The 113664-nt window shown below is 58.7% G+C and carries 107 protein-coding genes, 1 tRNA gene and 1 riboswitch (2 of these 109 cut by a window edge); of the genes, 67 read left to right on the forward strand and 41 right to left on the reverse strand.

Going from position 1 to position 113664, the window contains the following annotated elements; translation table 11 throughout:
• The 5 genes from ACR0DJ_RS15615 to cysQ form a co-directional block, all read right to left on the reverse strand.
• Positions 1-160 carry the 5' end (the start) of a glycosyltransferase family 2 protein gene (locus ACR0DJ_RS15615; protein ID WP_170345982.1) on the reverse strand. 827 nt of this gene lie to the left of the window's left edge, so only the first 160 of its 987 coding nucleotides appear in the window; it begins with the start codon at positions 158-160; the stop codon falls past the left edge of the window.
• A 184-nt stretch (positions 161-344) separates the two neighbouring features.
• A complete protein-coding gene (locus ACR0DJ_RS15620; RefSeq protein ID WP_480685561.1) occupies positions 345-1388 on the reverse strand; it encodes a glycosyltransferase family 2 protein in 1044 nt (347 codons plus the stop codon).
• Between the two features lie 7 nt (positions 1389-1395).
• Entirely contained in the window at positions 1396-2379 is a 984-nt protein-coding gene (galE, locus tag ACR0DJ_RS15625) for a UDP-glucose 4-epimerase GalE (RefSeq protein WP_425079444.1), read from the reverse strand.
• A gap of 70 nt (positions 2380-2449) precedes the next feature.
• Entirely contained in the window at positions 2450-3250 is an 801-nt protein-coding gene (locus tag ACR0DJ_RS15630) for a 3-deoxy-manno-octulosonate cytidylyltransferase family protein (RefSeq protein WP_257599727.1), read from the reverse strand.
• Positions 3250-4047 (reverse strand): 3'(2'),5'-bisphosphate nucleotidase CysQ, encoded by a 798-nt coding sequence (gene cysQ, locus ACR0DJ_RS15635; RefSeq protein WP_170345797.1) that lies wholly within the window; start codon positions 4045-4047, stop codon positions 3250-3252. Before cysQ ends, ACR0DJ_RS15630 begins: the two co-directional genes overlap by 1 nt.
• Positions 4048-4169: 122 nt before the next feature.
• Between cysQ and ACR0DJ_RS15640 the strand changes: the two genes are divergently transcribed.
• Positions 4170-4994: an ABC transporter permease gene (locus ACR0DJ_RS15640; RefSeq protein ID WP_257599729.1), complete on the forward strand. Its 825-nt coding sequence runs from the start codon at positions 4170-4172 to the stop codon at positions 4992-4994.
• On the opposite strand, the gene ACR0DJ_RS15645 is transcribed toward ACR0DJ_RS15640, so the two are convergent.
• Complete coding sequence (locus tag ACR0DJ_RS15645) at positions 4991-5593, reverse strand: alpha-ketoglutarate-dependent dioxygenase AlkB family protein (RefSeq protein WP_170345795.1); 603 nt, start codon at positions 5591-5593, stop codon at positions 4991-4993. The two genes, ACR0DJ_RS15640 and ACR0DJ_RS15645, sit on opposite strands and share 4 nt — an antisense overlap.
• A 212-nt stretch (positions 5594-5805) precedes the next feature.
• Here ACR0DJ_RS15645 and dnaK point away from each other — a divergent pair, with 212 nt between their 5' ends.
• The 14 genes from dnaK (at position 5806) to radC (ending at position 18180) form a co-directional block, all read left to right on the forward strand.
• Positions 5806-7713: a molecular chaperone DnaK gene (gene dnaK / locus ACR0DJ_RS15650; protein WP_480685563.1), complete on the forward strand. Its 1908-nt coding sequence runs from the start codon at positions 5806-5808 to the stop codon at positions 7711-7713.
• A gap of 153 nt (positions 7714-7866) precedes the next feature.
• Positions 7867-8436 (forward strand): FkbM family methyltransferase, encoded by a 570-nt coding sequence (locus ACR0DJ_RS15655; protein WP_480686288.1) that lies wholly within the window; start codon positions 7867-7869, stop codon positions 8434-8436.
• A gap of 45 nt (positions 8437-8481) precedes the next feature.
• Complete coding sequence (gene dnaJ, locus ACR0DJ_RS15660) at positions 8482-9630, forward strand: molecular chaperone DnaJ (protein WP_152459574.1); 1149 nt, start codon at positions 8482-8484, stop codon at positions 9628-9630.
• Positions 9631-9878: 248 nt separating this feature from the next.
• Positions 9879-9984: riboswitch (TPP riboswitch) on the forward strand.
• A 44-nt stretch (positions 9985-10028) separates the two neighbouring features.
• Entirely contained in the window at positions 10029-10832 is an 804-nt protein-coding gene (gene thiD / locus ACR0DJ_RS15665) for a bifunctional hydroxymethylpyrimidine kinase/phosphomethylpyrimidine kinase (RefSeq protein WP_425079442.1), read from the forward strand.
• Complete coding sequence (thiO, locus tag ACR0DJ_RS15670) at positions 10829-11806, forward strand: glycine oxidase ThiO (RefSeq protein ID WP_480685567.1); 978 nt, start codon at positions 10829-10831, stop codon at positions 11804-11806. The genes thiD and thiO overlap by 4 nt, the downstream gene beginning before the upstream one ends.
• The gene (gene thiS, locus ACR0DJ_RS15675) at positions 11790-11984 is read left to right on the forward strand and encodes a sulfur carrier protein ThiS (RefSeq protein WP_170345790.1); all 195 of its coding nucleotides are present in this window, start codon (positions 11790-11792) and stop codon (positions 11982-11984) included. Before thiO ends, thiS begins: the two co-directional genes overlap by 17 nt.
• Before the next feature lie 2 nt (positions 11985-11986).
• Positions 11987-12751, forward strand: a complete 765-nt coding sequence (locus ACR0DJ_RS15680; RefSeq protein WP_171116767.1) for a thiazole synthase — start codon at positions 11987-11989, stop codon at positions 12749-12751.
• Complete coding sequence (locus ACR0DJ_RS15685) at positions 12748-13344, forward strand: thiamine phosphate synthase (protein WP_480685568.1); 597 nt, start codon at positions 12748-12750, stop codon at positions 13342-13344. Before ACR0DJ_RS15680 ends, ACR0DJ_RS15685 begins: the two co-directional genes overlap by 4 nt.
• Complete coding sequence (locus tag ACR0DJ_RS15690) at positions 13341-14306, forward strand: HesA/MoeB/ThiF family protein (RefSeq protein ID WP_480685570.1); 966 nt, start codon at positions 13341-13343, stop codon at positions 14304-14306. Before ACR0DJ_RS15685 ends, ACR0DJ_RS15690 begins: the two co-directional genes overlap by 4 nt.
• 20 nt (positions 14307-14326) lie before the next feature.
• Positions 14327-15262, forward strand: a complete 936-nt coding sequence (locus ACR0DJ_RS15695) for an ABC transporter substrate-binding protein (RefSeq protein ID WP_170345786.1) — start codon at positions 14327-14329, stop codon at positions 15260-15262.
• Positions 15259-15933 (forward strand): thiaminase II, encoded by a 675-nt coding sequence (tenA, locus tag ACR0DJ_RS15700; protein WP_480685572.1) that lies wholly within the window; start codon positions 15259-15261, stop codon positions 15931-15933. Before ACR0DJ_RS15695 ends, tenA begins: the two co-directional genes overlap by 4 nt.
• The gene (locus ACR0DJ_RS15705) at positions 15930-16658 is read left to right on the forward strand and encodes an ABC transporter ATP-binding protein (RefSeq protein ID WP_480685573.1); all 729 of its coding nucleotides are present in this window, start codon (positions 15930-15932) and stop codon (positions 16656-16658) included. Before tenA ends, ACR0DJ_RS15705 begins: the two co-directional genes overlap by 4 nt.
• The gene (locus ACR0DJ_RS15710) at positions 16655-17389 is read left to right on the forward strand and encodes an ABC transporter permease (protein WP_480685575.1); all 735 of its coding nucleotides are present in this window, start codon (positions 16655-16657) and stop codon (positions 17387-17389) included. Before ACR0DJ_RS15705 ends, ACR0DJ_RS15710 begins: the two co-directional genes overlap by 4 nt.
• Before the next feature lie 35 nt (positions 17390-17424).
• Positions 17425-18180 carry a RadC family protein gene (gene radC, locus ACR0DJ_RS15715; protein ID WP_152459563.1) on the forward strand — a complete coding sequence of 252 codons (756 nt, stop codon included), beginning with the start codon at positions 17425-17427 and terminating at the stop codon, positions 18178-18180.
• Between the two features lie 3 nt (positions 18181-18183).
• Here radC and ACR0DJ_RS15720 read toward each other — a convergent pair whose 3' ends face one another.
• From ACR0DJ_RS15720 to secA, 3 genes are all read right to left on the reverse strand, one after another.
• A complete protein-coding gene (locus tag ACR0DJ_RS15720; protein ID WP_480685577.1) occupies positions 18184-19740 on the reverse strand; it encodes a phosphate ABC transporter substrate-binding/OmpA family protein in 1557 nt (518 codons plus the stop codon).
• 24 nt (positions 19741-19764) lie between these two features.
• Positions 19765-20682, reverse strand: coding sequence for a hypothetical protein (locus ACR0DJ_RS15725; protein WP_425079432.1), 918 nt, complete (start codon positions 20680-20682; stop codon positions 19765-19767).
• A 99-nt stretch (positions 20683-20781) separates the two neighbouring features.
• A complete protein-coding gene (secA, locus tag ACR0DJ_RS15730) occupies positions 20782-23499 on the reverse strand; it encodes a preprotein translocase subunit SecA (protein ID WP_480685578.1) in 2718 nt (905 codons plus the stop codon).
• A 176-nt stretch (positions 23500-23675) separates the two neighbouring features.
• Here secA and ACR0DJ_RS15735 point away from each other — a divergent pair, with 176 nt between their 5' ends.
• The 15 genes from ACR0DJ_RS15735 (at position 23676) to ACR0DJ_RS15805 (ending at position 38020) form a co-directional block, all read left to right on the forward strand.
• Complete coding sequence (locus ACR0DJ_RS15735; RefSeq protein ID WP_170345779.1) at positions 23676-24524, forward strand: peptidylprolyl isomerase; 849 nt, start codon at positions 23676-23678, stop codon at positions 24522-24524.
• A gap of 6 nt (positions 24525-24530) precedes the next feature.
• A complete protein-coding gene (gene argJ, locus ACR0DJ_RS15740) occupies positions 24531-25757 on the forward strand; it encodes a bifunctional glutamate N-acetyltransferase/amino-acid acetyltransferase ArgJ (RefSeq protein ID WP_480685580.1) in 1227 nt (408 codons plus the stop codon).
• Positions 25754-26152 (forward strand): 8-oxo-dGTP diphosphatase MutT, encoded by a 399-nt coding sequence (gene mutT, locus ACR0DJ_RS15745; RefSeq protein ID WP_480685582.1) that lies wholly within the window; start codon positions 25754-25756, stop codon positions 26150-26152. The genes argJ and mutT overlap by 4 nt, the downstream gene beginning before the upstream one ends.
• A gap of 173 nt (positions 26153-26325) precedes the next feature.
• Positions 26326-28269: an AMP-binding protein gene (locus tag ACR0DJ_RS15750; protein ID WP_170345981.1), complete on the forward strand. Its 1944-nt coding sequence runs from the start codon at positions 26326-26328 to the stop codon at positions 28267-28269.
• Positions 28270-28347: 78 nt separating this feature from the next.
• Positions 28348-29166: an ABC transporter ATP-binding protein gene (locus tag ACR0DJ_RS15755; RefSeq protein WP_170345777.1), complete on the forward strand. Its 819-nt coding sequence runs from the start codon at positions 28348-28350 to the stop codon at positions 29164-29166.
• A 166-nt stretch (positions 29167-29332) separates the two neighbouring features.
• Complete coding sequence (locus ACR0DJ_RS15760; RefSeq protein WP_480686289.1) at positions 29333-29740, forward strand: hypothetical protein; 408 nt, start codon at positions 29333-29335, stop codon at positions 29738-29740.
• Between the two features lie 11 nt (positions 29741-29751).
• The gene (locus tag ACR0DJ_RS15765) at positions 29752-30738 is read left to right on the forward strand and encodes a branched-chain amino acid ABC transporter permease (RefSeq protein WP_257599761.1); all 987 of its coding nucleotides are present in this window, start codon (positions 29752-29754) and stop codon (positions 30736-30738) included.
• Positions 30739-30748: 10 nt separating this feature from the next.
• Positions 30749-30937 carry a hypothetical protein gene (locus tag ACR0DJ_RS15770; protein WP_480685585.1) on the forward strand — a complete coding sequence of 63 codons (189 nt, stop codon included), beginning with the start codon at positions 30749-30751 and terminating at the stop codon, positions 30935-30937.
• Positions 30934-31191, forward strand: a complete 258-nt coding sequence (locus ACR0DJ_RS15775; protein WP_480486140.1) for a hypothetical protein — start codon at positions 30934-30936, stop codon at positions 31189-31191. The genes ACR0DJ_RS15770 and ACR0DJ_RS15775 overlap by 4 nt, the downstream gene beginning before the upstream one ends.
• Positions 31192-31194: 3 nt before the next feature.
• Positions 31195-32271 carry a branched-chain amino acid ABC transporter permease gene (locus ACR0DJ_RS15780; protein ID WP_170345774.1) on the forward strand — a complete coding sequence of 359 codons (1077 nt, stop codon included), beginning with the start codon at positions 31195-31197 and terminating at the stop codon, positions 32269-32271.
• Positions 32272-32345: 74 nt separating this feature from the next.
• The gene (locus ACR0DJ_RS15785) at positions 32346-33629 is read left to right on the forward strand and encodes an ABC transporter substrate-binding protein (RefSeq protein WP_257599763.1); all 1284 of its coding nucleotides are present in this window, start codon (positions 32346-32348) and stop codon (positions 33627-33629) included.
• A gap of 109 nt (positions 33630-33738) precedes the next feature.
• Positions 33739-34572 (forward strand): ABC transporter ATP-binding protein, encoded by an 834-nt coding sequence (locus tag ACR0DJ_RS15790; RefSeq protein WP_257599764.1) that lies wholly within the window; start codon positions 33739-33741, stop codon positions 34570-34572.
• A 19-nt stretch (positions 34573-34591) separates the two neighbouring features.
• Positions 34592-35809: a phenylacetate--CoA ligase family protein gene (locus tag ACR0DJ_RS15795; protein ID WP_170345772.1), complete on the forward strand. Its 1218-nt coding sequence runs from the start codon at positions 34592-34594 to the stop codon at positions 35807-35809.
• Positions 35810-35931: 122 nt separating this feature from the next.
• A complete protein-coding gene (locus ACR0DJ_RS15800) occupies positions 35932-37596 on the forward strand; it encodes an ABC transporter permease (RefSeq protein ID WP_480685587.1) in 1665 nt (554 codons plus the stop codon).
• A gap of 73 nt (positions 37597-37669) precedes the next feature.
• The gene (locus ACR0DJ_RS15805; RefSeq protein WP_480685588.1) at positions 37670-38020 is read left to right on the forward strand and encodes a DUF2794 domain-containing protein; all 351 of its coding nucleotides are present in this window, start codon (positions 37670-37672) and stop codon (positions 38018-38020) included.
• Here the strand turns inward: ACR0DJ_RS15805 and ACR0DJ_RS15810 are convergent.
• The 3 genes from ACR0DJ_RS15810 to ACR0DJ_RS15820 form a co-directional block, all read right to left on the reverse strand.
• Positions 38017-38754, reverse strand: coding sequence for a C40 family peptidase (locus ACR0DJ_RS15810; RefSeq protein WP_480685589.1), 738 nt, complete (start codon positions 38752-38754; stop codon positions 38017-38019). The genes ACR0DJ_RS15805 and ACR0DJ_RS15810 overlap by 4 nt on opposite strands.
• Entirely contained in the window at positions 38751-40133 is a 1383-nt protein-coding gene (locus tag ACR0DJ_RS15815) for a leucyl aminopeptidase family protein (protein ID WP_480685590.1), read from the reverse strand. The genes ACR0DJ_RS15810 and ACR0DJ_RS15815 overlap by 4 nt, the downstream gene beginning before the upstream one ends.
• Before the next feature lie 63 nt (positions 40134-40196).
• Positions 40197-40586 (reverse strand): hypothetical protein, encoded by a 390-nt coding sequence (locus tag ACR0DJ_RS15820; RefSeq protein ID WP_170345768.1) that lies wholly within the window; start codon positions 40584-40586, stop codon positions 40197-40199.
• 144 nt (positions 40587-40730) lie between these two features.
• Between ACR0DJ_RS15820 and ACR0DJ_RS15825 the strand changes: the two genes are divergently transcribed.
• Both ACR0DJ_RS15825 and ACR0DJ_RS15830 read left to right on the forward strand, forming a co-directional pair.
• Positions 40731-41381 carry a carbonic anhydrase gene (locus tag ACR0DJ_RS15825; RefSeq protein ID WP_170345767.1) on the forward strand — a complete coding sequence of 217 codons (651 nt, stop codon included), beginning with the start codon at positions 40731-40733 and terminating at the stop codon, positions 41379-41381.
• A 101-nt stretch (positions 41382-41482) separates the two neighbouring features.
• The gene (locus ACR0DJ_RS15830) at positions 41483-42019 is read left to right on the forward strand and encodes an SRPBCC family protein (RefSeq protein ID WP_480685592.1); all 537 of its coding nucleotides are present in this window, start codon (positions 41483-41485) and stop codon (positions 42017-42019) included.
• 47 nt (positions 42020-42066) lie between these two features.
• Here ACR0DJ_RS15830 and ACR0DJ_RS15835 read toward each other — a convergent pair whose 3' ends face one another.
• Positions 42067-42984, reverse strand: coding sequence for an endonuclease/exonuclease/phosphatase family protein (locus ACR0DJ_RS15835; RefSeq protein WP_425079420.1), 918 nt, complete (start codon positions 42982-42984; stop codon positions 42067-42069).
• Positions 42985-43267: 283 nt separating this feature from the next.
• On the opposite strand from ACR0DJ_RS15835, the gene ACR0DJ_RS15840 reads away from it, so the two are divergent.
• A complete protein-coding gene (locus ACR0DJ_RS15840; RefSeq protein WP_480686290.1) occupies positions 43268-44458 on the forward strand; it encodes a S41 family peptidase in 1191 nt (396 codons plus the stop codon).
• A 104-nt stretch (positions 44459-44562) separates the two neighbouring features.
• Here ACR0DJ_RS15840 and ACR0DJ_RS15845 read toward each other — a convergent pair whose 3' ends face one another.
• From ACR0DJ_RS15845 to ACR0DJ_RS15855, 3 genes are all read right to left on the reverse strand, one after another.
• Complete coding sequence (locus tag ACR0DJ_RS15845; RefSeq protein ID WP_257599772.1) at positions 44563-45585, reverse strand: aspartate-semialdehyde dehydrogenase; 1023 nt, start codon at positions 45583-45585, stop codon at positions 44563-44565.
• 95 nt (positions 45586-45680) lie between these two features.
• The gene (locus ACR0DJ_RS15850) at positions 45681-46766 is read right to left on the reverse strand and encodes a glycosyltransferase family 4 protein (protein WP_480686291.1); all 1086 of its coding nucleotides are present in this window, start codon (positions 46764-46766) and stop codon (positions 45681-45683) included.
• On the reverse strand, positions 46756-47928 hold the full coding sequence (locus ACR0DJ_RS15855) for an MFS transporter (protein WP_425079417.1): 1173 nt from the start codon (positions 47926-47928) through the stop codon (positions 46756-46758). Before ACR0DJ_RS15855 ends, ACR0DJ_RS15850 begins: the two co-directional genes overlap by 11 nt.
• Positions 47929-48069: 141 nt before the next feature.
• Here ACR0DJ_RS15855 and ACR0DJ_RS15860 point away from each other — a divergent pair, with 141 nt between their 5' ends.
• Positions 48070-49212 carry a DUF3095 domain-containing protein gene (locus ACR0DJ_RS15860; protein WP_425079416.1) on the forward strand — a complete coding sequence of 381 codons (1143 nt, stop codon included), beginning with the start codon at positions 48070-48072 and terminating at the stop codon, positions 49210-49212.
• 4 nt (positions 49213-49216) lie between these two features.
• On the opposite strand, the gene ACR0DJ_RS15865 is transcribed toward ACR0DJ_RS15860, so the two are convergent.
• The gene (locus tag ACR0DJ_RS15865) at positions 49217-49987 is read right to left on the reverse strand and encodes an HpcH/HpaI aldolase family protein (RefSeq protein ID WP_425079415.1); all 771 of its coding nucleotides are present in this window, start codon (positions 49985-49987) and stop codon (positions 49217-49219) included.
• A 233-nt stretch (positions 49988-50220) separates the two neighbouring features.
• On the opposite strand from ACR0DJ_RS15865, the gene hpaR reads away from it, so the two are divergent.
• Complete coding sequence (gene hpaR / locus ACR0DJ_RS15870) at positions 50221-50655, forward strand: homoprotocatechuate degradation operon regulator HpaR (protein ID WP_480685597.1); 435 nt, start codon at positions 50221-50223, stop codon at positions 50653-50655.
• Positions 50656-51263: 608 nt separating this feature from the next.
• The gene (locus ACR0DJ_RS15875) at positions 51264-51962 is read left to right on the forward strand and encodes a fumarylacetoacetate hydrolase family protein (protein WP_480685598.1); all 699 of its coding nucleotides are present in this window, start codon (positions 51264-51266) and stop codon (positions 51960-51962) included.
• A 3-nt stretch (positions 51963-51965) separates the two neighbouring features.
• On the opposite strand, the gene ACR0DJ_RS15880 is transcribed toward ACR0DJ_RS15875, so the two are convergent.
• Positions 51966-53186 (reverse strand): winged helix-turn-helix domain-containing protein, encoded by a 1221-nt coding sequence (locus ACR0DJ_RS15880; RefSeq protein ID WP_480685600.1) that lies wholly within the window; start codon positions 53184-53186, stop codon positions 51966-51968.
• The gene (locus ACR0DJ_RS15885; RefSeq protein WP_170345755.1) at positions 53183-54208 is read right to left on the reverse strand and encodes a LacI family DNA-binding transcriptional regulator; all 1026 of its coding nucleotides are present in this window, start codon (positions 54206-54208) and stop codon (positions 53183-53185) included. Before ACR0DJ_RS15885 ends, ACR0DJ_RS15880 begins: the two co-directional genes overlap by 4 nt.
• Before the next feature lie 115 nt (positions 54209-54323).
• Between ACR0DJ_RS15885 and ACR0DJ_RS15890 the strand changes: the two genes are divergently transcribed.
• Positions 54324-54400 (forward strand) — tRNA-Arg (locus tag ACR0DJ_RS15890).
• Positions 54401-54864: 464 nt separating this feature from the next.
• On the opposite strand, the gene ACR0DJ_RS15895 is transcribed toward ACR0DJ_RS15890, so the two are convergent.
• The 5 genes from ACR0DJ_RS15895 to ACR0DJ_RS15915 are packed head-to-tail and all read right to left on the reverse strand — an operon-like array spanning position 54865 to position 60628.
• Positions 54865-55881 carry an Ldh family oxidoreductase gene (locus ACR0DJ_RS15895; protein WP_480685601.1) on the reverse strand — a complete coding sequence of 339 codons (1017 nt, stop codon included), beginning with the start codon at positions 55879-55881 and terminating at the stop codon, positions 54865-54867.
• Between the two features lie 11 nt (positions 55882-55892).
• Positions 55893-56522 carry a DUF3726 domain-containing protein gene (locus ACR0DJ_RS15900; RefSeq protein WP_480685603.1) on the reverse strand — a complete coding sequence of 210 codons (630 nt, stop codon included), beginning with the start codon at positions 56520-56522 and terminating at the stop codon, positions 55893-55895.
• Positions 56519-58207 (reverse strand): hypothetical protein, encoded by a 1689-nt coding sequence (locus ACR0DJ_RS15905; RefSeq protein ID WP_480685604.1) that lies wholly within the window; start codon positions 58205-58207, stop codon positions 56519-56521. Before ACR0DJ_RS15905 ends, ACR0DJ_RS15900 begins: the two co-directional genes overlap by 4 nt.
• A gap of 4 nt (positions 58208-58211) precedes the next feature.
• Entirely contained in the window at positions 58212-59186 is a 975-nt protein-coding gene (locus ACR0DJ_RS15910; protein WP_257599782.1) for a dipeptidase, read from the reverse strand.
• Entirely contained in the window at positions 59186-60628 is a 1443-nt protein-coding gene (locus ACR0DJ_RS15915) for an aldehyde dehydrogenase family protein (protein WP_170345750.1), read from the reverse strand. Before ACR0DJ_RS15915 ends, ACR0DJ_RS15910 begins: the two co-directional genes overlap by 1 nt.
• 103 nt (positions 60629-60731) lie before the next feature.
• Here ACR0DJ_RS15915 and ACR0DJ_RS15920 point away from each other — a divergent pair, with 103 nt between their 5' ends.
• The 3 genes from ACR0DJ_RS15920 to ACR0DJ_RS15930 all read left to right on the forward strand — a co-directional run bounded on the left by ACR0DJ_RS15920 (position 60732) and on the right by ACR0DJ_RS15930 (position 66193).
• The gene (locus ACR0DJ_RS15920) at positions 60732-61625 is read left to right on the forward strand and encodes a LysR family transcriptional regulator (RefSeq protein ID WP_480685605.1); all 894 of its coding nucleotides are present in this window, start codon (positions 60732-60734) and stop codon (positions 61623-61625) included.
• A gap of 108 nt (positions 61626-61733) precedes the next feature.
• Positions 61734-65009, forward strand: coding sequence for an adenylate/guanylate cyclase domain-containing protein (locus ACR0DJ_RS15925; protein WP_480685606.1), 3276 nt, complete (start codon positions 61734-61736; stop codon positions 65007-65009).
• Positions 65010-65029: 20 nt separating this feature from the next.
• Positions 65030-66193, forward strand: a complete 1164-nt coding sequence (locus ACR0DJ_RS15930; RefSeq protein ID WP_170345747.1) for a hypothetical protein — start codon at positions 65030-65032, stop codon at positions 66191-66193.
• Here ACR0DJ_RS15930 and ACR0DJ_RS15935 read toward each other — a convergent pair.
• Positions 66190-69789, reverse strand: coding sequence for a flavoprotein (locus ACR0DJ_RS15935; RefSeq protein ID WP_480685608.1), 3600 nt, complete (start codon positions 69787-69789; stop codon positions 66190-66192). The genes ACR0DJ_RS15930 and ACR0DJ_RS15935 overlap by 4 nt on opposite strands.
• Before the next feature lie 331 nt (positions 69790-70120).
• Complete coding sequence (locus ACR0DJ_RS15940; RefSeq protein ID WP_480685609.1) at positions 70121-71698, reverse strand: DUF5928 domain-containing protein; 1578 nt, start codon at positions 71696-71698, stop codon at positions 70121-70123.
• A gap of 143 nt (positions 71699-71841) precedes the next feature.
• Between ACR0DJ_RS15940 and ACR0DJ_RS15945 the strand changes: the two genes are divergently transcribed.
• The gene (locus tag ACR0DJ_RS15945; RefSeq protein ID WP_171233692.1) at positions 71842-72660 is read left to right on the forward strand and encodes a sulfotransferase family protein; all 819 of its coding nucleotides are present in this window, start codon (positions 71842-71844) and stop codon (positions 72658-72660) included.
• A gap of 199 nt (positions 72661-72859) precedes the next feature.
• Here the strand turns inward: ACR0DJ_RS15945 and ilvD are convergent, their stop codons facing one another.
• On the reverse strand, positions 72860-74692 hold the full coding sequence (gene ilvD, locus ACR0DJ_RS15950; RefSeq protein ID WP_425079403.1) for a dihydroxy-acid dehydratase: 1833 nt from the start codon (positions 74690-74692) through the stop codon (positions 72860-72862).
• Positions 74693-74799: 107 nt separating this feature from the next.
• Here ilvD and ACR0DJ_RS15955 point away from each other — a divergent pair, with 107 nt between their 5' ends.
• The 4 genes from ACR0DJ_RS15955 to ACR0DJ_RS15970 all read left to right on the forward strand — a co-directional run bounded on the left by ACR0DJ_RS15955 (position 74800) and on the right by ACR0DJ_RS15970 (position 77739).
• Positions 74800-75363 carry a helix-turn-helix domain-containing protein gene (locus ACR0DJ_RS15955; RefSeq protein ID WP_170345743.1) on the forward strand — a complete coding sequence of 188 codons (564 nt, stop codon included), beginning with the start codon at positions 74800-74802 and terminating at the stop codon, positions 75361-75363.
• Complete coding sequence (locus tag ACR0DJ_RS15960; RefSeq protein ID WP_170345742.1) at positions 75360-75629, forward strand: CBU_0592 family membrane protein; 270 nt, start codon at positions 75360-75362, stop codon at positions 75627-75629. The genes ACR0DJ_RS15955 and ACR0DJ_RS15960 overlap by 4 nt, the downstream gene beginning before the upstream one ends.
• 71 nt (positions 75630-75700) lie before the next feature.
• Positions 75701-76555 (forward strand): 3-mercaptopyruvate sulfurtransferase, encoded by an 855-nt coding sequence (gene sseA, locus ACR0DJ_RS15965; RefSeq protein WP_480685610.1) that lies wholly within the window; start codon positions 75701-75703, stop codon positions 76553-76555.
• Positions 76555-77739, forward strand: a complete 1185-nt coding sequence (locus tag ACR0DJ_RS15970) for an amino acid aminotransferase (protein ID WP_480685611.1) — start codon at positions 76555-76557, stop codon at positions 77737-77739. The genes sseA and ACR0DJ_RS15970 overlap by 1 nt, the downstream gene beginning before the upstream one ends.
• 68 nt (positions 77740-77807) lie before the next feature.
• On the opposite strand, the gene ACR0DJ_RS15975 is transcribed toward ACR0DJ_RS15970, so the two are convergent.
• Positions 77808-79130 (reverse strand): ammonium transporter, encoded by a 1323-nt coding sequence (locus tag ACR0DJ_RS15975; RefSeq protein WP_170345739.1) that lies wholly within the window; start codon positions 79128-79130, stop codon positions 77808-77810.
• Between the two features lie 34 nt (positions 79131-79164).
• Positions 79165-79503 carry a P-II family nitrogen regulator gene (locus ACR0DJ_RS15980; RefSeq protein ID WP_170345738.1) on the reverse strand — a complete coding sequence of 113 codons (339 nt, stop codon included), beginning with the start codon at positions 79501-79503 and terminating at the stop codon, positions 79165-79167.
• A gap of 258 nt (positions 79504-79761) precedes the next feature.
• On the opposite strand from ACR0DJ_RS15980, the gene ACR0DJ_RS15985 reads away from it, so the two are divergent.
• The gene (locus tag ACR0DJ_RS15985; RefSeq protein ID WP_480685612.1) at positions 79762-81936 is read left to right on the forward strand and encodes a transglycosylase domain-containing protein; all 2175 of its coding nucleotides are present in this window, start codon (positions 79762-79764) and stop codon (positions 81934-81936) included.
• Between the two features lie 72 nt (positions 81937-82008).
• Here ACR0DJ_RS15985 and leuB read toward each other — a convergent pair whose 3' ends face one another.
• Positions 82009-83112, reverse strand: a complete 1104-nt coding sequence (gene leuB, locus ACR0DJ_RS15990; protein ID WP_480685613.1) for a 3-isopropylmalate dehydrogenase — start codon at positions 83110-83112, stop codon at positions 82009-82011.
• Between the two features lie 91 nt (positions 83113-83203).
• On the opposite strand from leuB, the gene ACR0DJ_RS15995 reads away from it, so the two are divergent.
• Entirely contained in the window at positions 83204-83731 is a 528-nt protein-coding gene (locus ACR0DJ_RS15995) for a redoxin domain-containing protein (RefSeq protein ID WP_170345735.1), read from the forward strand.
• Between the two features lie 3 nt (positions 83732-83734).
• On the opposite strand, the gene ACR0DJ_RS16000 is transcribed toward ACR0DJ_RS15995, so the two are convergent.
• Positions 83735-84628, reverse strand: coding sequence for a LysR family transcriptional regulator (locus tag ACR0DJ_RS16000; RefSeq protein WP_170345734.1), 894 nt, complete (start codon positions 84626-84628; stop codon positions 83735-83737).
• Positions 84629-84712: 84 nt separating this feature from the next.
• On the opposite strand from ACR0DJ_RS16000, the gene ACR0DJ_RS16005 reads away from it, so the two are divergent.
• Positions 84713-85621 (forward strand): Rossmann-fold NAD(P)-binding domain-containing protein, encoded by a 909-nt coding sequence (locus tag ACR0DJ_RS16005; protein WP_480685615.1) that lies wholly within the window; start codon positions 84713-84715, stop codon positions 85619-85621.
• Here ACR0DJ_RS16005 and ACR0DJ_RS16010 read toward each other — a convergent pair.
• The 6 genes from ACR0DJ_RS16010 to ACR0DJ_RS16035 all read right to left on the reverse strand — a co-directional run bounded on the left by ACR0DJ_RS16010 (position 85613) and on the right by ACR0DJ_RS16035 (position 90594).
• Positions 85613-86641 carry an endonuclease/exonuclease/phosphatase family protein gene (locus ACR0DJ_RS16010; RefSeq protein ID WP_425079395.1) on the reverse strand — a complete coding sequence of 343 codons (1029 nt, stop codon included), beginning with the start codon at positions 86639-86641 and terminating at the stop codon, positions 85613-85615. The two genes, ACR0DJ_RS16005 and ACR0DJ_RS16010, sit on opposite strands and share 9 nt — an antisense overlap.
• Entirely contained in the window at positions 86638-87468 is an 831-nt protein-coding gene (locus ACR0DJ_RS16015; protein ID WP_170345731.1) for a hypothetical protein, read from the reverse strand. The genes ACR0DJ_RS16010 and ACR0DJ_RS16015 overlap by 4 nt, the downstream gene beginning before the upstream one ends.
• Before the next feature lie 331 nt (positions 87469-87799).
• Entirely contained in the window at positions 87800-88405 is a 606-nt protein-coding gene (leuD, locus tag ACR0DJ_RS16020) for a 3-isopropylmalate dehydratase small subunit (protein ID WP_171206408.1), read from the reverse strand.
• A gap of 42 nt (positions 88406-88447) precedes the next feature.
• Positions 88448-89002: an HdeD family acid-resistance protein gene (locus ACR0DJ_RS16025; RefSeq protein WP_480685616.1), complete on the reverse strand. Its 555-nt coding sequence runs from the start codon at positions 89000-89002 to the stop codon at positions 88448-88450.
• Between the two features lie 37 nt (positions 89003-89039).
• A complete protein-coding gene (gene leuC / locus ACR0DJ_RS16030; protein WP_152459723.1) occupies positions 89040-90443 on the reverse strand; it encodes a 3-isopropylmalate dehydratase large subunit in 1404 nt (467 codons plus the stop codon).
• 43 nt (positions 90444-90486) lie between these two features.
• A complete protein-coding gene (locus ACR0DJ_RS16035; RefSeq protein WP_010438763.1) occupies positions 90487-90594 on the reverse strand; it encodes a hypothetical protein in 108 nt (35 codons plus the stop codon).
• Positions 90595-90697: 103 nt separating this feature from the next.
• Between ACR0DJ_RS16035 and ACR0DJ_RS16040 the strand changes: the two genes are divergently transcribed.
• The 4 genes from ACR0DJ_RS16040 (at position 90698) to ACR0DJ_RS16055 (ending at position 93576) form a co-directional block, all read left to right on the forward strand.
• Positions 90698-92050: a mechanosensitive ion channel family protein gene (locus ACR0DJ_RS16040; RefSeq protein WP_480685617.1), complete on the forward strand. Its 1353-nt coding sequence runs from the start codon at positions 90698-90700 to the stop codon at positions 92048-92050.
• A gap of 164 nt (positions 92051-92214) precedes the next feature.
• Positions 92215-92574 (forward strand): ribosome silencing factor, encoded by a 360-nt coding sequence (rsfS, locus tag ACR0DJ_RS16045; protein WP_217358180.1) that lies wholly within the window; start codon positions 92215-92217, stop codon positions 92572-92574.
• A 44-nt stretch (positions 92575-92618) separates the two neighbouring features.
• The gene (gene rlmH, locus ACR0DJ_RS16050) at positions 92619-93089 is read left to right on the forward strand and encodes a 23S rRNA (pseudouridine(1915)-N(3))-methyltransferase RlmH (protein ID WP_480685618.1); all 471 of its coding nucleotides are present in this window, start codon (positions 92619-92621) and stop codon (positions 93087-93089) included.
• 1 nt (position 93090) lies between these two features.
• Positions 93091-93576 carry a flavodoxin family protein gene (locus ACR0DJ_RS16055; protein WP_480685619.1) on the forward strand — a complete coding sequence of 162 codons (486 nt, stop codon included), beginning with the start codon at positions 93091-93093 and terminating at the stop codon, positions 93574-93576.
• A 3-nt stretch (positions 93577-93579) separates the two neighbouring features.
• Here the strand turns inward: ACR0DJ_RS16055 and ACR0DJ_RS16060 are convergent, their stop codons facing one another.
• A complete protein-coding gene (locus ACR0DJ_RS16060) occupies positions 93580-93957 on the reverse strand; it encodes a hypothetical protein (RefSeq protein ID WP_480685620.1) in 378 nt (125 codons plus the stop codon).
• 5 nt (positions 93958-93962) lie between these two features.
• On the reverse strand, positions 93963-94673 hold the full coding sequence (locus tag ACR0DJ_RS16065) for a DUF599 domain-containing protein (protein ID WP_170345722.1): 711 nt from the start codon (positions 94671-94673) through the stop codon (positions 93963-93965).
• Positions 94674-94752: 79 nt separating this feature from the next.
• On the opposite strand from ACR0DJ_RS16065, the gene ACR0DJ_RS16070 reads away from it, so the two are divergent.
• From ACR0DJ_RS16070 to ACR0DJ_RS16100, 7 genes are all read left to right on the forward strand, one after another.
• Positions 94753-96252 carry an FAD-linked oxidase C-terminal domain-containing protein gene (locus ACR0DJ_RS16070; RefSeq protein ID WP_480685621.1) on the forward strand — a complete coding sequence of 500 codons (1500 nt, stop codon included), beginning with the start codon at positions 94753-94755 and terminating at the stop codon, positions 96250-96252.
• Entirely contained in the window at positions 96242-97342 is a 1101-nt protein-coding gene (gene glcE, locus ACR0DJ_RS16075; RefSeq protein WP_480685622.1) for a glycolate oxidase subunit GlcE, read from the forward strand. The genes ACR0DJ_RS16070 and glcE overlap by 11 nt, the downstream gene beginning before the upstream one ends.
• Positions 97343-97346: 4 nt before the next feature.
• A complete protein-coding gene (gene glcF / locus ACR0DJ_RS16080) occupies positions 97347-98660 on the forward strand; it encodes a glycolate oxidase subunit GlcF (RefSeq protein ID WP_480685623.1) in 1314 nt (437 codons plus the stop codon).
• 119 nt (positions 98661-98779) lie between these two features.
• On the forward strand, positions 98780-99571 hold the full coding sequence (locus ACR0DJ_RS16085) for a trypsin-like serine peptidase (RefSeq protein WP_480685624.1): 792 nt from the start codon (positions 98780-98782) through the stop codon (positions 99569-99571).
• 74 nt (positions 99572-99645) lie between these two features.
• A complete protein-coding gene (locus ACR0DJ_RS16090; RefSeq protein WP_480686292.1) occupies positions 99646-100383 on the forward strand; it encodes a trypsin-like serine peptidase in 738 nt (245 codons plus the stop codon).
• A gap of 123 nt (positions 100384-100506) precedes the next feature.
• Complete coding sequence (locus ACR0DJ_RS16095) at positions 100507-100974, forward strand: Hsp20 family protein (protein ID WP_170345716.1); 468 nt, start codon at positions 100507-100509, stop codon at positions 100972-100974.
• A 144-nt stretch (positions 100975-101118) separates the two neighbouring features.
• Complete coding sequence (locus ACR0DJ_RS16100) at positions 101119-103344, forward strand: HEAT repeat domain-containing protein (RefSeq protein WP_480685626.1); 2226 nt, start codon at positions 101119-101121, stop codon at positions 103342-103344.
• Positions 103345-103455: 111 nt separating this feature from the next.
• Here the strand turns inward: ACR0DJ_RS16100 and ACR0DJ_RS16105 are convergent, their stop codons facing one another.
• Complete coding sequence (locus tag ACR0DJ_RS16105) at positions 103456-104931, reverse strand: NAD-dependent succinate-semialdehyde dehydrogenase (protein WP_257599804.1); 1476 nt, start codon at positions 104929-104931, stop codon at positions 103456-103458.
• 284 nt (positions 104932-105215) lie between these two features.
• Here ACR0DJ_RS16105 and ACR0DJ_RS16110 point away from each other — a divergent pair, with 284 nt between their 5' ends.
• From ACR0DJ_RS16110 to ACR0DJ_RS16145, 8 genes are all read left to right on the forward strand, one after another.
• Positions 105216-106295: a coiled-coil domain-containing protein gene (locus tag ACR0DJ_RS16110; protein WP_170345713.1), complete on the forward strand. Its 1080-nt coding sequence runs from the start codon at positions 105216-105218 to the stop codon at positions 106293-106295.
• Positions 106296-106304: 9 nt separating this feature from the next.
• On the forward strand, positions 106305-106580 hold the full coding sequence (locus ACR0DJ_RS16115) for a hypothetical protein (RefSeq protein WP_170345712.1): 276 nt from the start codon (positions 106305-106307) through the stop codon (positions 106578-106580).
• The gene (locus ACR0DJ_RS16120) at positions 106573-107691 is read left to right on the forward strand and encodes a hypothetical protein (RefSeq protein WP_480685627.1); all 1119 of its coding nucleotides are present in this window, start codon (positions 106573-106575) and stop codon (positions 107689-107691) included. The genes ACR0DJ_RS16115 and ACR0DJ_RS16120 overlap by 8 nt, the downstream gene beginning before the upstream one ends.
• Positions 107692-107748: 57 nt before the next feature.
• Positions 107749-109680, forward strand: a complete 1932-nt coding sequence (locus ACR0DJ_RS16125; RefSeq protein WP_480685628.1) for an AAA family ATPase — start codon at positions 107749-107751, stop codon at positions 109678-109680.
• Positions 109677-109973 (forward strand): hypothetical protein, encoded by a 297-nt coding sequence (locus tag ACR0DJ_RS16130; RefSeq protein ID WP_480686293.1) that lies wholly within the window; start codon positions 109677-109679, stop codon positions 109971-109973. The genes ACR0DJ_RS16125 and ACR0DJ_RS16130 overlap by 4 nt, the downstream gene beginning before the upstream one ends.
• Positions 109974-110343: 370 nt before the next feature.
• The gene (locus ACR0DJ_RS16135; protein ID WP_425079385.1) at positions 110344-111681 is read left to right on the forward strand and encodes a DUF6638 family protein; all 1338 of its coding nucleotides are present in this window, start codon (positions 110344-110346) and stop codon (positions 111679-111681) included.
• A gap of 1 nt (position 111682) precedes the next feature.
• Positions 111683-111949, forward strand: a complete 267-nt coding sequence (locus ACR0DJ_RS16140; RefSeq protein ID WP_170345707.1) for a hypothetical protein — start codon at positions 111683-111685, stop codon at positions 111947-111949.
• A gap of 10 nt (positions 111950-111959) precedes the next feature.
• Positions 111960-112604, forward strand: a complete 645-nt coding sequence (locus tag ACR0DJ_RS16145) for a DUF1523 family protein (protein WP_480685630.1) — start codon at positions 111960-111962, stop codon at positions 112602-112604.
• 54 nt (positions 112605-112658) lie between these two features.
• Here the strand turns inward: ACR0DJ_RS16145 and ACR0DJ_RS16150 are convergent, their stop codons facing one another.
• Positions 112659-113664, reverse strand: the 3' portion of a protein-coding gene (locus ACR0DJ_RS16150; protein WP_170345705.1) for a flagellar basal body P-ring protein FlgI. The gene runs 89 nt beyond the window's last position; only the last 1006 of its 1095 coding nucleotides appear in the window; its start codon lies off the right edge, out of view; the stop codon is at positions 112659-112661.

A 113664-nucleotide genomic window follows, 5' to 3' on the forward strand; every position in this document is an offset into this window, starting at 1 on the left:
AATATTCAAGAAAGAAGGGCAGGCGAATTTTCTCGTTCCGTATAACGCTGATCAGCAGGATATCATCACGCCGTATGGCCTGTGTGTTGTTGCTGACCGGCTTGAGTTCGCGGCGTCGTTTGAGGCAGCGCAGAATACGGCGCTTGCGCCGCAATCTCATTTTGTAGGACTCAAACAGGCTCACGTGACTGCCCAACCTTTTTATAACGCGAGCTTTCCCCGAACCCGTCGTGACCGTTGGCACGACATGGCATTACCGGTTTATGCCATCTTTGCATCTTCTGACGCAACGTCTTTAAAACCGATAAACCGTAAACGTGCGGTTGATGCCCTTGTTTTCGTTTTCAATCCCAGCCTCCGCCGTTCATCAGACCCAACTGTTCCAACTGGCTCCACCCGGTGTAGCGTACCGACTGTGGGGTCCACATGTCCGGCTGGTTGATTATTCCATCGTAGTATGGCCCGAATTGGTCCGGATCATGAAAATGCTGGCGTCGCTGCTTTTCGGTATTGGATTTCTCGATAACGTCCGGCAGGAATTTCGTGTGCAGCAACACGCCCGACGGGGTATCGCCGCCCGGCCCATCATAGGTTTCGTTCAGACGGCGCGGCAGGGCGGAATGGCATGAGTTCACATAGGCATAGCGCCGCGACCAGCGCATCAGCGGGATCTTGTTCAGCGTGGGTGATCTTTGCCGTGTCTGCGTAAAGAACATCCGTTCCCGCGCGCCACCCTGCACCCAAAGGTTGCCCATCGGGCTTTGCCGCTGCGCGCGATACGGTCCTGCATCGAACCAGCACAGCAGATTTGTGGGGTCGGTGTCCGGGTCATAAGCCGCATCCCCCAAAGGACCCTTGGGATAGAGGTCCAGCATCAGCGCCCCGAACCCGATCTTCCCGCGCCGGTCCAGCCAGGCCGTCAGGTCATGCAGGGGCCGGGTGTCGCAGTGGGCATAGACCAGCAGTTCATCCGCATCCACCATCAGGCACCAGTGGCGGTGGCCATAGCGCATCTGCAACCAGGTCAACCAGTCCAGGCCAAACCGCGATCCACGATAGCTGGAATGGGTTCTCCACACGGAGACGTCCGGTTGATCCTCCAGATACTCGGACGATCCGTCATCGCTGCCGTTGTCGACGATCAGAAAATGATCGACACCCAAAGCGCGATAGTAACGAAAGAACCACGGCAGGCGGATGATTTCATTGCGCAAGGTGACAAAGGCCAATATGTCACCCCGCTGGATTTGGGATGTCTGATCCTTCTGGCAGATCAACTGATGTCGGCTGCGCAGCGACCTCCAGAGCAGCCGCCGGCGTTTCCAGCGCAACCTGTACTTCCGATCCCATCCGATCCGGGGAAGTGTCAATGCAGTACTGGATGTCACCGGGTCCTCATTTCTCGTAGTGGCCGTTCTGGTGCCAACGCCAGGCATCTGCGATCATCGTCTCTAACGTTGATCTTTTGGGCTTCCATCCCAGTTCGTTTTCAGCCCGTACAGAGCCGGAGACCAGCTTGGTGCAATCTCCTGCCCGACGAGGGCCCACTGTATACGGCACGGGACGGTTGGTGACGGACTTGGATTGCTCGATCACCTCAAGAACGGAAAACCCGGACCCGGTGCCCAGGTTGAAGACACGGCTGCCTTTGCCCTGTTCCAGCCAGCCAAGCCCCAGAATATGCGCATCTACCAGGTCACAAACATGTACATAGTCGCGGATACAGGTGCCGTCGGGCGTGTCGTAATCCGTGCCAAAGACGGTAAGACCTTCGCGCTTGCCGTCAATCGCGTCCAACATCAGCGGGATCAGATGCGTTTCAGGTCGGTGAAACTCGCCCACGTCCCCTTCGGGATCGGCGCCTGCAACGTTGAAATAGCGGAAGATGACATGGCGCAGCCCATGAGCCGCCTCGAAATCCTTGAGGATATCTTCGATCGCGCGTTTTGATGCTCCGTAGGCGTTCAGGGGATACTGCGCGGTGGATTCATCAAGAACCACGTTGTCGTGCTCGCCATATGTGGCACATGTGGACGAAAACACGAAATCCAGACAGCCGGCCGCAACGGCGGCTTCAATCAGAGTCAGTGACCCCGTGACATTGTTCGACCAATACACGCCGGGCTGACGCATGGCATCGCCAACCTGGCTGAGCGCCGCGAAATGCATCACCGCATCTGGTTTGTGTTTCGCGAACACCGCATCCAGGCGGTCCCGATCCAAAAGGTCGCCCTGTTCAAAAGGGCCAAACTGCACCGCATCCTGCCAACCCGTGATCAGATTGTCGTAGGTCACAGGAAGATAGCCTGCCTGCGCAAGCGCCTTGCAGGCATGTGAGCCGATATACCCGGCACCACCGGTGACAAGAATTGTCTTCATGGGATATCCATCGGGGCTGGTTGAGGCACAGTTTCCACAGGGGCGCCGTCCGAGTCATGGGGAAAAGACGTCACTCCAGCCCCATGGCTGCCATCATCTCTTCGATCTTGGGCACGTCCTGCGGGTTGTTCAGTTCCCAGAACTGACGGCCCCTTGCCTCGACCTCGACGCACAGAACCTTGCGCCCGTTTTCCATGAACCTGAGCTGTTCCAGGCCTTCCTGCTGTTCCAGAGGCCCGGCTGGCCAGCCCGGATACGCCGCAAGGGCGTCGGGCCGATAGGCGTAGACGCCGACATGGTGAAACACGGGTGTCGCTTCATCGCCGGCGTATGTCCGGGACGTAAAGGGCACGACCTCTTTCGAGAAGTACATTGCACTGTGATCGCGTCCGAACACTGCCGTCGTGCCGCCTACACGGCCATGCTTGCGGTCGTTCAGCAGACTGTTCAACGCACTGCCGTCGCAGCGCAGGACAGGGGTCGCGACGCCGGCATCCGGGGCCGCGCGCAGGCCGGACACCAGATCTTCGACAAACCAATGCGGGGTCAGCGGGGCGTCCCCTTGCAGGTTGACGATGATTTCATACCCGCCGCCCAGAACCTCATGCGCTTCGGCGCATCGTTCGGTGCCGTTTTGACAGCTTTCCGAGGTCATCACGACGTCGGCCCCAAAGCCCTCGGACACTTCGCGAATGCGTTCATCATCCGTCGCAACAACTACGCGATCGACGCCCGAGACTGACTTGGCTGCACGCCACGACCGTTCAATCAATGTCATGGACTCGCCCGTCGCGCCTGTCAGAGGAACCAGAGGTTTGCCGGGATAGCGGGTCGAGGCGTAGCGGGCAGGGATGGCAATCAGAACAGACATCAGGCTTCCTTCAGTTCAACACCCGGAGCGTAAGCAATAAAGAACGGATTTGCATAGCCATCTTTGCCATAAACCAACGGAGTATGGTCGTCAAAACGCACAACCCGGCCACCGGCTCCGGCCAGTACTGCATGGCCCGCTGCTGTATCCCATTCCATCGTGCGTCCGACGCGCGGGTAAATATCCGCTTCGCCCGTGGCAACCAGACAGAACTTGAGTGACGAACCCGCGCTTTTGCTGTCCTTCACATGGTATTTGTTGATGTAGTCCTCGGTGGCCTGATCCCTGTGGGACTTCGACGCCACAACCAGCAGCCCGGAATTGTCCGGTTCAGAGACTGATATGGGCGTCAAAGGACCTGTCACGTTTTTGTCGAAAGCACCTGTTTCCTCGACCGCACGGCCATCAGCCAGCGTGAAGAACATACGACCCCGCGCCGGGGCATAGACGACACCCCGGGTCGGCACTCCGTTTTCGACAAGTGCGATGTTGACAGTAAAATCACCGCGACGGTTGATGAACTCCTTGGTGCCGTCCAGAGGGTCAACAATGAGGAAAGTGTCGCCTTTTTCAGAGTGCGAAGCGGCCTGTTCTTCGGTGACCAGAAGAATATCCGGGAAGGCCGCACGCAACCCTGCCGAAATCAATGCGTCGGCGGCTTCGTCTGCCTCGGTCACAGGGCTGGAGTCGGATTTGACTTTGACATCGAAATCATCCGCCTCGTAGATTTCCATGATCTTGTCGCCTGCCTCCAGAGCCAGTCGCCGGATGACGGGAATAAGCGCGTCGTAGGTCACAAAAAAGCTCCGTTCCTGTGGTTTGTTGATCCAAACTCGCGATCGACTTATGATGCGGCGGTTACGGAACGGCAAGATATTCATGCCAGTTTTGAGGCGACGAAGCAGAAAAGACCCTTTGAATGTTCTATTTCAAGCGTAACCAAACGCTGCTGGGCAGCGCTTTCACGACGGCTGAGCTGGTGTTCCATGCCACCGTACGAAAGGTGCGCTCGCAACACCCGAATGCAATAGTCGCCATCCTGATCAATGTCCTGCAACTTGTGGTGATGGGAACCACTTTCTACCTGCTCATGTCACTGATGGGCCGGGGCGGAATTCCAAAGATCAGGGGCGAATTTCTGCTGTATGTTCTGTCCGGCGTGTTCCCCTTCATGCTTCATATCCAGTCAATCGGTGCGATTTCAGGGGTTGGGTCCGCGAACAATCCGATGATGCTCCATTCGCCGATGAATGTGATGGTCACGATCCTGTCTGCGGCGCTCGGTATTCTTTACAAGCAATTGCTGGCGATGTTCGTGATCCTGTTCATCTACAGCGTCGCGGTCGCCCCGATCGAGGTGCAGGATCCCGGCGGTGCTTTCGCGATGCTGATATTGGCCTGGTTTACCGGATGCGCCGTGGGTTTGGTGTTCATGGCGATGAAGCCCTGGTTTCCGACAACCGTTGGAATGCTCACCAATATCTATCGTCGCCTGAACATGGTGTTTTCAGGAAAGATGTTCGTTGCAAACACGCTGGGCGGCGGATTGCTGATGATGTTCGCCTGGAACCCGCTGTTTCATATTATCGACCAGTGCCGGGGCTTCATCTTTCGAAACTATTTTCCGCGAAACACGAGTTGGGATTACGCATTGTGGGTGGGGATCGCCCTGCTGATGATCGGTTTGATGGGTGAATTTTTCACGCGCCAGCATGTTTCACAAAGCTGGAACGCGCGCCGCTAACGTGCGACCCGCAGCGTCAGGTTGATCCGCCCGCCTTTTGGCAACAGCCGGGATGACCCGTATCTGATCCGGTCGATCCCGTGATAGGCCAGCCGTGCCGGGCCGCCCATGATCACCACGTCGCCCGAGCCCAGCCAGATCGACTCGGTCTTGCCGCCACGGGTCGTATTGCCAATTCGGAACAGGGCGTCATCGCCCAGGGAAACCGACAGAACGGGCCAGGAAAAATCTGCCTCGTCCTTGTCCTGATGCAGGCCCATTTTGGCGCCTTCCCCATAGTAGTTGACCAAACAGCAATCCGGTGCGCGCTCAGAGCTGACCAGATCGCGCCAGATATCAAGAATGACCGGGGGGATTTCAGGCCAGACCCCGCCTTTCGGATGCTTGTCCTGATAGCGATAGCCCGCCTTGTCGGTCACCCATCCAAGATCCCCGGCCGAGGTCATTCGCACCGACATCTCTTTGCCCGACGGCGTGACGGGCCGAAACAAGGGTGCCGCTTTCAGAATCGGTCGCAGGGCTGCGATCACCTGTGTCTGGGCGGCGGGATCAAGATAGCCTTTTCTGATTTCGAACCCTCGCAAGATCACCCGCGTCATTCCGGAAACCCCAAACCTTTCCAATTCCTTGCCAAAAAAGACCTCAAATTCCCGAAAACCTGCACTCTACGGTGCTTGCAGGCCTCTTGCCTCGCCCTTATATACGCCGGGACGCGCGATGGTAGTGCTGTCGCGCACATCAGATCGGGGGTGGGATGCCATAACGGGTCCGACCCTCGGGACATCGCCTTGAAGAGAAAGGGATTGAAAAAATGGGAAAAGTAATCGGGATCGACCTCGGAACCACAAACTCCTGCGTAGCCATCATGGAAGGCTCGCAGCCGAAGGTCATCGAAAACGCCGAAGGGGCGCGGACCACGCCTTCGATCGTCGCCTTCACCGAAGATGAGCGACTGGTCGGTCAGCCGGCGAAACGCCAAGCGGTCACCAACCCCGACAACACGATCTTTGGCGTCAAACGTCTGATCGGGCGTCGTGTGGATGATGCCGAAGTTGAAAAAGACAAGAAAATGGTGCCGTATGCCATCGTCGATGGCGGCAATGGCGACGCATGGGTTGAAGCCCGCGGCGAAAAGTATTCTCCAAGCCAGATTTCCGCTTTCATTCTGGGCAAGATGAAGGAAACCGCCGAGAGCTATCTGGGCGAAGACGTCACCCAGGCCGTCATCACCGTTCCTGCATATTTCAACGACGCCCAGCGTCAGGCCACCAAAGACGCCGGTAAAATCGCCGGTCTGGAAGTGCTGCGGATCATCAACGAACCGACGGCGGCTGCGCTGGCCTATGGTCTGGACAAGGAAGAAACCCAAACCATCGCGGTTTATGACCTTGGTGGTGGTACCTTTGACGTGACCATCCTGGAAATCGACGACGGCCTGTTCGAGGTCAAATCGACCAATGGTGACACCTTCCTGGGTGGTGAAGACTTTGACATGCGCATCGTCAAATACCTGGCGGATGAGTTCAAAAAGGAACACGGTGTCGACCTGTCGCAAGACAAGATGGCCTTGCAGCGTCTGAAAGAAGCCGCGGAAAAAGCCAAGATCGAACTGTCCTCGACCTCGCAGACCGAGATCAACCAACCGTTCATCTCGATGGGCGCCAACGGTCAGCCGCTGCACATGGTCATGAAGCTGACCCGTGCCAAGCTGGAATCGCTGGTTTCGGACCTGATCAAGAAGTCGCTGAAGCCCTGCCAGGCCGCTCTGAAAGACGCGGGTCTGTCGGCTGCTGACGTGGACGAAGTTGTTCTGGTCGGTGGTATGACCCGGATGCCGAAAGTGATCGAAGAGGTCACCAAATTCTTCGGCAAAGAGCCGCACAAGGGCGTGAACCCGGACGAAGTGGTTGCCATGGGCGCCGCCATTCAGGCCGGTGTTCTTCAGGGCGACGTCAAAGACGTGGTTCTGCTGGACGTGACTCCGCTGTCGCTGGGCATCGAAACGCTGGGTGGCGTGTTCACCCGCCTGATCGACCGCAACACCACGATCCCGACCAAGAAGTCTCAGGTCTTCTCGACCGCCGAGGACAACCAGAACGCCGTGACCATCCGCGTGTTCCAGGGTGAACGTGAAATGGCTGCGGACAACAAGATCCTGGGTCAGTTCAACCTTGAAGACATCCCGCCGGCACCGCGCGGTATGCCTCAGATCGAGGTGACTTTTGACATCGACGCCAACGGCATCGTCTCGGTTTCGGCCAAAGACAAAGGCACTGGCAAAGAACAGAAGATCACCATCCAGGCCTCGGGCGGATTGTCCGACGAGGATATCGAAAAGATGGTCAAGGACGCCGAAGAGAACGCGGAAGCCGACAAGGAACGCCGCGAGCTGATCGAGGCGAAGAACCAGGCGGAAAGCCTCATCCATTCGACCGAAAAGTCGATGGAAGAGCATTCCGACAAAGTCGACCCGACCACGATCGAAGCCATCGAGCTGGCGATCGCCGCGTTGAAGGACGAGCTGGAAACCGAAAATGCCGACAAGATCAAGTCGGGCATCCAGAACGTCACCGAAGCCGCGATGAAGCTGGGCGAGGCCATCTATAAGGCGCAAGCCGAAGAAGGCGAAGAGGAACCTGCTGCCGCAGATGCTGCACCAGGCGACGATGACATCGTCGACGCCGAGTTCGAAGATCTCGACGACGACAAACGCGCCTGACGCGTTACTCGGTTCCGGCAGGCCTGGTTCGGGCCTGCCGGAACGGTCTTCACCATGCAGCACGCGTCTCCGAAGCCTCCATATGGCACTTACGTTCTTTCACATCGGATGGAAATCTTGCGCCGGTGGTCCGAGGGCATGCCACGTCAATGGATGTCGTCCGGAATTCGCAGGATAGTCATGGCCTCTCGGCGAGAGCCTTGCGATTATGCCTTTGTCGATGCCGGTGCGAATGTCGGGCTGTACACCCTGTGGGTCAGATCAGTTGCGCAGAAGTTGGCACGCAACCTGAAAGCGCTTGTGGTTGAACCGACTCCGGTCGACAAGGCTCGCCTCGGTACCACTCTGGCTGCCAATCAAGCCAGTGAGGACATCCATTGCGACAAGGCCTTGTCTGACGAACCCGGTGAGATGTGGTTCGAATCCGCGAACCTTGGCGACCAGGATCATGCCAAAGTTGCCGAGTCGGGCGATCTGTGCGTTCAGGCGATTCCGTTGCTGGACGCGACACGTGATGCCGGGCTGACCAGGGTTGATGCCATGAAAATGGATATCGAAGGTCAGGAAACCCGTGTATTGCGCGCTTTTTTCGAAGACGCACCGCGGGAGATTTGGCCCGAAGTGCTGCTGACGGAAATCAAGCATTCGGACGACGGGCTGGACGAGGTCTTGAATAAGGCAGGTTACATGGCCAGTTTTGCAAACAACACCAACGGCGTGTAAAGGCTCAATGAAAGCGCCGCGTCCGGCGGCACGAAGGAATAACAAATGTCAAAGCGCGACTATTACGAAGTGCTCGGCGTGTCCAAGGGCGCTTCGGCGGATGAGATCAAGAAGGGTTTTCGCAGGAAAGCCAAAGAGCTGCACCCTGACCGCAACAAGGACAACCCGGATGCCGAGGCGCAGTTCAAGGAAGCCAACGAGGCTTACGACGTTCTGCGCGATGCCGAAAAGAAGGCAGCTTATGATCGCTTTGGCCATGCCGCATTTGAAAACGGCATGGGCGGCGGTGGCCGCCCCGGTGGCGGTTTTGGCGGTCAAGGCGACTTCTCCAGCGCATTTTCGGATGTATTTGACGACCTGTTCGGTGATTTCATGGGGGGTCAAAGGGGTGGCGGTGGGCGTCGCGCCGCGCGCGGCTCGGACCTGCGCTACAACCTGCGTGTGACGCTGGAAGAGGCCTACTCGGGCCTGCAAAAAACCATCAATGTGCCAACGGCCGTGGCGTGTTCGTCCTGCGAAGGTACCGGGGCTGAAGGTGGCGTTGAGCCCACGTCCTGCCCCACCTGTTCAGGCATGGGAAAAGTGCGGGCACAACAGGGCTTCTTTACGGTGGAACGGACTTGCCCCACCTGTTCGGGACTGGGTCAGATCATCAAGAACCCCTGTAAATCCTGTCAGGGGGCCGGCAGGGTCGAAAAAGACCGGGCTTTGTCGGTGAACATTCCTGCTGGTGTCGAAACCGGAACGCGAATTCGTCTGGCGGGCGAAGGTGAGGCCGGAATGCGTGGCGGCCCTCCGGGCGATCTGTACATTTTCGTCGAAGTGGCCGAGCACAAACTGTTCGAACGCGACAGCGTGAACCTCTATTGCCGCGTGCCGGTCAGCATGGCCAAGGCGGCGCTGGGCGGATCGATCGAGGTTCCGACCATCGATGGCGGTCGCGGCCGCGTTCAGATTCCGGCCGGAAGCCAGTCGGGTCGGCAAATGCGCCTGCGCGGAAAAGGCATGCCTGCGTTGCGCGGCGGTGGCGTGGGTGACATGTTCATTGAACTGGCCGTGGAAACCCCGGTCAACCTGACCAGCCGCCAGAAAGAACTGCTCCGGGAATTCGACGATCTGGGTGAAGATAACCATCCGGAATCGAAAAGCTTTTTTTCGTCCGTCAAATCTTTCTGGGACGGTATGAAAGGCTGAACGACCGGGAACGGGGGCGCTGCCCCCGCCGCCCTTCGGGCGACTCCCCTGGGATATTTTCAGCCAGATGAAGCAAGGGATCCTGTATTCATCTGGCCAAAAATATCCCGGAGCGCGAGGCAGAGCCTCGCATGTCACTGTCTTACACATGCAGTCACATGCAGTTTTGGCCTTAGCAGAAAGCTGAAAGTGGCAATACATCTGGAAAATTGAGACTTGATTCCGGCCCTCGACCCTGAGAGTGTCCGCCTCAACCGTTGGGGTGCCCTTTGACAGGGCTGAGAGACGCAGCCGCGTTAACCCATCGAACCTGATCCGGGCAATGCCGGCGTAGGGAACGGTCTCTTGAACACAGACGTTTTCTCTACTCCGTTGCCCATAGAAGATGGAGCAACGACATGGCGGCAATTGCCCTGACCATAGCAGGATCCGACAGCGGCGGCGGCGCGGGTATTCAGGCTGACCTGAAGGCAATGTCGGCGTTGGGTGTTTTTGGCGCAAGCGTCGTCACCGCCGTTACCGCGCAGAACACGCAAGCTGTTACCGCGGTGCATGGGATTCCCCTGGATGTGATTTCCGCCCAAATTGACGCGGTTCTGAGCGATCTGGACGTTAAGGCCGTCAAAATCGGCATGCTTGGCACACCTGAGATCATTCATACGGTTGCCAGGGGGCTGGCGGCGTTCGAGGGTCCCGTAGTTCTTGATCCGGTCATGATCGCCAAATCCGGCGACGCTCTGTTGGCGCAAGAGGCGGTCCGGACGCTGCGCGATGTGTTGTTGCCAACGGCGACGGTTCTTACGCCGAATCTGCCTGAGGCGGCGTGCCTGCTGAACATGCCAGCGGCAGAAACGCGCGAGCAGATGGCTGAACAGGGCCGGGCATTGTGTGCCTTGGGTGCGGGTGCAGTCGTGATGAAAGGCGGACACGGGTCAGGTGATATCTGCCACGATTTGCTGATCGATTCGTCGGGTGTCATGGCCGAGTTTCAGGCCCCGCGTCAGGATACGAAAAACACCCATGGGACAGGATGCACCCTGTCGTCATCCATCACTGCCGGTTTGGCCAATGGGCTGACCCTGAGGGACGCGGTTGCGCAGGCGCATGACTATCTGCAAGGGGCCATCGCGCGCGCGGATGAGCTGAATGTCGGCGCTGGGCACGGCCCGGTGCATCATTTCCACCGGGTTTGGCCCGCGTGACGCTTTGGTCTGTCATAGGGGCAGGGGTTGCCGGTCTTGCCGTTGCCAGCGAACTGGTGTCGCGCGGTGCGAAGGTGCAGATATACGACCCCGGCGGGCCACCGGGCCCGCATGGGTGTTCGTGGTGGGCCGGGGGAATGCTGGCGCCGTGGTGCGAATATGAAAACGCAGAAGAACCGGTGCTGCGCCTGGGTCAGACGGCGATCGAATGGTGGGCTCAACGCACCAAGGTGATCCAGCGGGGAACGCTTGTTGTCGCAAGCGCCCGCGATGTACCGGACCTGCGCCGCTTCGCGCGTCGAACAAAAGAGTTCACCAAGGTCGAACGGGCAGAAATAAAGGAATTAGAGCCTGATCTGGCAGGGTTTGGCCAGGGCCTGTTTTTCGAACGCGAAGCCCATGTCGATCCGCGTCAGGCGCTGCGCGATCTGTATCGTCAACTGCAAACTCAGGGCGTGGAGTTCCACCGGAAACTGGCCCCCGCTCAGTTGGAGAATGCCATTGACTGCCGTGGTCTTCACGCGCGCGAATACCTGCATGACCTGCGCGGCGTGAAGGGCGAGATGCTGGTCATACGATGCCCTGACGTGGAACTGACGCGCCCGGTTCGTTTGCTGCACCCGCGGATGCCGCTTTATATCGTTCCGCGCGGCGACGGCGTCTATATGTTGGGTGCGACCATGATCGAATCTGAGGACAGCAGCCGCATCACCGCCCGTTCGATGCTGGAACTGCTCAGCGCAGCCTATGCCGTGAACCCGGCTTTTGGCGAAGCCGAGGTTTTGGAGATAGGCGTCGATCTGCGCCCCGCCTTCCCTGACAACTTGCCGCGTATCCGGCGTTTGGGTCGGACGATCTATGCCAACGGGCTCTATCGCCACGGGTATCTGCTGGCACCGGCGCTGGCGCGGGGTGTTGCGGATCTGGCGCTGCACAACACACATTCGGAGATGGTCGATGAAGATCGTGCTTAACGGCGAGGCGCGCGAGGTACGCGCCGAAACCTTGTTGGAATTGTTGGACGAATGCGGTTTCTCGGGCCGTGTGGCCACCGCCGTGAACGAAGATTTCGTGCCCTCAAGCCTGCGCGTCGCTCACAAGCTGGCCGAAGGTGACCGGGTTGAGGTCGTCGCACCGATGCAGGGGGGCTGAAGATGAAGACGTTTTACGGCACTGAACTGCCCAACCCGTTGATGCTGGGTACGGCGCAATATCCAAGCCCGGCCATTCTGGAGCAGGCGTTTCGCGAAAGCGGTGCAGGCGTTGCCACTGTATCCCTGCGGCGCGAAGCGGGTGCGGGTCAGACCTTTTGGAACATGATCCGCGACCTGGGTGTACGCATCCTGCCCAATACCGCCGGTTGCCATACGGTGAAAGAGGCCGTGACGACCGCCCATATGGCCCGCGAAGTGTTTGAGACCCGTTGGATCAAGCTGGAACTCATCGGACATACGGACAGCCTGCAACCAGACGTTTTCCAACTGGTCGAAGCCGCCCGCATTCTGACCGAGGACGGGTTTGAGGTGTTTCCCTACACCACCGATGACCTGATCGTGGGGGAACGCCTGCTGGAAGCGGGGTGCGAGGTGCTGATGCCCTGGGGCGCACCGATCGGCTCAGGTCAGGGGCTGAACAACGAATACGCCCTGCGTGCGATGCGGGCGGAATTTCCTGACATTCCCCTGGTGGTGGATGCAGGTATCGGATTGCCCAGCCACGCGGCCCGCGCGATGGAACTGGGCTTTGACGCGGTTCTGCTCAACACCGCTGTGGCCCGTGCCGGAGATCCGGTTCTGATGGCCAGGGCGATGGCGCAGGCAACCCTTGCCGGGCAATTGGCCCATCAGGCCGACCCGATCGAGCCGCGCGATATGGCTGAGCCCTCTACTCCTGTTGTTGGAAAGGCTTTCCTGTCATGACGCTGGACCGTTTCTATCCGATCTTTGATCACTCGGACTGGCTGCGGCGGATGCTGCCGCTGGGTGTCAAACTGGTGCAGCTGCGCATCAAGGATCAGCCGGATGATGTGGTGCACGACCAGATTGCCGTCTCACGCGATCTGTGCCGCGACCATGAGGCGGTTCTGGTGATCAATGACTATTGGCAGCAGGCGATCGATCTGGGTTGCGACTGGATTCATCTGGGGCAGGAAGATCTGGACGATGCAGACCTGAAAGCCATTCGAAAAGCGGGTCTGAAACTGGGTGTTTCCACCCATGACGATGATGAGCTTGAGCGTGTACTGGCCATGGATCCCGATTACGTGGCATTGGGACCGGTCTACCCCACCATTCTGAAAAAGATGAAATGGCATCAGCAGGGCCTGCCCCGCGTAACGGAATGGAAGGCGCGGGTTGGTGATATTCCCTTGGTTGGTATCGGCGGCATGAGTGTTGAGCGCGCGGCCGGTGTGCTGGAGGCCGGGGCGGACATTGTCTCGGCGGTCACGGATATCACACTGAACTCCGACCCCGAAGCACGGGTGCGCGCGTGGATCGAGGTCACACGATGAGCCGGTATGCCCGCCAGACGCTTCTGCCCGAAGTTGGGGCACAAGGGCAGGCACGTCTGTCAGAGGCTCGTGTTCTGGTCGTCGGTGCGGGCGGTCTGGCTGCTCCGGTCCTGCCGCTTTTGGCCGGGGCCGGGGTGGGGCAAATGACTATTATGGACGGTGATTCCGTCGATCTGTCGAACCTGCACCGTCAAACGTTTTTCTCCGAGGCCGATTGCGGGCAACCCAAGGCGGAAACCGTCGCCGCCCGCTGCCGCGCGCTGAATGGTGAAGCTGATGTCATCGGTCTGAATCAGCCTCTGACCAGTGAAAATGCGCCTGGTACGGTGTCGCAAGCCGATATCATTCTGGATTGCGCTGACAGCTACGCGGCCAGCTACATCCTGTCGGATACTTGTCTGGCACAAGGCAAGCCTTTGATCAGTGCCTCGGTTCTGGGGCTTTCGGGTTATGTGGGCGGGTTCTGCGGCGGGGGCCCATCGCTGCGCGCTGTCTTTCCCGATGCGCCGGACAGTGGCGCCAGCTGCGCCACTGCGGGGGTTCTGGGCCCCGTGGTTGGCGTGATTGGGGCGATGCAGGCGCAGATGGCGCTTAACGTGATCCTTGGGCTTGATCCTTCGCCCCTTGGGCAGTTGGTTCAATATGACGCAAGAACCTTGCGCAGCACCGGGTTTCGCTTTGATGACGCACCCGAACCCGGCAACTGTTTTCGCTTTCTGTCCACAAGCCAGCTGAAGGACACGGATCAGATCATCGAACTGCGCAGTTCGCAGGAAGCCCCTGTTCCCATCCATTCGAACGCGACGCGCGTATCACCGGATAATTTGCACGAAATAGACCCTAACAAGGGAAAAAGGCTGGCTCTGTGCTGTGCCACCGGTTTGCGGGCATGGCGTGCCGCCGAACAGATTCAACCAGATTGGCCGGGCGAGATTGTTCTCGTCGCGGCCTCAACCTCGTGAAGAAAAGGGAAACGCGAGACATGAAAAAGCTGATGACAGCCATCGCCCTTCTGGCCGCCGCGCCGGCATGGGCCGAAGACAAAATGACCGTCCTGCTGGACTGGTTCATCAACCCTGATCATGGTCCCATCATCGTGGCGCAGGAAAACGGCTATTTTGCCGAACAAGGGCTTGAGGTCGAGATCGTTCCGCCCGCCGACCCGTCCGCCCCGCCCCGTTTGGTGGCTGCCGGTCAAGCCGATCTGGCGGTGTCTTACCAGCCGCAATTGCACTTGCAGATTCACGAGGGCCTGCCACTGAAGCGTGTCGGCACGTTGGTTGCGACGCCACTGAACTGCCTTCTGGTGCTGGAAGACGGGCCAATCAAGTCGCCGGCCGACCTCAAGGGTAAAAAAATCGGGTTCTCGGTTGCAGGGGTCGAAGAAGCCATCCTTGGCACCGTTCTGGGCAAATATGATGTTGCGCTGGGCGATGTTGAGCTGATCAACGTCAACTTTTCCCTCTCGCCGTCGCTGATGACCGGTCAGGTGGATGCGGTCATTGGCGCATATCGCAACTTCGAGCTGAACCAGATGGATATCGAAGGTCGTCCCGGCACCTGCTTCTATATCGAGGAAGAAGGCGTTCCGTCTTATGACGAACTGATCTATGTCGCCAATCCGGATACGATGGACAAGGACAAGATTGCCCGGTTCCTCGCCGCGACTGAAAAAGCGACCCAATATATCGTCAACAATCCGGAAAAAAGCTGGGAGATCTTCGCGGCCACCTCGCCCGAACTTCAGGACGAGCTGAATGCCCGCGCCTGGGTCGATACACTGCCGCGTTTTGCGTTGCGTCCGGCAGGTTTTGATGCCGGTCGTTATGCCCGGTTCGAAACCTTCCTGAACGAAAGCGGGATGATCGACAGCGTCCTTCCGGTCAGTGACATCGCCATCGACGTGACCGCGCAATGAGCAACTATGGCAAAGCCTTCGCGCTGATGCGTGATGCTGCGGCGGGGCCGTGGCGGGATTATACCCGCCACGCCTTCGTAGAGGGCATGAAAGACGGAACGCTGCCACGCGAGGCGTTTCTGCATTATCTGCGGCAGGATTATGTGTTCCTTATCCACTTCAGCCGCGCGTGGGCCCTGGCGGTGGTGAAATCGGAAACGCATGAAGAAATGCTTGCCGCATCGCGAACCGTGAACGGTTTGATCAGCGAAGAGATGAAACTGCATATCGGTATCTGCGCGGCAGAAGGCATCTCGCAGGCAGAGCTGTTTGCCACGCCAGAGCGTCACGAGAATCTGGCCTATACCCGGTTTGTCCTGGAAGCAGGCTACAGCGGAGACCTTCTGGATCTGCTGGCGGCGCTTGTTCCTTGCGTCATGGGATATGGCGAGATCGGTACACGGCTGTCCGCCGAGGCAACGTCCGGGACATATCGCGGCTGGATCGACACGTATTCCGGTAAAGATTACCAAGGCGCATGTGTGGCGGTCGGCGAGTTGCTGGATCAGGCTCTAACAAGACGTATTGGGGCTGATTTTCAGGGTTCGCCACGCTGGGATCGACTGTGCCAGACCTTCCGCAAGGCGACAGAGCTTGAGATTGACTTCTGGCAGATGGGATTGACGCCATGACCCCTGCGCCCGATCTGACCATCAGCGGCACCGCCACAATCGACGGCGCGACCCTGTTTGCGCCGCTGACCCTGACCCTTGGGGCCGGGGCGTGGACGTGCCTGCTGGGCGGTTCGGGCGTGGGAAAAACCACGGTTCTGAGGTTGATTGCGGGGCTCGAGACCGGGGCCGCCTTCGCTGGCCACATCACGGCCAGTGATGGCTTGCCTGTGGCTGAGCGTGTCTCATACATGGCGCAGGATGATCTTCTGTTGCCTTGGGCGACCGTCGCGCAGAATGTCTCGCTGGGCGCGCGTTTGCGTGGTGAAACCGTTGATCTTGATCGACGCGACCGCCTTATAAAACGTATGCGGTTGCAGGATCACATGAACAAGAAGCCCAACGCGTTGTCCGGTGGGCAACGCCAGCGTGTCGCTTTGGCCCGGACCTTGATGGAAGATCGTCCCGTTGTTTTGCTGGACGAACCCTTTTCGGCGCTCGATGCCCGCACCCGCGCTGACATGCAGGATCTGGCCGCCGAAGCTTTGAACGGGCGCACCGTCCTTCTTGTGACCCATGATCCGGCGGAAGCTGCGCGTTTGGGGCAATCCATCGTGGTGATGACGCAGCACGGATTGACGCCCTGCGATCCGCCCCGGGCCCCGGCCCCGCGCCGCGTGGATGATCTGGAGACACTGGAAACCCAGGGTGCCTTGCTGCGTCTTCTCCGCGAGGGCGCGCCATGAGGTATTTTTCTGCATTGGCCGCAACTTTGTTTGCCTTGCTGATTTGGCAGGGCATCGTGACCCTGACCGGATTGCCTAAGTTCATCCTGCCCGGACCCGCCGTCGTGGCCGAAACCTGGTGGCAGAACCGCTGGGTGATCGCCGAGCACACCTGGATCACCGCGATCGAAGTGGTGATCGGTATGGCGTGCGGGACGCTGCTGGGTGTCGTCACCGCGTTGCAACTGGCGAATTCGCGGGCGGCGCGGGTGCTGGTGCAGCCGATGCTCGTGTTCACGCAGGCTCTGCCGGTTTTCGCATTGGCACCGTTGCTGACGCTGTGGCTGGGCTATGGGCTCTGGTCCAAGGTCGCCATGGCGGTGTTGATCATCTATTTCCCCATCACCTCGTCTTTCTTCGACGGGCTGATGCGCACCCCTTCGGGATATCTGGATCTGGTCCGAACGATGCAGGCCAGCAAGCGCGCCGTATTGTGGCATATCCGTATCCCGGCGGCGCTGCCCTCGCTGGCGTCGGGGATGCGGTTGGCGGCGGTGTATGCTCCGATTGGGGCAGTGATCGGTGAATGGGTCGGCTCGTCGCAGGGGTTGGGATATCTGATGCTGCTGGCCAATGGGCGTGCCAAGACCGATCTCATGTTTGCCGCGATGCTGACGCTGGGTGTGTTCTCGATCCTTCTGCACATGGTTGTCCGTCGGGCCACGGCACGCATGGCGGGCGAGATGCGTTAACCAATCAGAAACCGATTCTGGGTCAGGGTGAGCCCATGACACAGGACGCCTTTGCCGAAGCCCCGATGCTGTTTGATACGGACGAAGCGCCGGCGCAGCCGCTGCCCTCTGGTCGGCTACCCTCCTACATAAAAGACCACCGCAAGCGGCTGCGCGAACGGTTCATGACCGGCGGGTCCGCGGCGATGCCGGATTACGAACTGCTGGAGCTGGTTCTGTTCCGGTCCATTCCCCGGCAGGATGTGAAGCCACTGGCGCGGGCGTTGATGGACACTTTTGGTGATTTCAATCGTGTCCTGACCGCGCCCGAGGAACGACTGCGCCAGATCAAGGGCGTTGGCGATACCGTCGTTACCGACCTGAAAATTCTTGAGGCCTGCGCCCATCGGATGGCGCGCGCCCGGGTGATGCAGCGGCATGTGATCTCGGGCTGGGATGCACTGCTGGATTATTGTCACACCACGATGGCACATCGTGAGATCGAACAGTTTCGCGTGTTCTATCTGGACCGCAAGAACGTAATGATCGCGGATGAGGAACAGGCCAAGGGCACCGTGGATCACGTGCCGGTTTACCCGCGCGAGGTTGCCAAACGAGCGCTGGAACTGAATGCCTCGGCCCTGATTCTGGTGCACAACCACCCGTCGGGTGATCCGACGCCCTCGCAATCGGATATCGACATGACAAACCGTATTCAGGATGCCTGTTCGGCGTTGGGCCTGACCCTTCACGACCACCTGATCATTGGAAAATCGACCGAGTTGAGCTTTCGCTCCGAAGGGTATCTGTGACCTTCACTGCACCCAGATTTCAACCCGGCGGTTGACCTTGCGGCCCCATTCGGTGTCGTCACAGGCCATCGGCATTGCTTCGCCAAACCCTTCCGCGACCACCTCGATACTGTCTGATATCGATGTCTCGGCCGCAGCCAGAACCGCGTTTCGTACGGTCTGTGCACGCCGCAGGGCAATGCGGGCGTTGGTGGCGGCCCCGCCATCCCCGTCGCTGAAGCCGGCAAACACCAGCTTGCGTGCCTTCAGTGTTCCGGCGTCAAGCATATGTGCCAGTTGCTGAATATTGGAGCGTGACTGCGCATCCGGACGGGATGATCCGGGCTCGAACCGAACCGACAGGGACAGGCGCGACAGCGGGCGCAGGGTTTCGATCATGCGCTGAAGCTCGTCCAGCCCAACTTCGGGCCCTCCGGTGGCGATGGCATTGGCAAGCCGGTCGCCTTGTACGCCAACCGGCAAGGTTTCAGGCGACTGATCCACATAACCTGCGTCACGAATGGCCATCTGGGCCCCGGGGCTTAGACTAAAGGCCAGAAACTGCCGTGCGATCCGCGGCAGGCGGCGTTCGGGCAGATACAGGAACATCGGCAGATTCAGCGGATAATCTTCGGTCTTGATCGATTGACGGGTTGCGGTCAGCGGATGCCCACACCCTCCGGTCAACGGCAGGGCGCGGGTATCGCCGGCTGTCGCCTTGCTGGCGATTCCGATGGAAAACGGGTCTTTTGCCACGGCCTTGGTCAGGTCGCTTGTTCGAATATGACGAATTGCGGTATCGGTCAGTTCCACACCAGCGGTCTTCAATACCTGATCCTCGACAGCCTGCGCCAGCCCCGAACCCGGATCCGGCACATGCAAGGCGATCGGAGCATCCGGCCCGCCCAGGTCCACCCAGTTCTTCACTTCACCTGACAGAATGCGCGCCAAATCGGCCAGCGAAATCTGACGCATCACACTATCGGGCGCCACCACCGGAACCATGGCGTCCAATGCAACAACCCTGGATCGCCGGGCCCGTTTCAAATCACCCAGCCCCGCGGCTTCGGCTGCATCCCGCTCTGCCTCGCGTACTTCGCGCAGGGCCATCACGATATCTGTCTGGTCTTCGATCAGCTTGGCGAATCCACGATCCGTGGTCCCAACGTCAAAGTAGAACCGCGCCAACGGGGCGTCACGGCCTGACTGAAAAAGTTCATAGACGAAGGTGTCCGAATCCACGCGGGCAGGCGTTGCGGTCAGATCTTCCTGCCGCGCAAACCCGATGATCAGGGCGGGCAGGACCGTTTCGGCCGTGACAGACGATCCGGAAAACCACAACTCGGCTACGAAATCCGTCAGGCTGGGGCACGCAGGTCCGTCGCATGTGACGCCCGAACCATCAACGGTCAACTCACCGAACTGCGTATCAACGCGGTAGAATTCGCCGTCAAAGCCCAGCAGGTTGCCTGTTACTTCGACCTTGCCGTCATGAGACTTCAGCGTGATGTCCTGCGCCATTGCACAGGTCGCACCTGCAACGGTAAACAGCGCGGTCACAGCCGCACGAAAGAAAGTCATAAGAGAGTCGAGCCTGCCTGCGGATTACTTTGCCGCAATTGTCAGGTCTGAGAGCAGATTATTCAACACTAGAAACTCACCGGCCTGCGAACAATCCGGAAGGGTCAGGGACATGTCGCGCGACCGCAGGCGGCTATCTGACAGAAGTTCCAGCGCCTGCACATTCAGCGTTTGCCCGCAGTTGGCTTCGGTTACTTCGGCTTCGACCGTCAGGTCGATGGTGCCGGACCGGCCCGACGCGCCTGTCGGAAAAGAATAGACTTCGATATTCTTGGCACTGCCCAGACCCGTCTGGCCCAGGCGCAGAACCTCTCCTGCGCCATTTGCCGAGGACTCATCCCACACATGGCCGCTGCTGCCATAGCTTGCCCCGAATTCCAGCGCGTGAATCTGCAACTCGGTATCACCCTGCCATTGCAGGACGACGCGGTCATATTCGGCAATGTCGGTCACGTGAGTAGTGGCGACCGTACCGGTTTCATCTTCGAATGAAATCAGGAAAATCGCGTATTCCGACAGTGCCGGGATGGTCATGCCCAAGGCACCGTAATCGTCAGTGTTCTGGCTGACCGTCAGGCCGCTGTGATGAATTTCAACGCGTTCGTTTCGGTGGCAGGGTGCCCGCAGCGACAGCTGTGCCATGGCGCCGGGGACGGCGACGGCGCGCGCGCTGATGTTGCAATCCGTCGTTTTCGGGGCTGACGGCACCGCGCGGGGTTCGGGCGCTGCCGCCCCGGAATCTGCGTCAGACGCCGGAGCCGAAGTCAGTACGATAGCATCCAACCCCGACAAAACCGAAGATTGCTGAGATGCCGAGGCAACATCAACACTATCCCCCGCGTTCGCCGGCTGCGCGGTTGGTCCGTTCTGCATCAGGTAGCCTATGCCCAAAGCACAAGCGACCGTGCCGCACATGGTCACGTAGTTTCGAACTACAAACAAGACACCCTCCCCAGTTGAAGGAGCAAATCGCACATTCGCCACGAATCGCGGCCAATTTGTGGCCGCGAGACGAACACATTGTGGATTCGGAGGGTGACGTTAGGTCAGTCGGCCATGGCAGTGTTTGAACTTCTTGCCCGAGCCACACGGGCACGGATCATTTCGCGACGGGTTGCCCCAGGTCGATGGATCGCTTTCGTCGAACCCGGGAAGCGCATCGCCCGAAGCCGCAGCCTCGGCCTTGGCTTCGGCCTGTTTCGCGGCCTTGTCCACGGCCTCCTGCGCCTGCGCCTGCTGCCCTGCCATCTGCGCCAGCATTTCTTTCTGTTCTTCTTCGGTCAGCGGACGTACGCGTGACAATTGCTGTGTCACGGTTTCGCGCAGGGAATCCAGCATGCTTTCGAACAGCTGGAAGCTTTCGTTCTTGTATTCGTTCAGAGGATCGCGCTGGGCATAACCGCGGAACCCAACGACCGAGCGCAGATGTTCCAGGGTCAGCAGATGCTCGCGCCATTTGCTGTCGATGGTCTGAAGCAGAACCTGCTTTTCGATGTTGCGCATGTTTTCAGGGCCAAAGGCGACGGCCTTCTGCGCCATCATCTCATCCGCAGCCTTGATCAGACGTTCGCGCACCTGCTCGTCATCCACGCCTTCTTCGGCGGCCCAGTCCTGAACCGGGACGTCCATGTTCAGCTTGTCCTTTATCGCCTCGTGCAGGCCCTCGGTATCCCACTGATCCGCATAGGATTTCGGCGGCATGTATTCGTCAATCAGGTCGTCAATCACCTGTTCGCGCATATCCGAGACGATCTCGGACAGGTCGTTCGCAGACATGATTTCGCGGCGCTGGCTGAAGATCACCTTCCGCTGGTCGTTCATCACGTCGTCGAACTTCAGAACGTTCTTGCGCATGTCAAAGTTGCGGCCTTCGACCTTGGATTGCGCGCGTTCCAGCGATTTGTTCACCCAGGGGTGAATGATCGCCTCGCCTTCCTTCATGCCCAGCGTGGTCAATACCTTGTCCAGCCGTTCCGAGCCGAAGATGCGCATCAGGTCATCCTCGAGGCTCAGGTAAAACACCGTTCGGCCCGGATCGCCCTGACGGCCGGAACGGCCGCGCAGCTGGTTGTCGATTCGACGGCTTTCGTGGCGTTCGGATGCCATGACGTAAAGGCCGCCAGCAGCCAGAACCTTTTCCTTTTCCTCGGCGTGGCGTGCTTCTTCGGCGGCCCGCAGTTCAGAAGGATCCGCGTCTGGATTCTCGGCAATCGCTTTCAGCACCTTCATCTCTACATTGCCGCCAAGCTGAATGTCGGTGCCGCGACCGGCCATGTTGGTGGCGATGGTTACCGCGCCCAGACGACCGGCATCAGCAACGATCTGTGCCTCTTGTTCGTGCTGGCGGGCGTTCAGAACGTTGTGCTTGATACCTTCCTTGGTCAGCATCTGGCTGAGCAGTTCGGATTTTTCGATCGACGTGGTCCCCAGCAGAACCGGCTGGCCCTTTTCCTGCGCCTTTTTCGTCTCGGCGATCATCGCGTTGTATTTTTCGGCGGCCGTACGATAGACCTGATCATCTTCGTCGATACGGGCAATCGGCAGATTGGTCGGAACTTCGACCACGCCCAGACCGTAGATCTCGGCAAATTCTTCGGCTTCGGTCAGCGCGGTGCCGGTCATGCCGCTCAGTTTGTCATACAGGCGGAAATAGTTCTGGAATGTCACGCTGGCCAACGTGACGTTTTCCGGCTGGATCTGAACCTTTTCCTTGGCTTCGATCGCCTGATGCAGACCTTCGGACAGGCGACGGCCCGGCATCATGCGGCCGGTGAATTCATCGATCAATACGACATTGCCGTCGCGCACGATGTAATCCTTGTCGCGCTGGAACAGCTTGTGTGCACGCAGCGCCTGGTTGACGTGATGCACGACGGTGGTGCTTTCCGGATCATACAGGGAATGGCCTTCGGGAATCAGGCCGGCCTGAAGCAACTGTGCCTCAAGAAATTCGTTGCCTTCATCGGTGAAGGTCACATTGCGCGATTTTTCGTCCAGGGTGTAATGATCTTCGCTCAGCGTCGGGATCAGGGCATCAATCGCGGTGTACAGGTCAGACCGGTCCTGCGCAGGACCCGAGATGATCAGCGGCGTCCGCGCTTCATCGATCAGGATCGAGTCGACCTCGTCCACGATCGCAAAGTTGTGATGTTTCTGGTAAACCTGCTCCAGATCCGCCTTCATGTTGTCGCGCAGATAGTCGAAGCCCAGCTCATTGTTGGTGGCATACGTGATGTCACGGGAATACGCGGCCAGTTTTTCCGCATCGGGCTGGCCGGACCAGATCACGCCGGTGGTCATGCCCACGGCCGCAAAAACCTTGCCCATCCATTCCGCGTCACGCTTGGCCAGGTATTCGTTCACCGTGACGACGTGCACGCCTTTGCCGGTCAGTGCGTTCAGATAAGCCGGGAAGGTGGCGACCAGAGTCTTGCCCTCGCCCGTCTTCATTTCCGCGATGTTGCCCTGATGCAGGAAAATGCCGCCCATCAGCTGCACGTCAAAGGCCCGCAGGCCAAGTGCGCGCTTGGCGCCTTCGCGTACGTTGGCAAAGGCCTCGGGCAGCAGGTCGTCCAGGCTTTCGCCATCCAGCGCGCGCTTGCGCAGGTCTTCGGTCTTGTCGATCAGACCTTGATCTGAAAGCTTTTCAAACTCTGGTTCCAGCGCATTGATCTTTTCGACCAGAGGGCGGGTCGCCTTGATCTTGCGGTCGTTCGGTGTTCCGAACACCTTTTTGGCGAGCGTTCCGAGTCCCAGCATGTTCACTCCAGAGGATCTGTTCTTTTCGTGGTTGCGACAGGCTTGCCCACCTTGCGCGCAACCCATAGATACGGGGGGTGAAAGGCGGCCCTGTCCAAGGCTTCAAAGCGATGTAAGCGGCAGGTTCCAGAGTGTCAACGCCGCGCCCTGTCGCGGCAAGAAAATAGGATGATTCAATGCCCAAAGGTCTCACTTTTCTGCCATCGCTGGCCCTGGCCGCCGTGATGGCCCTGCCGCTGGCCGCCGAAAACCAGCCGGATGCGTCGACCGTTGTCGCTCGGGTAAACGGGGATGAGATCACATTGGGTCACGTGATCGCCACCGTCGCTTCTCTGCCACCGCAATATCAGCAGGCGGAAGACGACGTGCTGTTCGACTTCGTTCTGGAACAGCTGATCCAGCAGCAATTGCTGGGACAGCAACAGGATGGCCTGAACAAGCGGAACGCGCTGACACTCGACAATGAAAAGCGGTCGCTTCAGGCGGTTCAGACGGTCGCGGCCCTGACCAGCGATGTTGTTACCGACGAAGCCATTCAGGCCGCTTACGATGCGCGTTTCAATGAATTTGCGGGTGAAGACGAATTCGACGCCAGCCATATTCTGGTGGAATCGGAAGAAGAAGCCAAAGCGCTCAAGGCACAGCTTGATGATGGTGCCGATTTTGCGGAACTCGCCCGCGAGAACTCGACCGGTCCGTCCGGCCCGAACGGTGGCGCGCTGGGATGGTTCGGAAAAGGCCAGATGGTACCCGAATTCGAGGCGGCAGTGATCGCGCTGGAAAAAGGGCAGGTGTCGGATCCGGTGCAAACTCAATTTGGCTGGCATCTGGTCAAGCTGAACGACAAGCGCAAAACCGAAGCCCCCGAACTGGACGCGGTGCGCGATGAGCTGGCGCAATCCATTCAGCAAGAGGCCATTCAGGCGCGGATCGACGAGTTGACCCAGCAGGCACAGATCGAACGCCCCGCGCTGGAAGGCGCAGGCCCCGAGATCATGCGCCAGCTGGACCTGATTCAGGAGTAAAGACCCGTGGCCACGATCACAAAGGTTTCGCCGCTGGCGCCCGCGTCTTTCCCTGAACTGCCTGCGATTGACGGTGTGCGTTTTGCCACCGTCGAAGCGGGTGTGCGCTATCAGGGCCGCACGGATGTCATGCTGGCTGTTCTTGATCCGGGCACGTCGGTGGCGGGCGTCTTCACCCGCTCGGCCACCCGTGCGGCACCGGTTCTGGATTGTCAGGAGAAAATCGGCGGCCCCAGCGACAGACCCGCTGCGATCCTTGTGAACTCGGGCAACGCCAACGCCTTTACCGGGCATTACGGCCAGACATCGGTTGCCGAGGTGACGCAGGCCGTTTCCAAAGCGACCGGTGTCCCGGTCGAGCGGGTCTTTACCTCATCCACCGGAGTCATCGGTGAACCGCTGCCGCATGATCGCATCATCTCGAAGCTTGAGGCGTTGAAATCCGGCCTCAGCCGCCATGCAATCGAAGACGCCGCGCGGGCGATCATGACGACGGACACGTTCCCGAAAGGGGCGGGTGCACAGGTCGAAATCGGCGACAAAACAGTCTCTATTGCAGGGATTGCGAAGGGGTCTGGCATGATCGCGCCAGACATGGCGACGATGCTGGTCTATATCTTCACCGACGCTCAGGTCGAGCAATCCGCGTTGCAGGAAATGCTGAGCGCCCAGACAGACCGCACCTTCAACTGCATCACTGTGGACAGCGACACTTCGACCTCCGACAGCCTTCTTCTCTGCGCGACCGGAGCCTCGGGCGTCGATGCCACCGGCAACGCCGCTTTCGCAGAGGCGCTTGAAACGGTGATGCTGGACCTCGCGCAACAAGTGGTGCGCGACGGCGAAGGCGCCACCAAATTCGTGGAAATCCGCGTGACCGGTGCCGCTTCGGATTCGGATGCCAAGGTGCATGGTCTGTCCATCGCCAACTCGCCCTTGGTCAAGACCGCGATCGCGGGCGAGGACCCGAACTGGGGCCGCATCGTCATGGCCATCGGCAAATCCGGCGCCGCTGCCGACCGTGACCTGCTGAGCATTTCCTTCGGAGATATCCTGGTGGCGGAAAAAGGCTGGGTCAGCCCGGATTATCGCGAGGAAGACGCCGCCGCCTATATGAAAGGTCAGGACCTCGTGATTGCGGTCGATCTGGGGCTGGGCGAGGGGAAATCCACCGTCTGGACCTGCGATCTGACTCACGGGTATATCGAGATCAACGCGGATTATCGCTCGTGAAGACCTTACTGGTATCTGCTGTCGCCCTGATCGACATCGAGGGCCGCGTGTTGCTGGCCCAACGCCCGGAAGGCAAATCCATGGCCGGTCTGTGGGAATTTCCCGGCGGCAAGATCGAGCCGGGCGAAACCCCCGAGGCCGCCCTGATCCGCGAATTGCACGAGGAACTGGGCATCGACACCTGGGCATCCTGCCTTGCGCCGCTGACCTTCGCCAGCCACAGCTATGACGATTTCCACCTGCTGATGCCACTGTTTGCCTGCCGCAAATGGGGGGGCATCCCGCAGTCGAAAGAGGGTCAGGCGCTGAAATGGGTGCGGGCGAATGACTTGCGCAACTACCCGATGCCAGCGGCGGATGTGCCACTGATCCCGATTTTGCGGGATTGGTTGTAACAATTCGTAAGATTCCGGAAAACATCACGAAAAAGTTGACGCTGATCTTTCTCCTTGTCCTTAATCGGGGCAGCGGCGCGCGGGTCTGACCCGGCGGTGCCGTTCCGGCCCAAACTCGGGCCGGATGGGGAGGAGAGATAGAATTGGCTCAGACGCAGTCGGGCGCCGAGGGGATGCACTCCCTTCCGGCGCTGCTACACCGCAATGCGACGCAGTTCGGGGATGCCCCGGCTTACCGCGAAAAGGAATTCGGGATCTGGCAATGCTGGACCTGGGCGGAAACGGCCGCCGAGATCCGCGCGTTGGCGCTGGGATTTCTTGAACTTGGCGTTGAAAAGGGTGACCACATCGCCGTGATCGGGCGCAACCGTCCGGCACATTACTGGTCAATGGTTGCGGCGCAGATGGTCGGTGCCGTTCCGGTTCCTCTCTATCAGGACGCGGTTGCCGAAGAGATGGCCTATGTGCTGGAACACTGCGGCGCGAAATATGTCGTCTGCGGCGATCAGGAGCAGGTCGACAAGGTCATCGAGATTCAGGAAAACCTGCATCAGGTCAAACACATCCTCTATACCGACAAGCGGGGGATGCGGAAATACGACCACAGCCAGATGAATGCCCTTGATGACATCAAGGCCGAGGGCAGCGCCGGTCATGCGCGTTTCGACGCCGAACTGGACAGGCGCATCGGTGAGATCACCTATGACGACACCTGCGTGATGCTCTATACCTCGGGCACCACGGGCAAGCCCAAGGGCGTGGTGCTGTCGAACCGCAACGTGATCGAAAGCGCCAGGAACTCGGCCGAGTTCGATCACCTGACCCGGAACGAAGACATCCTGTCCTATCTGCCGATGGCCTGGGTTGGTGATTTCATCTTTTCCATCGGTCAGGCTTATTGGTGCGGGTTCTGCGTGAACTGCCCCGAAAGCGCAGACACGATGATGACCGACCTGCGCGAGATCGGGCCGACCTATTTCTTCGCCCCGCCGCGCGTGTTCGAGACCCAGCTGACCAATGTGATGATCCGCATGCAGGATGCCAGCGCGCTCAAGCAGCGGATGTTCAACTTTTTCATGGACCACGCCAAGAAGGTGGGCGGGCGCATCCTGGATGGCCAACCCGTCGGCTTCATGGACCGCCTGAAATACGCGATCGGCAACATGCTGGTCTATGGGCCGCTCAAGGATACGCTGGGCTATGGCCGGATCCGCGTGGGTTACACCGCGGGCGAGGCGATCGGGCCCGAGATCTTCGAGTTCTACCGCTCGCTGGGGATCAACCTCAAACAGCTCTATGGCCAGACCGAGGCGACCGTGTTCATCACCGTCCAGCCCGACGGCGAGGTGCGCGCCGACACCGTTGGCGTCCCGGCCCCGGATGTCGAGCTGAAGATCGCCGACAATGGCGAGATCTACTATCGCTCGCCCGGCGTGTTCGTCGAGTATTACAAGAACCCGGACTCGACCGCATCAACCAAGGACCCCGAGGGTTGGGTGGCCACGGGCGACGCGGGGTTCATCGAGGAACGCTCGGGTCATCTGCGGATCATCGACCGCGCCAAGGACGTGGGCAAGATGGCAGACGGGTCGATGTTCGCGCCGAAATATGTCGAGAACAAGCTGAAGTTCTATCCCGATATTCTGGAGGCGGTGCTGTTCGGCAATGGCAAGGATCGCTGCGTGGCCTTCATCAATATCGATCTGACCGCGGTCGGCAACTGGGCCGAGCGCAACAACGTGGCCTATGCCTCGTATCAGGAACTGGCGGGACATCCGCGCGTGTTAGAGACGATCAAGGCCCATGTGGAAGAGGTGAACAAGTCGGTTGCCGCTGACGAGATGCTGTCTGGCTGTCAGGTGCACCGCTTTGTGGTTCTGCACAAGGAACTGGATGCAGATGATGGCGAGATGACCCGGACCCGAAAGGTGCGGCGCGGGTTTGTCGAGGACAAGTTCAGCGACATCATTGCCGCGCTTTATGACGGTTCCAAGACGGTTTCGACCACGACCGAGGTGACCTATGAGGATGGGCGCAAGGGGTCGATCTCGGCGACGCTGGAAATCGTCGATGCACCGGTTGTTCCCGTCGCCCAACACAAGGTTGCCGCAGAATGAGGGCCGTACGAGCGCCGCTCGACCTGCGGTCATCGCCCCGCCCGCCGTCCCGTTTTCGCGCAAGTCAGGGAGTGACCGATGCTGGATAATTCCGAAGGATATGTCACCGAAGACGGTCGCAAGATCGGCGGTGTGGTGATGGAAATGAAGAACATCACCCTGCGCTTTGGTGGTGTGGTGGCGATCAAGGATATCTCGTTCGACATTCGCGAGGGTGAGATCCGTGCGATCATCGGGCCCAATGGCGCCGGTAAATCCTCGATGCTGAACGTGATCTCGGGCTTCTATGTTCCGCAAGAGGGCGAGGTCTGGTTTCATGGGTCCAGGCGCCCGCCGATGCGGCCCTTTGAGGTGGCGCAGCAGGGCATTGCCCGGACGTTCCAGAATATTGCTTTGTTCGAAGGGATGAGCGTTCTGGACAACGTGATGACCGGGCGGCTGGGGTACATGAAGACCAATATCCTTCAGCAGGCACTGTGGAAGGGCAAGGCCGAGAAGGAAGAGACAGAAAACCGTGAAGCTGTCGAGAAGATCATCGACTTCCTTGAAATTCAGCACATCCGCAAGACGCCGGTGTCGCGCTTGCCCTATGGCCTGAAAAAGCGCGTCGAACTGGCCCGCGCGCTGGCGGCGGAGCCCAAGCTGTTGCTGCTGGATGAGCCGATGGCGGGCATGAACGTCGAAGAGAAAGAGGACATGAGCCGCTTTATCCTCGACGTGAATGACGAATTCGGCACCACCATCGCCCTGATCGAACACGATATGGGCGTTGTGATGGATCTGAGCGACCGGGTGGTCGTGATGGATTACGGCAAGAAGATCGGTGACGGAACGCCTGACGAAGTGCGCAACAACCAAGAGGTTATCGACGCCTATCTGGGGGTCAGCCATGATTAACCTAAGACACAACACTGGTTTGACGTACAGTAGGTTCCGTCACTCTTGGATTTCTCGCCCACAATCGGCTGGTTTTTTTGTTGCCCTTTTGGTGCTGATGTCCCTTGCGATACCGGTGCAATCAGCGCAAATGACGGAACAGATTAACTCTGTTACAGAACGATGCATGAAGACTGTCCTAGAGGTGGGCGGATACAGGGGCTTCCGAGGGGCTGAGTTTTTAGGGATTTTGGACGACGGCGTGCATGTGGCTGAGGGCGATATCGACGTCTTTTTGCGTCTTCGCACAAAAGAAATTAGGCGCCGCAGTGATCAATGTAGTTTCGAAGCAGAAGATGTGACCGAACGAGAGTTTGGTATGCACGCTGCATCTTTGTCTCAAGTTGCAGAACATCTTGGGCTATCGCGTGTCAGACCCGCTACGACTACCAATTTCACCTATGCGGGTTGCATTGAAGACGACATCAAAGGTCCGACAAGTTTAGAAATCAAAACAGTTTATCTTCGAAAATCGAAAGTCACACTCTTTCGTGTGGAATCCTCTTTCGGTGGATTCTCCAACTGCGGTAATTGAGGAGCGCCGACATGCCTGAACAACTCGTATTTGCGATGGAGGTCATCCTCAACGGTCTGATGGCCGGGGTGCTTTATGCGCTGGTCGCTCTGGGCTTTGTACTGATCTACAAGGCGTCTGGAATTTTCAATTATGCCCAAGGGGTTATGGCCCTGTTCGCGGCGATGACGCTGGTCGGGATCATGAACGGGCAGGTGCCGTTTGCGCATCTGATCAACGCGACTTTCGGCACCCATATCCACTATTTCGGGTGGAATGTGCCCGCGTTGCTGGCGATCATTCTGACGATGGGTGTGATGGTGTTGCTGGCCTGGTGTGTGCAGCGGTTCGTCATGCGCCATCTGGTGGGGCAGGAACCAATCATTCTGTTCATGGCGACCATCGGTCTGGCGTACTTCCTTGAAGGCGTGGCCGACCTGATGTGGGGGTCCGAGATCAAGACGCTGGATGTGGGCCTGCCGCAGGGGATCAACCTGTGGATTGACGAGACGACGTTCAACATCTTCGGCTATGGCTTCTTCATCGACAATCTGGACATCGTGGCGACGGTCATCGCGGCGCTTCTGGTCGCGGCGCTGGTCGCGTTCAGCCAATACACAAAGCAGGGTCGCGCGATGCGGGCGGTAGCAGATGACCACCAGGCGGCGCTGTCCGTTGGCATCTCTTTGAACTTCATCTGGGTCATGGTCTGGTCGGTTGCGGGATTTGTCGCCCTGGTCGCAGGTATCATGTGGGGCACCAAGTCGGGCGTGCAATTCTCGCTGTCGCTGATCGCCCTCAAGGCGTTGCCGGTGCTGATGCTGGGCGGGTTCACCTCGATCCCAGGCGCTATCGTGGGCGGCCTGATCATCGGCGTAGGTGAGAAGCTGTTCGAGTTTGCCATCGGCCCGATGGTTGGCGGCGCGACCGAGAACTGGTTCGCCTATGTGCTGGCGCTGATCTTTCTGGTGTTCCGACCGCAGGGCCTGTTTGGGGAGAAGATCATTGAGAGGGTTTAGGAGCCGTCTGATGTTCGCCGTGGCCGTATCGTGTGTTGCAGCTATTGCGTCAGGTATCGCTGTCCATTCGGGCGGCAAGTATCGCGGACCCGGCGTAGAACCTGCACTTGATACGGTGGATACGATTGCGCTTATGGGGATTTCAGCTGCCGCGATGTTCGTATTGGTGATGTGGTTCACTTGGTGGGGTTCATCATGACCAAGCTGATCGCCATCATCAACGTGATCGCATGGGCGGGGTTCTGGGCCTTTGGCTACATCGCCCTGACCTCGGACGATCTGACCGAAGGCCAACTGACGATTGCAGCGATCCTGGCCTTTGCGGGGCTGATCATGGGGGTTCTGGCCTACCTGAAACTGGTGCGCGCCTCGGAGGCGAGCGGATATGCCAAAGGGTCCAATCAACTGGACGCCGAAGCCCGGAACCGGGCGCAGGAAGAATGGGGAAAGTAAGACATGTTCTATCGTGAGGCCGGAGATTTCAAAACCTCCTACGTGGATGACAGCCAGACTTTCCCGATCAAGTTCGATCGGTATCGGTACTATGTCGTCCTTGCCGTAGCGTTCGGGATCATTCCGTTCATCATCAACGACTATTGGGCCAATGCACTTCTGCTGCCTTTCCTGATCTATGCCATTGCGGCAATCGGTTTGAACATTCTGGTGGGGTATTGCGGGCAGGTCAGCCTGGGTACCGGGGGGTTCATGGCCGTTGGGGCCTATGCCTGCTACAAGCTGATGACCGCTTTCCCGGATGTCAGCATGTTTGTTCACGTGTTGCTGGCCGGCGGGATAACGGCCATCGTCGGTGTGCTGTTCGGCTTGCCATCCTTGCGGATCAAGGGGTTCTACCTTGCGGTGGCGACGCTGGCGGCGCAGTTCTTTCTGGTCTGGCTGTTCAACCGGGTGCCGTGGTTCTACAACTATTCGGCCTCGGGGCAGATCAACGCGCCGGAACGGGATGTGTTCGGCATCATCATCACTGGTCCGAATGCATCGGCCTGGGCCACCTATCTGTTCTGTCTGATTTTCCTGACCTTCTGCGCCATCGTTGCACGCAACTTGACGCGCGGTACGACAGGGCGGACATGGATGGCGATCCGCGACATGGACATCGCCGCCGAGATCATCGGGGTGAACCCGCTCAAGGCGAAACTGACCGCCTTTGCCGTAAGCTCGTTCTTCGTGGGCATCGCGGGCGCGCTGTTCTTCGCGGTCTATCTGGGCGCGGTCGAGGTTGGCGAGGTGTTCGGCATCCAGAAATCGTTCCTGGTGCTGTTCATGGTCATTATCGGCGGATTAGGGTCTATTTTCGGATCCTTTGCCGGAGCCGCCTTCCTGGTGTTGCTGCCGGTTGTTCTGAAACTTGTCGGCGTCGATTTGCTGGGCTGGCCCACTGACATCGTGGCGCACCTCAACCTGGTGATCGTGGGTGCGCTGATCATCATGTTCCTGATCCTCGAACCACACGGGCTGGCGCAGCTGTGGCGTGTGGCGAAAGAGAAACTCAGACTCTGGCCGTTCCCGCACTAAGGGGCAGGCCCAAGGAAAAGACGGGTGCGAAGCCCGAAACTCAACATCGGATCAATCAAGGGAGGACACACCCGATGAACAAGAAACTGGCAACCCTGGCGCTGGGCGCCGTGATGGCCGCAGGTCCGGTCATGGCCGACCTGGTGTTTCCATCGCTCAGCTACCGGACTGGCCCATACGCAGCGGGCGGTATTCCGTTCGCGGATGGCTATGCAGACTATTTCACCCTGCTGAACGAACGCGATGGCGGTATCGGTGGCGTTCCGGCCAAGGTTATCGAGTGCGAAACCGGCTATAACACCGAAAAAGGTGTGGAATGTTATGAATCCACCAAGGGTGAAGGCGCGCTGGTCTATCAGCCTCTGTCAACCGGCATCACCTATCAGCTGATCCCGAAAGTAACGGCAGACGGTATCCCGCTTCACACGATGGGTTATGGCCGGACCTCGGCTGCCAACGGCAAGGTGTTCAGCCATGTGTTCAACTATCCGGCCAACTATTGGAACGGTGCATCCGGCGCGATCAACCATCTGCTGGATGAAAATGGCGGAGATCTGAGCGGCAAGAAGATTGCGCTGGTCTATCACAACTCTGCCTACGGCAAAGAGCCGATCCGTACGCTTGAAACCCTGGCCGAAAAGCATGGCTATGAACTGACCCTGCTGCCCGTTGACCATCCCGGTCAGGAGCAAAAGTCGCAGTGGTTGCAGATCCGCCGTGAAAAGCCTGACTATGTCATCATGTGGGGCTGGGGCGTCATGAACCAGGTTGCGGTTCAGGAAGCCGCCAACATCCGCTTCCCGATGGAAAACTTCATCGGTGTCTGGTGGTCGGGCGCGGAATTCGACGTTGAGCCGGCAGGTGAAAAAGCCAATGGCTATAAGGCGTTGACCTTCACCGGCCTGGGTATGGACTATCCGGTATATGACGATCTGAAGAAGTACGTTGTGGATGCGGGCAAAGCCGCGGGCGCAGGTGATCAGCTGGGAACGGTTCAGTACAACCGCGGTCTGTATGCCGCGATGCTGGCGGCCGAAGCCGTGAAGACCGCGCAGGAGATGCACGGAACCGCCGACATCGACGCATCGATGATGCGTGACGGAATGGAAGCGCTGGAGATCACCAATGCCAAGATGGAAGGTCTGGGCATGGCAGGTTTTGGACCCGAATTCTCGGTAAGCTGTGAAAACCATGGCGGCCCCGGCCTTGTGGGCGTCGTTCAGTGGGATGCGGCAGCAGGAACCTGGAACCCGGTTCAGGATTTCAAACCGACCGATGTCGAGGTGATCAGTGCGCTGATCGAAGAAGACTCGGGCGCATATGCGGCTGAAAACAACATCACACCGCGTTGTGAATGATAAACCCATCGCCCCGGACATTCCGGGGCGGTGCAGACAACCGGAGCGGCGGTTTGCCGCCGCTCCTCACGAATAGTCCCGAAGGGGACAGGCATGAGGACACGCGCTGATGCTGGATGCGGCACAAACCACTGACGTGCAGGCGGAAACCCTGCTTGAGGTCAACAATATCGAAGTGATCTACAACCATGTGATCCTCGTGCTGAAGGGCGTAAGCCTGACTGTGCCCAAGGGCGGTATCACGGCTTTGCTGGGGGGCAATGGCGCGGGCAAGACGACCACGCTCAAGGCAGTGTCGAACCTGCTGCATTCGGAACGCGGCGAGGTCACGAAAGGCACGATCAAGTATCGTGGCCAGAACGTACACGAAAGCGACCCCGCCGTTTTGGTGGAAAAAGGCGTGATTCAGGTGATGGAAGGCCGTCATTGTTTCGAACACCTGACGGTCGAAGAAAACCTGCTGACGGGTGCCTATACCCGCAAGGACGGCAGCGCGGCGATCCAGCGGGATCTGGAACTGGTCTACAATTACTTTCCCCGCCTGAAAGAACGCCGCCGCTCGCAGGCCGGCTATACGTCGGGTGGAGAGCAGCAGATGGTTGCCATGGGCCGGGCATTGATGTCGCGCCCCGAGACGATCCTGCTGGACGAACCTTCGATGGGGCTCGCGCCGCAGTTGGTCGAAGAGATTTTCGGCATCGTGAAGGACCTCAACGAGAAAGAGGGCGTGTCCTTCCTGTTGGCCGAGCAGAACACAAACGTCGCCCTGCGGTTTGCGCATTACGGGTACATTCTGGAATCCGGGCGCGTTGTGATGGATGGCCCGGCCGCCGAACTGCGCGAGAACCCGGATGTCAAGGAATTCTACCTTGGTATGTCTGACGAAGGCCGCAAAAGCTTTCGCGACGTGCGGTCCTATCGCCGCCGCAAGAGGTGGCTGTGAGCGGATGGAGGATATGGCGATGACCTTTTTCGACGCACTCGAAACACGCTCGGCGGACGAACGCGCTTCGGATCAGGCCGCAGCGCTGGTAGAGCAGATCAAGCGTGCGGCATCGGCCCCCGGGTTTGCTGCACATTTTTCTGAATCAGACACTAACAAGGTGGTTTCGGCAGATGATTTGCCGATGTTGCCGGTGCTGCGCAAATCGGACCTGATCCGCGCGCAGGCAGAGCGCCCCCCATTTGGTGGGTTCACCGTGAAGCCTGCGCGCCACTTCCATCACGTGTTCCAGTCTCCCGGTCCGATCTATGAACCGGGCAGCACTGACCGCGATTGGTGGCGCATGGGCCGGTTCCTGCACGCCGCTGGTGTTGCAGCTGGTGATATCGTCCAGAACTGCTTTGGCTATCACCTGACACCGGCAGGCATGATCTTTGAAAACGGTGCCCGCGCTGTTGGTGCTGCCGTTCTGCCGGCGGGAACCGGGCAGACCGAATTGCAGGTGACAGCCGCGCGTGACGTTGGTTGCACCGCCTATGCGGGCACCCCTGATTACCTGAAAGTCATCCTGGACAAGGCCGACGAGATGGGCGTTTCGCTGAATTTCTCCAAGGCCGCCGTTGGTGGTGGCGCGCTGTTCCCGTCCCTGCGTCAGGAATATGCGGATCGCGGTATTTCGTGCCTGCAATGCTATGCGACGGCGGATCTGGGTAACATCGCCTATGAAAGCGCTGCGATGGAGGGGATGATCATCGACGAACACGTGATCGTCGAAATCGTGACGCCCGGAACCGGTACACCGGTAGCGCCGGGCGAAGTGGGCGAGGTTGTCGTGACCTCTCTCAATCCGGATTACCCGTTGATCCGCTTTGCGACCGGAGATCTTTCGGCCGTCATGCCGGGTGTCTCACCCTGTGGCCGGACCAATACCCGGATCAAAGGCTGGATGGGGCGCGCCGACCAGACCACCAAGATCAAGGGGATGTTCGTACGCCCGGAACAGGTAGCGGCCCTGGTCGACAAACACGAGGAAATCGTCAAAGCCCGCGTTATCGCAGCCCGTCAGGGTGAGATGGACACGATGACAGTCCGGATTGAAAGCCCGCGCGGTGACGACCCGGCATACGCCAAGTCGGTGGCCGAGGTGTTGAAGCTGAAGGGCGCGATCGAGGTCGTGGCCCCCGGATCCCTTCCCCGGGACGGGGTGGTGATCGAGGATCAGCGCGTCTACGAATAATGACCTTTTTCAAGTCTGCGGCAGTTTGCGCCGCAGATTTGTTGACCGATGCACTGGTGTTTCCGAGCTTTTTGGTCGATTAAAGGCGGACCCTTCGCCTTTGCCAATCACAAGCCGGGATGATGGCCGAAATCGAGTTTTCACAGAATGGATCGCGCAATCGCGGTGTGCGTGGTACCCGACTGCTGGCGGGGATCGCCTATGTCGTGGCTGCCGCGTGTCTGTTGCCCATGATCGCCGTGGTCCTGGCGGCTGTGACCGGGGGAACGGACACAATCTCGCACCTGATGGAGACGGTGCTGCCCGGCTATATCGTGACGACCCTGATTCTGGTGGTGTTGGTCGCGGCGGGTACGTTCAGTATCGGCACCGGGGCGGCCTGGCTGGTAACGATGACCCGTTTTCCCGGAGTGCGGTTTCTAGAGATCGCACTGGTCCTTCCGCTGGCCTTTCCGGCCTATGTTCTTGCCTATGCCTACACCTTCATTCTGGATCACCCGGGCATCGTTCAAAGCACGCTGCGTGATGTAACCGGTTGGGGCCCGCGCGACTATTGGTTCCCGGAAATCCGCTCGACCGAGGGTGCGGCGGTCATGTTGATCCTGGTGCTTTACCCTTATGTCTACCTTCTAGCGCGGGCTGCGTTCCTGCAACAAAGCGCGACCGCATTTCTGGCGGCGCGGGCGCTGGGCAACAATCCATGGCTGGCGTTTCGGCGCGTGTCACTGCCAATGGCGCGGCCTGCCATTGCAGGCGGCGTTCTGCTGGCCGTCATGGAGACCATCGCTGATTTCGGAACCGTGTCGTATTTCGGCGTGCAGACCTTTGCCACCGGGATCTACACAAGCTGGTTTTCCATGGCCGACCGAGCGGCGGCTGCACAACTTGCGCTGTGCCTGCTGGTCTTTGCCCTGATCATGGCCGTGGCCGAGCGCACCCAGCGCGGCAAGGCAAAATACTATCAGGCCGGGAAACAGCATGTGGCGCAACCGGCGGCAAATCTGACGGGCCTGCGGGCCTGTGGCGCATTCCTGCTTTGCGCGATACCTGTTCTTTTCGGATTTTTGCTGCCTGTCATCATTTTGGTCGAGATGGGCCTGGAATCCGAACAGAACCTGCTGTCGCAGCGCTATATCGGCTTCATTCAGAATTCGCTGATCCTTGCTGGTACGGCGGCGGTCATCACCGTTTTTGCGGCGATCAGCGTCGGGTTCTTTCAACGTCTGAGACCGGGGCGCGCCTCGTCTGCGACCGCCTATATGGCGCGTCTGGGATATGCCGTGCCCGGTGGTGTCATCGCGGTTGGTTTGATCGTCCCCTTCGCGAGCTTTGACAACGCGCTGGATGTGTGGATGCGGCAGACCTTCGACGTGTCCACGGGGCTGTTGGTTACAGGTTCGATCTGGCTGCTGGTCGCTGCCTACATGGTGCGGTTCCTGGCTGCTGCGCTCAGCGCATATGAGGGTGGCCAAAGCACGGTGCACGCCAATATGGATGCCGCAGCCCGCTCACTTGGTCAGACGCCGTTGGGAACACTGCGGCGTGTTCACCTGCCCATTCTGACCCCGTCTCTGCTGACGGCCCTGCTGATCGTGTTCGTTGACGTGATGAAGGAGCTTCCGGCCACGCTGATCATGCGCCCGTTCAATTTCGACACGTTGGCGGTGCAGGCATATCGATTGGCCTCGGACGAGAGATTGGAGGGCGCAGCTGTGCCTTCGCTGGTCATTCTGGCCGTAGGTCTGCTGCCTGTAATCCTGATCTGCCGTCAGGTCGGCCGACGGTAACACTTGTGTCGTAATTGTAAGACAACAGCGCATCAGGCTTGATTCAAATACGATTTCCGGCAAGGCTGAAGGTATGAATATGCAGCCTCCCAGCCGGCTCTCGGCAAGCGCAGCGCAGATGCCCGTGGCTTTCGACCGGCATGAGATGTCTCAAATCCTATCCGTTTACGGTCGGATGGTCGCCGCCGGGGAATGGCGCGACTATGGCATTTCCAACCTGCGCGACATGGCGGTGTTCTCGATCTTCCGGCGCACCGCGGAACACCCGATCTACCGAGTCGAAAAGCATCCGCGCCTGCGGTCGAGACAGGGAATGTATTCCGTCATAGGTATGGATGGCCGTATCCTGAAGCGCGGCCACGATCTGCGAGCAGTCCTGCGGGTATTGGAGCGCAAGCTGATCCGGGCCGTAAACCCGGATTAGAGCCTTTTGTGGGCTGTCACAGGCCCGTCACCCTGATCCATTATGCGGTGGATCGCCTGATCCATTGGCTCGAATACCACCGCCATATGGCTGGCGTTCGCATGCAGCAGCATGTTGTCGCCCGAAACCCAGGCCACATGCCCTTTCCAGAACAACAGATCACCCCGTTGCGCAGGGGTCCCTTCGATCACGGTATTGCCCAAAGCGCGCTCCTGATCGCCGCTGTCGCCGGGGCAAGGCAGGCCGCAAGCCAAAAGCCCTGCCTGCACCAACCCGGAACAATCGATGCCGAACCGGCTGTTGCCGCCCCATAAATAGGGTGTGCCCAGAAACAGCTTGGCCACTTCGACCGGGTCGTCAGGCTTTACGGTCATCGGCGCCGTGTGCACCTTTGGGATATAACCCAGTTCGGTTTCAACAAACCGGTCCGTCTCGGTCCTGGCTTGGATTCTGCTTCCGAAACTCAGCGACACCAGATCGCGGCTTTTGAAATCCGCTTCCTGGTAGGCATGCGTTGCAGGCGCCGTGATCCAATGGGTCGCAGGCGCATCCGCCGTCAGCTGATCCGTTCGCAACCAGCCGGTATACCCGTCTTTGTCTGCGATGACCCTGTTCCACCCTGACTTTGTTTCCTCGATCCGAACCGTATCACCGAACAACAATTGCCGGTCGCGTGGTCCGTCTGGGCTGCGCAGCAAATCGACAACGGGTGCGGATATGCGGTGGCGTGTCACAGTCCCAATATCTCTGGCAAGGCCGCCAAAACGGCACGTGGCCCCTGACCCAGACCGCCCTTGGTGCGCCCCGGTTCTTTGCTGGGCTGCCAGGAATAGATGTCAAAGTGTATGTAGCGGCATGCGCCCACGAACCTGCGCAGAAACAGGGCGGCTGTGATCGACCCTGCAAACCCGCCCGACGGCGCGTTGTCCAGATCGGCGATACCGGGTCCAATCATCGCTTCATAGGGCGTGTGGAACGGCATGCGCCAGACCGGATCAGCCGAAGCCTCTGCGGCATGCGACAGGGCAGACGCGCAGCGCTGATCATCGGTGTAGAACGGTGCCAGATCGGGGCCCACAGCCACACGGGCGGCCCCGGTCAGCGTCGCCATCGAGATCACCAGATCGGGCTCTCCTTCAGCCGCCAGCGCCAGCGCATCAGCAAGCACCAGACGCCCTTCGGCATCCGTATTGTTGATCTCGACCGTCAGCCCCTTGCGAGAGGTCAGGATGTCGCCTGGACGGAAGGCATTTCCGGCAAGCGCGTTTTCGACCGCCGGTATCAGGACCCTCAATTGCAGGGGAAAACCCAGCTGCATGATCATCCGCGCCAACCCCAGCACATTGGCCGCGCCACCCATGTCTTTCTTCATCAGACCCATGGATGCGCCCGGTTTCAGGTTCAATCCGCCCGTATCGAAACATACCCCTTTGCCGACCAGAGTCAGCTTGGGGCCGCTGCTGCCCCAATTCAGCTCGATCAGCCGGGGGGCCTGTTCGGCGGCGCGCCCTACGGTGTGGATCATGGGGAAATTCTGTTCCAGCAAGGCCGCGCCGCTGATCACGCTGCACGCGGCACCGAATTCGCCGGCCAGAGCCTCGGCCGCCTGCTGCAACTGCTCAGGACCCATATCCGAGGCTGGCGTATTCACCAGATCGCGGGTCAGAACTTCGGCATTGGCCATCGCTTCGATACGGTTGGCGTCGACACCTTCGGGCGCAACCAGCGCCGCGGTTCCAGCAGATTGAGACGCGTAGCGATCGAAGGTGTAACCTGTCATCAACCAGCCAAAGCACTCCATTTCCAGACGATCAGCGGGAATTCCGGACGCGATATGATAGGTTCCTTCGGGCAATGCCATGGCTGCGGCGGCCAATGGGAACCTTTTTCGCGCGCGCTTGTCTTCTGTTCCATACCCGGCCAGCACAAAATCAACCACGCCATGCGCGCCTGGCACCAGCAGGGTCTGCCCCATCGCACCTGTAAACCCGCTTGCGGCAACCCAGGCCCGGACGGTATCCGGCTGGTCCTGCAACCAACTGTCCAAATCCGGCTGCGCAATCACATGAAGCGGTATGGACGGGTCAGAGGATGGGGCGAAGGACAGGGTCATGGGCGTCTCGGCTGATGGTTTCTGCGCACAGACTAGCCGCGCATGATCTGCCCGCAACCCCTGTCAGACGGAAAGGTCCTGCTGGTCCCAGACGGCGGTCAGCGATCGTTCGCCCACGCGGATCAAACGCCCAAGCGTCGCGCCCGCCGCAACGGCGTCACCGGCATCGACGGTGTGGGCCACGTCACCCGCCACCCGGGCCAGGGCCGTCATCCCGATCTGTTCGGATATAGCGACCAGTGACCTGGCGCATTTGCGCAGGTCCGCCCATTCGCGCTGACGCCAGTAGCGTTCGCAGTTTGACAGGCGCACGGCAAGCTCTTCGACCGTGCGACACAGAACATCCAGCGCATTCTTGTCGCCAAGTTGCCGGTACAGCCCGCTCAGTTGATCCGAGTCCAGACGGACGGATTCCTTATGTTCAAGCGTGATAATCTTTTCCACCACATTCACCCTAGTTCAAACGCCCCCACGGCGCGGTGTTGATCCTGGCAGAAAATTCCTTTGCAAAACCTTGCGGGGAAACTGGATAATGGCTCGAATTTTCGTTGAATTCGGTTTAGATCATCCTTCAGCGACAAGAACGGGGACATTGAAATGGAATTTGCCAAACCTCTGCCGAGCTACCTTGTAAAACGGTATCACGGTTGGAAGGCCACAACATATTCGGAAAACCAGGTCTGGTATCGCCGTCTCGCCGATGAAGGGCAACGCCCCCGCGCCATGGTCATATCCTGCTGCGACAGCCGGGTTCACGTCACGTCCATGTTCGGCGCTGACCAGGGCGATTTCTTTATTCACCGCAATATCGCCAACCTGGTGCCGCCCTATGCACCGGACGGGGACCACCACGGCACCAGCGCCGCGATCGAATACGCTGTAACGGCGCTCAAGGTCGCTCATTTGATCGTGCTGGGGCATTCGCAATGCGGCGGCGTGCAGGGCTGTATCGACATGTGCAAGGGGCAGGCGCCGCAGCTGGATGCCAAGGACAGTTTTGTTGGTCGCTGGATGGATATTCTCAAGCCGAAATACGAACTGGTCGCGGATATCGAAGACAGTGTCGAACAGGCACGACAGTTCGAACGTCAATCGGTCGTCGCATCACTGGAAAACCTGATGACCTTTCCCTTCGTCTCGTCAGCCGTTGATCAAGGCGCGCTGAGCTTGCACGGCTTGTGGACGGATATCGGTGCAGGCGGGCTTGAAAGCTATGACCCTTACCAAAAAAAGTTCGTCCCGGTCTGACGACAACACATCGGCAAATCCGAAACGATAAAGATAGCGGCTCTGATTCAGAGCCGTTTTTGGTATACTCCACTCATTGCATTTGAAGATCGGAGCCTACCATGAAAGTCATCAAGCGCATCTTCGCAGGATTGGTCGTTTGCATTCTGGTTCTGGTCGCGGCTTCCTATCTGTTGCCAGGAAAGGCAGAAGTTTCGCGTAGCATTGCGATCGATGCGCCGCCAAAAGCCATCTTTCCTTACGTGAATTCGATGCAGGAAACCGAAAAGTGGTCTCCGTGGCTGCACCGCGATCCCGAAACCAAACTGACGTATTCCGGCCCTGCCGCCGGGGTCGGGAACACTCTGAACTGGGCGTCGGATCACCCGCAGGTCGGCACGGGATCACAGGAAATCGTCGAGAGCGTGGAAAACCAACGGGTCAGAACGGCGCTTGATTTTGGTCCGATGGGTACTGCCGCGGCGTCCTTCATCCTTGAGCCTGACGGGGCGGGAACCAGAGTGACCTGGGGGTTTGATTCGGATCTGGGTCTCAACCCTATCTCCCGCTGGATGGGGGTGATGATGGATACATGGGTGGGCGAGGACTATGAACGTGGTCTGACCAATCTGAAGGAACTGGTTGAAACCCAAGGCTAGGCCGCTTGTTTGTATGGAAGCATGCGGCGGTGTGCTTTGCGGAAGTCCTAGCCCAGTCGAAACCGGGCAAGCTTTCCCAGGTGATCGGATCCCATGAAGGGGCGCAGCTCTACCGTTCCGGTTGTGCCTTTGGGGAACAAAAGGTTGTCTATCGGCAATGGGATTTTCCAACTGCCGAGGTTGTGGGTGTTCAGGACGGTTCCAAAGCTCTGGTTGTTTGCGGCCGCTCCGATCCGTCTGACGCTTTCGCCCCAGGGCACCATGTTGAAATCCCCGGCAATCAGAACCGGTCCTTCAAGTTGGCTGATGCGGTCGGCAATCACCTGGCTTTGCCTGGACTGGTCGTAAGGAAATGGCCAGTTCAGATGAACTGAAACAACCCAGATCAAATCACCGCCGGGCGCTTTGACCTGTAACCCCACAAGCCCATAACCTTGCAGACAGAATTCGGAGTTCTCGACGATCGGCAAGGTCGTCAGGATGGCGACGTTTTGTTCAGGGCGGAATTCACAGATCGCCTTTTCGGGGTAATGCTCGAACAGGTTGCTCATGTACTTGCGATTGTGGCTGGAGACTTCCTGCAACGTCACGATCTGTGCATTGGACTCAATGATGTCTTCGGCCAGTGAATACCGGGGCCAGGCTTTGCTCATGAGGTTCTTCTGGTACAGCGTCAGGCAGGATCCGTTGCAATCGTCCGAGGGCGCGGCAACGCTGGCGGCGATGGATCCAATGGCCGCCCCGGCAAAGACCAAGGTGGTCAATGCAAGAAATCTGGCACGCATGAAAAGAAGTATCACGGCGCAGGCCAGAAGCAGAACACCAGCCTGAGGACGGAGCAGAGCGATTGAATCTCCTACGGCAAAGACCTGCCCCGTAAAGCCGATGACGATCAGTGCCATCAGAACGCATGTGCATCCGATGGTCAGGGACTTGGCAATCCTGCGTCTGGTCGAAATTTGCATGCCCTGCCTCTTCCGCCTTGCACCGGGCAGTATTTTTTCCGGACTTCCGGCATCCGCCACGAACAAGGTTCAGTTTTAGGTGGCAAGCGTGTCTGGTTTTGTCAACAGCTTGGCGATTTTCAACGCGGGCAAGACTGTGCGGCTGCACAGGTTTCTTTCGAAGCTACAAGTAGAGGTGAAGTTTGACTGGCAGACAAGACTGAGAGCAAATCCGATTTGGATTTGATAGTCCTCTCTTGAGCTCAATCTGGACATTGACGAGCGGCTATGCGCACCGTGAAACATGTCGCTCACGGAAGATCTGAACCAAATTTTGGAAACTGTGCTGCCAACCGATCCCAGCTTTCGGAGGATCGAAAGGGCCGTGATAGACAGCTGTATTTGTGAAACCCGGCGACACGCCTTGGAGGGCTCCAACGAAGCCTTCCTGATGTCAGCGATGCGTCTATTGGCACTTCCCGACAATGGGCACACACGGCTGATCCCGAACGATGCGATCGAGGTGCTGCCGCTGAGGTTCGTGACCGTAGGGCGTTCCGTGCAACTCATCGGCGCGGCACCAGAGATAACCGCACCTCGAGGAGAGCTGATAGCGGTCAATGGCGCAGATCTGAGCCGGATTGAAGCCGCTGCTGAGCAGTTTCTGGCGGGAAGGCACCAAAGGAAACGGGTCATCGGACCGATTCTTTTGGCTTGGCCGTACGCTCTGGCACGTTTGGGTTTTGCGTCAGGCAGCGGAACGACCGAGTATCGTCTGCGGGACGAAAATGGACAGATAAAGAATCTGAAAGTGGCCAATGGACACACCGTTCCCGGATCCGTGCTGTACCCCAGAAACGAGCATGGCAAGGATGATCCAACCTGGCAGCCTGAGGCTTTTGCGGAGATAACGGACTGGCAGGACCTTGGGCTATCAATTGCGTTGCCAAGCTTCTTTGATCCGAACGAAACTGCGCTGCTTGCAGCCATCTCAGCCGCAGTGGAATGCGTGCGCGCCTGCTCGAACAAACCGCTCTTGATCGACGTTCGCGGAAACACGGGGGGCGACTTTCTTCTGACGATGCCCTTGATCGACGCGATCTCGGAAAGCGCAAACACGCAGATCGTTGTGCTTGTCGATAAATTCACGTTTTCCGCAGCGATCGTGTTTGTAGCCATCCTCAAACATCGATTGGGAAACAGGCTCACACTCATTGGAGAGGAGATGGGTGATGGCTTAACGTTCTTTGCAGAGGGCGGGTTGCTCGATTTGCCGGCCAGCAAAGCGGTCGTTCGATACTCATCAGCCTTTCACGATTGGAAGAACGGAACGGCTGACGAAACCACCCCGCCCGAAGTTGCGCGCAAAATCGTAGCTGTAGGTGCACTGAATTTGGATTTGGAATGGGTCCAAGGGTCTGCGGAAGAGGATGCGCAAGGCGAGTTCCATCAACGCGTTCTCAAGAGCATGAGCAATTGGATAAACGACCGTTGAATTCGCACGACGGTCGTCCAGCCCGCAAACCTGGCACTTATCAAAAAACCCGCTGAAAAATCAGCGGGTTTTCTGGTTTTCAAGCCTTGGCGAAAATCGGGATGTCAGCCCTTTTTCAGAACCTCGCGGCCCAGAAGTTCCGCGATCTGCACCGCGTTCAGGGCGGCGCCCTTGCGCAGGTTGTCGCTGACGCACCACAGGTTCAGACCGTTCTCGATGGTCGAATCCTGGCGGATACGGCTGATGAACGTGGCGAAATCGCCCGCGCATTCGATCGGTGACACGTAGCCACCCGCTTCGCGTTTGTCGATCACCATGATGCCCGGTGCTTCGCGCAGGATGTCGCGGGCTTCGTCTTCGTCCAGAAACTCTTCGAACTCGATGTTCACGGCCTCGGAATGGCCGACGAAAACCGGCACGCGGACGCAGGTCGCGGTGACCTTGATCGACGGGTCGACGATCTTCTTGGTCTCGACGACCATCTTCCATTCTTCCTTGGTCGAGCCGTCTTCCATGAAGACGTCGATCTGCGGGATGACGTTGAAGGCGATCTGCTTCTGAAACTTGTTCGGCGGCACGTCCGTTGTCGGGTTGTAGATCGCCTTGGTCTGATCCCAAAGCTCGTCCATGCCTTCTTTACCGGCGCCCGACACCGACTGGTAGGTCGAGACCACGACGCGCTTGATCTTGGCGCGGTCATGCAGCGGCTTGAGTGCCACCACCATCTGCGCGGTCGAGCAGTTCGGGTTGGCGATGATGTTCTTGTTCTTGTAGTCGTGGATCGCCTGAGGGTTACATTCCGGCACGATCAGCGGAATGTCCGGGTCATAGCGATACAGCGACGAGTTGTCGATTACCACACAGCCAGCCGCAGCCGCCTTGGGGGCATAGGTCTTGGTTGCGTCCGAGCCGATGGCGAACAGTGCCATGTCCCAGCCGGTGAAGTCGAAGGTGTCGATGTCCTGGGTGGTCAGTGTCTTGTCGCCAAAGCTCACCTCGGTCCCCAGCGAACGACGGCTTGCCAGCACGGCAAGTTCATCGACCGGGAACTGGCGTTCCGCCAGGATGTTCAGCATTTCGCGGCCCACGTTACCCGTGGCGCCGGCGACAACGACGCGATAGCCCATTTCATGTCTCCAATGTTAAGGACGCGCGTTCATAGCCGCGTTGCAGCGAAGAAAAAAGGGCTATCACGGGTGAATTGGCCGAATTGACGTCGATTTTAACCCGAATGCGCGTTTTCGCCTGTGTTCAGCAAAGACCGATAGACCCGCACGATGGCCTCGGCCTCACCTTCGATTCGAAAATGCTGCTCGACACGCTGTCTTGCGGCCTGACTGGATTGCACCAGCTTGTCCGGATCGCTCAGCATCTGTTCCAGTGCTTCGGCCAGTGCCCCGGCGTTGTCCTTTTCGATCAAGCGGCCGGTTTCCCCGTCCTCGATCTGGGCGCTGAACGCGCCAACCCCGTGGCAGGCGATTGCAGGCACGCCGGAAGCCATCGCCTCAAGCGGTGTGAGGCCGAACCCTTCGTGACGGGCCGGGGCCACGAACAGGTCAAGGGCGCGGTAGGTTTCAACGATCTCCTCCCAGGGACGCTCGCCCAGGAAGTGCACCCGGTCCGACAGACCGGCAGCTTTGAGTTTGGCCTCCTGTTCCCGTTGGAACGCTTCAAATTCTTTGGTGGCGCGCCCGGTGAATATTATGCTGGCGTCGGGATGGTTCGGCAGAACCTCGATCGCCGCATCCACCAGCAGATCGACGCCTTTCTGAGGTCGAATGCGCCCGAAACACCCGATCAAGGTCCCTTCTGGCAGCCCCAGTTTCTGCCGCAGGGCGGTTTTGTCCTCGACCGGGTGAAACAGTTCGGTGTTCACACCGTGCATGATGACGGTTGCGGGATGTTCCAGAAACGACGCCGCTTGCGGCGTTGTGGCGATCAGCGCATCCATCTTCGAGATCAGCCACTTGGTGAACCCCGAATGATTTCGTTGCGCAGCCGAAGTGAACAGCAGTTTCAGATTGCGTCGCAGCACATGTTTCAGAAACAGACCCATCAGCATTTCGGTATTGCGCCGCGCATGCCACACCCGGGGCGTCCTGTTCGAAAGGAATGGAACTTTGATCAATCGGATGTGGGGCAGATCATCCGGCAGGCCGGGTCCCGTGGCAACGATCCCGATCATATGCTTCTGGATCGGCAGCAGGCGGATGACGGTTGTGGTGACGCCGGAGAGGCTGTGTTTCAGGTTCGGCGCTATAACCTCGATTTCCTGCACGGCTTGCTCCGCAATTGCTTCAATCCACATTATCCCGGCTGAATAGATAAATCACGCAACCGATGGCAAGGGTTACCGCAAAAAACCCGAATATCGCGGTATAGGGCGCGGTTGTCCCGATCTCAGCGGTGGCGGCATGAATGCGCCCGGTGACAAATTGGGCAATGCCGACCCCTCCGATCCCGAAAAGGTTCAACAGGGTCACGCCTCGGCCCACCAGATGGGGGGGGACGAAGGCCCGCCCATGGGCCATGATGACCGGAAAGCTGGCCCCGGTGAACCCAATGACGGCCAACAGCAGAACGGACAGCCATGTGGTATGGTCAATCCACACGCAAAGCAGGGTCAGCGCCACCACGCCCAGCACGTTGCCCGTGAAGATAACCCACTTCCGAGTGCCAAATATGCGATCCAGCGGTCCGTAGACAAAGGTACCGACAATCATCGCAGACCCCATGACCAGTGTCGCGGTGCCGATCTGGGTGGTGCTAAGCCCGAAGACATCGTTCAGATACGGCCCGGCCCATAGCCCGCGCAGCGCGGCAGAGGGCGCATAGGCCACCAGCATCAAGGGCATGATCAGCCACAGTGCAGGCTCTTTCAACAGGTCCAGCAGCGTACCCTTGTGTTCCGTATCAACCTTCGCGGGATCACGCAGGCTCAGCCAAATACCCAAAGCAATCGCAGCAGATATCACGGCCAGCCCAACCATGGTGGCGCGCCATCCCATCCATTCGACAGCAAGCGCAGTCGGATAGGAGGCCACGAGATTGCCCACCGAGCCGACGCCCAGCATGACGGCGGCCAGTGTCGCGAATTTCGCGGGCGGGTATTCGCGGGCAAAGATGAAATAGGATGCCATCAGAACCGGAGAGCACCCGACGCCGATCAGGCCCATGGCAACGCTGACATGCAACGGTGAGGTCGCGACCGCAAAAATCGCGGATCCTCCTGCACCACCAACCAGAAGAAGCGCGGCTGCGGTCAGCCTGGGCCCAACCTTGTCCAGCGCCCAGCCAACCGGGATTTGCATTGCAGCGAACACAAGAAACCAAAGGCCCGACGCAAAGGCCAGATCTTCGGGTGTGGCGCCGATGTCGCGTTCAAGATCCAGGCTGAGCACAGCCAGAAATGCACGGAAAAACTGGCTGAGCACATAGCCCAGGCACAAAACCACCAAACCCGCCTGCATTTCCCGCCTCTTTTCCGCTCATCCGAAGGGAATGCTTGGCACGCAATGATGCAACGCACAAGCATGTGTACTATGTTTCAGTAGCAGGACTTGGGCCGCATTCCGGCTATCATTGTCAGAAGTTTGATTTCGAGGGGGAAAATGAAAGACCTCCATTCTGCATTTTATGAAAACCTGCCCCTGTTGCGGGATTTCACCCGCCTGGCAGACCCGGCGCAGTTTTCGCCGGTGCCCGACGACTGGTTTCTGGGGGTCGCCGACATTGTCGATTCAACCGGCGAGATCGCACGGGGACGATACAAAACCGTCAACACCGTTGGGGCTGCCGTAATCTCGGCGATGATAAACGCGATGGACGGCAAGTTGTTTCCCTATGTCTTTGGCGGCGACGGGGCGGCGTTTGCGGTCCCCCCCAGCGAAGTTGAAGCAGCGCGGGATACTCTTTCAGCTTTGCGGCGCTGGGCGGAAGAGGAGTTTTCCATGCCGTTGCGTGCGGCGCTGGTATCGGTGGCGGAAATCCGAAAAGCGGGCAGGGACTTGCGTGTCGCCCGTTTTGCTCCGTCCTCCGGCGTGGATTATGCCATGTTTTCTGGCGGAGGATTGGCCTGGGCCGAGGCAGAGATGAAGGCGGGTCGTCATATGATCGCGCCTGCCGAACCGGGTGCGCAGCCGAACCTGACAGGCCTGTCATGCAGATGGTCCAACAGCCCGGCGCGGCATGGTCAGATCGTGTCACTGGTTGTTGAACCCACCGCGTCAGCAACTGAACGCGATTTTGCAGACCTTTCGCAATTGGTTCTGTCTGCGTCAGAAGAGCTGGAGCGCGCAGGTCACCCGGTGCCGATGAATGGTCCGCCCATGACGTGGCCGCCCCCCGGCCTCGACATTGACGCGCATGTTTCGCGCAACGGGAGAAATTTGTTTTTGCACAAGCTCGTTCTTCTGATTCAGAACCTGCTGATTGCGATACTCTTCAAGACTGGTAAAAAGCTGGGACAGTTCGAACCCGAACATTACAGGAATATGGTCAGCAGCAATGCCGATTTCCGCAAGTTTGATGACGGTCTGAAGATGACATTGGATTGTGATCCGGCCACTTTGCGACAGATCGAACAGATGCTGGAAGAAGCGCGCGGGCGCGGCAAAATCCGATACGGTCTGCACGTGCAGGACGAGGCGATGATGACGTGTTTTGTCCCGTCGGCCACGCGGGACGATCATGTTCATTTCGTCGATGGTGCCTCGGGCGGATACGCCCAGGCCGCAGCGGCCATGGTCCGTTGAACGTTCAGTCGGCTTTCCATCGTGCGGCGAGATCACGTGCCGTTTGCGTCAGCAGCATCACATCAATGCCAACCGCCAAGAACTGTGCGCCCATATCCAGATATGCCTGCCGGGCCTCGTCATTTGTGGCCAGAATGCCCGGCGCTTTGCCTGCGGCCTTGATCCGGGTCAGTGCATCGCCGATAACCTCTCGCACCTCGGGCGCCGCACTGTTGCCCTGATGGCCCATATCGGTCGACAGATCGGCAGGGCCAATGAATACGCCATCCACGCCGTCAACCTCCAGAATGTCGTCCAGAGCAGCCATTCCGGCGCGGGTTTCAACCTGCAACAACAGGCAAATCTCCTGATCTGCGGTCTGAATATAATCTCCGACCGATCCGTACATCGTCGCCCGCGATGCCATCGCGCCCACGCCGCGGACACCGGCGGGGGGATAGCGGCAGGCCCGAACCAGCTCTTGCGCCTGCGCGGCGCTTTCCACGATCGGAACCAGAATGGTCTGAGCACCCGCATCCAGAACCATCTTGATCAGCCAAGTCTCACCCACGGGGACCCTCACAACCGCATGAGAATTGCTTGCTTCAAGGGCCAGAAGCTGGTCCCGGATCGACCGGATATCGTTAGGGGCATGCTCTCCATCGATTACCAACCAATCAAAACCCGCGGTTCCCATCATCTCGGCCGCTACGGGCTCCGCAAAGCTCATCCAGCACCCGATCTGCATTTCTCCCTTTTTTAGAGCCTGTTTGAACGCGTTCTGCTGCGCAGCCATATTGTTTCCTTTTGTTGCAAAACCTTCGGCGCGACGTGGTCGCGAAAGTGGCCGTTTCCTCATCTTCTTCCGTGGCACGAAATTGTCCAGTTTTAATGCAATTTGGCGTCATCGGATCGACGGCGGCAAAGGCGCGTCACGCAAGGGTGGCGACATTCCGGCGGTTCTTGTGCTTCAAACCGAAAACTGAGGGTTCCCTTGCGTAAATCACGGATTTCGGCGATAATTTTGGCATGACCGACGACCTCCCACTGACGTCGCGATCTTTGCCTATTGCGCTTTTGCGGGCGCGGGAAAAGGTTATGGGACCCATCCGAGCAATGCTGGCCGACGCCTGTGTCACCGAACAGCAGTGGCGCGTATTGCGGGTTTTGAATGAAGAAGGCCCGCAGGAGCCCACGCATATTGCCGAACGAGCCTGTCTATTGTTGCCAAGCCTGACACGGATATTGCAGAAGTTGGAGCATCGCGGCCTGATCTCCCGACGATGCCATCCAGCGGACCGGCGTCGCCAGATTGTCGAGATCGGCGAGCGTGGCGTTCAGATCATTCACGCCAATCAGCCCGCCAGCATGGCGCAGGCGGAACGCATTCGGTCCCGCCTGGGGCCGGAAAAACACGAACTGTTGCTGGACCTTCTGAACGAGTTGAACGACCTGGATACCTGATGCCGGTCGCAAAACACTTGTGTCATCTGCCAGGACCCCGCCGGAGATTCTAGGGGCGATCTCCGACGGGGTGGCCAGACTTGGATTTGGGTTAGGCCTGGCCTGAGGCCGGTTGCGTCACGCCTTGCCTGACGGTCCGGCCTGCGCATCGGAGTATATGGCGAGCCGGAAATGTGGCTCTGATTAGGGCTATTTGGCCTTTGGGGGAAAGGCCTTGCACCCATGCTCTCCGAAACAGACTTGGGCAATTGCCGAACGAAAACCGGTCCCGCAAGGGATGACTTTGCGTCATACTGGCCGAATGCCTCCGCATGCGCGGTGTTTTGCTGCCTTCGCACCCCTCAAGATGGATGCACCCTGCAATTCCAATTCAAAACCTAGCCCGACTTGCGCCAGAGCCAAGTTAATTTCCGATCTGCCCAAGTTCCGGTGCATCAATAAAGACGGATGTGAAGCTGCTTTGGAACGGCACTGGCCGTTCAGGTCAGAATTGAGCAGGTTCGCGCTGAAACAACTCGTGGATACTGGCGAAATCCAGCGTGCATTCCCCGCTTGCTGGCAGCTCTGGCAGGCGTAAGATGGCAGCGATGAAAAATTCAGGAACCACGATGTCAAACAGCCTGTTTTCCCTTCCCGATCCCTTAACCATCCCTGTCGTCGGCGAGACAGCCGGGTACCCTGTCGGTCGCATTTTCTGCGTCGGGCGAAACTATGCCGCGCACGCAGCAGAGATGGGGAATGAGGTGGATCGCGATGCGCCCTTCTATTTCACCAAGTCCGCGCCAAACGCGATCCTGTCCGGCGCGACGGTTCCGTACCCGGCGGGGACGAAGAATTACCATTACGAAATGGAGCTGGCGCTGGCAATCGGAAAACCGGTGTTTCGCGCCTCCGGCGCGCAGGCTTGGGATGCGGTTTATGCCTATGGCTGTGCGCTCGACATGACCCGCCGCGATCTGCAATTCCAAGAACGGGACAAACAGCGTCCTTGGGATCTGGGCAAAGATGTCGAAAACGGAGCAGTCTTCGCGCCGCTGACCCCTGCCACAAACTGGTCGCCTGACGATGCCAAACACATCCGGTTGAGCGTGAACGGTGAACTGCGCCAGGACGCTACTTTGGAAGAGCTCATCTGGAAGATCGATGAAATCGTCAGCCATCTGTCCGGTTTCTACCATCTGCGCCCCGGCGATCTGATCCTGACAGGTACACCGGCCGGCGTAGGCCCGGTTGTGCCCGGCGACGTGATAACAGGAGAGATTGACGGGCTGGAGCCGATCGAACTGACACTGACTGACGCGGAATAAACCCTATTTAGGGTCTTTCAGCCAGCCCCTTGCGAATTCGACCTGTTCAACGCCTGCCAGCCGGCGTATCCGCTCCAGCTCGGCGTTCAGGCGGCGGCTGCGGGCGTCAGACCATCGCACCCCGCGTTCGGGCCAGAGTGCCTTGACATGCAGCAGGTCGCGATCGCGATGCGCCTTCATGTCGATCCGGCCGATCAATCGATCACCTTCAAGCAAAGGGAAGACGTAATACCCATATGTCCGCCTGGCTTCGGGCACGAAAACTTCGATGCGATAGTGAAAGCCAAACAGCCGCTCGGCCCGGTTTCTGTCCCGAAGCATGGGATCAAACGGGCTGAGCACTCGGATCCGTCCGGGCGGTTGCGGCAAGTCGGCCGCCCGATCCATCAAATCAGGGCGGGCAAAGGTTTTGCGCAGGCGTCCATCGGCGCAAGTGATTTCGATCTCTTCGATGTTTCCCTGAGCCAACGCCGTGGCACACCAGTTTTTGGCTTCGGCGGCGCTGACCGTATCCCAGAACGCGGCCAGCTCTCCGGACGTGGCAAACCCCAACCGGTCCAGCGCTGCGTTGCACAGCCAATCCACGGTCGCCGTCGCATCACAGGCCATGTTCCCGGGGCACAGGCGGGTTTCAATCACACGTTCAGTCAGATCATAGCGTTTCTTGAACCCATCGCGACCCACGACGGTCAGGGCCCCGGAACGCCACAGAAACTCCAAAGCGGTTTTTGACGGGTGCCAGTCCCACCAACCGCCCGAGCCTTTTTTTTCATCCTTGCCAACGTCTGACGAACACACTGGTCCATGGTCGCGGATGTGTTTCAAGACAGTCTCAAACTGCTGTTCGAACCCATCCCGCCGCCAGTTCTTCCATCGCGCCTTCAAGAGATCCGCATCACGCTGAAAGCGCAGATGCCAGTGCGGATAGAATGACATCGGGATCACGGCCGCATCATGTGTCCAGTGTTCGAACAGCGCTTTTTCCCTTTCATAGAGCCTTTTCAGGTTGGCGCTGCGATACGCAGGCCGTCGGGAAAACAGGATCATGTCATGGGCGCGGGCAACCGTGTTGATGCTATCGAGCTGCACGAACCCCAGCCGCTGGACAAGGTCCAGAAGCCCGGCGCCCTTGGCCGCGCCCGCGGGCTGTTCGGCCAAAGCGTGACGATCCATGAAAATGGCCCGGGCCGTCCGATTGTCGAGCCGTTTCAGGGGGGTGTTCATCGTCGTTTCAGAGTATCGCCATAGCTGATCTTGGGGGTCAGGGTGACCCGTGTCTCGATTTCAGACTCCGGATCCTTCAGGCGTTCAGCGATGATCTGTGCGGCCTGACGTCCTATGTCCAGACGACAGGCATCCATCGTCGCCAGTTTTCGCGGCAGACCCTGCAAAAGTTCCACGTTGTTGAACCCGGCCAGACCGATCTGCCCCGGAATATCCACGCCCTGTTCCAGCAGGTACAACAGACCACCAGCGCCGATCATGTCGTTGGAATAATACAGGAAATCCAGATCTGGCGACCGTTCAAGCATGGCCTGCGTCATCTCGCGCCCTTTGGCCAGGGCAGAGCCGCCGGAATAGAACTCGCGATCTTCGATCTCGATCCCGTGTTTGCCCAGCACTTCGGTAAACCCTTCAAAGCGTTTTCGGGCTCGGTGATCCAGCGGCATCTTGGTACCCATGAAGCCGATATGCTGATACCCGGCCTTCAGAATCGCCTGCGCCATCTCGCGCCCGGCCCGGCGGTGTGAAATGCCCACCATCGCGTCGACAGGTTTGCCGTCGGTATCCATGATCTCGACCACGGGAATGCCCGCTGAATCCAGCATGGCGCGGGCCGCGTCGGTGTGTTCCAGCCCTGCAATGATCACGCCCGAGGGGCGCCACGAGAGCATCTCGTACAGCACTTTTTCTTCTTTTTCGGGCAGATAATCCGTCACGCCTACCACGGGTTGTAACTCGGTATCTTCGAGCACCTGATTGATGCCGGTCATAACCTCGGGAAATACCATGTTCGAAAGCGAGGGGATGATTACCGCGACCAGGTTGACCCGGCTGGATGCCAGCGCGCCCGCGATCTTGTTGGGGACATATCCCAGCTCTTTGGCGGCGGCCAGAACGCGGGTGCGGGTGGCGTCGGAAACATCCCCCCTGTTACGCAGAACCCGGCTCACCGTCATCTCTGAGACACCGGAAGCCTCGGACACATCACGAAGGGTAAGCGGGCGTTTGGTTTCACTGTTCACGGGAGGCACCTGCGTAGTTGTTTTGTCCGATGCTAGCGTGAACAGGTCGGTGTGTACAACAATTGTGCAAAGGCGATGACAACCCGGAAAATCCCGGTTACAGAAGGCAGCGCGCGGCCCCGTGGCTCAACTGGATAGAGCAGCCCCCTCCTAAGGGGCAGGTTGCAGGTTCGAATCCTGCCGGGGTCGCCAGTTTTCCCAAATGCCCATTTTGAGGACAAATATTCCGTGGTGTGGCAATACGGTGGAGTTACACCAACAATCCACACCACATACGAACAAACTCTGAGGAGCGGAAGGAATCCCGAGCGGCCATGCGGTGTGGTGAAACATGACGGGTTTGGATCTGGCCGGTTGTGTCAACACCAGCACATGACGACAGCCGATAGGACGACCGTGGGACATCGGTCCTGTCGGGTTTCAACGCGTTGCCAGTTTTTTTGTCTGCCGAACGTTTTCGCGCGGCATGGATCTCGCCATATCGGATTTCACACGCGACTTGCGCTTTTTGCGCCCGGGATACAGGCGCATATCCCGTTGCCTTTCAACGCGCCTGCCAACCAGAGACAGGCAAACCCTTTGACCGAATTGTCCGGTGCAGTCTTGGGGATCGCCACCACTTGGCAACTGCACTCAATGGGCGGTGAACCCGTCGCCTAGCCGGAGCCCAAAATCGCTTCAATCTTTGACAGGGTTGCGGAGTTCACCGCGACTCCCGCTTTGCCTGACGAAAGCCGGTTCTTGCGGCGGCCATCACCGGGCAGATGCGCGCCGTCCTGAGATCTGATCGACTCAACCAGAGTTGCCATGGCATTTGAAAACAAACCTGCGGACGACGCCACGGGATCAATCGCAATGAAAAACTGCCCTGTCTTTGGGGGGCCACCGGCCGTTCCGGAAAAAGGCGATGCGTTCAACCCAAGTGTAGATCCCGTAAGGGCAGCGGCCATGACTTCGGTCAGCAAAGCAACACCCACGCCTTTGTAGCCGCCGGACGGGGCCATGCTGCCTTTCAGACCGACGTTAGGGTCCGTTGTCGGGTTGCCGTCGGCGTCCAGCGCCCATCCGACGGGAATGGCCTTTCCTTCCCGTGCATGCTTCATCACTTCGCTTTTGGCGATGGTGCTGGCGCTTTGATCAATCAGCAGTGCGGGTTGACCATCCGTACCCGGTGCCGCGATCGAGAAAGGATTGGTGCCAACAACAGGTTTCGATCCGCCCGAAGGTGCGATGGATGCTGGCGCATTGGTGAACCCCAATCCAACCAGCCCTGCCTGGGCCAGCCGATACGTGTGATAGCCAAGCACACCGCAATTGTAGCTGTTTGTAATCGCCAATGCGGCGATGCCCTGTTCCTGAGCCGCTGGGATCAGCGCCTCGAAACCCAGATCAATGGCTGAATGTGCAAACCCGGTTTTGGCATCGACGCGGATGAGGCCCGGACGCGGGGTTTCAAGGGCGGGTTTTGCCTGACCGTCCACCTTGCCGCATTGAACATGCTCGCAATAGATCGGGATATACGCCAGCCCATGGCTGGCCACGCCGTCCGCTTCGGTCGCGGCTGTGGCAACAGCCAAAGGGCGCGCGTTTTCTTCGCTTGTGCCGGCGGCAACCAGCGCATTGAATGACAGCTCTTCTATTTCGGCAAGCGAGAGAGTTCTGGTTTCGGTCATCGGGTGGTCCTTCAATCGTTGTCTGACAAGCCTGAACCAGCGCCAAGCAGCCGGGATTCTTCAGTTGCGGGGGCATAGGTGCGATGCGCCACAGTGTTGAGGAATTGCCACGCCCCCGGATCCGGGTCAGCGCGGCTGTGCAAGGAACGGGTGGGTCTGATTTGGTCGATTTCGGTTATCCCGACGCGGTTTGCCCTGTCCATTCCGAATTCTTCACAGCTGAGATGAACACCATCAGTGGTCGTGGAAACCCCGTCCAAAGTGATTTCCACAGTCGATTTTCGCTTTTTCGCCATGGTGGCGACAAAGGGCAGCAACAGAAGAGGTGCGGCAACATTGGAAATCAGAACTTTGCCCTGCGACAGGGCGTTCGGGAAATCGGATAATACCGATCCGGTCATAAGGGGGCACAGATCCCGGGCGCCGGACCACATGCCGTCCCGGGCCTCTGGGATGTGATGTTCCAGGTGGGGCGCAAATTCCTGCTCAAGCAACTGGGCCAGGATCGCAGGCCCGTCAAACCCCTGGATGCACAGCCATCGGGTTGCTTTCGCGGCTTCCTCCGCCACACCCCAGGCATATCCAGCCCCACGGGTTGCGCGTTTGGCGGTGGCTTCCACTTCGTTCAACGAGAAGGTCATTGCGCAACCTCCGGATAAACCCAAAGATCGGCGTTCGCGGTGTTCAGCTCTTCCGGGTAGGGCGCGCCCGCATACATGCAGATACGCACCCACCGATCCGAACGCGGGTCGAAATGCGTCGCCCCAAAGAAGGACAGTTTGGCGCGCAGCATATCAATGGGCATCACCTGCGCGCTGATCGTGTTGTCTCGAATTTCACCGTAGGGAGCGATACGGCTGATTTGCGCGCGGCGCACGCTGTGGCGGTGTTCCGGATGGCGCAACAGAAACTCTGCTATCGGCGCGTCATCAGGCCAGTTCTGTAACGCTTCGAAAGCCAGAGTTGCATCCCGCGCCGGTGCAAGAGGTTGTTCATAGTCCGAGATCGGCTCTTCGAACCGCTCCCCCAGCCGGGGTTCCAGCTTTTCTTCGGATACGTACCAGGCCCGCGCGCAGTTTTCGGCGGCGGCCCAATCAAGGTTCAAAGCCCAGTCAAAACTGTTCCGGATCAACGCACGCACCGCCGATACCGGCATGGTCCCATCAATCACCTGTGCAGAGGCGTCGGTGTCTGCCATGCAGCTCGCAAGCCCGTCAACAAGCGCGCCGTAAGGTTCAAGGATCAAAGAGGCCAGCAGCTCCTGACCTTCTTCGGTCAGCGTGGTTTCGGACCAAAGGATCAGACGGTTCCAGGGGTGGTCCTGTGTCAGGTCATCCTTGGCCAGATACTCTTCGATTTTATCCAGATCCGAATTCAGGGCCGCCAGCTTTTCCATCTGCACCGGGTGTTCAGATCGCCACCAGGAGATTGACTGTTTGCAGCGTGCAAAGACATCGCAAAAGACACGTGCTTCATCTGCCGAAGCCGTCCCAATGGACCGAACGCGCGAGATTGCTTCTTCGCGCACCATGATCCAGTTGTTGAACAGTACCGGGTGATTGACGATGAACGGGGCCATACCCAGGCCGGTCGAATTCCCGATGCCCAGCCAGCGCGCGATGTCTGGATCAAGCTCTGCGGTCCGATCCCCGCCTTTGACCTGCGCCATATGCTGTACCAGATCGCGCACAAAGGCGCGGGTCAGATAGACTGACAGCATCTCGATCTGGAACGGACCACTGACTTCGGCCCGGCCGGCTGTCTTTTCCCGGTCTGCTGCGCCAAATTTGCCCGACCCATAAACGGCCGTGGTCCGCATCAGGTAACCGACTTTGTAGATCTGTTCGAGATCGGGTTGCTGCCCCGCCGCAAGACGATCCACTACATGTGTCCAAAGCCGCACGGAACGGTTGGCCCGAGACAGGGACAATTCGGCTTCGCTGACACGTCCGGCTTCTTGCAACGGAACATTCTGCGACAGACGGTCGATATCCTGTGCCGTTGGAATGCCGTCAAACAACGCAAAGGTGGCATCCCAGGCCTCGGCAATCACCCGGTCAGATCGCTGTTCGGGGGGCAGGTCATGGGCAAAGGCGACCAGCGAATAGGCCCGATCGGGGCCTTGCGCGGTATAGACCGCATGGCCCACACCCTTGTTGTCAATTTCAAACGCAGGGCGCGAAAAGCTCCAGTTTTCTTCGGCCATGCGGCGCGTCAGTTGCCGCATAAAGCTGAGCCGGCATTGGTGCAACGATCCCAACCGTGACAGCCGCATGACCGTGGATGGGTCACGTCTGGCGATCTCTGTCTGCGCGTGTGGTTCCATTTGGTTACCTTTGTGGGACGAAGTTCTCGGCAAAGAACCGGTACCAGTTCCTGCCCATGATCCCGGCCACTTCGTCATCGTTCAGGCCGGTCGCGCGTAACCCTTTTTCGATGTTGCCAAAGTCTCGGTTGTCCTGAAACCAGCCCGGCATTGGTGGGAATCCCGGAGCCGAGGCCGAGCCTTCGCCATAGTCGATTTCTTTTGTCCAACGCCCCACACGCATCCATTCCACGACGCTGTCGGGCTGATCCTGACACAAGTCAGTGCCGATCCCCAGGTGTTCGGCCCCGTATTTGTCGGCAGTGCGGGCGATCATTTCGCAGAAGCTCTCCAGCGTGCAATCGGACTTGTCTTTCAGGTGGTGAGGGTAGACCGAAAAGCCCAGCATCCCACCTTTTTCCGTTACCGCGCGGATGACGTCATCCCGCTTGTTGCGCAGGGCCGGGGACCATTCGTGCGGATTGGCATGTGTAATCGCGATGGGCCGGTCCGAGACTTCAGCCGCCTCGATCGTGGAACGGTCTGCCGAATGGCTCATGTCGATCACAAGGCCCACGCGGTTCATCTCTTTGATGACCTGCTTGCCCATGCGGGTGATGCCGGTGTCTTCGGCCTCGTAGCAACCGGTCGCCAGCAGGGATTGGTTGTTGTAGGTCAGTTGCATGAACCGCGCGCCCAGATCGTGCAGGATTTCGACCAGCCCGATATCGTCTTCAATGGGCGACGGGTTCTGAAATCCGAAAAACACGGCGGTCCGGCCCGTTTCGCGTGCCGTGTCGATGTCGCTGGCCCACCGGCCTTTCATGATCAGATCCGGGTATTGCTCGAACCAGCGGTTCCATTTCTCGAAATTCAGAACCGTTTCGCGGAAATTCTCATGATAGGAGATGGTGACGTGGATCGCGTCCACGCCCCCTTCGCGCAGCTGGCGGAAGATCTTTTCCGACCAGTTGGCATATTGCAGGCCGTCGATCCGCATCAGACGGGGCCGGCGCTGATATAGGCGGTTTTGACGGTCGTGTAGAACTCGGCTGCTGCTTTGCCCTGTTCGCGGGGACCGTACGAACTGTCACCCCGACCGCCGAATGGCACGTGGTAATCGGTGCCTGCGGTGGGCAGGTTCACCGTCACCACGCCGGTGCGTGCGTTGCGGCGGAAATGGGTTGCGCGAGCCAGCGACTTGGTCACGATGCCCGAGGTCAGGCCGAAATTGGTGTCGTTCACGACGCTCAGCGCCTCGTCATAGCTGCCGACCTTGATGACACTGGTCAGCGGTGCGAACATTTCTTCGCGGTTGATGCGCATATCGTTGGTGGTGTTCAGGAACACCCCCGGCGACATGTAGAAACCGTCATGGGGCATCTCCAGCCGCTGACCACCACAGGCCAGCTCGGCGCCTTCGGATTTGCCCAGATCGACATAGGCGAGGTTTTCATTCAACTGCTGCTGGCTGACGACCGGACCCATCTGAACGCCGTCCTCCAGCGCGTGGCCGACTTTCATCGCCTGTGCACCGGCCACCAGCTTTTCGACGAAGGCATCATGGATGCCCGCGTGGACGACCAGACGCGACGAAGCCGTGCACTTCTGACCGGTGCCGCCGAATGCCCCGCCCAGCGCCAGCGTCACCGCCAGATCCAGATCGGCATCGTCCATCACGGCCAGCGCGTTTTTGGACCCCATTTCCATCTGCACCTTGGTCAGGTTCTGGATGGCCGCAGCAGCAATGCCTTTACCCACGGGAACCGATCCGGTGAATGAAATCGCATTGACCTTGGGGCTTTCCACCAGACGCTGACCGATGGAACGGCCCGAGCCCATCACCAGGCTGAACAGACCCTTGGGGATGTCTTGCCGCGCGATGATTTCGGTCAGGGCCACGGCCGAGGCAGGGGTGATGTTGGCGGGCTTCCACACAACCGCGTTGCCATAGCAAAGCGCCGGGGCGATCTTCCACGAAGCCGTTGCGGTGGGGAAGTTCCACGGGCTGATGATGGCAACCACGCCAACAGCCTCGCGGCGCACGTCAACCTCGATGTCCGGGCGCACGGAATCGGCGTTCTCTCCGATCTGTCGCAGACATTCGGCCGCATAGTAGGTGAAGAACTGACCGGCGCGGTAGACCTCGCCCTTGCCCTCGGCCAGCGGTTTTCCTTCTTCACGGCTGAGCAGAGTGCCGAGTTCCTCGGCGCGGGCCATCAGTTCATTGCCGATGGCGTTCAGTACGGCCTGCTTGCGCTCCAACCCGTAAGCCGCCCACTCCAACTGTGCCACACGCGCCTGATCCAGCGTTGCCTCAAGCTGATCGGCACTGGCCTGCGCGAACATACCGACCAGATCGCTCAGGTCCGATGGATTGCGGTTTTCAATTTCGCTTTCGCCCGCCAGCCATTCGCCGGCAATCAGATTCAGTTTGGTCACGTCAGGCCCCAAGTTCGCAAAGTTCAGTCTGCGAAAGAATGGAACTTGCTGCCGATATCAGTCAAACTAAAATAACTTTAGAAAACTTCAGAAAGATTGAAACATGGCCGTGAAAGTGGAAATGCTGCGGTGCTTTTGCACCGTGGCCCAAACCGGAAACCTTGCCGAGGCAGCCAGCCGTCTGGGCCGGACACAATCTGCCGTCTCAATGATGCTGAAACAATTCGAAGAGCATCTGGGCAAGAAACTGTTTGAAGGCGAACGGAAAAACCACCTTTCACCGCTGGGTCAGCAAGTTCTCGACCTCGCACTCAAACAGGTGCGGGATTTTGATCAGGCCGTTCAGAGCATTGAACTGGCGGCACAGGCCGAGCATGGGTTGATCCGTATCGTATCCGTGCCGTCCGTGGGGGCGTTGGTCTTTCCTGCCCTGCTGGATCATATGACGTCTCGCTTTCCCGGCCTGAAGATCGAGTTGCGTGACGGAGATTCGCTGCAGGTTCTGGATGCGGTTGCCGGCGACACGTCTGATATCGGCATTGCGTCCGGCCATCATCCACTGAACGGGGTCAGTGCAGAGCCGCTGTTTCAGGATCGCTTCGGGCTGGTTGCGGCGTCGGATCATCCGCTGATGACGCGGGCAGAACCGCCAGCCATTTCGGATCTGGTGGCTGAGCCTTTCGTTCGAAACGCCCTGTGTGACTTTATCGAGTCCGCGCCTTTCCGAGAGATTCTGGACGGGGCCGAGGTTACCATTCACAACACGCATTCCCTGATCACGACGGTCAGAGCAGGCCAATGGATCACGGTCCTGCCGCAGACCGTCGCGCAATTCATCCCGGACGCAGTTGCCTTTCGTCCGATTTCGGATTTGCCGGACAGGCGCGAGGTGTATCTTTATGTCAGGGAACGAGCGCGGTTTCGAGAAATCTCCGAGGCCTGCCGTTCATTTGTCCTGTCGAGCGGGTTTGGAAATGCAAGCCAGGTGAACGCATGAAAAATGGATTAACCCTGCTCAAAATCACGAATTAATTTGGTTTTTGCAGACTCGGGCCCGCTGCCATGCTAGGCTCTCGCTTGAAGTGGGGGACTTCAGAGGGGCGATATGTCTCAAGACCTGAGGGGCTGGTTGAGCGCAAATGGATTGAACGAGTACGCGCAGGCCTTCATTGACAACAAGATCGACTTTTCCATTCTGCCAGATTTGACGGCAGAGGATCTGATCGAAATCGGTGTGACTGCTGTCGGCGACCGTCGGCGGCTTTTGCGTGCCATCGAGCAACTTGATTCCACCCACACCGCAGCCGAGCCTGAACCAACGGCACCGCATGAACCCGCGCGGCGGCAGGTCACGGTGATGTTTGCTGACCTGACCGGGTTCACGAAAATTTCCAGCGAGCTGGATGCCGAGGATCTGCACGCGCTGCTCAATCAGTTCTTCAGCAAAGTGGACAATGTGGTCGAAAAATACGGCGGTCGTATCGACAAGCATATTGGTGATGCGGTCATGGCTGTTTTCGGGGCGCCGATCTCACATACCAACGACACGGAAAGGGCAGCACGCGCTGCGGCTGAAATTCACGCGGTTCTTCCGACGTTATCGCCGCCGCTTTCCTGCCATATCGGCATCTCTTCGGGTCAGGTCATTGCCAGTTCAACCGGCAGCCAGTCACATACGGAATACACGGTGACAGGAGATGGCGTAAACTTGGCCTCCCGTCTCACGGACATATCAGCGGCAGGGGAAACGCTGGTCTCACATGACATTCAACGCGCGCTGGGTCCGTTGTTCGTGGGCGACTCCATCGGGGTCAAGGCGATCAAGGGGCTGAACGAACCGGTTGAGGTCTGGCGTCTGGACCGGCTGGCCAGGAACATTCGAACGAGACGGCACAAATTCATCGGGCGCGAGCGCGAGATGTCGATTTTCTCGGCCACGTTCGACCGGTGCCAGCGCCATGGCAAAGGAGAAGTTCATATCGTTCTGGGCGAACCCGGAATTGGAAAAACCCACCTGTCCGAGCAGGTGGCGGAACTGGCCACCAGCCTGTCCTACAAAATCCACAACGGCGTTGTGGTGGATTTCGGTGCGCGCGAAGGTCATTCAGCCATTCAGACCGTCGCCCGCAGCATTCTGGGACTTGAAGCGTCGGATGGGGCGGAAACAGGGGCGGCTGTCGCAAAAGACGCGATCAGCAGGGGCTGGGTCAGTCCTTCCAACGCCGCGCATCTCAATGCCTTGCTTGAGCTTGAGCAAGACCCGGGTCTGGCCGAGGTCTATGCGGTGATGGACAACAAGACCCGTCTGCGGGGACGGCGTCAGGTTCTTGAGGAACTGCTTTCGGCCAGCAGCCAGGAATCGCCCCTGCTTATTCAGATTGAGGACATCCACTGGGCGACCCCTGACATCCTGACGGCGTGTTCGCATATCGCCGCAGCGACACGGAACATTCCCTGTGTGTTGATGATGTCCAGCCGGGCCGAAGGCGATCCGATCGACAGGGACTGGCAGATGGCGACGGACGGCGCGCTGGTGTCAAAGCTGGAACTGGCGCCTATGGGAGAGGAGCATGTCAGACAACTGGTCGAAGAGTTCCGGGCCATCGATCAGGATTTGCTGGAGACATGTGTCCAACGGGCGGGCGGCAACCCGTTGTTTCTGGAACAGCTGTTGCGCAACACAGACGTACTCAAGCAGGAAAGTGTGCCCGGAAGTATTCAGGGTATCGTCCAGTCGCGATTGGATGCGTTGGATCGCGCCAGTCGAACCGCCCTTCAGGCCGCATCGGTTCTGGGGCAAAGGTTCTCGCCCGAAGTTCTGAATTTCATTCTGGGCGAAGGACATCTGGATACAAGTAACCTGATCCGGTCGGCGCTGATCCGAGAGGCCGGACCTGATCTCATGTTTGCCCACGCGCTGATCCGGGACGGGTCCTATGCTACTTTGGTCAAATCCGAACGGGCCCGTCTGCATCGACAGGCGGCTCAGTGGTTCGAGGATCGAGACGCCACCTTGCGCGCCCAGCATCTGGACCGGGCCGGGGCCAATAACGCAGCGCAAGCCTATCTGGAGGCTGCGGATAAATTGATCCAAGCCTTCCGGTTCGACGATGCCAGCCCGCTGATCGAGCGTGCTTTGGAATTGCCGTCCCCGGCGGGTGTCCGATTTGACCTGCTGTGCGCGCGGGGCGAAACGCATCGGTTGCAGGGGTTGTCAAACGAAGCTTTGGACGAGTTCAAGGACGCGGCCAGTTTGGCGGAAACCGATGAACAAATCGCCCGGGCCCATATCGGGCTGGCGCAGGCGGCGCGGCAAGCAAGCCTGTATCAGGACGCGCTGGAAGCGCTCGACATTGCTGAGGCAGCAGCACAGCGCTGCGGGTCCGAGGAAGATGAGGCCCAGATAAGCTATGTGCGCGGCAACGTCTACTTCCCGCTGGGACGGAACAAAGAAGCGCTGAAGGCCAACGAGCGGGCGCTCTTGCTTGCCCGCAAGCTGGAATCCCCGCGCCTTGAAGTTGGGGCGCTGAGTGGGTTTGGCGACGCCAATTTCATGAAAGCCTCGATGAAGACGGCGGCGGGGTTCTATACCCAAGCCGCTGAACGGGCGCGTGAAAAAGGGCTGGTTCGCGACCTTGCGGCAAATCTGCACAATCTCAGCGTGGCGCGCAGCTATACTGGGGATGTCGGTCAGGGCCGAGCAGATGCCAATGAGGCGATTGAAATCTCGCAGACGTATTTTGCCTTCGTTCCGGAATGTGTTGCGCAAACATGTCTTGGTGTGGCCGAAACCTTTCTGGGCAGTCTCGACCGTGCGCTTGAAGCCTTTGGCGTCTCTGCCGAAATTGCCGAGCGCGTGGGCGCAAAACGCCTTGAAGCGCAGGCGTTGGAACACATGGCCAGAACGCAGGTGTATGCCGGCCAGGTCGGGCGCGCACGTGAAACCGGTCTGCGAGCGGTCGAAATCGCGCTTGAACATGGCCGGAACTTTGTTGGACCCAAGGCCCTGTCAGCCCTGGCGATGGCCGAAACGGACCCGGATGAGCAAACACGCCTTTTGAAACTGGGTTCCGAGATCATCGCCGAGGGATGTGTCGGCCACAGCCATCTGCATTTTTTCCCCGATGCCAGCGCTGTCATGCTGGCGCGCGGTGATTGGGATGCCGCGATTGAGTATGCGGATGGGCTTGCCGCGTTCACCAAGAATGAGCCTTTGCCAATGGTTGACTTGTCCATTCGTCAAGCACGGCTATTGGCCGAGAGCGGGAAGCAGAAAATCCCACCCTCACAACATAGAGGATTTGCCGATCTGAATGAGCAGTTTGCAGCTATGGGCATCACGCAATCGTTGCTGGGCCGAGCGGATTTTCTGGCGGAATAGGCGGCAAGGCAGGAGGCTGAATGAGCGTCGAAGGAAAGGTGTGGCTTATCTCGGGTTTGCTGACCTTTGGGTTGGCCGCTTTGTTGCTCAAGCTCTGGATCGAACTGAACCACTTCGAAGGAGACCCGACGCAACTGCCTGACCAGGCTGCGGTAGATGCATATCTGTGCAAGCTGGACGTTGCACCGGACTACCGTTTGAGAACGGGGATTTTCATAAAGTCTTTCAGCTTTCTTGGCGCCAGCGATGTACAGCTCACCGGCTATATCTGGCAGCACTACAAAGCAGGTGAACATGACGCGATCATTCCTGCCGAAGGTGAGGCCGGGTTTCTTCTGCCCGAAGCGGTCGATACGGCAAACGGCCTTATCGAACAGGCCTATCGGTTGCCGCAACCCGACGGCGTTTTGATTGGTTGGTATTTCGAACAAACTCTGCGCCAGAGCTTCGACTACACCAGTTACCCGTTCGACCACAAAACGGTTTGGGTACGGTTCTGGCCGGCCTCTTTTGAGGCCAACGTCGCGCTGGTTCCTGACTTCGACGCTTATCCGGCGACCGGACCGGATGACATTTTTGGGATCGACAACCGGATCGTGATGGGCACGTGGGAGCGTGAAAACACCTATTTCGATTACAAGCTGTCAAATCTGGATACGACGCTGGGCATCCGGCAGAATGCTTACCAGACCAACACGCCCGAGTTGCATTACAACTTTGTCATCAAGCGCAATTTCGCAAACGCGTTCATCGTGCACATGATTCCATTGCTTGTTGTGGTGATGCTGCTGTTCGGTGCGGTCATGACCGTCACGCGCCGCGAGGGTCTGGTAGAGCGGCATGACTTCAGCACGTCCAGCGTGATCGGCACCTGTTCGGTTCTGTTCTTCGTGATCCTGCTGGCCCATGTGCAACTGCGCGAAGGGTTCGCCGGATCGCCCGTGATCTACATGGAGTCGTTCTTTTTCCTCATGTATTTCATGCTGCTGGCGGTTTCGATCAACACCTACCTTTTCGCGTCCGAGGCGGTGCCGTCGCTGCGGATCATCCATTATCGGGACAACCTGATTCCAAAGGCCAGTTTCTGGCCTTTCGTGCTGCTGTGCATGGTGGCGATCACGGCCTATAATCTCAGCATCAAGAACAGTTCCGAACCGCCACCGATCAGCACGCGGGAGTGTTAGGCCACCGGTTCAAACCCGGGTTTGGGTTCGCCCTGCGCCATATCCAGCGTATAGTCGCTCACCACTTCGGATGTGCCCTCGCGCCAGCTTTTCAGGTACTTTTCCGGATCCGCGATCACATAGGCATAAGCGGGTTTCATCGCCCCCTCGACGACGACGTTGATCTTCTTGCGCACATAGACATTCTCGGGTGAGCCGGGGCCGTGATACCCCTCCAGCCTGTCCAGTTCGCCGAGGCCGGATTCGGTGACACGGTAGACCTCTCCAACCACTTGCTTGCCCATCCCCTGCTGATCCACAAGGGTTGCCATGCGATGCAGATACCCACAGTTGGGATTGTCGCAGAATGGTTCCTTCGGGATGATCAGGGGCATCGGTTGCCGGGTGCGCGCCGTTCCCACGAAGTCGTTCAGAACTTTGCTGTGTGCGTCATGATTGGGGAATCCCTGCTTCAGGGATCCATAGGTGAAATACAGGTAAGAAGGTTCTTTGACGGCCACGAAGCTTTCGTCGCGCCCCTGTTCGGGGTCTGCCATCTTCAGGTTGTGATCTTGCGCCCATCTGTCCAGCATGGAACGGATTTCCGGTTCGATCTGCATGCCCTGAACGAACTCGATGCACGGGGTCGCATCCATGTCATCAGCACCCAGCAGAATCTCGACCATCTTCGGTGCCTTGTTCATCACCGCCACATGCAGCGCCGTGAACCCGTGGTCATTGACGATGTTGACGTCGATATCCCGGTCGATCAGGTCCTGGGCTGCCTCATAGTCGGGCTTGCCCAGATCATGGCCGCTTTCGCCCAGTTCGCCTTCACCGCCCGCTGCATAGTGCAACAGTGAATCTCCGTGGGCCTCGTCCACGATGTTGACGCCGACCACGCCTTCGTCGATGGCGCGGAACACGCGCTTCCATTCGTTGATGTCATCGGCGGCAGCGGCCTCGCGCGCCCATTTGCAGACGCGATACTTCTGGTCGTCCAATTCCTCGAACGCATCCGCCAAAGCTTCCATGATCTGGTCCGGCGTTGCCATCATGCCGATGCCCATCCGGCCGTTCGACAGGCGACCTTCGCGCGGTCCGACGAAATCGACCCCAAGCGTCCTAAGCTTGTCGACGTTGTTCTGCGTGGTGATATTGTTCCACATATTCGTATTGCAGGCGGGGCAGAGGATCACAGGTTTCTTCTGATATTGCCAAGCCACGAAGACCGAGGTCAGAAGGTTGTCGGCGATGCCATTGGCAACCTTGCCCATCGTATTGCAGGTGATGGGGGCCACGATGACGCAATCTGCCCAGTCACACAGTGCCAGATGCGAAGCGCGCACCGGCATGTCAAACTTCAAATAGCGGAAATTCCATTCGTCGTCGTCGCGGTAATAGTCGTTATGGGTGATCTTGGCGTCGATCCGTTCGGCCCCGAAATCGCGAAAGAATTTCTCGGCCGAAACAGACGGGATCAGTTTCACGTTATGCCCCGCATCGACGATGCGTTCGACCAGCTCGGGGATCTTGTCCGCCGCCGACGACCCGCAGGCGCAGAGCAATACGTTTCGCTTTCCGGCGTTTACCTGATTCATCACCCCTTTTGGGTAGCCGAAGGGGTTTTTCTCAAGGCTGGGGGTTTCGTTCAGATCGGATACCGGCAGCCCTTCCTTGCGCATCCTGGCCTGCAATTCACCGACCTGGATCATGTCGACGATGTCTTCCAGCTTTTCGCTTTTGCTGATGCATTTCCCTTTGAAAAACAGATACGGCACGTCCGGTCTTTCCCCAAGCGTCACCAGTTGCCGCCGCATCCTGATCATATTGGGATCCCGCCCGCCCACGTCGATCTGCTTGACGGTCGTTGCCCCGATATTCGAAAGAATGCTGCGCAGCATATAGGACCACGGGTCCTCGTCCTCGTAGAACAGAACCATCGTATTGTGCTTGATGATGCTGGCAACATCGCTTGGGTTTTCGGGCGGCTCGACCTCTTCGATCACCAACAATGCAGGGTCTTCGAGATCCCGCAGACCACGGAAAATGTTGCCGCGCGGCGCTTGCCAGACCTGCGAGGTCGCCGGACTCATATCAACTATGGTCACAACGTCTTCATCCTCGTCATAGTCTATGCACAGGCACCAGAACTCTTCGAGCAACGCAGTTTCCCGAAACACGTTGTCCGGCGGGCGGATCGCCTCGATCCCGGTGACGCGATTGAAGTCGATGTTGATCATCAGGTGGCGATTGCTGTTCGTGGTCAGGCTTTTCAACTGCGCCTTGAACCAGTCCTCGGGGGTCTGGATTGATTTGTCGTCACGGGTTCCAAAGCTGTGGAACGAGCTGCTCAGATGCAGGTTCTCGGATTGGCTGAGATACTTTTCGACCATGTCGTGCATGTCTTTGGCGGTGGCGACCCGGCGGACAGTATCCGTGAACGACACCTGGGCCGCCCGCAGCAACTCGTCCTCGTCCACCCTGTAGTCGCCGTGGATAGCGAGGCTTTCCACCAAAACGCCGATCGAGTTCATGTTGGGCGTTGCCCGGCGGAACAGGTTGCGGCGTTTCTTGGGATCTTTCGCCAGATAACGTGTGCTGTCGACGTAGTTGCACCGCTGCTTGAAGGTCTTCAGATGCGTCTTGACCGCTGCCCGTGCTGAAAACCGCAACAGGCCGCGGGACCGCATCGAGGTTCCATCACGATCCGACATGGCTTGCCACAACCGTTCGACGATTGTCACCCAAAGCTTGCCGTATTTTTCAGGGTGCACATCCATCATATGCACCAGCCCCGTGCTTGGATTGCACTTGGCGATGACGGCAAAATGGCCGCCGGGCATGTTCTCTTTGCCATGGGCAAGACCGACCTGGAAATTCGCCACCAGAATGTCGTTGTCACCGCCCAGCCGGTTGGATTCGTCGATCGCCTCAAGCAGCAATGGCACACTGGTTGTGTCTTCGTCCATGAAATAGGCCTGAACCTGAACCCTCTCGCGCAGCCCCTGCGTGTGAATGTAGGTGCAGGCGACGTCAAAAAGCTCGCCCAGCGAGATTCCGTCGTTCACGACAAAGGACGAGGGCAATGCGCATTCGCGGAAGATGTCATTGACTTCGCAGCTGAACCCCAGCGCCGACATGCTGAGAGCGGCCGCCGTGACGCTGCAACAATTGATTGGCTGCTGAAAATTCTGCAACTGAACGCTGACCAGATCACCAAACATCGTTGCAAAACAGGGTTGCCGGACGCTCTCTGGTATCTGAAGCCAGTTCTTGCTGGACAGATACGCCAGCCGGGTTCCATCCAGCGCAAGCGCTTCAAGGCTGACAGGGATATCCGAGATTTGCAGGTGCTCTTCATAGAAGTAATCACCGACATCCGCGCTGGCCAATGGATTCCCGTTCTGGCGCAGCTGAACCACGCCGCGCAGCACGATATACATGCCGTTCGCCGGCAGAACCGCGTTTCCGGTCACTTCGATACATTCGAATTGTGGGTTGATGACGGCTGGGTCAGCGATCTGCGCCTTGCCCGGAAGGACATCATATATCATCTTCCAGTCTGCGTCGCTTGGGGTGTAAGGTCTGGATTTGGAAATTTGATCTATGGTCACAACTGTGTCCCCCCGGAGTTGCGTTGCAATATTTCAATCTTCGGTCAGCCAGTGCTTCTGGTTCTTCGAAGCTCAGACACCGGTCATTCAGAATAAAAGACCTGCCTGTTTTCCGTGCGTGTTCCTGGCAAGGGCCGTGTTGCTGATAGAAAAAGTATGAACAAAATGGCCCAATTGGCTGCACAATATCCGATATTTGAATAAAAATCACGAGTGCAGTTGCAGCGGCTGCTGCTGCCTTGCGTGGCGGAACACTTGCCATCCGCGATTTGGATTGCGCAGGGCACAGGTGCCAGCCTTTGGGCAGACAATCTGTGAAGGGCTTTGGGGATCAGTCGAGGAAAAGATAATCCAACTGCATGATGGCTTGGGCTTTGTCTTCGCCAACCCCAAGAAACCTGGCAATGACCGCTTCGTTCTCGGCGCGCGGGGCCGTTTCCGGCAGGCGCAGGTAATTGTCCAGCCGGGCGGCGCGGATCCGTTCGGATTCATAGCCTAGATCGTTGCGAAGGGTCGGCAGCAAGGAAGCAACGGTTTCCGTTGGACTGTTGTCTCCGGCCAGCCCGACGCGACGCGCGTGGCCGATCAGATAATCGTCCGAGTATTCGCATTCGATCTCAAGCACGTGGGTTTTGGCCTGGTCGCCGCAGAAATCCTCGAGCGCGTCAAGATTGGCCGGGTCAAGGCACAGCACCAGCTGATCCGACCCGAAACTGTCGAACAACAGGCGCAGAACGGCGCGCCGGTGACGAGAGCGCTTGGTCAGTGTGGATTCGATCCCGCCCAGGTCCGGCAGCAACGTGTTTTCTTCGTTGAACAGGTATTCGACGCAAGGAATTTCCGTTTCAGATGCGATCTGATCGACAAGACGTTTGGCGACATGCCATTTCTTGCAGACGATCACGAACAGTTCCCGTTCCGGGCCGAGTACGCTCCCGGCTTCCCAGAAGCGTTGTCCGAACCGGCGGCCGATGCGTCCGCGACCGGTGAGAAACGCGTACAGATTGCGCCCCTCGTTCGAGATCGGGAAATCGACGCCCTCACTTGCATAGAGCGAACCGAGCCGGGCCTTCAACTCATGCGCCTCGGCGCTGATCTTGCGTGCGAACAGATAATCCTGGCCCAGCAACATGTCATAGTGGTCATTGTAGAACGTGACCGGCATTCCATAGTCCGAGAACATCAGGAATGTCGGCGTTCGGTTTTCAATCTCGTTTTTCGGGATCAGGTGACGCACCAGCGTCTGAAAGAAGGTTTCATCAGGGATCCACGTGGTCGAAAAAAACCGTATCACATCCCGGCGCTGACGCAGGAAATCCAGAATCATTTCGACGGTTCTGCGACGCAGGCACCACCATTGGCTGCCGATCATCATCTGAATGTCCTGGGGGATGCCCCGCGTCAGACCGAAGCGCTTCTGCAATTCATAGGCGGCATAGAACAGCTTGGACTGCGTACGTTCGTTGAAGTAGTGGCGATAGATCAACCGGTCTTCTTTCATGCCGGTCTTGATCCAGTTGCTGTCAAAGAAATCGTGGCTTTCGATGAAATCCTTGTCGTGATCGTCGAGGTAACGGTGCGTGTATTCAGCGGTTTTGATCGCCATGCAGTCACCCGACAGCATGTAGAAATGCGTGGCGCGGGGGAAGGTTTCCACGGCGGCTTGCAGGGCGTTCAGCGTGGCCTGCACCAGCGACCATTCTCCCCAGCCGCATCTGACGCGCTTTTTCGCAAAGGTAACATTGGGGTTCTGATCCAGTGCGGACCGAATGCGCTCATAGGCTTCGGTGCTGGCGCTGGCGTCAAAATGGATGGCCATGCAATCGCCGACAGCTGTCAGTTGTTCGGCCTGAGCAATGATGGCCTCAGGGTCCTTGTGACACAGCAATATATAGGCGACTTTTGCCATAGAGATAACGCAATATCCGTTTCTGCCTGATTTCAACCGTGATACTGAGGATGAACGATTGAATAAACAGAATAATTTTGGTTCTTTGTAACCAAAAGCTGGCGTATCGCATCGAGACTTGGCCAGCGGAGGAGGCACAGCAGATGGGGTTTCCCGGTACCTGGATGACCGAGAGCGAAAGCATGGTGTACCGTGTGGTGCCCAAATGTGCCTGCTCGACCATTGGTCAGATCATGTATTTTTCGGATCACGGTCAGTTCTTTGACGGTGATATCCATGATGCCAAGGACGGCATGCACAAATGGGCATTTGATCAGAGCCAGGAGCTGATCTCGAACAACGTGCGCAATCACGCATCCTATTCGTTCACTTGCGTGCGCAATCCCTACACCCGCATTCTCAGCTCATTCTTTGACAAAATCTGCGGCATTCAGCGCAACGGCAAGAGATACCGCGGCAATCTGGTGCCGACGCTGATCTACAACTACGGGATCGAAGTGGGCGGTGACGACGGCAAAGGAGAGTTTGACCAGATCGCCAGCTTTCGCCGGTTTCTGCTGTTTGCGCGTGATACGATCCGGTGGCGGCGCCCGATGGACCCGGACATTCACTGGTCTGCGATGTCAGGCCACGTGTCCACTTTCATCGTGAACGGCGGTCACTATGACCGGATATTCTGGACAGAAGCGTTCAATGACGGGATGCAGGATGTTCTGGACAATGTCGAGCTGAAGCACCCGGTCAAATTGTCCGAGATCCCACGGTTCAATGAATCCGAAGGGCACGGACCAAAACGTGCGCATCCGGTTGAAGACTACTTTGACGATCTGTCAATGCATCTGGTCTACGAGATCTACAAGCAGGATTTCGAGCTGTTCAAATACGACTTCGAAAACCCAGCCAACAAGATGCCGATCGGCGAAATCGATCTGGACGAAATCCATGCCAAACTGGGCGACTGACGGTGGGGTGCTCCCGCCCGTCGTCGTTTTTTCTTGCGAAACATCTCCTCCGGTTGGGCCCGGCGCCGCGCGTTGCGCGGCGCCGGGCCCAAGGCCAAACGTGGCATCAGCAAAGCTGATGGTGCGATTTGGGCGCGGGAGTTCTTGAGGACGGTCGAAATCCCGGCTCGCCGCCTCAGCAAGCCGGTCCCGCAGGTGCTCAGACTTGGCGAACAGCCCCTTTTGCTGCGCTGGTCGTCAGCTTTGCATAGGCCTTGAGCGCAGTGGACACCTTGCGTTTGCGGGGCGCGGCGGGCTCCCACCCCTTTGCGTCCTGTTCCGTGCGGCGGGCGGCCAGCTCTTCATCTGACACAGCCAGATGAATGGTGCGGTTGGGGATGTCGATCTCGATCGTGTCGCCATTCTGCACCAGGCCGATCTCACCGCCTTCGGCCGCCTCGGGTGATACATGTCCGATCGACAGGCCTGATGTGCCGCCCGAGAAACGACCATCGGTCAGCAGCGCGCAGGCTTTGCCCAGTCCTTTGGACTTCAGATATGACGTCGGATACAGCATTTCCTGCATCCCCGGGCCGCCTCGCGGGCCTTCATAGCGGATCACCACCACGTCGCCTTCTTTTACCTTGCCGGTGAGAATGTCGTTGACCGCCTGATCCTGACTTTCGCACACGTAAGCCGAGCCGGTAAACTTCAGGATATTGGCGTCCACGCCAGCAGTTTTCACGATACAGCCGTCGCGGGCGATATTGCCGAACAGAACGGCCAGACCGCCATCCTGGCTGAAAGCGTGTTCTTTCGAACGGATCACGCCGCCTTCACGGTCGGTATCCAGTTCCTTGTACCGGTTCGACTGGCTGAACGCCTGTGTGGTGCGCACGCCGCCGGGGGCGGCCTTGAACAGCTCCTGCGCCTTGGGATTGTTGGCGACCTTGATATCCCAGTTGGCGATCGCCTCGCCCATCGTCGCCGAATGTACCGTGTTGCATTCCTCGTGCAGCAGGCCTGCGCGGCTGAGCTCTCCGAGAATCGAGAAGATACCTCCGGCGCGGTGGACGTCTTCCATGTGCACATTTTCGGTGTTGGGCGCGACTTTGCACAGGCAGGGAACGCGGCGGCTCAGGCGGTCCATGTCGGTCATGGTGAAATCAACGCCACCCTCATGCGCGATCGCCAGCAGATGCAGAACCGTGTTGGTCGATCCGCCCATGGCGATGTCGAGGCTCATGGCGTTTTCGAATGCTTCGAAGGTGGCAATCTCGCGAGGGAGAAAACCTTTTTCATCCAGATCGTAGTGGCGCTTGGTGATCTCGACGATGCGGCGGCCTGCCTCAAGGAACAGCTCTTTGCGGTCTGCATGTGTCGCCAGTGTCGAGCCGTTGCCCGGCAGGGCAAGGCCCAACGCTTCGGCCAGGCAGTTCATCGAGTTCGCAGTGAACATGCCCGAACAGGACCCGCAAGTCGGGCAGGCATTCTCTTCGATGTGCTGAACCTGTTCGTCGGTGAATTTGTCGTCTGCCGCGGCGACCATGGCGTCAACGAGGTCGATTTTCTTGGCATCCAGATCAGCGATATCGATCTTGCCGGCCTCCATCGGCCCGCCCGAGACAAATATGGCCGGGATGTTCAGGCGCATTGCGGCCATCAGCATGCCGGGGGTGATCTTGTCGCAATTCGAAATGCAGACCATCGCGTCGGCACAATGCGCGTTGACCATGTATTCGACCGAATCCGCAATGACTTCGCGCGAGGGCAGCGAATACAGCATGCCGTCATGGCCCATGGCGATTCCGTCATCCACCGCGATCGTGTTGAATTCTTTTGCAACGCCACCGGCGGCCTCGACCTCGCGCGCAACCATCTGGCCCAGGTCCTTCAGGTGGACGTGACCGGGCACGAACTGGGTGAACGAGTTGACGATGGCGATGATCGGTTTGCCGAAATCGTCGTCTCCCATGCCGGTGGCACGCCAAAGGCCGCGTGCGCCAGCCATGTTGCGGCCATGGGTTGAGGTTCTGGATCGGTACAATGGCATGATGCTGTTTCCCTGTTGCCTCGGGTTGCATGTCTTGGGGTTCGTGCGTTATAGCGCACGTACCACATGTGCGCTATAACGCACAAGAGGATTCGCGGGACGATGAGATGGACTCTGACGATATAACGCTGAAACTGCGAGACGTGCGTGCGGCATCGGGCCTGAGCCTGTCGAAAGTGGCCGAGATGACGGGCGTGAGCAAAGCCATGCTGGGGCAGATCGAGCGCGGCGAATCCAGCCCGACCATCGCAACACTGTGGAAAATTGCCAAGGGGTTTCAACTGCCGCTCAGCGCGTTGATCGATACGATGAACGGGGATCCTTCGGTTTTTCAGACCGTCACTTTCCCCGGCACGATCGAGGTCAAGATCGTCTTTCCCTTCGATCCCGCTCTGGGGGCCGAGACATTCCACGTCAACCTCACACCGAACCAAAGCCACGAGTCGCCCGCCCACGCGACAGGCGTGACCGAGGAGGTCTTTGTTCTGAACGGCACGCTTGAGATCCTGCGCGGAGACGAGTGGGTTTCCCTACAGGCCGGGCAGGGGTTGCGTTTCGCGGCGGATCTTCCGCACGGGTATCGCGCCGGTCCAAAGGGGGCGGCCTTTCTGAACATGCACCATTACGCCCAACACACCGAGTTTGTAGAGAACGGCAAGGCCCATTCATGACCGCATTTTTCGACAGTCTGACCATCGTTGACGCCATCGGCTCTTTCGGGGCCCTGATCGTGGTCGCCGCGTATTTCGCGACACAGATGCGGATGATGAACTCGGATGATCTGGCCTTTCCGGTGATCAACCTGGTTGGCTCGGTGCTGATCGTCTATTCCCTGCTCCAGAATTTCAATCTCGCATCGATGTTGATCGAGGGGTTCTGGATTCTGATCAGCCTCATTGGGATTATCCAACATTTCCGCCTGCGCAGCGCCAGGTGAGCGCTATCCAGCCTTGAACCCCTATGCTGCCGGGTATAGGGAAAAATCAAGCGCGCTTAGGGGAGGCTTTGATGCAGGACGATCCAAAAACCCTCGTATCCACCGAATGGCTGGCCGCGCATATGAAGGATCCGGATCTGCGGATTCTGGACGGGTCGTGGTACTTGCCCGCGCAAAATCGTGATGCAAAGGCCGAATATGATGCAGGCCACATCCCCGGTGCGCGGTTCTTTGATATTGATGAGATATCCGATCACCGTTCCGACTTGCCGCACATGGCGCCTCCGGTCGAGAAATTCATGTCGCGCCTGCGCGCGATGGGGGTGGGCGATGGTCATCAGGTCGTGGTCTACGATGGCGCCGGGCTGATGTCGGCCGCGCGGGTCTGGTGGCTGTTCCGTCTGATGGGGCAGGAAAACATCGCGGTTCTGGATGGTGGATTCCCCAAATGGCAGGCGGAAGGGCGCGAGGTTGAAGACCTGCCGCCGGTCATCCGTGATCGTCATATGACCGTTCGGGTGCAAAATCAGCTTGTCCGGGACGTCACGCAAGTGTCCGCCGCCGCCAAGCTGGGTGATCATGAGATTATCGACGCCCGCTCGGCCAGCCGGTTTTCCGGGGCCGAGGCCGAACCGCGCGAGGGGCTGCGCTCGGGGCATATCCCGGGTTCACGCAATGTCCCCTTTGGCCAGTTGCTGAACGCCAATGGCACCATGAAGTCGCCGGAAGAGTGCCGCGCCATATTCGAGGCGGCGGGCGTCGATCTGTCGAAACCGGCGATCACTTCGTGCGGGTCCGGCGTGACTGCCGCGATCCTGAGCCTTGCGCTGGAGCGCATGGGCAAGAAAGACCACTCGCTTTATGACGGCTCATGGGCTGAATGGGGTGCCTTCCCGACCCTGCCCGTCGCAACCGGAGAGACCTGATGTTCGAGAACCTGAAACCGCAGCCTGCCGACAAGATCCTGGCGCTGATGCAGATGTACCGCGAAGACCCGCGCGATCAGAAGATCGACCTGGGTGTCGGCGTCTACAAAAACGCAGAAGGCATTACCCCGGTCATGCGCGCCGTCAAAGCGGCCGAGCAGCGCATCTGGGAAGAGCAGGAAACCAAAGCCTATACCGGGCTGGCCGGCGACCCGGCCTATGCGGATGCGATGATCGGTCTGATCCTCGGCACCTCGGTTCAGCGCGGCAATATCGCGGCTGTGGCGACACCGGGCGGCACCGGCGCCTGCCGTCAGGCGTTCGAGATGATCCGCATGGCGAACCCGTCGGCCCGCGTCTTCGTGTCGAACCCGACATGGCCGAACCACTTGTCGATCCTGAACTACCTTGGGATTGAGACGGTTCAATACCGCTATTTCGATGGTGACACACGTGGCGTCGATTTCGACGGCATGATCGAAGACCTGAAGACCGCCAAGGCGGGTGACGTGGTTCTGCTGCACGGTTGCTGCCACAACCCGACCGGCGCCAACCTCAACATGGTTCAATGGCAGGAGGTCGTGAACCTGATCAACGCACTTGGCCTCGTTGCAATGATCGACATCGCCTATCAGGGCTTCGGCGACGGTCTGGAAGAGGATGCGCAAGCAACACGTCTGGTCGCGTCTTCGGTCAAGGAATGCCTGATAGCGGCGTCATGTTCGAAGAATTTCGGCGTGTATCGCGAACGCACCGGTTTGCTGATGGCCATCAGCGCCGATGCCGGGCAGACCGCTTTGAACCAGGGTACATTGGCATTCCTGAACCGCCAGAATTATTCGTTTCCACCTGACCATGGCGCACGTGTTGTGACCACGATCCTGATGGACGAAGCCCTGCGCGCCGACTGGATGGCCGAACTGGAAGAGGTGCGCCTGTCGATGCTGGGCCTGCGTCGCCAACTGGCCGATGAACTCCAGCGTCTGAGTGGCTCGGACCGCTTTGGTTTTATCGCCCAGCACCGCGGCATGTTCTCGCGCTTGGGTGCGGCCCCGGAACTGGTCGAGAAACTGCGCGTTGAACACGGCATCTACATGGTCGGCGACAGCCGCCTGAACATCGCCGGTCTGAACGCGACAACCGTGCCGATTCTGGCCAAGGCCATCATTGACGTCGGCGTCTGACTATCAGACATTCCCAAACAAGAAACCCGGGCACGAATGCCCGGGTTTTTTTTTTGGTTGAAGTGGGCTCAGCCTTTCGAGAACTCGGGATAGGCTTCCATACCCAGTTCGCCCATGTCGAGCCCGTTGATCTCTTCTTCCTCGCCAACCCGCAGGCCGACAGTGGCCTTGAGGATCGAGAACAGGATGAAGCTGACCACGAAGACGAAGAGACCGATGGCCGCGAAGCCGATGATCTGGGTCACGAAGGACGCATCACCGTTGGTCCATGCCACGATGAAGGTGCCCCAGAAGCCTGCGATCAGGTGAACCGGGATCGCACCGACCACGTCATCGATCTTCATGCGGTCCAGCATCGGAACGGTCAGGACAACGATCACACCGCCGATTGCGCCAATGATCAGTGCCTGAAACAGCGACGGTGCCAGTGGTTCAGCGGTGATTGACACCAGCCCGGCCAGCGCGCCGTTCAGAACCATGGTCAGGTCGACCTTGCCGTACATCACCTGCGTCAGGATCAGGGCGGCGACGGCACCGGCGGCAGCGGCCATGTTGGTGTTGGCGAAGATACGGCTGATATCGGCCATGTCACCGATCGTGCCCATTGCCAGCTGCGAACCGCCGTTGAAGCCGAACCAACCCAGCCACAGGATGAACGTCCCCAGGGTAGCCAGCGCCAGGTTCGAGCCGGGGATGGGCACAACTTTGCCTTCCTTGTTGTATTTACCGATACGCGGGCCCAGGACGATGGCACCGGCCAGAGCGGCGAAACCACCTGCGGCGTGAACCAGGGTCGAGCCGGCGAAGTCGCTGAAGCCCATCTCGGACAACCAGCCGCCACCCCACTGCCAGGACGCTTCGATCGGGTAGATGATGCCTGTCAGGACGATCACGAAAAAGAAGAAGGGCCACAGTTTGACGCGTTCGGCCATGGTGCCCGACACGATGGACGCGGTGGTGGCGCAGAACATCAGTTGGAAAAAGAAGTCTGAACCGACGGACGCATAATCCAGCGCGGTTTCGGTGTCGGCCAAACCAACCGGCTCGAGCGACGTTGGCGAGAACGCGCCCAGAATGCCTGTGATGGTCCAGCCATCACCTGGGTACATCAGGTTGAAGCCGACCAGCCAGTACATGATGGCCGCAAAGGAAAACAGGCCCATGTTCTTGACCAACTGCATGGCCACGTTTTTCGAACGCACCAGACCGGCCTCGAGCATGGCAAAGCCCGCGGCCATCCAGAATACCAGAAAACCGCCGACCAGAAACAACAGCGAAGTCAGGATGTATTGCGTATGCTGTGCGGTCTCGCCTGCGGCCTCTTGCGCCAGGCCCATCTGCGGCAGCGCGGCAATCGCGGCGGCAGGGATGAGAGATTTCATCAGGTTCATGTGTCTTCCTCGAATGAGTGTGATTGGGCGCGCTTTACAGCGCGTCCTCGTTGGTTTCCCCGGTCCGCACGCGCAGCGCCTGCTCGACATCGAGGACGAAAATCTTGCCGTCGCCGATCTTGCCGGTCTTGGCGGTTTTGGTGATGGTCTCGACGATCTGGTCGGTCATCGCGGCGGGCACCACGATTTCCAGCTTGATCTTGGGCACGAAGTTCACCGCGTATTCGGCCCCCCGATAGATTTCGGTGTGGCCGGATTGCGAGCCGAAGCCCTTGATCTCGGTCACCATCATGCCGCGGACGCCGGCCTCGGTCAGTGCCTCGCGCACCTCCTCCAGCTTGAACGGCTTGATTGTCGCAATGATCAGTTTCACGTCTTTCCCCTCTGGTTCTCCGGTGGAGCCGGTTTGTTTGCACCCGCAGAAAAATGCGCGACTGAACGTGGTAAGAAACGGCTCTTGGGGGCGAAAGGGCTGCCAAATGGCGGAAAGTTGCACATTTTTTGCACATGTCGGGTGCATTGATTAAATAACAGGCGGTGTTGTGAGGGGAATTTTCGGAAAATCGGACCTCTACATACTCAGGTCAGCGGGGTATGGTGGCGCAAAAGAAAAACCGGGCAGAGTTTGAGCATGACTGAGTCCAAGCGACGCAAGCCGAAATTGGTTGCGGATAGAAGGTACCCGTCAAAGGGCCGTAAACCGTCGGCGTCCAAGCGCCCGGCGGGCAAGAAGGCGACGGCCCGCAAGACAACCACGCGCAAAACCGCGCGCAAGAAGACGCGCAAGAGATCGGGCGGCAAGGGCGGCGGGATCTTGCGTCGCTTTTTCCGCTGGGTCTGGCGTATGGTCTGGGGTCTGACCTGGCGGGTTGGCGCAGTTGTGGCCATTGTGATCGCTTTGGCAGTGGGCGTCGTCTATACCTCTTTGCCGGACCTGGACGCCTTGTTGGACGGGCGTGCGCGCGGATCGGTCACGCTGCTGGACCGGGACGGCAAAGTGTTTGCGTGGCGCGGCGACCAGTTTGGCGGGGTGATCACGGCTGATACGGTGTCCCCGCATCTGAAAAACGCCGTCATCGCGACCGAGGACAAACGCTTCTATCGCCATTTCGGTGTCAGTCCGCGCGGTGTGGCAAGCGCCGTACGCATCAACCTGAGCGAAGGGCGCGGCCCGTTGTCCGGGCATGGCGGGTCGACCATAACGCAGCAAACGGCCAAACTGCTGTGTCTGGGCGTGCCTTATGATCCGACTGAATGGGAATCCGAGGCTGCCTATGAATCCGATTGCCGTCAGGGATCACTGTGGCGCAAGGCCAAAGAGGCTGTTTACGCAATGGCGATGGAGGTGAAATACTCCAAGGATGAAATTCTGACCATCTACCTGAACCGGGCTTTCCTTGGTGCAGGCGCGCGCGGGTTCGAGGCCGCAAGCCAGCGATACTTTGGCAAGTCCGCGGCCGAAGTCTCGCCGGCCGAGGCAGCGATGCTGGCCGGGCTACTGGTTGCGCCCACACGCTATGCGCCGACGAACAATCTGCAACGGTCTCAGGACCGGGCCCGCCTTGTGATCGGTCTGATGGAGGATCAGGGCTATCTGACCACTGCGCAGGCCAGCGAAGCACGAGCGCGACCTGCGCAACTGTCCGAGGCGGCAGCTGCGCGGGCCGGGGGGTACTTTGCGGATTGGGTCATGGCCAGCGGGCCCGAGTTCTTTACCCGCAACACGACCGAAGATGTGGTGATCCGGACGACCTTGGATCAGCGCATCCAGACTTCTGCGGAAGAGGCGCTGAAGTTCATCTTTCAGGAAAAAGTCCGCGAAGGATCAAAGGCGCAGGCGGCCATTGTCGTGATGTCGGCAGACGGCGCGGTACGTGCGATGGTTGGCGGGCGCAAGACACGCGTGTCTGGCGCGTTCAACCGGGCGACACAGGCGCTGCGTCAGACGGGATCGTCGTTCAAGCCGTTCATCTATGCCACCGCGCTGGAACTGGGATATTCGCCGCTGGATACGGTGATGGATGAACCCTATTGCGTCGATATTCCGGGGTCAGGCCAGTGGTGCCCCAAGAACTATACCAACAAGTATTATGGGCGGGTGACCTTGGCCGATGCGCTGAAAAACTCGCTGAACATACCGGCGGTGAAAGTGGCCGAGATTTCCGGCCTGGACAATGTTCGGACGGTCGCCAGCGGCTTTGGGATTGCCAGCGACCTGGCACAGGGGCCCGCGCTGGCGCTTGGTGCCTCTGAAAGCACGTTGATCGAGATGACCGGCGCATATGCGGGCATCCTGAATGGCGGGTCACAGGTTGAGCCTTATGGGCTGACCGAACTGAAACTGCTGGGCGACGAAACACCCGTCATGGTCACGACGACCGGTATTGGCGAGAGGGTCATCAATGAAAAGGCTGCCAGACAGCTGACCTGGATGATGGAACGTGTGGTCTCTGAAGGAACCGGCGGGCGGGCCAAATTGCCCGGCTGGCAGGTGGCGGGCAAGACCGGAACGACCCAGGCCGCGCGCGATGCGTGGTTCATCGGGTTCACGGCGGATTATGTGGCCGGGGTCTGGATGGGATATGATGACAACACGCCTTTGTCCGGCGTAACCGGGGGCGGGTTGCCTGCCGAGATCTGGAAGGAAACCATGCTGCGCGTGACCGAGGGGATGACACCCACACCCCTGCCGATGATGGCGCCGGAACCACCGGTTCAGGTCGCCCAGCCGCAGCCCCGCCGAAAGCGCGGAGGTTTTGCCAACGACATCAACAATCTGCTTAAGAACATTTTCGGCGGCAACTAAAGCAAACTCGAAAACGACAGAACAAAAAAAGGCGGTGCACCGGGCACCGCCTTTTCTTCTTTGTTTCGTTGCTTAGACGCTTGCGTCCAATGCAGACAGGATTGCGTCGCCCATTTCGCTGGTCGACACGGGCTGAACGCCCTCATCCGCCAGCAGGTCGCCGGTGCGAACGCCGTCGGCCAGAACTTTCTCGATCGCAGCTTCCAGCCGATCCGCTTCCTCGCCCTGATCAAAGCTGTAGCGCAGAGCCATCGCAAAGCTGAGGATACAGGCGATCGGGTTGGCTTTGCCCTGACCTGCGATATCGGGGGCCGACCCGTGTACGGGCTCGTACATCGCCTTGGGGCGTCCATTGGCCATCGGCGCGCCCAGCGACGCCGACGGCAGCATACCCAGAGACCCGGTCAGCATCGCGGCGCAGTCCGACAGGATGTCGCCGAACAGGTTGTCGGTCAGGATCACGTCAAACTGCTTGGGTGCGCGCACCAGCTGCATGGCACCGTTGTCAGCGTACATATGGCTCAGTTCGACCTCGGGGTAGTCAGCGGAAACGCGGTTGACGACTTCGCGCCACAGGATGCCCGATTCCATCACGTTGGCCTTTTCCATCGAGCACAGCTTTTTGTTCCGGCGCATCGCCAGTTCAAAGGCCGAGCGCGCGGCGCGTTCAATCTCGGATTCGGTGTAGCGCTGGGTATTGATGCCAACGCGTTCATTGCCTTCCTCGAAGATGCCGCGCGGTTCACCGAAATAGACGCCCGAGGTCAGTTCGCGCACGATCATGATATCCAGACCGGAAACGATGTCTTTCTTCAACGACGAGAAATCGGCCAACGCGTCAAAGCACTGGGCCGGGCGCAGGTTCGAATACAGGTCCATTTCCTTGCGCAGGCGCAGCAGGCCGCGCTCGGGCTTCAGGCTGAAATCCAGATCATCGTATTTCGGGCCGCCAACGGCGCCGAGCAGAACGGCGTCGACCTCCTGCGCCTTGGCCATCGTCTCATCGGACAGAGGCTTGCCGTGGGCATCATAGGCGGCACCGCCGACAAGGTCCTCGCTCACGTCAAATTGAAGACCGCGATTGGCGCCGAACCAATCAATGATTCTGCGCACTTCGGCCATAACTTCCGGGCCAATTCCGTCTCCGGGCAGGATGAGGAGCGAGGGGTTGGACATCGACAGTCTCCTTGCGTTTTGTTGCACAGGGCCTAGCGTCTGCGTTGCATCGGGTCAATGAGACGAACCTGCCAAATCAGAGGGAAATCACATGCTGACACCTGGAATTCCGGTTCCTGCGCTGAAAATCGATACTGTTGCCCATGGCAGCTTCGATCTTGACGTGGACAAGGGCGAAAACGGGACGCTGGTGATTCAATATCGCGGGCTGCATTGCCCGATCTGCATCAGGCAGATGGCCGAGGTCGAAGCGGCGCTGGATGACTTTGCGGCGCTGGGCGTCGAGGTCATCATGATCACCACCGATACAGCCGAGCGCGCGGCGGAAACCACCGACAAAGCCGGAGCGTCGCGCCTGCGTGTGGGTCACAGCCTGCCGCTGTCTGCTGCGCGCGACGATTGGGGACTGAACATCTCGATCAAGCGCGAAGGCAGCGCCGAACCGGACCTGTTCGCAGAGCCCGGGCATTTCTACATCGCACCCGACCGGACGCTGTACTATGCGTGGCAACAGACCACGCCTTTCGGTCGCCCGTCCATGGCGGATATTGCGGGTGGTTTGAAATTCACATTGGGCAACAACTATCCCTCGCGCGGCACTTATACCGGCCCTCTTTGATCGTCAGAGACTGGCTTTGAGCCCTTCGGCCAACAAATCCCAGACCCTGCGAATGCGTGGGGTCTGGCGCATGGCCTGAGGTGCGGCCAGCCACACCGGTAGAATCGGGATGTCCACATCCAGCGGCAGGATTTCCACGTCGGGGTCGGCTTCGGCGACCTGTACCTGACTGAAGCCTATGCCACAGCCCGCCCGGATCAGTTCCCAATAGGCGCTTTGCAGGTCACAGCGGGTGGCAAAGCTGTCGCGGCTGGCGGGCCATCCCTTTTCACGCATGGCCTTGATGATTTCCTGGTTCGCGTCAAAACCCACCAGGTCATGCGTAAACAGTTCTTCCGGCGTCTTGGGGCGCCCCTTCCGGTCCAGATAGGACTTGGCGGCACAAAAACACAGCGGCACATCCCCGAGATAGCGGGAAATGAGATCCACCTGAGCAGGGCGATACATACGCACGGCGATATCCGCCTCGCGATAGAGCAGATTCTCGGTGGTGTCGGTGGCCACCAGTTCAAGCTGAATCGTGGGTTCCTGCTTGCGGATGGACGCCAGTATCGGTGGCAGCAGGTGATGCGAGGCAAAGACCGATGCGGTGATACGCACCGAGCCTTCAAGCTGTTGCGATTGCCCCGCGGCGGCAAGACTGAACGCGGTCATGGCGCTGTGCATCTGCTGGGCCATCGGCAAAAGCTGTGAACCCGCTTCGCTGAGCTTCAGACCGCGCGCATGGCGATCGAAAAGCGAGACACCCAGCTCGTCCTCGAGATTTTGAACCTGTCGCCCCAAAGTGGGTTGGCTGCGATTGAGATGCCGTGCGGCGGCAGACAGCGATCCGGTCTCGGCCACGGCCAGAAAGCATTGGATCAGAGACCAATCTGCATGTGTCAGTGCTTTATCCATTCATAAATGAATACACGTTCTGCGTTCTGCGGCAATTCCTTGCGCGAAGTGAATGGGTAGATTGATCTCAGTCAGGAGGCAGACATGGCACGATCAGCACTGGTATTGGGCGCATCAGGTCGCTTTGGATGCAATGCAGCACAGGCATTCAGGCACGCGGGCTGGGACGTGACAGAATTTGACCGCAGGTCCGATTCGCTGTCACAGGCGGCGCGCGGCGTGGATGTCATCGTGAACGGATGGAACCCGCCCTATCCCGATTGGGCGCGCGATGTGCCTGTGCTGACCAAGCGGGTGATAGATGCGGCCTCAGATACGGGGGCGACCGTGATTGTGCCGGGCAATGTCTACGTATTTGGCGAAGATACGCCGGGCCCGTGGTCGGGCGGAACCCCGCATCGGGCCACCAATCCTCTGGGTCGGGTCCGGATCGACATGGAAGAGGCCTATCGCGCGTCGACCGTGCGCACCATCCTTTTGCGTGCCGGGGATTTCATTGACACCAATGCATCCGGAAACTGGTTCGATCAGGTCATGATCAAGCGTTTGTCGCGCGGTCGGTTCGTTTATCCCGGTGATCCGGAGGCGCCGCACGCTTGGGCCTTTCTGCCTGATCTGGCCCGCGCCGCCGTCGCGCTGGCTGAGATTCGCGAAGACCTCCCCCGATACTGCGATGTTCCATTTGAAGGGTATACTTTGACCGGGACGCAGATCGCTCAATCGCTTTCGCATGTCACCGGCCGGACGGTTGCAGTGCGGCGCATGAAATGGTGGCCATTGCAATTGGCCCGCCCATTCTGGCGCATGGCCCCTCATTTGATCGAGATGCGGTACCTCTGGCACGTGCCGCATCAACTGGATGGCGGCTATGTGAAAGAATTGCTGGGCTCGTTTCCCAAAACGAATTTGGAGGATGCCTTGCGTTCCGCCATTCCGCCCCAACGGGCCGCTTCATCGCCGACAACCGGGAACAGGGGCGAGGTTCTAGGGTAGGATTATGTCAACCCAGACCAGTCGATGCCTGCTGGCGCGTCGGGCACTGTCGTACAGCGTGTCACCTTCCACGGGCCAGACAATGCCGGTTTCCAAGATTTGCAGATCACTGGACGGCAACACATAGTCAACGCGCATTTCTCCGGTGGCTTTCCATTCGACTGTTGCTGATGAACCCGATGGGTCCTTTGGCATCGGGTCCTGCACCTGGGGATCGGTCAAAAGCGCGCGAATGGCCTGCTTGTGGCCTTCTCCGCGGGTCGGGTCGAGATTGGCGTCCGCAGCTATCACGAAGGGGCTTTGAGGAACTGGCCCCAGACCGCCATTCAGCAAAACCGACCACAGGCGAATCTCATCCCTGTTGCGCAGACCATTGCGATCTTCGGGGCCGTCAAAAACCGGTGGGGCAGCGTGAAAGGTCATCAGGCTGAAACGCCCATTCGGGGTTTCGATCGGAAGCACCCAATGCACGGTCGAGGACAGGCGCTGAATGTCGTGCGCAGCTTCAGACGGGAAGGGAAGGCCGTTTTTGCTTGGTAAAGTGGCCCCAGGCAGGTCTTTCCACCGCAGATTGGTGTAATCCTGAACGTCATCGGTCAGGATTTCGAAACGGGACAACACCGCTACCCCTCCGTGGCCGGTGAACTTTCCCCAGCCCTGCGCGTCGCCGGGACCTTGCGTTTGGCCATCTCCGTCCAGATCCAGCGGTGTTTCCAGCCCTGCATTTGGTCGGGCGGAAAAGTGATAGGGGAAATCCAGACCGGCATCGCGCAGTTTTTCGGACAGGGCGCTCAGGGCTGCGCTTTCCAGATCCCAGTCGATGCCTTGCAGGGCTATGACATCAGGTCGCGCGGCGGAAATGACCTCGACGACAGCGGCAACCTGCGCATCATCCCGCTGAATGTCGCGCAGCAGCAGGCCGGGGCCGTTTCTGCTGAGTTCAGTGTTGTAGGTGGCGATGCGATAGACCTCTGCCTGTGCCGAGAAAGGCAGCAGCAGCAAAGCAAGGGCGCGGATCATGCGGCCTGCGTTGTCTCGCTTGTCGAATAGGCGCGGCGCTTTTCCACGATCAGACCTGCGATGCGAAGCGTCGCCATGCCGCGCATGATCATGCTGGCGGGCAGGAAGGCCCAGGCGCACATGGTCCAGATCAGCGTCTGCGGATTGCTCAGCGAGATCGGGGCGACAACGCTGCTCATGAGCTTGATGACAGCGGGGATGACGAAGGGAAGCAGAACACCAATACAGATATTCAGGCGTCCGTCACGTTGCAGGCGGGTAACAACATCGCCGCCCTTGGTGGGATCAAACAGCGGTAGATTGGTCCACACGTTGAAGGCGCCATTGCCCGTGGGCCAGCCACGCACCTTGACCGCATAGGCAAAGCTGGCGACGGTGACCAAAGCAGCGACGTAGGCTACGCTGGCTGCGATCCGAACCAGTTCGATCAATGGCTGGCCCGCATCCAAGGGGAGCATCAGCACGATCAACCGAACCGGGGAATAGGGGAAGTCCGCGACATTCGCGACGGCCAGACCCACAGCATAGGCAAACGTGGTCAGTTCAGTCGGTTCATAGGCGTTTTTGCAAACCAGCGTCAGAAAGGTGACCATCGACATCAACCCGACAAATCGCAGGCGGTTCACCGGTGGAGCATCGCGAAATTCAATAAAGCTGGGAAAGGCGGAATTGTACTCGGCGAACGTCAGGATGAACGCGAGAATCGCGAGGAAGACCAGAATCTCGGTCCCGTTCGTCGATGATACAGGCAGGTACAACGCGGGTGTCAGCACCATCAGTGCCACAAGTATTCCGCGTATCGCCGCCCCTGTTGTGCGCGCAATCACTATCCGAACCCTTTTTCAAACCGGATAAGCCGATCTTCGCCGACTTACATTCCAACTTGTTCCCATCGTCTCGAGTTTTGACGGATGCCTCTTTAGCGCCAACATGGACGATAAGCGGCATTTCGCTCAAGACAGGGTGCAGAAAACACGTGATTTCGGGCAAAATGATGGCGCAACTGGTGCGGGATTGCATCATTTTCGACGCAAATCCGACGTGTATCTCAATGTGAGACCAAGATGTTGTGGTTCTGGTAAAATCAACCCCAAGAATGAGAGCGGGGCCGCCTTGGCGACCCCGTTAGGTTGAGTATCCAAAGAATCGGCTAAGGCCTTACACCCAGGGGCGGGCCTGACTTGCGTGATCCTCGAATTTGTCGATGTGGTGGTCTTTCTCCATGGTCAGACCGATATCGTCCAGACCGTTCAGCAGACAGTGCTTGCGGTGCGGATCGATGTCGAATTCGATCACGACCCCATCCGAAGTGGTGATCTGCTGATCTTCCAGGTGCACGGTCATGCGGGCGTTCTCACCCTTATGTGCGTCTTCCATCAGGATCGCGTGGTGTTCTTCCTCGACCACGATCGGCAGGATGCCGTTCTTGAAGCAGTTGTTGAAAAAGATGTCGGCAAAGCTGGTCGAGATCACGACCTTGATGCCGAAATCCTTGATCGCCCAGGGAGCGTGTTCGCGCGACGAGCCGCAGCCGAAATTGTCGCCGGCGACCAGAATTTCGGCCTCGCGATAGGCGGGCTTGTTCAGGACGAACTCTTCGTTCTCCTGCCCGTCATCATGATAGCGCATTTCATCAAACAGCACGACGCCAAGGCCGGACCGTTTGATGGTTTTCAGATGCACTTTGGGAATGATCATATCGGTGTCGATATTGATCAGTGGCATCGGGGCGGCCACCCCGTGGACTTTTTCAAACTTTTCCATGTCTGCACTCCTGCAGGAGAGGGCCGCGCCCGTTTCCCGCGATTAAGCTTCTTTCGCTTCTGTTGTTTCGTCCTTGGGTGCGTTCTTGACGAAGAACGCCATGAACACCAATCCGAACCCGTTGAACAGCATCTCGATGCCCAGCAGGATACCCAGAAGGCTCAGCAAAGCGGCGGGTTCGCTGCTTGCATAAGACCAGATGATACCTGCGAGGATGATCGACAAGATGCCTGAGATCATCGTGGGCCAGAAAAACTGTGTTCCTTTCATCTGGAACGACAGAATGACCCGCGCGATGCCGCCTGCCATGAACAGGATCAGCATCACGGTTGCCAGCGTCAGTGTTCCCTGAAGCGGGTGATCCAGAAAGGACCAGCCCAGGAACAGCATGACCGCACCCATGCTGAGTGACAGAATCTTGTTGCCTGTGCCTTCGACGGTGAAACCGCCGACCACCTGCATCGCGCCCGCAATCAGCAGCAGCGCACCGGTCACGACCGTTACAGCAAGCGAAGCCGCAATCGCATTGCCCAGCGCAAAGACGCCGAACGCAATTGATAGAAGCCCCAGCAGGAGCCATTTGACCCAGTCACTCATTTGTTCAATCCCTCAAATATCTAGATATGAGGGCACCTTACATCAATTCACGGACGTCTGTCAGCCGTCCCGTGATTGCCGCTGCGGCAGCCATTGCCGGGCTCAGCAGATGTGTGCGCCCGCCCCGGCCCTGACGGCCTTCGAAGTTGCGGTTCGAGGTCGCGGCACAGCGTTCGCCCGGTTGCAACTGGTCGGGGTTCATCGCCAGGCACATCGAACAGCCTGCCAGACGCCATTCGAACCCGGCCTCTTTGAAGATGTCGGCCAGGCCTTCTTCTTCGGCCTGGGCGCGGACCAGCCCCGAACCAGGCACGACCATGGCGCGCATCCCGTCCTTGATCTTCTTGCCTTTCAGGATTTCGGCCGCGGCACGCAGGTCTTCAATACGTCCGTTGGTGCAGGACCCGATAAAGACGGTGTCAATCTCGACATCGCTCAGCTTCTGACCGGCTTTCAGACCCATATACTCGATTGACCGGCGGGCCGCCTCGACCTTGCCGCCTTCGAAATCCTCAGGGTGCGGCACGGTTGCAGTGATCGGCAGAACATCCTCGGGGCTAGTGCCCCAGGTGACGACAGGCGCGATGTCTTCGCCACGAATCGTGACAACCTTGTCGAAATGCGCGCCTTCGTCGGTGTAGAGTGTTTTCCACCAATTCATCGCGGCTTCCCACTGCGCACCTTTCGGCGCATGCGGACGGCCTTTGACATATTCGAACGTGGTCTCATCCGGTGCAATCAGTCCTGCGCGTGCGCCGCCTTCGATGGCCATGTTGCAGACGGTCATGCGGCCTTCCATCGACAGGTTGCGGATGGCTTCACCGCAATACTCGATGACATAGCCGGTGCCGCCGGCGGTGCCGGTTTCGCCGATCACGGCCAGGGTGATATCCTTGGCGGTCACGCCCGGCTGCAATTTACCGGTGATTTCCACCTTCATGTTCTTGGATTTCTTCTGGATCAGGGTCTGCGTGGCCAGAACGTGTTCGACCTCGGACGTACCAATGCCATGGGCCAATGCGCCGAATGCGCCATGGGTGGCGGTATGGCTGTCGCCGCAGACGACGGTCATGCCCGGCAGGGTCCAGCCTTGTTCGGGGCCGACGATGTGCACGATGCCCTGACGGACGTCATTCACCGGGTAGTAGTGAATGCCGAAATCCCGGGCGTTTTTGTCCAGCGCTTCGACCTGAATGCGCGATTCCGGGTTTTCAATACCGTTCACCCGATCCGGCGTGGTCGGAACGTTGTGGTCCGGCACGGCAATGGTTTTTTCTGGGGCGCGCACCTTGCGGCCTGCCATGCGCAGGCCTTCGAACGCCTGCGGGCTGGTGACCTCGTGGACCAGATGGCGGTCGATATACAGCAGGCAGGTGCCATCATCGGCTTCGTGCGCGACATGGGCATCCCAGATCTTGTCATAGAGTGTTTTGGGGGACATGTGTCCTCTCCCGTATGAAATGAGAAATAGCTGGCGAGTTGGCTCAGGCGACGGGTAGGCGCGCCAGGACCGTGCGGGCAGCCCCAAAGAACCGTTCGCGCAGACGCGCGCGGTCTTCCAGATTCTGTTCTTGGGCCACATTGAGTCTCATGCGGTTCAGATATACCGCGCCTTTGCTGCAATCAAGGTTCAAAACCGGTGTCAGACTTGCATCGCCTAGCATTGCTGTCCAAGCTGCCGTGCAGGAGGCGCGTATGAACCAAGACCTGATCCCCAGCTCGCTGACAGACCTTTACAACAACATGGTCGCGGGGTTCTCTTCCGAGCTTCAAGAACTGGTCGAGTTGGTGATTACGCCGGGCTGGCGGCAGTATCAGTTGATCATCATCCTTTTTCTTTGGGCGCTGGCTTTCCTTCTGAAAACTCTGACACAGCCGCGATGGGATGCCTGGACGCGTGCCCGCACCGGATGGCCGAAATGGCGGCTTCGCATCATGGTGCAGATGATGCAGCGGCTGACACTGGTCTATTTCGTGCTGCTGTCCTGGTTCCTGTATCAGGTTATGCAGCATGTCACCTGGCCTTCGCGCAGTTACCTCATTGGGATCATTGCAACTCTGGCAACTGCGTGGCTGGCTATCGCATTGGTCGCGAGGCTTGTCCGCAACCGGACGCTGCGCCGGATATTCAAGTGGGCAATGTGGGTCTATGCAACGCTTGTTGCGTTGAATCTGACGGATGACGTGGCCGAGTTCCTCGATGGGGTCGCGATTTCCGTCGGGGACCTGCACATTTCTTTGCTGGGCATTCTCAAGGCCATTCTGCTGATCGGAGTCCTGTTGACGCTGGCCCGCATCGGCACCCGCGCGGCCGAGCGTGGCTTGCAGAGCAATGACGACATCACCCCGTCTATGCAGGTGTTGTTGGCCAAGGGAATTCAGGTGCTGCTGTACGGTGCGGTCTTTCTGGCCGCGATCCGCACGCTGGGCTTCGATCTGACCGGCATAGCGCTGCTGTCGGGCGCAATCGGAGTGGGCATCGGGTTCGGCCTGCAAAAAGTGGTGTCGAACCTGATCTCGGGGATCATCATCCTGATGGACCGGTCGATCAAGCCGGGCGACGTGATCTCGCTGGGTGACACGTTCGGTTGGATCAACGCGCTGGGCGCACGCTATGTCTCGGTCGTCACGCGGGACGGGCGGGAATACCTGATCCCGAACGAGGACCTGATTACCAACCAGGTGGTCAACTGGTCGCATTCCGACAAATTCGTACGGTTGGATCTGGATTTCGGCACCAGCTATGAGGATGATCCCCACAAAGTGCGTGCAACGGCGATCCGGGCTGTAAAGGCGGTGACCCGCGTGCTGAGTGGCGGAAAACATGAACCGGTTTGCCATATCACCGGCTTTGGTGACAGCAGCGTGGATTACGTTCTGCGGTTCTGGATCAGCGATCCGACCAAGGGGCTGACCAATATTAGGGGTAATGTCTATCTTGCGCTATGGGATGCGTTTCAGGACGAAGGCATCTCGATCCCCTTCCCGCAGCGCGAGGTTCGGATTTTGCCCGAAAACGCAAACATGCAACAAATCGCAGAAGAGTGATCACCTGTGGACGGGGCCGGACGCGCTTTCATTGAAATGTTGCATTCCCCTTGTTACCTTATTAGTACCCCGGCGCCGGGGTTTGGCGGCGCGCAGCAAAGGAGGACTATGTCCTGTCTCTACATACACAGGCGGGTTTGCCCGCCGAAGACGGGGCCGGTGTAATGGCCCGCTCTCAGTCAATCAGCGACAAGCTGCTTGAGCGTATCCTTTCCTCACTTTCCGATGACAAGGCCGAAGACGTCGTGCAGATCAACCTGCAAGGCAAGTCGTCTGTCGCGGATCACATGGTGATTGCTTCGGGTCGGTCGACCCGTCAGGTCTCGGCCATGGCGGAAAAGCTGACGGATCGCATCAAGCAGGAATTCGGTTTCACCTCGAAGGTCGAAGGCAAGGATGCCGGCGACTGGGTGCTGATCGATACGGGCGACGTGATCGTCCATATCTTCCGCCCCGAAGTGCGCGAATTCTACCAGCTGGAAAAGATGTGGCTGCCTCAGGGCGGCAGCGCCTCGGCGAACTGAGGCGCCATCCCGGCCCGTATTGAGGGGCCGGAGGCGAGAGAGATATGCGTATCAGCATAGTTGCGGTCGGGCGATTGCGCGCCGGACCGGAGAAATCCCTGCTTGATGATTACCTGACCCGCTTTGACCGGACCGGCCGTGGCCTGGGTCTTGGTCCTGCGAAGGTGATCGAGGTTGAAGACAAGAAAAACGCAGGCATGGGGGCCGAAGCCGCGTTGCTGCGCAAGGCGCTGCCCAAGGGCGCGGTGATCTGTACGCTGGACGAACGCGGGCGCGTGATGTCTTCGCCCGATTTTGCCAAGAAACTGGGTGGTTGGCGCGATGCGGGGCGGCAGGATCTGGCGCTGATCATCGGCGGGGCCGACGGAATAGACCCTGCTTTGCGGGCAGAAGCCGACTTTTCCCTCTCGTTCGGGTCGATGGTCTGGCCTCATATGCTGGTCCGTGTGATGCTGGCCGAGCAACTGTATCGGGCCGCGACCATTCTGTCGGGCGGTCCCTATCACCGGGTCTGACATGGCGCAGCTTCTGATCGTTTACCACTCGCGCACAGGCGGTGCCCGGCAGATGGCCGAAGCGGCGGCTGAAGCAGCGCGGGGTGAGGCGGACACGAAACTCGTTCCCGCGGATCAGGCCGGGCCTGAAGATGTACTGGCCGCCGACGGCTACATCTTCTGCGCGCCAGAAAATCTGGCGGCGATTTCGGGCCTGATGAAGGAATTTTTCGACCGCTGCTATTACCCGGTGCTGGGAAAGATCGAAGGTCGCCCTTATGTGCAGATGATTTGCGCCGGATCAGACGGACAGAATGCCGCCCGCCAGATTGCCCGGATTGCCACTGGCTGGCGGTTGAAAGAGGTTCAGCCTCCGTTGATCATCTGCACCCAAGCACAAACGCCCGAGGCCATTTTGGCCCGGAAAGCCATTCCGGAAGATCAACTGGATCGGTGTCGCGAGATCGGTTCCGCGCTGGGTGCGGGTCTTGCCATGGGGATATTCTGAAGGTTAGTCTAATTTGACCAATGTGGTGTCTTCATTCCAGCCATCCACATTGCACCGCGCCTGAATCTGCACCTGCGAAACGCTTTCCGGAATGACCACGCCACCAAGCGAGCGTGTAAAAGGCTGCTCGGTCTCATGCGGATGGTGCAGCACACGCATTCCCAGCTCATTCCCGTCCATGTCCAAAACGCGCCATCCGTCGGCGTAATGATCCCAGCCTGTATCGGGATGCCGGATCGTCACGTCGAACCGCCATGTGTCACCTGTGGCACTGGCGCGGACCTGTTCGACTGTCGGCGGGTCGGCAAGGGCAGGGGCAGCCAGAAGGGCACTGAGAATCACATATCGCATGGATCGAACGTACGGTGTAACGCGGCGCATGGGGATCACGTCTCTGTGTTTGAGGTTTGGGCCATGAGGATCGCGCGGGACTGCGATGCAAACTCGCGGCGATACAGGACACCGAATGTGATCATCGTGCCCAACACCAATGCCATCGGCCCAAGAAACCATGCCAGCGAAGCAAGGGCGAAATAGGTGGCGCGGAGACCACGGTTGAAGCTTCGGGCGGCGGTCACGCAGATCTCGGCCGCCTGACCGGCCCGAGGATAGGCGTTCGGGTCTTCGGGGTCGTTGGGGACCGAGGCCATCAACACGGCGCAGTAGCCAAAAAGACGATGTGCCCAGACGTATTTCAGAAAAGCATTGGCCAGCAGCAGGACGACGACAAGTATCTTGATTTCCCAGACCATCGCCGGAGCGCTGCCGATGGCAAGATCCGTAGCCACTCCGGCCAGCCGCTCGGTATTGCCCAACAGGGCCAGACCGCCCCCGATGGCAATCATCGTGGTTGAGGCGAAAAAGGTACTGCCTTGACGCATGGCGGCCACGACCTGAGCGTCGAACATGCGTGGCTGGCGTGTGACCATTTCGTGCATCCAGCCGCGGCGGTAGCCATCCATCACAAGGGCGACGGACGGCTTTTGTGGTGACGGGTGTTCGATCTTCCATCCGATCCACAGCCACGCACCCAGCAATATTGCCATGGCAGCATAATCCAGAGGGGAAAACAGGGCGGCACGTTCGATCCAGGTCATGGCGCGACAGTACGACCGGAGATCGGAACTTGCCAGTGCGGTAAATTGGTAATATTATTTTACCAAAGGGAGGGACGCCATGGAAATGCCAAAGCCAAGCCCGGACGTACTGAACCGGAAAGGCGCGATCGTTTCGCGGCTGTCGCGGGTTCTACCAGATACGGCAATTATCCATGATCCGGTTGAAACCCGAGCCTATGAATGCGATGCCCTGACGGCTTACAAATGCCCTCCGATGCTGGCCGTGCTGCCGTCGAGCACGCAGGAAGTCTCGGACGTTTTGCGCATTTGCCATGAAGAAGGCGTGCCGGTCGTGCCGCGCGGTGCGGGTACGTCGCTGGCCGGCGGGGCGTTGCCGACGGCCGATTGCGTCATTCTGGGCGTCGCGCGGATGAATGAGGTGCTGGAAGTTGACTATGACAACCGTTTCATCAGGGTGCAGACGGGGCGCACAAATCTGAGCGTCACCGGTGCGGTCGAGGAAGAAGACTTCTTCTATGCGCCGGATCCGTCTTCGCAACTGGCCTGTGCCATCGCCGGCAATATCGCGATGAATTCAGGTGGTGCCCATTGCCTGAAATATGGTGTGACAACGAACAACCTTCTGGGCGTGACCATGGTGATGATGGATGGCAGTGTCGTCGAGATCGGCGGCGCGCATCTGGATGCGCCCGGGTTGGACCTGTTGGGCGTCATTTGCGGCTCGGAAGGTCAGTTGGGCGTGGTGACCGAAGCGACACTGCGCGTTCTGCGCAGACCCGAAGGCGCCCGGCCGGTTCTGATGGGGTTCGACGACAACGAAGTGGCGGGCCGGTGTGTCTCGGACATTATCAAATCGGGTATTCTGCCGGTTGCGATCGAGTTCATGGACACGCTGTGCATAAAAGCATGCGAAAGCTTTGCGCATGCCGGATACCCCGACTGCCATGCGCTGTTGATTGTCGAAGTGGAAGGGTCTGAAGCGGAAATCGACCATCAGCTATCGAAAATCATCGAGATCGCCAAACGCCACAACCCGGTCGAACTGCGAGAAAGCCAGTCTCCCGAAGAAAGCGCAAAAATCTGGCTTGGTCGGAAATCGGCCTTCGGCGCCATGGGGCAGTTGAACGATTACATGTGCCTGGACGGTACGATCCCGGTGTCGGCCCTGCCGACGGTGCTGCGCCGCATCGGTGAGTTGAGTGAAGAATTCGGTCTGCCTGTCGGGAACGTTTTTCACGCAGGGGACGGGAACATGCATCCGCTGATCCTTTTCGATGCCAACAAACCGGGTGATCTGGAAAAATGCGAGGCATTCGGGGCCGAAATCCTGAAACTATGCGTGGACGAAGGCGGTTGTCTGACCGGTGAGCATGGCGTGGGCATCGAGAAGAGGGATCTCATGTCGCATCAATATGCCCCTGTCGATCTTGAGGCGCAGATGGCGGTCAAAGATGTGTTCGACCCCAAGTGGCTGCTGAATCCTGCGAAAGTTTTCCCTTTGGATGTGTCTCGGGCGCGGCGCATTGCGGCGGAGCAAGGGGGCTCTGCCCCCTTGCCCCCGGAGTATTTTGGAAAAGATGAAGCAAATGAGACCTGAGACGGAAGCTGAATTGGCCGAACTTGTGGCCGGGCTGAGCGGTCCGGTGCGGATTGCCGGAGGTGGTACGCGCGGTGTGACCGGGAGGGAGCCCGAACTGAAGGTATCCGGGCTGAGCGGTATTACCCTCTATGAACCCGGGGCGCTGACACTTGTGGCAAAGGCGGGTACACCGCTGGCTGAGATTGAGGCGGCGTTGGATGGGGAAGGGCAACAACTGGCCTTTGAACCGATGGATCACCGGGGTTTGCTGGAGACTCGGGGTGAGCCGACGATTGGCGGTGTTGTGGCGGCCAACATCTCGGGCCCGCGGCGGATTCAGGCCGGGGCGTGCCGGGATTATCTTTTAGGAGTGCGCTTCGTCGACGGGCGCGGGCAGGTGATCAGGAACGGCGGGCGGGTGATGAAGAACGTCACCGGCTACGATCTGGTCAAGCTGATGGGTGGGTCTTGGGGCACTTTGGGCGTTCTGACCGAGGTGTCGTTGAAGGTGCTGCCCAAGCCGGAGCGAAGTTCAACCCTTTCCGTTGCAGTCTCAGACATCGGCGTTGCTGTGCGGGTTCTTTCGGCAGCACTGAAATCTCCATTTGAGGTGACGGGCGCGGCCTATGACCCAAGTCTTCAAAAAGCCTTGATTAGGGTCGAAGGTTTTGTGGATTCGGTTGCATATCGGACAAGCAGATTGACAGCTGAGTTGGAAGGTTTTGGGGACGTTGCTGAGGAAAGCAAGTCCGAGGCGCTTTGGGCTGGAATACGTGACGTTCACCCATTTCAGGGCAAGGACGGGGACGTCTGGCGGCTTTCGATAAAACCGGGTGACGCGGCGGAGATTTCGGCGCGCGCCGAAGCGGATCAAGCGCTGTTTGACTGGGGCGGTGGTCTTGTCTGGCTGCGGGTCCCGGCCGGCACGGATGTGCGTGCCCGGCTTGGTGCGTTTTCAGGTCATGCCACTTTGGTACGATCCGACTGCGAAACAATCAGAAAACAGGGGCGATTTCATCCGGAACCCACATCAATATCGGCTCTGACAAAGGGCTTGCGTGCGAAATTTGATCCGCGCGGTTTGTTCAACCCAGGACTGATGGGATAGGGCGATGCAGACAAAATTCACGGAAAAGCAATTGCTGGACCCGGCAATCCAGCGCTCGAACGAGATTCTGCGCAACTGCGTCCATTGCGGATTTTGCACGGCCACGTGCCCGACATATCAGGTGCTGGGAGATGAGCTCGACAGTCCGCGTGGGCGCATCTACCTGATCAAGGACATGCTGGAAAACGAGCGTGTGCCCGACGAAAAGACGGTCAAGCACATCGACCGCTGCCTGTCCTGTCTGGCCTGCATGACCACCTGCCCGTCAGGCGTGCACTATATGCATCTGGTCGATCATGCGCGCGAATACATCGAGGCAAACTACAAGCGCCCGCTGACGGATCGTGCGTTGCGTTGGGTTCTGGCGCAGATCCTGCCCTATCCCATGCGATTCCGTTGGGCCCTGATCGGGGCCAGGCTGGGCCGTCCTTTCCGGTTCCTGATGCCTGATGCCCGGCTGCGCGCGATGTTGGACATGGCGCCCAAGCATATCCCGCCTGTCAGCCGCAACGATGATCCGCAGAGTTTTGTGCCCGGCGGCGAACGAAAAATGCGGGTGGCGCTGATGACGGGCTGCGCGCAAAGGGCGCTGAACACCGATATCAATGACGCCACGATCCGCCTGCTGACTCGATTGGGGTGCGAGGTCGTGATCGCCGAAGGTGCCGGGTGTTGCGGAGCTTTGACCCATCACATGGGCAAGGTGCAAGACAGTCATATGGCGGCAAAAGCCAATATCAGAGCCTGGAAGCGGGAAATGGACGGTGATGGGTTGGACGCCATAGTCATCAATACCTCCGGCTGTGGCACCACCGTGAAAGATTATGGACACATGTTTCGCAATGACCCGCTGGCCGAAGATGCGGCGCGTGTGTCTGCAATCGCCATGGATATCAGTGAACTTCTGATCAAGTTGGATCTGCCGACGGGCGAAAACCAAAACCTGACCGTCGCCTACCATGCGGCCTGTTCGTTGCAGCATGGGCAGAAGATCAAATCCTATCCCAAAGATTTGCTGAAACACGCGGGTTTCTCGGTTGTCGAACCCGCCGACAGTCATTTGTGCTGCGGTAGCGCGGGAACGTACAACCTGATGCAGCCGGAAATATCGGGCCAGTTGAAACAGCGAAAAGTCAGAACACTTGAGGCGAAAAAGCCTGATATCATTGCCGCCGGCAATATCGGGTGCATGATGCAGATCGGTTCTGCTACGCAACTACCGATCGTTCATACGGTAGAGTTGCTGGACTGGGCGACGGGCGGGCCAAAGCCACCGGCCTTGCACAGAGCAGGGAACGCCGTTCCCGTCCTGCGGTGAATCGTGCTGATGCCAGCGCGCATCATTTTCCAGGGAAATTCCTTTGGTGCCTGACCGCCCTATTTTCGCCCAACGCGGCACGTAGGACAAAAGCTTCGAAGTGAGTCTCGGAGAACCGCGTGCGCAACTGGATCAAGGCGATCGTGCTCTGTGTCTTGCCATTGGCGGTCACGGCGCAGGACACCGGGCTGGAAAGCCTGGATACGTCGGATTCCGGGCGCGAGTGGATGGCTGTCGGGCGGTTGGATATCGCCGGGGCAGGGTTTTGCACCGGAACGCTGGTGTCGCCGACGCTTGTACTGACTGCGGCGCATTGCCTGTTCGACAAGAGATCCGGTCAACGGATCAACCCCGCGGATATCGAGTTTCTGGCCGGGTGGCGTTTGGGACGTGCGTTGGCCTATCGGACCGCGCGCCAGGCAGTGATCCATCCGGACTACCAATATGGCGTCGATTCAACGGCCGACCGGGTAAGCGCGGACGTGGCCTTGATCGAGCTGTGGCAGCCGATCCGTAATGCCGCGGTAATTCCATTTGAGTCGGGCGATCAGCCCAAACGCGGCGCTGAAGTGGGCGTTGTGTCTTATGCGCATGACCGGTCAGAAGCTCCGTCTCTGCAACAGGTCTGCTCGGTCATGAACCGGCAGGCCGGGGTTTTGGTCATGTCCTGCGATGTTGATTTCGGGTCTTCGGGGGCACCGGTTTTTTCTTTCGCGGGCGCGCGTCCTCAGATCGTATCGGTGGTAGCGGCCAAGGCCAGCATGGACGGCCAGAGTGTTGCAATCGGAACCGCGGTTGAGCATTCGCTGCAATTGCTGCGCGACGAACTTTCTGCGGGGCGGGGATTTGGGCTTTCCTCGTCCGGATCGGGAGCGAACAAGAACATAGGCGCAAGGTTCATTCGACCATGATGAGAGTCTTCTGGAGCCTGTTATTGGGCCTGAGCGTCCTGGCGACAGCACCGCATGCGCAATCCAACAAGCGTATGCTGACTGACCGAGAGGATCTTTTGGGTTGGGAGGCTGTCGGACGGCTGGATGTCCGCGATGCCTCGTATTGCACCGGTACGTTGATCGCGCAGGACATGGTGCTGACCGCGGCCCATTGTGCGGTGGATCGTCGTACCGGGAAGACTTACGTGCCCGAAGACATCACGTTTCGTGCAGGCCTCAGCAACGGCAACGCCTTGGCCGAACGTCAGGTCACGCAAATCGCGGTTCATCCCAGCTATGGTTCGCAGAACCCGCTTTCGCACGAAGGTGTCCAGTTGGACGTCGCACTGATGCGGCTGAACGAGCCTATTCCGTATTCGGTCGCCGACCCCTTTGCGCTTCACAGCGGCCGTGTTCCGGGCAACGAGATCAGCATTGCCTCGTATGGGCGGGGCCGGTCCGAGGCGATCACCCGAGAACGGTCGTGCCGTATCATCGACCGCAGGCAGGGGCTGATCACCTTTGATTGCGACATTACGTTCGGGTCTTCGGGGTCTGCAATTCTGGCGAAAAACGGTGCGCGCTGGCAGATCCTGTCCGTGGTTTCGGCGGTAGGGACAAACGGCCGCAGAAAGGTGGGGTTTGGTATGGAGCTTGACGGGATAGTCGCAGAACTCAAGGCCATCATGCGGCGCGACGCACCTCGGCCCAAGGCGTCGATCCGACGGTTGCAGGTCGGGTCCGGCAAGTCAGAATCCGGTGCTAAATTCATCCGTTCCGGCGGGGGTTGAACTCGGCGAAATCGCTACCCATGTGATGAGTATCGGACTGCCTGAACGGGGTCCGGTGTTTGATATCGCCCGTCCGATGCGAGGGCACTGATCACAAATCGCTCAAGAATGAGGATATGACACATGCGTACGTTTGATTTTGCACCGCTGCACCGCGCCACCATTGGCTTTGACCAGATCGCCGACATGATGGATCGCGTTCTGACCAACGATGGGGCCCAGCCCAGCTATCCACCTTACAACATCGAAAAAACCGATGTCGACACCTACCGAATTTCGGTGGCCGTTGCCGGTTTTTCGGAAAACGACCTGACCGTAGAAGTGAAAGAGAATTCACTTGTCGTGTCAGGCAAGAAAGCCGCTGAAGACAAAGAGCGTACCTATCTGCACCGTGGCATCGCCACCCGCGCGTTCGAGCGTCGGTTTGCCCTGGCGGATCATGTCCGCGTCACCGGTGCGAGCCACGAAAACGGTATGCTGAACATCGAACTGAAGCGCGAGGTTCCAGAGGCCCTGAAACCGCGCCGGATCGAGATCACCTCGGCCAAAGCCATCGAAAAGGATGTGGTGGACGCCAAAGCCGTGAACTGAGGCTTCTAACTATCCCGTGGCAGTCCACTCCTCCCGGGCTGCCGCATCACACGCCCCGCGTTCCTCCAGACGCGGGGCGTTGTGTTTTGGGCGTGCGCGAAAATCGGTTCCCAGCAAATTATCCGCCTGATAGTCTTGGGTATTATGGAAAGCCGACCAAAACGTCGACTAGCAGCTATCCTGGCAGCCGACATCGCCGGCTACTCAAGATTGGTTGGTCTGGACGAAGAAGGTACCATCGCAAGGCTTCGCCTGATCCGCAGCGAAGTCATAGAGCCGGCGATCGCCCGGCATTCAGGACGTATCGCGAACACTGCTGGAGACAGCTTTGTGATCGAATTTCGCAGCGCCGTCGATGCGGTTCACGCCGCCGTCGAAATTCAGGCCGAGCTTGCAAAGAGAAATGCGGGAACCGATCAGGATAGCGTCATCACGTTTCGGATCGGCCTGAATGTCGGCGATGTGGTTTCGAACGCGGGTGACATCCTTGGCGACGGGGTGAACGTTGCCGCGCGGCTCGAGGCACTGGCAGATCCAGGTGGTATCATTGTTTCACAATCCATCGTCGATTATGCGCGCAACAAAGTGCCCTATGGTTTTGCCCCGATCGGGCCACAGAACGTCAAGAACATCGCAGACCCGGTTCAGGCCTTTCGCGTGGAAGCGGAAATTTTGCCTTCCCCGCGAAAAAGCCGCACACTGAGGAAATCCCGCTGGCTGCCACTGTCGGCTCTATTGGTGATGTTGGCGGCCGTTGGGCTTTTTCTGACGAAACCGTGGAAGGCTGGCCAATTGCGTGCCTCAGAGGCGCAGATGGTTTACCCCTTGCCGGATCTACCTTCCATCGCAGTGTTGCCGATTGCGAATTACACCGATGACGCGTCCAAGGACATGCTGATCAACGGTATCTCTGAGGATTTGATCACGGACTTGTCCCGAATATCCGGTTTGTTCGTCATCGCGGGCAACTCATCCTTCGCATACCGCGACAGAAACATAGATATCGCACGTTTTGCCGAAGAGCTGGGGGTTCGATACGTCGTTGACGGCAGCGTGCGACGTGCGGATGAAGATTTCCGGATCAATATTCGCCTGACCGACACATTGAACGGGCGATTGATCTGGGCCGAAAGACTCGATGGTGCGATTGATGACATCTTTGAGGTACAGAAAACCATTGTTCTCGCAATTGCTCAGGAGCTGGATCTTCCACTCGACCCTCAAAGCCGGCAAGCCATCGAAAGCGTGGAAACCCAGACCATTGCAGCACGCGAAGCCTTCCAACGCGGGTGGGAGCTGTATTCGCAGTTCAATGAACAGGACAACCTTGCGGCAATTCCCCACCTTGAGAAGGCCGTGGAACTGGACCCGGATTATGGGCGTGCCTGGGCGACGCTTGCCCTGGCGCATTTGCGACCGCACATCTTTCATCATTGGAATGGGTTCGCAGGGTCAGGCGCGCAAATGCACATTGGCCTGTTTTTCAAGTATTACCGGGATGTGATGGAGCAGGACACCGCCCTGGTGCACGTCATCCGGGCTATTGTCAGCCTCAGTCTTCCGGATTGGAACAGTACCGAAGGGGTAGGCCGGGGAACGGAAGACGCCAGACGAGAAGCGGCGAAAGCCATTGCGCTGCAACCCAGTGACCCCGAGGCGCATCTGACGATGGGATGGGCCTTGATTGCAGCGGGTGAGCCCGAGGAAGGACTGGCCTTTGTGCAGGCCGCGACCCGGCTGGATCCCAATTATCCCAGCCACTACGCGCTGTTTGAAGCGGCGGCTCTGTACGCATTGAATGACCTGACGGGCGCAGCAGATGTGATCGAGAAAGAGTTGAACAGAAACCCGCAGGCAACTGAGTTGATGCCATTTGCGGCCTCGGTTCTGGCCCTGAATGGAGATCGCCGTGCGGGCAGGGCCATCATCGACCGATGGCAAAAGGGCAAGCATGCCGGTGTCATACAGGACGCTGTTCAGAATTACCTTTTTATCATCCACTGGGTCGGAGAAAACCAGCATCTGAACGCCCGGCTGAACGATGGGCTTCGTCTGGCGGCGCTGCCTCCGGAAAAAACCATAGCAAGTCTGAGGGCAGATCTGTCACGGGGGGATGCCAAAGATCAGAGGACGGCAGCCCAATCACTGGCCCTGTTTGGTCCCGAGGCAGAGCCAGCGGTGCCGGAATTGATCGCGCTTCTTGAAAGCCCGTCGGTGTTTGTCCGGAAAGAGGCAGCCATTGCATTGGGGAAAATAGGTGGCGCGGCGTCCTCTGCATTGCCCGCGCTGGAAGCCATGGTGGACGGTTCGTTGCAGGGAAAGTTCGCGACCCGTGCAATCGAACAAATCCGCGACAAATCCGCAGAATAGCCGTGTCAGCGTCGACTGGGCCGCCGCTATACACTTGTTTTTACAACGACGCGATCGCGTTTCCGGATGCGGGGTCTCTGCCCGCCGCGATGGGACAGAGACCGTATTGGATCAGACCGACATGCAGACGTATTTCATCTCCAGATAGTCTTCCATGCCGTGATGGCTGCCTTCGCGGCCCAGACCGGATTGCTTGACGCCGCCGAACGGGCCCAGCTCGGTCGAGATGATGCCGGTGTTCACGCCGACGATGCCGTATTCCAGCGCCTCGGCCACCTTGTAGACGCGGCTCAGGTCCTTGGCATAGAAATACGAGGCCAGACCAAAAATCGTGTCATTGGCCATGGCGATCACGTCGTCTTCGTCTTCGAACTTGAACAGCGGGGCCAGCGGGCCGAAGGTTTCGTCCTGCGCCACCAGCATGTCCTGAGTCACGCCGGTCACGATGGTTGGCTGGAAGAACGTGCCGCCCAGATCATGGGGCAGGCCGCCTGTCAGAACCGCGCCGCCCTTGTCGGTCACGTCCTTGATATGTTCTTCGACTTTGGCGACCGCGTCGGCATTGATCAGCGGGCCGGTGGTGGTGCCTTCGGTCAAACCGTCGCCGATTTTCAGCGCTTCCACTGCCGCTTTCAGTTTGGCCGCGAACGCGTCATAGACACCGGCCTGCACATAGATTCTGTTCGCGCAGACGCAGGTCTGACCGTTGTTGCGGAACTTGCACAGCATCGCGCCTTCGACGGCGGCATCCAGATCGGCATCGTCGAACACGATGAACGGCGCGTTGCCGCCCAGCTCCATCGAACACTTCATGACCTGATCTGCCGCCTGCCGCAGCAGGATGCGCCCCACTTCGGTCGAGCCGGTAAAGGTCAGCTTGCGCACGCCGGGGTTTTCGCAGAACTCCTTGCCGATCTCACTGGCCCGGGATGAGGGCACCACGTTGAACACACCCGCAGGCACACCGGCCTGTTCCGCCAGCAGCGCAAGTACCAGCGCCGACAGGGGCGTTTCGGTGGCCGGACGCGCCACAAAGGCGCAGCCGGCGGCCAAAGCCGGGCCTGCCTTGCGGGTGATCATGGCATTGGGAAAATTCCAGGGCGTGATCGAGGCCGCAACGCCGATTGGCTGTTTCATCACCATGATCCGCTTGTCGCGCTGATGGCCGGGAATGGTCTCGCCATAGACCCGCTTGGCCTCTTCACCGAAGAACTCGATGAAAGACGCGCCATAGCCGATCTCACCGATGGCCTCTGCCAGGGGCTTGCCCTGTTCAGCGGTCAGGATCTTGCCCAGATCCTCGGCGTTTTCCATCATCAGATCGAACCAGCGCCGCAAGATGGCTGCACGTTCCTTGCCGGTCAGTTTGGCCCATTCTTTCTGCGCGGCTTCAGCCTGTGCGATTGCTCCGGCGACCTGAGCACGGCTGACGTCTGCCACCTCGGCGACCACATCGCCCCGAGCGGGGTTTGTGACTTTGAACGTGCCATTGTCACCGTCTACCCACTGACCGCCGATATAGGCTTTGGTTACAAGCAATTCGGGGTTCTTCAGGATTGACTTCAGATCGGTCGTTGCGTCCAGCATGATAAGCCTCCGGCGTGAATTGGGTCGCGCGCACCCAATCAGGTGATGTCTCAATTGTCTATGGCCACTCTGGATGTGGAATCAATCCAGATTTGATCAAAAATTTACTTAACAAGTTAATCTAATGAGGTCACTCGATATCTGTTTCTTTCATTCGGCGGTCTCGCCTTTCCTTTTGCAAAGGAGTTTGTCAAAGTCTGGGTGAATTTTGAGGCCCAGGGGATGTAAATCGGTGTAACATTCCCTATCTTATTGGGTAATTAAAGAAAAAGAGGACAGCAGAGATGTCGAACCAGCAATTCGAAGCGTTGATAGAAGAGACTCAAGCCAAAGTGCGCGAAAGCCAGTCTCAGATCGAAGGGCTGACTTCGCGCATTGAAGCGGCGCGCGCCAAGATCGGCACGGCCGAGGCGGATATCGACATCGAAAACGCCACGCTTGAGGATGTGCATGCCCATACCGAGGTGATGAACGCCAATATTGCCGAGCTGATTATGGGCTTGGATGATGTTACCAGTGCGTTTTCGAAGGATTTCGACGAGATGCGCTCGAAATCCGGGTGGGAGACGTTTGTCGGTATCTTCTCAAAAGGTAAATCCGAGTCGATGCGGCAGGAGCGGATGCGCACCGCTAATATCGACGACAAGTTGCAGGACCTGATCGCCAAGTCCGACGTGATCGTGAAGCTGTTGGAAGGCCAGCTTTCCGTTCTGGAAGAACAGCGCGTGAAGGTTGAAGAAAACCTGACCGGTACGCTGGACGACCGCGAGGCCACTGTGGCTGAGCTGGAAGCGCTGCGGGCTGAGATTCAGGGCATGGACCCGACGATCATCACGCTGGAAAACAAGATCAGCGTTGAACAGGACGCCGCAGCGCGGACGCAGTTGGAAACCGAACTGGCCGAGCTGAACAAGCAATACAACGCCAAGGTTCAGGAAGAGCAGGTCAAGCTGGCCAAAAGCCAGACGCTGGAGCGCTATATCGAAAAGGGCAAGACCTGGGTCGACTCCCTACAGAACCAGGCGGCGACGCAGATGGTGTTGATCAACAAGCTGCAGACAGACACGCAACAGCGCGTGGTGCTGTATGACGCCCTGACCAAGTCGTTGAAAACCGCCCAACAGCAGGACGTGGCCCACCGCATCAACGAGATCGGCGTGCAAACGGACCAAGAGGCGCAAACCGCCATGGCCGCCATCGGCACCGCGACCAACCAGAAAATGGCCGACATGCTTGAGGCGCATGAGGACCACATGGTCTTCGCCCGCGACGTGCTGGAGAAAAAGGCCAAGGCGGATGAACGCTTTGCGCGCCGGTTTGCCTCGATTGTCGAGAAGCATGATAAGAATTTGTATGGCGGGTGAGGCGCTTCAGTGACGTTCCGTTCCAAAGGCAAGCCAAAAGGAATACGCTACAGGTTCAGGATAGGGATTCTCTTTGTTGTTTTTGGCGGGTTCCTGACTTTGCTTCTTCTGACAGCTGATTGGATGCCAGACCATTTGGTGATCAAACTTGTGCTGATCGTGGGTGTTCTTCTGGCAACGTTCTGCCTCTGCGTATTGTTCGCCAACGGTCTGATCAAACTTGAACAGCTTGATGAGAAGTTATTCGGCCACCGACAAAGAAAAGAGCGCGTGGATAATGACTGACCCCACCCAAGACCATGTCGGCCTGACCGACATTTTTGCCTCGCGCCGCTATTTCCGCAAATTCGAGGTGATCACCGTCCACCTCCTGCGCGTGGCCGCGACGATGGAGGCGGAGGGTGCGATCTCGAAACAAGAGGTGCGGATCGTGTCGCGCTACCTCTCGGGGTTGCTCTACACCTTCCGCGCGCTTTCCATGAAGTACCTGCTGGTCGGGCGCGACACGGGGCGGTTCTTTGGCAGCCTCGCCATGGACAAGCGCGATAGCGGCTTTCCGGTGGCGGCCGAGTTGCTGACCATGGCCAACGACGCGCAGCAGGCGCAGGTGCATCTGGCAAACATGCCCTCGGAAGAGGACCTGAAAACCGACATGGTGCGAACGATCATCGGCGATCAGGAAATTCCCACCAAGCTGCAATTTGCGCTGTCCCAAAGGCTCTATTATGAGGAATTGCTGAAAGGTCAGCTGTTCTGGGCCCGTAATGATCCCGAGTGCCACTGGATCGGAAATGAGGGGGACCGACGCAAATTCCTGATCCACTGGGCGGTCTATGACAGCCAGATCAACCTGCCCGTCATCTATCTGATGCAGCTTGAGGACAGCGGCAAAACGGCCCTGCCCAAGGATCAGCGCCGCTGGCCCGAGGTTCAGGCGCATCTGATGGCGCAAGCGCTGGGTGGGTTGAAACTGGTGACGATTGCCAAAGGCTTCGATCAGGATTTCGACGACCTGCATCCCAAACACCTGCGCCGCATCCATGTGGGTCCGATGTATTCCTCGGCCTATACCGAGCAATCCGGCCCCCTGCGGCAGGTGCTGGAGGACGCGCAATCTCCGCAAGGTCAGGATTGGGCACTGGCCTGGACCACCGAAGAACTGGAAAGCGAAGAGGTGATCGAAGAGCGCTCCGGGTGGTTCTCGACCGTTGAGCGCGAGATTTTTGCGCTGGACCCGTTCGGCGGGCAGGGGGCCGAGACCGGGGCCACGCGCACTCAGCGCTCGATCATCCTGCCCCAGCGTCCGTTTCAGGTGCTGGCCGAGCGCAACCCGCCGGGTTTTGCCGATGTGCGCAAGTTCGTCGTCAGCAAGACCGGGCAGGTGTTGAGATATTGAATTTTTCGCCTCCGGCGGGAGTATTTTTGAAAAGATGAAGCAAGGGCGGTTTTTGAGATGAGTTTGACGTCAGATCAGATGGAATTGCGCGAAGACGACATTCGCAAGCATTATCCCGCAGCAACCGCCTTGCTGAACGGGTTCGAGCATGCACCGCGGATTGCCAAACCCCTTGAGGCCGCCGTCGAACGCTCTCCGGGTGTGTCAACGGCACGGCGGTTTCGGTCGACGACCCCAGGGTTGGTGACGCGGCGCACGGTGCGCGCGGATGGGGTACATCTGGTCGAACGGATCGAGGCGTCGGATGATGGCGATGCATTGGTCTCGCCACCTCAGGCCACAACGCAGCAGGCCATTCGTCGGGCCATTGCCATCGCGCTGGCCGTGGCTGAAGCTTATGCCGAACAAACCCCGTTGGCCGATCTGAAGCGGGCGAATCTGGCCGGGGATCTGCCCGCCGCCCGCAAGACCGAATTCTCGGAATTGCTGACCGCTGAGGCTTTGATCACGCTACATACGTTCGGCAACGCGCTTGCCTATCTGATGTCTTCGCATCTGGGCGAAATCACGGTTGATCTCGGTGAGATCGAAGAGGTTCTGACCGACAATGGCCAGCTTGCCCTGCATGGCGCGCTGTGGGAGCTGGATCAGGTGCTGGCCAAACACGCCCCCGACGACGCCCGTCTGATCGCGGCCACCAGCGCCTATGCCGAACAACTGATGGAGAAAGCCGCCCTGCGTGCAGGGTCGGCAGGCCATCTGGCCCCGTTCCAGAACGCCGCCTGGCATATCGAGGCAGACGATCTGACGATCCGGGGGTTTGAGCCGGCCTCAAAAGCCAAATCCACCACCCTGACCATGACGTTCAAGAAGCCGAACGAGGTGGTCGGCAACCATATCGCCAAATATCAGGCCATGAAGCTGGCCAAGATGGTGATGGCCTATGATTTCGACCGCCGCCTGAACCCGTTTGCCGAGCTTGGCGGGTTCATCTTTACCTTCATGGGCGACGGCAAACCGGGCACCGGTAAGACCACCCTGATCCAGATGATGGCCGGGCTGATCAACGACTATTGCCAGAACGCGGGCTATCCGTTCCGCTATCAGAACCTGAGCACCGACAATATCGACAGCTATCAGGGCAAATCGGGCCAGAACGCCAAGGCGTTCATCAACACGATTATCGACCCCTCGGTCATCGGGTTCGGCACCATCGACGATATCGACCAGCTGGCGGGTAAACGCGGCGACCGGCAATCGTCAGCCGGGCAGTTGGAAATCACCGCCGTGCTGATGGAGAGCTTTGCGGGCGCCAACACCGTCGTGCGCGGCAACTGCACCTTTGGCATGTTCTCGAACTACCCCGAGAATGTGGACGACGCCCTGCGTCAACGGGCGGGTGCGCGGTTTCTGGTGGACGGGCCACAGACGCGCGAGGATTACATCGACATCCTGCATCTGCTGATGGGCCGCAACCACGATATCCCGCTGGGTGAACACGAAGCCTATGCCGCGCAGGAAATCAAAAAGGCTGTCGCCGCCAGTTTCGAAAGTCACTCCCGCCCGCATGAGGACGCGCTGTTGCAGGTCTATGACCGGGTGTCCGGCGATATCGGCCAGATGGATACGATTGCCAAGATGGGCACCTACCTCAAGGCGATCCAGCAGGCGGATGAGCGCTTTACCGGCCGCGCGATCAAGAACATCACCGACGCGGTTAAGGTCCGCGCGATGGATTTCGAACTGCCCGACGAATGGATGGAAACCCCCGACCTGTTCCTGTTCCGCGACTACGACACCAAGAAGGCGATGATCGAGGACCTGCGCCAGCCGATCACGGTTGAGATGGTGATCCAAGAGATCAACCGCTATGCGGACAGCGAATTCCGCTATGCCGACAAGAGCGACGAGGTCGCTATTGAAAACGCCGTCCGCGAGATGGGCCGGATGGAAGAGGCCAAGCGGCGGTATCTGGAGGGTAAGGTGTGATGCTTGTTCTTACTACCGCCGGGCTTGCCCTGTTTTTGGGCTTCTTGCTGCCGTTGCGATGGGGTGTGTTTGGCTTTGTTGGTGTCGTGGCGGTGCTGTTCCTGTGCCAATTTGGCGTGAACGTTGGTAGTGGTTTTGAGGGGACCTCATGGGAAGAGTCGCTGATCCTGTTTGAGGGCAGTGTGGTGTCTTACATCGGGTTCAATCTGCAAATTACAGCGCGAGCATTTGCGCTGCAGTTGTTGGTGTTGGCGGTGGTGGTTGTTGGACGCAGCAGCGCGAGAGTAAGCTGAATGCTGTGCAACACAAACCAGTCAGAGGGAGTGCTTAAGTGCTAGATTTTGTCTACCTAGTAGGATGTGCGCTTTTCGCCTTTGTAGGGGTCAAATTTGTGCTTTGGGTGATTAGGCGCAGTTTGCCCGTTCCTCGGGGTGGATTCATGTGGTTGCGGTTCTTTTTCTGGTGGTCGGCCAGTTTGGGTGTGGCGGTTGCGTCGTATTTCTTTTTGATAGTTGCATCTGGTATTTTTATTTTTGATTTCTGGAAGTTGGATGAAGGACTGGACCCTTCAGTGGCATGGTTTGGAGGCATCATCTTGTCTGCGCCCTATTGGGTAGGTTTGATCAAAGGAATAGACATACAAGTCACGCATCGGTGGTCACAGTGATCCGCCTCATCGAAAAAGGCCTGATGTTCGGCAACCTCGTCCACATCTCCAGCCCGGCTCTGGTCGAGCGGTATAACCGCGCGTTGCAGCATCTGGCGGGCAAGACCACTCAGCTTTCGGATTTTCATGTGGATATCTCGGGCTATTCGCCGGAGGTGGGGATTGAGCTGGAGGACGAGCTTTACCTCAACCCCAACGGGGTCAACCGGCAGTTCATTCTGCTGACGACCGAACAAAAACGCGCGCCGTTGCTGAACGTCAAATTCTCGACCTCGCGCGATATCCTGCGTGAATTCATCGAGATGAACGAGGCGCAGCTGTTCGCCCTGACCGCCACCGATGCGGTGGCCGGAGAGTTGGTGAACTCGGTCATCAAACTCAGCACGCCCCGCGATCTGCTGAACCTGCGCAAGATCGAGATCGAGGCAGACACCGCAGGCGGCACCCTGCGCAAGGCACAGCAACTGGCGGGCATGGTCGAACGGTTCAAAACCGAAGAGGACGCCTGGTTCGATGATGTGCTGATCGCGAAAATGATCGAGACGGCCAAGGAAACCGGCGACGTCACCCGCAACCCGGTGCGCCTGCGCCATACGGATTTTGAGCAGCGCAATTTCTGGACGGCACATTTCGGCGGGCTGTACCTGTTTCCCGATCTGGACCACCCGGCCGCGATTTGCATGGGTGAAAAGCCTGACGACCTGCCGATCAAGTACACGTTTGACCCGTCACAGCGTAACCAGATTGCCAAGTTTCTGGATTACAACGATCTGGTTGAGCCCATCGTCAAGGCGCGCGGCGTGGATGCGGCCGCGATCCTGCAACAAAAGATGGATTTCCTGACCGTCGACGCGGCGGCGGATGCGGATGTCGACCTGACCGGGTTGGACCGCAGCGACATGCGGCGGCTGGCGCGAAACCACTCGGATCGCCTGCCGCAGGCCTATCACGGGCTTGCTCAACTGCTGCGCTGGGCAAGTGACGGCGGGCCGTGGCCGCGCATCACCTCGGACCACCCGGCCTATTTCTACACGCTTCGCGCCGCCGATACGCCGAACCGCGATCTGGTCAACATGCTGCTGTCCGAATTGGCCCCGCTGGATCCGCGCCAGATGTTCATCTGCCACAAAGAATTGTTCTACCGAACATATTCGGGCTGGCCCGAGAGCAAGAAGGCCTATGTGGCCGACTTCCTTGCGCGCGAATATCAGGTGGACAAGCAAGGCGCCCGCGCCGCCTTGTTCGGACATGAGCCGGATATGAGCGGCGACGATCGCGTCAGCGATGACATAATTGCTCGGGTTGGTCCGTGGGGTTCGGTGAGGAAAGGTTGAAATGTTTGGATTATTGCGCCTTTTGCTGATCTTGCTGGTGATCCAGACGATTGCCTATGTCGGGCTGTCTTTCTACTCGCGCGGCATACGCCGGCGTAAACTGGAAAACTGGTGGGACGAAAAGGGCAAGACGGGCAACAAAGAAGCCTTTGTCGAACGCGGATTGCATGTGTATGACAACTCGTTTCGGCGTAAACTGATCCTGGGTGTCTATATCGTGCCGTGGGTGGCGATTGGCGCGCTGATCTACATCGTGAATTACATGTGAGGGTTTAGGCATGGCCTATGTGAAATGGGCGTTCATTTTCATTTTCTGGGGCACGATTGCCGTGATCCTGCAATATTCTCTGCCCCAGCATGACATTGTGCGCATCGTCAACACCTATGAAGAACGGCAAGATCTGAACGACTGGACCCGGATCTTCTGGTCAGAGCCGGAAGATCAATCCACCAGCCTGTCCAACCGGGATGTGCAGTTCATTCAGGCGGTGCGGGCCAATGGAAAACCCATCGTGTACCGAAATGAGGATACCGGCTGGGGATGGCCGCCGTATTTCAAGTTCGACACGGCGAACCTGTATACCGAGGCCAATGATGCGAAATCGACCAAGGAGAACCCGAAATGGGTGGTCGTGACCCATTACGGGTGGCGCAATGAATTCATGTCGATCTTTCCCAACGCCATTTTCATCAAGCATGTGGATGGTCCGGATGTGCGGATCATTCCATGGTTCAATATCATCTTCCTGACGATCTTTGCGGCGTTCGTTTGGGCGGTATGGGTGCGTTGGCGCAGGTTCCGGCAATCCCGGATCGATCCGATGATCGAAAACGTTGAAGACGGCCTGTATGCGGCCGGTGATGCCATTGAAGAGCGGCGCAACAGGTTTCGCCGCTGGCTGGACAGCTGGAAATCGAAATAGACCGCAGCTGAGGCGGGCGTGGCAGCAGCACGCCCATCCGGCTGGCTGTGCCCTTCACCTGACGATGAATTCCGCATGCAGCGCGCCTGCTGCCTTGATCGTTTTCAGAATGTCGATCATGTCCTGAGGCGAGACCCCAAGCGCGTTCAGGCCTGCGACAACCTCGGACAACGTGGTGGCCTCGGGGATTTCGGCGAGGCCGGTTCCCTCTTCTTCTTCGATCCCTGCGATTGTCCGTGGCACGACCACTGTTTCACCTCTGGCGAACGGGTTGGGCTGCACTGCAATCGGCGCTTCCTGAACCGTCAGTGTCAGGTTGCCTTGAGACACCGCAACACGGGAAATTCGGACCTCTTGCCCCATTACAATGGTGCCAGAGCGCTGATCGACAACAACGCGCGCTTTCGATTCCGGTTCAACCAGAATGTTTTCAATGCGCCCAATGGCATGGGCTGTCGAAACCGCCTGAGTCGCCGCGACGTTGAGCTCAACCGTGCCGGAATCCCGCATAATCGCCACGGCTCTGTTGAACTCGGTGTTTATCGCGGTTTCGATGCGCGCGGCTGTGGTGAAGTCTGGCTCTCTGAGTGCGAGGCGCATCTGAGTGAGAGTTGACAAGTCGAAGTCAATTTCACGCTCGACCCTCGCGCCGGATGGGATCACGCCCGAAGTTGGCACCCCGCGCACGACTGAAGCTGCCTCTCCTTCAGCCGAAACGCCGCCCGCAAGGATTGTGCCCTGAGCGACCGCATAGATTTGGCCGTCGGCCGCGTTCAGCGGGGTCATGATCAGAGTGCCCCCCAAGAGGCTGCTGGAATCGCCTATGGCTGAAACCGTTACATCGATTTGACCACCCACCCGTGCAAAAGGCGGAAGGCTGGCCGTGACCAATACCGCTGCCACGTTTTTGGGCCGGAAATCCTCACCGGTGACGTTGACGCCAAGACGTTCGAGGATGTTGGACATGATTTCTTCGGTGAAGGGCGCGTTGCGTAACCCATCACCGGTTCCGTTCAAGCCGACCACCAGGCCATAACCCACCAGATCGTTGCCCCGTACA

This window comes from Ruegeria sp. BF10, from assembly GCF_056538725.1.

What these genes read in the sequence shown, in the direction of transcription:
- galE (WP_425079444.1), bottom strand. Translation starts at nt 2,379, where the DNA reads ATGAAGACAATTCTTGTCACCGGTGGTGCCGGGTATATCGGCTCACAT.
- ACR0DJ_RS15630 (WP_257599727.1), bottom strand. Translation starts at nt 3,250, where the DNA reads ATGTCTGTTCTGATTGCCATCCCTGCCCGCTACGCCTCGACCCGCTAT.
- ACR0DJ_RS15640 (WP_257599729.1), top strand. Translation starts at nt 4,170, where the DNA reads ATGTTCTATTTCAAGCGTAACCAAACGCTGCTGGGCAGCGCTTTCACG.
- ACR0DJ_RS15645 (WP_170345795.1), bottom strand. Translation starts at nt 5,593, where the DNA reads ATGACGCGGGTGATCTTGCGAGGGTTCGAAATCAGAAAAGGCTATCTT.
- dnaK (WP_480685563.1), top strand. Translation starts at nt 5,806, where the DNA reads ATGGGAAAAGTAATCGGGATCGACCTCGGAACCACAAACTCCTGCGTA.
- ACR0DJ_RS15655 (WP_480686288.1), top strand. Translation starts at nt 7,867, where the DNA reads ATGTCGTCCGGAATTCGCAGGATAGTCATGGCCTCTCGGCGAGAGCCT.
- dnaJ (WP_152459574.1), top strand. Translation starts at nt 8,482, where the DNA reads ATGTCAAAGCGCGACTATTACGAAGTGCTCGGCGTGTCCAAGGGCGCT.
- thiD (WP_425079442.1), top strand. Translation starts at nt 10,029, where the DNA reads ATGGCGGCAATTGCCCTGACCATAGCAGGATCCGACAGCGGCGGCGGC.
- thiS (WP_170345790.1), top strand. Translation starts at nt 11,790, where the DNA reads ATGAAGATCGTGCTTAACGGCGAGGCGCGCGAGGTACGCGCCGAAACC.
- ACR0DJ_RS15680 (WP_171116767.1), top strand. Translation starts at nt 11,987, where the DNA reads ATGAAGACGTTTTACGGCACTGAACTGCCCAACCCGTTGATGCTGGGT.
- ACR0DJ_RS15685 (WP_480685568.1), top strand. Translation starts at nt 12,748, where the DNA reads ATGACGCTGGACCGTTTCTATCCGATCTTTGATCACTCGGACTGGCTG.
- ACR0DJ_RS15690 (WP_480685570.1), top strand. Translation starts at nt 13,341, where the DNA reads ATGAGCCGGTATGCCCGCCAGACGCTTCTGCCCGAAGTTGGGGCACAA.
- ACR0DJ_RS15695 (WP_170345786.1), top strand. Translation starts at nt 14,327, where the DNA reads ATGAAAAAGCTGATGACAGCCATCGCCCTTCTGGCCGCCGCGCCGGCA.
- tenA (WP_480685572.1), top strand. Translation starts at nt 15,259, where the DNA reads ATGAGCAACTATGGCAAAGCCTTCGCGCTGATGCGTGATGCTGCGGCG.
- ACR0DJ_RS15705 (WP_480685573.1), top strand. Translation starts at nt 15,930, where the DNA reads ATGACCCCTGCGCCCGATCTGACCATCAGCGGCACCGCCACAATCGAC.
- ACR0DJ_RS15710 (WP_480685575.1), top strand. Translation starts at nt 16,655, where the DNA reads ATGAGGTATTTTTCTGCATTGGCCGCAACTTTGTTTGCCTTGCTGATT.
- radC (WP_152459563.1), top strand. Translation starts at nt 17,425, where the DNA reads ATGACACAGGACGCCTTTGCCGAAGCCCCGATGCTGTTTGATACGGAC.
- ACR0DJ_RS15720 (WP_480685577.1), bottom strand. Translation starts at nt 19,740, where the DNA reads ATGACTTTCTTTCGTGCGGCTGTGACCGCGCTGTTTACCGTTGCAGGT.
- secA (WP_480685578.1), bottom strand. Translation starts at nt 23,499, where the DNA reads ATGCTGGGACTCGGAACGCTCGCCAAAAAGGTGTTCGGAACACCGAAC.
- ACR0DJ_RS15735 (WP_170345779.1), top strand. Translation starts at nt 23,676, where the DNA reads ATGCCCAAAGGTCTCACTTTTCTGCCATCGCTGGCCCTGGCCGCCGTG.
- ACR0DJ_RS15750 (WP_170345981.1), top strand. Translation starts at nt 26,326, where the DNA reads ATGCACTCCCTTCCGGCGCTGCTACACCGCAATGCGACGCAGTTCGGG.
- ACR0DJ_RS15755 (WP_170345777.1), top strand. Translation starts at nt 28,348, where the DNA reads ATGCTGGATAATTCCGAAGGATATGTCACCGAAGACGGTCGCAAGATC.
- ACR0DJ_RS15760 (WP_480686289.1), top strand. Translation starts at nt 29,333, where the DNA reads ATGAAGACTGTCCTAGAGGTGGGCGGATACAGGGGCTTCCGAGGGGCT.
- ACR0DJ_RS15765 (WP_257599761.1), top strand. Translation starts at nt 29,752, where the DNA reads ATGCCTGAACAACTCGTATTTGCGATGGAGGTCATCCTCAACGGTCTG.
- ACR0DJ_RS15770 (WP_480685585.1), top strand. Translation starts at nt 30,749, where the DNA reads ATGTTCGCCGTGGCCGTATCGTGTGTTGCAGCTATTGCGTCAGGTATC.
- ACR0DJ_RS15775 (WP_480486140.1), top strand. Translation starts at nt 30,934, where the DNA reads ATGACCAAGCTGATCGCCATCATCAACGTGATCGCATGGGCGGGGTTC.
- ACR0DJ_RS15780 (WP_170345774.1), top strand. Translation starts at nt 31,195, where the DNA reads ATGTTCTATCGTGAGGCCGGAGATTTCAAAACCTCCTACGTGGATGAC.
- ACR0DJ_RS15785 (WP_257599763.1), top strand. Translation starts at nt 32,346, where the DNA reads ATGAACAAGAAACTGGCAACCCTGGCGCTGGGCGCCGTGATGGCCGCA.
- ACR0DJ_RS15790 (WP_257599764.1), top strand. Translation starts at nt 33,739, where the DNA reads ATGCTGGATGCGGCACAAACCACTGACGTGCAGGCGGAAACCCTGCTT.
- ACR0DJ_RS15795 (WP_170345772.1), top strand. Translation starts at nt 34,592, where the DNA reads ATGACCTTTTTCGACGCACTCGAAACACGCTCGGCGGACGAACGCGCT.
- ACR0DJ_RS15800 (WP_480685587.1), top strand. Translation starts at nt 35,932, where the DNA reads ATGGCCGAAATCGAGTTTTCACAGAATGGATCGCGCAATCGCGGTGTG.
- ACR0DJ_RS15805 (WP_480685588.1), top strand. Translation starts at nt 37,670, where the DNA reads ATGAATATGCAGCCTCCCAGCCGGCTCTCGGCAAGCGCAGCGCAGATG.
- ACR0DJ_RS15815 (WP_480685590.1), bottom strand. Translation starts at nt 40,133, where the DNA reads ATGACCCTGTCCTTCGCCCCATCCTCTGACCCGTCCATACCGCTTCAT.
- ACR0DJ_RS15825 (WP_170345767.1), top strand. Translation starts at nt 40,731, where the DNA reads ATGGAATTTGCCAAACCTCTGCCGAGCTACCTTGTAAAACGGTATCAC.
- ACR0DJ_RS15830 (WP_480685592.1), top strand. Translation starts at nt 41,483, where the DNA reads ATGAAAGTCATCAAGCGCATCTTCGCAGGATTGGTCGTTTGCATTCTG.
- ACR0DJ_RS15835 (WP_425079420.1), bottom strand. Translation starts at nt 42,984, where the DNA reads ATGCAAATTTCGACCAGACGCAGGATTGCCAAGTCCCTGACCATCGGA.
- ACR0DJ_RS15840 (WP_480686290.1), top strand. Translation starts at nt 43,268, where the DNA reads ATGTCGCTCACGGAAGATCTGAACCAAATTTTGGAAACTGTGCTGCCA.
- ACR0DJ_RS15845 (WP_257599772.1), bottom strand. Translation starts at nt 45,585, where the DNA reads ATGGGCTATCGCGTCGTTGTCGCCGGCGCCACGGGTAACGTGGGCCGC.
- ACR0DJ_RS15850 (WP_480686291.1), bottom strand. Translation starts at nt 46,766, where the DNA reads ATGTGGATTGAAGCAATTGCGGAGCAAGCCGTGCAGGAAATCGAGGTT.
- ACR0DJ_RS15855 (WP_425079417.1), bottom strand. Translation starts at nt 47,928, where the DNA reads ATGCAGGCGGGTTTGGTGGTTTTGTGCCTGGGCTATGTGCTCAGCCAG.
- ACR0DJ_RS15860 (WP_425079416.1), top strand. Translation starts at nt 48,070, where the DNA reads ATGAAAGACCTCCATTCTGCATTTTATGAAAACCTGCCCCTGTTGCGG.
- ACR0DJ_RS15865 (WP_425079415.1), bottom strand. Translation starts at nt 49,987, where the DNA reads ATGGCTGCGCAGCAGAACGCGTTCAAACAGGCTCTAAAAAAGGGAGAA.
- hpaR (WP_480685597.1), top strand. Translation starts at nt 50,221, where the DNA reads ATGACCGACGACCTCCCACTGACGTCGCGATCTTTGCCTATTGCGCTT.
- ACR0DJ_RS15875 (WP_480685598.1), top strand. Translation starts at nt 51,264, where the DNA reads ATGTCAAACAGCCTGTTTTCCCTTCCCGATCCCTTAACCATCCCTGTC.
- ACR0DJ_RS15880 (WP_480685600.1), bottom strand. Translation starts at nt 53,186, where the DNA reads ATGAACACCCCCCTGAAACGGCTCGACAATCGGACGGCCCGGGCCATT.
- ACR0DJ_RS15895 (WP_480685601.1), bottom strand. Translation starts at nt 55,881, where the DNA reads ATGACCGAAACCAGAACTCTCTCGCTTGCCGAAATAGAAGAGCTGTCA.
- ACR0DJ_RS15900 (WP_480685603.1), bottom strand. Translation starts at nt 56,522, where the DNA reads ATGACCTTCTCGTTGAACGAAGTGGAAGCCACCGCCAAACGCGCAACC.
- ACR0DJ_RS15905 (WP_480685604.1), bottom strand. Translation starts at nt 58,207, where the DNA reads ATGGAACCACACGCGCAGACAGAGATCGCCAGACGTGACCCATCCACG.
- ACR0DJ_RS15910 (WP_257599782.1), bottom strand. Translation starts at nt 59,186, where the DNA reads ATGCGGATCGACGGCCTGCAATATGCCAACTGGTCGGAAAAGATCTTC.
- ACR0DJ_RS15920 (WP_480685605.1), top strand. Translation starts at nt 60,732, where the DNA reads ATGGCCGTGAAAGTGGAAATGCTGCGGTGCTTTTGCACCGTGGCCCAA.
- ACR0DJ_RS15925 (WP_480685606.1), top strand. Translation starts at nt 61,734, where the DNA reads ATGTCTCAAGACCTGAGGGGCTGGTTGAGCGCAAATGGATTGAACGAG.
- ACR0DJ_RS15930 (WP_170345747.1), top strand. Translation starts at nt 65,030, where the DNA reads ATGAGCGTCGAAGGAAAGGTGTGGCTTATCTCGGGTTTGCTGACCTTT.
- ACR0DJ_RS15940 (WP_480685609.1), bottom strand. Translation starts at nt 71,698, where the DNA reads ATGGCAAAAGTCGCCTATATATTGCTGTGTCACAAGGACCCTGAGGCC.
- ACR0DJ_RS15945 (WP_171233692.1), top strand. Translation starts at nt 71,842, where the DNA reads ATGGGGTTTCCCGGTACCTGGATGACCGAGAGCGAAAGCATGGTGTAC.
- ilvD (WP_425079403.1), bottom strand. Translation starts at nt 74,692, where the DNA reads ATGCCATTGTACCGATCCAGAACCTCAACCCATGGCCGCAACATGGCT.
- ACR0DJ_RS15955 (WP_170345743.1), top strand. Translation starts at nt 74,800, where the DNA reads ATGGACTCTGACGATATAACGCTGAAACTGCGAGACGTGCGTGCGGCA.
- ACR0DJ_RS15960 (WP_170345742.1), top strand. Translation starts at nt 75,360, where the DNA reads ATGACCGCATTTTTCGACAGTCTGACCATCGTTGACGCCATCGGCTCT.
- sseA (WP_480685610.1), top strand. Translation starts at nt 75,701, where the DNA reads ATGCAGGACGATCCAAAAACCCTCGTATCCACCGAATGGCTGGCCGCG.
- ACR0DJ_RS15970 (WP_480685611.1), top strand. Translation starts at nt 76,555, where the DNA reads ATGTTCGAGAACCTGAAACCGCAGCCTGCCGACAAGATCCTGGCGCTG.
- ACR0DJ_RS15975 (WP_170345739.1), bottom strand. Translation starts at nt 79,130, where the DNA reads ATGAACCTGATGAAATCTCTCATCCCTGCCGCCGCGATTGCCGCGCTG.
- ACR0DJ_RS15985 (WP_480685612.1), top strand. Translation starts at nt 79,762, where the DNA reads ATGACTGAGTCCAAGCGACGCAAGCCGAAATTGGTTGCGGATAGAAGG.
- leuB (WP_480685613.1), bottom strand. Translation starts at nt 83,112, where the DNA reads ATGTCCAACCCCTCGCTCCTCATCCTGCCCGGAGACGGAATTGGCCCG.
- ACR0DJ_RS15995 (WP_170345735.1), top strand. Translation starts at nt 83,204, where the DNA reads ATGCTGACACCTGGAATTCCGGTTCCTGCGCTGAAAATCGATACTGTT.
- ACR0DJ_RS16000 (WP_170345734.1), bottom strand. Translation starts at nt 84,628, where the DNA reads ATGGATAAAGCACTGACACATGCAGATTGGTCTCTGATCCAATGCTTT.
- ACR0DJ_RS16005 (WP_480685615.1), top strand. Translation starts at nt 84,713, where the DNA reads ATGGCACGATCAGCACTGGTATTGGGCGCATCAGGTCGCTTTGGATGC.
- ACR0DJ_RS16010 (WP_425079395.1), bottom strand. Translation starts at nt 86,641, where the DNA reads ATGATCCGCGCCCTTGCTTTGCTGCTGCTGCCTTTCTCGGCACAGGCA.
- leuD (WP_171206408.1), bottom strand. Translation starts at nt 88,405, where the DNA reads ATGGAAAAGTTTGAAAAAGTCCACGGGGTGGCCGCCCCGATGCCACTG.
- ACR0DJ_RS16025 (WP_480685616.1), bottom strand. Translation starts at nt 89,002, where the DNA reads ATGAGTGACTGGGTCAAATGGCTCCTGCTGGGGCTTCTATCAATTGCG.
- leuC (WP_152459723.1), bottom strand. Translation starts at nt 90,443, where the DNA reads ATGTCCCCCAAAACACTCTATGACAAGATCTGGGATGCCCATGTCGCG.
- ACR0DJ_RS16035 (WP_010438763.1), bottom strand. Translation starts at nt 90,594, where the DNA reads ATGAGACTCAATGTGGCCCAAGAACAGAATCTGGAAGACCGCGCGCGT.
- ACR0DJ_RS16040 (WP_480685617.1), top strand. Translation starts at nt 90,698, where the DNA reads ATGAACCAAGACCTGATCCCCAGCTCGCTGACAGACCTTTACAACAAC.
- rsfS (WP_217358180.1), top strand. Translation starts at nt 92,215, where the DNA reads ATGGCCCGCTCTCAGTCAATCAGCGACAAGCTGCTTGAGCGTATCCTT.
- rlmH (WP_480685618.1), top strand. Translation starts at nt 92,619, where the DNA reads ATGCGTATCAGCATAGTTGCGGTCGGGCGATTGCGCGCCGGACCGGAG.
- ACR0DJ_RS16055 (WP_480685619.1), top strand. Translation starts at nt 93,091, where the DNA reads ATGGCGCAGCTTCTGATCGTTTACCACTCGCGCACAGGCGGTGCCCGG.
- ACR0DJ_RS16060 (WP_480685620.1), bottom strand. Translation starts at nt 93,957, where the DNA reads ATGCGCCGCGTTACACCGTACGTTCGATCCATGCGATATGTGATTCTC.
- ACR0DJ_RS16065 (WP_170345722.1), bottom strand. Translation starts at nt 94,673, where the DNA reads ATGACCTGGATCGAACGTGCCGCCCTGTTTTCCCCTCTGGATTATGCT.
- ACR0DJ_RS16070 (WP_480685621.1), top strand. Translation starts at nt 94,753, where the DNA reads ATGGAAATGCCAAAGCCAAGCCCGGACGTACTGAACCGGAAAGGCGCG.
- glcE (WP_480685622.1), top strand. Translation starts at nt 96,242, where the DNA reads ATGAGACCTGAGACGGAAGCTGAATTGGCCGAACTTGTGGCCGGGCTG.
- glcF (WP_480685623.1), top strand. Translation starts at nt 97,347, where the DNA reads ATGCAGACAAAATTCACGGAAAAGCAATTGCTGGACCCGGCAATCCAG.
- ACR0DJ_RS16090 (WP_480686292.1), top strand. Translation starts at nt 99,646, where the DNA reads ATGCTGACTGACCGAGAGGATCTTTTGGGTTGGGAGGCTGTCGGACGG.
- ACR0DJ_RS16095 (WP_170345716.1), top strand. Translation starts at nt 100,507, where the DNA reads ATGCGTACGTTTGATTTTGCACCGCTGCACCGCGCCACCATTGGCTTT.
- ACR0DJ_RS16100 (WP_480685626.1), top strand. Translation starts at nt 101,119, where the DNA reads ATGGAAAGCCGACCAAAACGTCGACTAGCAGCTATCCTGGCAGCCGAC.
- ACR0DJ_RS16105 (WP_257599804.1), bottom strand. Translation starts at nt 104,931, where the DNA reads ATGCTGGACGCAACGACCGATCTGAAGTCAATCCTGAAGAACCCCGAA.
- ACR0DJ_RS16110 (WP_170345713.1), top strand. Translation starts at nt 105,216, where the DNA reads ATGTCGAACCAGCAATTCGAAGCGTTGATAGAAGAGACTCAAGCCAAA.
- ACR0DJ_RS16120 (WP_480685627.1), top strand. Translation starts at nt 106,573, where the DNA reads ATGACTGACCCCACCCAAGACCATGTCGGCCTGACCGACATTTTTGCC.
- ACR0DJ_RS16125 (WP_480685628.1), top strand. Translation starts at nt 107,749, where the DNA reads ATGAGTTTGACGTCAGATCAGATGGAATTGCGCGAAGACGACATTCGC.
- ACR0DJ_RS16140 (WP_170345707.1), top strand. Translation starts at nt 111,683, where the DNA reads ATGTTTGGATTATTGCGCCTTTTGCTGATCTTGCTGGTGATCCAGACG.
- ACR0DJ_RS16145 (WP_480685630.1), top strand. Translation starts at nt 111,960, where the DNA reads ATGGCCTATGTGAAATGGGCGTTCATTTTCATTTTCTGGGGCACGATT.